The 115,343-nt window shown below is 48.6% G+C and carries 96 protein-coding genes and 3 tRNA genes (2 of these 99 only partly in view); 37 read left to right on the top strand and 62 right to left on the bottom strand.

Features of this window, described 5'->3' with window-relative positions; all coding sequences use genetic code 11:
- Positions 1 to 336 carry the final stretch of a tRNA pseudouridine(38-40) synthase TruA gene (gene truA, locus P150_RS15910; RefSeq protein ID WP_051617544.1) on the top strand. It extends 474 nt beyond the left edge of the window, so 336 of the gene's 810 nt are visible here — the last part of the coding sequence; its start codon lies beyond the left edge, outside the window; it ends in the stop codon at positions 334 to 336.
- Positions 337 to 558: 222 nt separating this feature from the next.
- Entirely contained in the window at positions 559 to 1,443 is an 885-nt protein-coding gene (gene dapA / locus P150_RS0104340) for a 4-hydroxy-tetrahydrodipicolinate synthase (protein ID WP_028896634.1), read from the top strand.
- A gap of 368 nt (positions 1,444 to 1,811) precedes the next feature.
- Here dapA and P150_RS0104335 read toward each other — a convergent pair whose 3' ends face one another.
- The 18 genes from P150_RS0104335 to P150_RS0104250 form a co-directional block, all read right to left on the bottom strand.
- Positions 1,812 to 2,333, bottom strand: a complete 522-nt coding sequence (locus P150_RS0104335; RefSeq protein ID WP_028896633.1) for an isoprenylcysteine carboxyl methyltransferase family protein — start codon at positions 2,331 to 2,333, stop codon at positions 1,812 to 1,814.
- Between the two features lie 253 nt (positions 2,334 to 2,586).
- Positions 2,587 to 3,633 (bottom strand): asparaginase, encoded by a 1,047-nt coding sequence (locus P150_RS0104330; RefSeq protein WP_028896632.1) that lies wholly within the window; start codon positions 3,631 to 3,633, stop codon positions 2,587 to 2,589.
- An 860-nt stretch (positions 3,634 to 4,493) separates the two neighbouring features.
- Positions 4,494 to 5,585, bottom strand: coding sequence for a metallophosphoesterase (locus P150_RS0104320; RefSeq protein ID WP_036932044.1), 1,092 nt, complete (start codon positions 5,583 to 5,585; stop codon positions 4,494 to 4,496).
- A gap of 102 nt (positions 5,586 to 5,687) precedes the next feature.
- A complete protein-coding gene (locus tag P150_RS0104315; protein WP_028896630.1) occupies positions 5,688 to 7,019 on the bottom strand; it encodes an MATE family efflux transporter in 1,332 nt (443 codons plus the stop codon).
- Positions 7,020 to 7,614: 595 nt separating this feature from the next.
- Complete coding sequence (locus P150_RS0104310; RefSeq protein ID WP_028896629.1) at positions 7,615 to 7,929, bottom strand: hypothetical protein; 315 nt, start codon at positions 7,927 to 7,929, stop codon at positions 7,615 to 7,617.
- Between the two features lie 193 nt (positions 7,930 to 8,122).
- Positions 8,123 to 8,260, bottom strand: coding sequence for a hypothetical protein (locus tag P150_RS17795; protein ID WP_197018046.1), 138 nt, complete (start codon positions 8,258 to 8,260; stop codon positions 8,123 to 8,125).
- 3 nt (positions 8,261 to 8,263) lie between these two features.
- A complete protein-coding gene (locus tag P150_RS0104300) occupies positions 8,264 to 8,509 on the bottom strand; it encodes a hypothetical protein (RefSeq protein ID WP_028896628.1) in 246 nt (81 codons plus the stop codon).
- A gap of 25 nt (positions 8,510 to 8,534) precedes the next feature.
- A complete protein-coding gene (locus P150_RS0104295; protein ID WP_028896627.1) occupies positions 8,535 to 9,008 on the bottom strand; it encodes a hypothetical protein in 474 nt (157 codons plus the stop codon).
- Positions 9,009 to 10,688 (bottom strand): alpha-amylase family glycosyl hydrolase, encoded by a 1,680-nt coding sequence (locus tag P150_RS0104290; protein WP_028896626.1) that lies wholly within the window; start codon positions 10,686 to 10,688, stop codon positions 9,009 to 9,011.
- Between the two features lie 114 nt (positions 10,689 to 10,802).
- On the bottom strand, positions 10,803 to 11,687 hold the full coding sequence (gene fabD, locus P150_RS0104285) for an ACP S-malonyltransferase (protein WP_028896625.1): 885 nt from the start codon (positions 11,685 to 11,687) through the stop codon (positions 10,803 to 10,805).
- Positions 11,688 to 12,231: 544 nt separating this feature from the next.
- The gene (locus P150_RS16825) at positions 12,232 to 14,556 is read right to left on the bottom strand and encodes a thiol protease/hemagglutinin PrtT (protein ID WP_051617542.1); all 2,325 of its coding nucleotides are present in this window, start codon (positions 14,554 to 14,556) and stop codon (positions 12,232 to 12,234) included.
- A gap of 113 nt (positions 14,557 to 14,669) precedes the next feature.
- Positions 14,670 to 16,139 (bottom strand): leucine-rich repeat domain-containing protein, encoded by a 1,470-nt coding sequence (locus P150_RS16820; protein ID WP_051617541.1) that lies wholly within the window; start codon positions 16,137 to 16,139, stop codon positions 14,670 to 14,672.
- Between the two features lie 9 nt (positions 16,140 to 16,148).
- On the bottom strand, positions 16,149 to 16,526 hold the full coding sequence (locus tag P150_RS16815) for a leucine-rich repeat domain-containing protein (RefSeq protein WP_051617540.1): 378 nt from the start codon (positions 16,524 to 16,526) through the stop codon (positions 16,149 to 16,151).
- A 45-nt stretch (positions 16,527 to 16,571) separates the two neighbouring features.
- Positions 16,572 to 18,095: a PKD-like domain-containing protein gene (locus P150_RS0104270; protein ID WP_028896624.1), complete on the bottom strand. Its 1,524-nt coding sequence runs from the start codon at positions 18,093 to 18,095 to the stop codon at positions 16,572 to 16,574.
- A 369-nt stretch (positions 18,096 to 18,464) separates the two neighbouring features.
- On the bottom strand, positions 18,465 to 19,148 hold the full coding sequence (locus tag P150_RS0104265; RefSeq protein ID WP_028896623.1) for a DUF4843 domain-containing protein: 684 nt from the start codon (positions 19,146 to 19,148) through the stop codon (positions 18,465 to 18,467).
- Between the two features lie 19 nt (positions 19,149 to 19,167).
- Positions 19,168 to 20,571, bottom strand: coding sequence for a RagB/SusD family nutrient uptake outer membrane protein (locus P150_RS0104260; RefSeq protein ID WP_028896622.1), 1,404 nt, complete (start codon positions 20,569 to 20,571; stop codon positions 19,168 to 19,170).
- 7 nt (positions 20,572 to 20,578) lie between these two features.
- Positions 20,579 to 23,287, bottom strand: a complete 2,709-nt coding sequence (locus P150_RS15895; RefSeq protein ID WP_051617537.1) for a SusC/RagA family TonB-linked outer membrane protein — start codon at positions 23,285 to 23,287, stop codon at positions 20,579 to 20,581.
- 15 nt (positions 23,288 to 23,302) lie between these two features.
- Positions 23,303 to 23,599 carry a carboxypeptidase-like regulatory domain-containing protein gene (locus P150_RS0104250; protein ID WP_028896621.1) on the bottom strand — a complete coding sequence of 99 codons (297 nt, stop codon included), beginning with the start codon at positions 23,597 to 23,599 and terminating at the stop codon, positions 23,303 to 23,305.
- An 862-nt stretch (positions 23,600 to 24,461) separates the two neighbouring features.
- Between P150_RS0104250 and P150_RS17930 the strand changes: the two genes are divergently transcribed.
- The 3 genes from P150_RS17930 to P150_RS0104230 all read left to right on the top strand — a co-directional run bounded on the left by P150_RS17930 (position 24,462) and on the right by P150_RS0104230 (position 26,171).
- Positions 24,462 to 24,920, top strand: coding sequence for a transposase (locus tag P150_RS17930; protein ID WP_369793304.1), 459 nt, complete (start codon positions 24,462 to 24,464; stop codon positions 24,918 to 24,920).
- Positions 24,921 to 24,964: 44 nt separating this feature from the next.
- A complete protein-coding gene (locus P150_RS17925) occupies positions 24,965 to 25,303 on the top strand; it encodes a transposase (RefSeq protein WP_231477573.1) in 339 nt (112 codons plus the stop codon).
- Between the two features lie 643 nt (positions 25,304 to 25,946).
- Positions 25,947 to 26,171 carry a hypothetical protein gene (locus tag P150_RS0104230; RefSeq protein ID WP_028896618.1) on the top strand — a complete coding sequence of 75 codons (225 nt, stop codon included), beginning with the start codon at positions 25,947 to 25,949 and terminating at the stop codon, positions 26,169 to 26,171.
- Positions 26,172 to 26,320: 149 nt separating this feature from the next.
- Here P150_RS0104230 and P150_RS0104225 read toward each other — a convergent pair whose 3' ends face one another.
- From P150_RS0104225 to P150_RS0104215, 3 genes are all read right to left on the bottom strand, one after another.
- Positions 26,321 to 27,277 carry a DUF6057 family protein gene (locus P150_RS0104225; RefSeq protein WP_028896617.1) on the bottom strand — a complete coding sequence of 319 codons (957 nt, stop codon included), beginning with the start codon at positions 27,275 to 27,277 and terminating at the stop codon, positions 26,321 to 26,323.
- 200 nt (positions 27,278 to 27,477) lie between these two features.
- A complete protein-coding gene (locus tag P150_RS0104220) occupies positions 27,478 to 29,550 on the bottom strand; it encodes an alpha amylase C-terminal domain-containing protein (protein WP_028896616.1) in 2,073 nt (690 codons plus the stop codon).
- A gap of 22 nt (positions 29,551 to 29,572) precedes the next feature.
- Positions 29,573 to 30,685: a phosphatidylinositol-4-phosphate 5-kinase gene (locus P150_RS0104215; protein ID WP_028896615.1), complete on the bottom strand. Its 1,113-nt coding sequence runs from the start codon at positions 30,683 to 30,685 to the stop codon at positions 29,573 to 29,575.
- 910 nt (positions 30,686 to 31,595) lie between these two features.
- Between P150_RS0104215 and P150_RS0104205 the strand changes: the two genes are divergently transcribed.
- Positions 31,596 to 32,150, top strand: coding sequence for an NAD(P)H-dependent oxidoreductase (locus P150_RS0104205; RefSeq protein WP_028896613.1), 555 nt, complete (start codon positions 31,596 to 31,598; stop codon positions 32,148 to 32,150).
- A 496-nt stretch (positions 32,151 to 32,646) separates the two neighbouring features.
- Here P150_RS0104205 and P150_RS0104200 read toward each other — a convergent pair whose 3' ends face one another.
- The 10 genes from P150_RS0104200 to P150_RS0104150 all read right to left on the bottom strand — a co-directional run bounded on the left by P150_RS0104200 (position 32,647) and on the right by P150_RS0104150 (position 42,449).
- Entirely contained in the window at positions 32,647 to 33,180 is a 534-nt protein-coding gene (locus tag P150_RS0104200) for a 5-formyltetrahydrofolate cyclo-ligase (RefSeq protein WP_028896612.1), read from the bottom strand.
- Between the two features lie 202 nt (positions 33,181 to 33,382).
- Complete coding sequence (locus P150_RS0104195; protein ID WP_028896611.1) at positions 33,383 to 35,005, bottom strand: S41 family peptidase; 1,623 nt, start codon at positions 35,003 to 35,005, stop codon at positions 33,383 to 33,385.
- Entirely contained in the window at positions 34,986 to 35,432 is a 447-nt protein-coding gene (locus tag P150_RS0104190) for a dCMP deaminase family protein (RefSeq protein WP_028896610.1), read from the bottom strand. Before P150_RS0104190 ends, P150_RS0104195 begins: the two co-directional genes overlap by 20 nt.
- Before the next feature lie 21 nt (positions 35,433 to 35,453).
- Entirely contained in the window at positions 35,454 to 37,559 is a 2,106-nt protein-coding gene (locus P150_RS0104185) for a M3 family metallopeptidase (RefSeq protein WP_028896609.1), read from the bottom strand.
- Positions 37,560 to 37,631: 72 nt separating this feature from the next.
- Positions 37,632 to 38,294, bottom strand: coding sequence for a Crp/Fnr family transcriptional regulator (locus P150_RS0104180; protein WP_028896608.1), 663 nt, complete (start codon positions 38,292 to 38,294; stop codon positions 37,632 to 37,634).
- Between the two features lie 366 nt (positions 38,295 to 38,660).
- Entirely contained in the window at positions 38,661 to 39,686 is a 1,026-nt protein-coding gene (locus P150_RS0104170; RefSeq protein WP_028896607.1) for an FAD:protein FMN transferase, read from the bottom strand.
- A gap of 54 nt (positions 39,687 to 39,740) precedes the next feature.
- Positions 39,741 to 40,433: a DUF6048 family protein gene (locus tag P150_RS0104165; RefSeq protein ID WP_028896606.1), complete on the bottom strand. Its 693-nt coding sequence runs from the start codon at positions 40,431 to 40,433 to the stop codon at positions 39,741 to 39,743.
- Complete coding sequence (locus tag P150_RS0104160; RefSeq protein ID WP_036932064.1) at positions 40,384 to 40,875, bottom strand: DUF6452 family protein; 492 nt, start codon at positions 40,873 to 40,875, stop codon at positions 40,384 to 40,386. The genes P150_RS0104165 and P150_RS0104160 overlap by 50 nt, the downstream gene beginning before the upstream one ends.
- Positions 40,876 to 40,932: 57 nt before the next feature.
- Positions 40,933 to 41,895: a glycosyltransferase family 2 protein gene (locus P150_RS0104155; protein ID WP_028896604.1), complete on the bottom strand. Its 963-nt coding sequence runs from the start codon at positions 41,893 to 41,895 to the stop codon at positions 40,933 to 40,935.
- Between the two features lie 8 nt (positions 41,896 to 41,903).
- The gene (locus tag P150_RS0104150) at positions 41,904 to 42,449 is read right to left on the bottom strand and encodes a DUF4199 domain-containing protein (RefSeq protein ID WP_028896603.1); all 546 of its coding nucleotides are present in this window, start codon (positions 42,447 to 42,449) and stop codon (positions 41,904 to 41,906) included.
- A 255-nt stretch (positions 42,450 to 42,704) separates the two neighbouring features.
- On the opposite strand from P150_RS0104150, the gene P150_RS0104145 reads away from it, so the two are divergent.
- From P150_RS0104145 to P150_RS0104115, 6 genes are all read left to right on the top strand, one after another.
- A tRNA-Thr gene (locus tag P150_RS0104145) sits at positions 42,705 to 42,778 on the top strand.
- 730 nt (positions 42,779 to 43,508) lie between these two features.
- Positions 43,509 to 45,314 carry a T9SS type A sorting domain-containing protein gene (locus tag P150_RS0104135; RefSeq protein ID WP_028896602.1) on the top strand — a complete coding sequence of 602 codons (1,806 nt, stop codon included), beginning with the start codon at positions 43,509 to 43,511 and terminating at the stop codon, positions 45,312 to 45,314.
- Positions 45,315 to 45,599: 285 nt separating this feature from the next.
- Positions 45,600 to 45,944 carry a 30S ribosomal protein S6 gene (rpsF, locus tag P150_RS0104130; RefSeq protein WP_028896601.1) on the top strand — a complete coding sequence of 115 codons (345 nt, stop codon included), beginning with the start codon at positions 45,600 to 45,602 and terminating at the stop codon, positions 45,942 to 45,944.
- 2 nt (positions 45,945 to 45,946) lie between these two features.
- Positions 45,947 to 46,219 carry a 30S ribosomal protein S18 gene (gene rpsR, locus P150_RS0104125; RefSeq protein WP_028896600.1) on the top strand — a complete coding sequence of 91 codons (273 nt, stop codon included), beginning with the start codon at positions 45,947 to 45,949 and terminating at the stop codon, positions 46,217 to 46,219.
- A 17-nt stretch (positions 46,220 to 46,236) separates the two neighbouring features.
- Positions 46,237 to 46,764, top strand: coding sequence for a 50S ribosomal protein L9 (rplI, locus tag P150_RS0104120; RefSeq protein WP_028896599.1), 528 nt, complete (start codon positions 46,237 to 46,239; stop codon positions 46,762 to 46,764).
- Between the two features lie 216 nt (positions 46,765 to 46,980).
- Positions 46,981 to 48,054 (top strand): AAA family ATPase, encoded by a 1,074-nt coding sequence (locus P150_RS0104115; protein WP_028896598.1) that lies wholly within the window; start codon positions 46,981 to 46,983, stop codon positions 48,052 to 48,054.
- Between the two features lie 669 nt (positions 48,055 to 48,723).
- Here P150_RS0104115 and P150_RS0104105 read toward each other — a convergent pair.
- From P150_RS0104105 to P150_RS0104080, 6 genes are all read right to left on the bottom strand, one after another.
- Positions 48,724 to 49,389 (bottom strand): ABC transporter ATP-binding protein, encoded by a 666-nt coding sequence (locus tag P150_RS0104105; protein ID WP_028896596.1) that lies wholly within the window; start codon positions 49,387 to 49,389, stop codon positions 48,724 to 48,726.
- A 317-nt stretch (positions 49,390 to 49,706) separates the two neighbouring features.
- The gene (locus tag P150_RS0104100; RefSeq protein ID WP_155952923.1) at positions 49,707 to 52,094 is read right to left on the bottom strand and encodes an ABC transporter permease; all 2,388 of its coding nucleotides are present in this window, start codon (positions 52,092 to 52,094) and stop codon (positions 49,707 to 49,709) included.
- 185 nt (positions 52,095 to 52,279) lie between these two features.
- Positions 52,280 to 53,014: a head GIN domain-containing protein gene (locus P150_RS0104095; RefSeq protein ID WP_081819274.1), complete on the bottom strand. Its 735-nt coding sequence runs from the start codon at positions 53,012 to 53,014 to the stop codon at positions 52,280 to 52,282.
- Positions 53,014 to 55,401: an ABC transporter permease gene (locus tag P150_RS0104090; RefSeq protein WP_028896593.1), complete on the bottom strand. Its 2,388-nt coding sequence runs from the start codon at positions 55,399 to 55,401 to the stop codon at positions 53,014 to 53,016. The genes P150_RS0104095 and P150_RS0104090 overlap by 1 nt, the downstream gene beginning before the upstream one ends.
- A 217-nt stretch (positions 55,402 to 55,618) precedes the next feature.
- Entirely contained in the window at positions 55,619 to 56,872 is a 1,254-nt protein-coding gene (locus tag P150_RS0104085; protein ID WP_028896592.1) for an efflux RND transporter periplasmic adaptor subunit, read from the bottom strand.
- Complete coding sequence (locus tag P150_RS0104080) at positions 56,857 to 58,182, bottom strand: TolC family protein (RefSeq protein WP_028896591.1); 1,326 nt, start codon at positions 58,180 to 58,182, stop codon at positions 56,857 to 56,859. The genes P150_RS0104085 and P150_RS0104080 overlap by 16 nt, the downstream gene beginning before the upstream one ends.
- Positions 58,183 to 58,999: 817 nt before the next feature.
- Here P150_RS0104080 and P150_RS0104075 point away from each other — a divergent pair.
- On the top strand, positions 59,000 to 61,345 hold the full coding sequence (locus P150_RS0104075; RefSeq protein ID WP_231477572.1) for a hypothetical protein: 2,346 nt from the start codon (positions 59,000 to 59,002) through the stop codon (positions 61,343 to 61,345).
- Positions 61,346 to 61,398: 53 nt separating this feature from the next.
- Here the strand turns inward: P150_RS0104075 and P150_RS0104070 are convergent, their stop codons facing one another.
- Positions 61,399 to 61,863: a hypothetical protein gene (locus P150_RS0104070; protein WP_028896589.1), complete on the bottom strand. Its 465-nt coding sequence runs from the start codon at positions 61,861 to 61,863 to the stop codon at positions 61,399 to 61,401.
- A gap of 650 nt (positions 61,864 to 62,513) precedes the next feature.
- On the opposite strand from P150_RS0104070, the gene P150_RS0104060 reads away from it, so the two are divergent.
- The gene (locus P150_RS0104060) at positions 62,514 to 63,848 is read left to right on the top strand and encodes a sigma-54 dependent transcriptional regulator (protein ID WP_036932041.1); all 1,335 of its coding nucleotides are present in this window, start codon (positions 62,514 to 62,516) and stop codon (positions 63,846 to 63,848) included.
- Between the two features lie 3 nt (positions 63,849 to 63,851).
- Positions 63,852 to 64,991, top strand: a complete 1,140-nt coding sequence (locus P150_RS0104055; RefSeq protein WP_028896587.1) for a PAS domain-containing sensor histidine kinase — start codon at positions 63,852 to 63,854, stop codon at positions 64,989 to 64,991.
- Between the two features lie 1,191 nt (positions 64,992 to 66,182).
- Here the strand turns inward: P150_RS0104055 and P150_RS0104045 are convergent.
- On the bottom strand, positions 66,183 to 68,798 hold the full coding sequence (locus tag P150_RS0104045; protein ID WP_028896585.1) for a UvrD-helicase domain-containing protein: 2,616 nt from the start codon (positions 68,796 to 68,798) through the stop codon (positions 66,183 to 66,185).
- 221 nt (positions 68,799 to 69,019) lie between these two features.
- On the opposite strand from P150_RS0104045, the gene P150_RS17790 reads away from it, so the two are divergent.
- Positions 69,020 to 69,181, top strand: coding sequence for a hypothetical protein (locus P150_RS17790; RefSeq protein WP_197018043.1), 162 nt, complete (start codon positions 69,020 to 69,022; stop codon positions 69,179 to 69,181).
- A gap of 102 nt (positions 69,182 to 69,283) precedes the next feature.
- Here P150_RS17790 and typA read toward each other — a convergent pair whose 3' ends face one another.
- Positions 69,284 to 71,089 carry a translational GTPase TypA gene (gene typA / locus P150_RS0104035; RefSeq protein ID WP_028896584.1) on the bottom strand — a complete coding sequence of 602 codons (1,806 nt, stop codon included), beginning with the start codon at positions 71,087 to 71,089 and terminating at the stop codon, positions 69,284 to 69,286.
- A 207-nt stretch (positions 71,090 to 71,296) separates the two neighbouring features.
- Here typA and rpsO point away from each other — a divergent pair, with 207 nt between their 5' ends.
- Complete coding sequence (rpsO, locus tag P150_RS0104030) at positions 71,297 to 71,572, top strand: 30S ribosomal protein S15 (RefSeq protein ID WP_028896583.1); 276 nt, start codon at positions 71,297 to 71,299, stop codon at positions 71,570 to 71,572.
- 204 nt (positions 71,573 to 71,776) lie between these two features.
- Here rpsO and P150_RS15880 read toward each other — a convergent pair whose 3' ends face one another.
- From P150_RS15880 to P150_RS0104015, 3 genes are all read right to left on the bottom strand, one after another.
- Positions 71,777 to 71,965, bottom strand: coding sequence for a hypothetical protein (locus tag P150_RS15880; protein ID WP_197018042.1), 189 nt, complete (start codon positions 71,963 to 71,965; stop codon positions 71,777 to 71,779).
- A 91-nt stretch (positions 71,966 to 72,056) separates the two neighbouring features.
- The gene (locus P150_RS0104020; protein WP_028896582.1) at positions 72,057 to 73,673 is read right to left on the bottom strand and encodes a hypothetical protein; all 1,617 of its coding nucleotides are present in this window, start codon (positions 73,671 to 73,673) and stop codon (positions 72,057 to 72,059) included.
- A gap of 6 nt (positions 73,674 to 73,679) precedes the next feature.
- Entirely contained in the window at positions 73,680 to 74,933 is a 1,254-nt protein-coding gene (locus tag P150_RS0104015) for an IS4 family transposase (protein ID WP_028896581.1), read from the bottom strand.
- A gap of 667 nt (positions 74,934 to 75,600) precedes the next feature.
- On the opposite strand from P150_RS0104015, the gene P150_RS0104010 reads away from it, so the two are divergent.
- Entirely contained in the window at positions 75,601 to 77,607 is a 2,007-nt protein-coding gene (locus P150_RS0104010) for a BCCT family transporter (protein WP_028896580.1), read from the top strand.
- 847 nt (positions 77,608 to 78,454) lie between these two features.
- A complete protein-coding gene (locus P150_RS0104000; protein WP_028896579.1) occupies positions 78,455 to 78,679 on the top strand; it encodes a hypothetical protein in 225 nt (74 codons plus the stop codon).
- 949 nt (positions 78,680 to 79,628) lie between these two features.
- Here the strand turns inward: P150_RS0104000 and P150_RS17420 are convergent.
- Positions 79,629 to 79,961, bottom strand: a complete 333-nt coding sequence (locus P150_RS17420) for a hypothetical protein (protein ID WP_155952921.1) — start codon at positions 79,959 to 79,961, stop codon at positions 79,629 to 79,631.
- A 1,333-nt stretch (positions 79,962 to 81,294) separates the two neighbouring features.
- On the opposite strand from P150_RS17420, the gene P150_RS0103975 reads away from it, so the two are divergent.
- From P150_RS0103975 to P150_RS0103960, 4 genes are all read left to right on the top strand, one after another.
- On the top strand, positions 81,295 to 82,017 hold the full coding sequence (locus tag P150_RS0103975) for a hypothetical protein (protein WP_028896575.1): 723 nt from the start codon (positions 81,295 to 81,297) through the stop codon (positions 82,015 to 82,017).
- Positions 82,018 to 82,130: 113 nt separating this feature from the next.
- Positions 82,131 to 82,787, top strand: coding sequence for a hypothetical protein (locus tag P150_RS0103970; protein WP_155952920.1), 657 nt, complete (start codon positions 82,131 to 82,133; stop codon positions 82,785 to 82,787).
- Between the two features lie 97 nt (positions 82,788 to 82,884).
- Entirely contained in the window at positions 82,885 to 83,547 is a 663-nt protein-coding gene (locus P150_RS0103965) for a ParA family protein (protein ID WP_028896573.1), read from the top strand.
- A gap of 174 nt (positions 83,548 to 83,721) precedes the next feature.
- Positions 83,722 to 84,246, top strand: a complete 525-nt coding sequence (locus tag P150_RS0103960) for a hypothetical protein (RefSeq protein ID WP_028896572.1) — start codon at positions 83,722 to 83,724, stop codon at positions 84,244 to 84,246.
- A 334-nt stretch (positions 84,247 to 84,580) separates the two neighbouring features.
- Here P150_RS0103960 and trmB read toward each other — a convergent pair whose 3' ends face one another.
- The 11 genes from trmB to P150_RS0103900 form a co-directional block, all read right to left on the bottom strand.
- The gene (gene trmB, locus P150_RS0103955) at positions 84,581 to 85,372 is read right to left on the bottom strand and encodes a tRNA (guanosine(46)-N7)-methyltransferase TrmB (RefSeq protein ID WP_028896571.1); all 792 of its coding nucleotides are present in this window, start codon (positions 85,370 to 85,372) and stop codon (positions 84,581 to 84,583) included.
- A gap of 596 nt (positions 85,373 to 85,968) precedes the next feature.
- Positions 85,969 to 86,637 carry an RluA family pseudouridine synthase gene (locus P150_RS0103950; protein ID WP_028896570.1) on the bottom strand — a complete coding sequence of 223 codons (669 nt, stop codon included), beginning with the start codon at positions 86,635 to 86,637 and terminating at the stop codon, positions 85,969 to 85,971.
- Positions 86,638 to 86,940: 303 nt separating this feature from the next.
- The gene (gene fabG, locus P150_RS0103945; RefSeq protein ID WP_028896569.1) at positions 86,941 to 87,687 is read right to left on the bottom strand and encodes a 3-oxoacyl-[acyl-carrier-protein] reductase; all 747 of its coding nucleotides are present in this window, start codon (positions 87,685 to 87,687) and stop codon (positions 86,941 to 86,943) included.
- Between the two features lie 77 nt (positions 87,688 to 87,764).
- Positions 87,765 to 88,385, bottom strand: a complete 621-nt coding sequence (locus P150_RS0103940; RefSeq protein ID WP_028896568.1) for a TetR/AcrR family transcriptional regulator — start codon at positions 88,383 to 88,385, stop codon at positions 87,765 to 87,767.
- 647 nt (positions 88,386 to 89,032) lie between these two features.
- Positions 89,033 to 89,479: a hypothetical protein gene (locus P150_RS0103930; protein ID WP_028896567.1), complete on the bottom strand. Its 447-nt coding sequence runs from the start codon at positions 89,477 to 89,479 to the stop codon at positions 89,033 to 89,035.
- A gap of 75 nt (positions 89,480 to 89,554) precedes the next feature.
- Positions 89,555 to 90,583: a hypothetical protein gene (locus P150_RS0103925; RefSeq protein ID WP_231477571.1), complete on the bottom strand. Its 1,029-nt coding sequence runs from the start codon at positions 90,581 to 90,583 to the stop codon at positions 89,555 to 89,557.
- Positions 90,584 to 90,691: 108 nt separating this feature from the next.
- Positions 90,692 to 91,195: an imm68 putative immunity domain-containing protein gene (locus P150_RS0103920; protein WP_028896565.1), complete on the bottom strand. Its 504-nt coding sequence runs from the start codon at positions 91,193 to 91,195 to the stop codon at positions 90,692 to 90,694.
- 290 nt (positions 91,196 to 91,485) lie between these two features.
- Entirely contained in the window at positions 91,486 to 92,346 is an 861-nt protein-coding gene (locus tag P150_RS0103915; protein WP_028896564.1) for a hypothetical protein, read from the bottom strand.
- Positions 92,347 to 92,574: 228 nt separating this feature from the next.
- A complete protein-coding gene (locus P150_RS17415) occupies positions 92,575 to 92,745 on the bottom strand; it encodes a hypothetical protein (protein WP_155952919.1) in 171 nt (56 codons plus the stop codon).
- Positions 92,746 to 92,755: 10 nt separating this feature from the next.
- Positions 92,756 to 93,148, bottom strand: coding sequence for a BACON domain-containing protein (locus P150_RS0103905; protein WP_028896563.1), 393 nt, complete (start codon positions 93,146 to 93,148; stop codon positions 92,756 to 92,758).
- A gap of 430 nt (positions 93,149 to 93,578) precedes the next feature.
- A complete protein-coding gene (locus P150_RS0103900; protein ID WP_028896562.1) occupies positions 93,579 to 93,968 on the bottom strand; it encodes a BACON domain-containing protein in 390 nt (129 codons plus the stop codon).
- A gap of 403 nt (positions 93,969 to 94,371) precedes the next feature.
- Here P150_RS0103900 and P150_RS0103895 point away from each other — a divergent pair, with 403 nt between their 5' ends.
- The 3 genes from P150_RS0103895 to P150_RS17410 all read left to right on the top strand — a co-directional run bounded on the left by P150_RS0103895 (position 94,372) and on the right by P150_RS17410 (position 95,966).
- Positions 94,372 to 94,818 carry a D-Ala-D-Ala carboxypeptidase family metallohydrolase gene (locus P150_RS0103895; protein WP_231477570.1) on the top strand — a complete coding sequence of 149 codons (447 nt, stop codon included), beginning with the start codon at positions 94,372 to 94,374 and terminating at the stop codon, positions 94,816 to 94,818.
- A gap of 244 nt (positions 94,819 to 95,062) precedes the next feature.
- On the top strand, positions 95,063 to 95,527 hold the full coding sequence (locus tag P150_RS0103890; RefSeq protein WP_028896560.1) for an HU family DNA-binding protein: 465 nt from the start codon (positions 95,063 to 95,065) through the stop codon (positions 95,525 to 95,527).
- 337 nt (positions 95,528 to 95,864) lie between these two features.
- Positions 95,865 to 95,966: a smalltalk protein gene (locus P150_RS17410; protein WP_155952918.1), complete on the top strand. Its 102-nt coding sequence runs from the start codon at positions 95,865 to 95,867 to the stop codon at positions 95,964 to 95,966.
- A gap of 278 nt (positions 95,967 to 96,244) precedes the next feature.
- On the opposite strand, the gene P150_RS0103885 is transcribed toward P150_RS17410, so the two are convergent.
- From P150_RS0103885 to P150_RS0103860, 5 genes are all read right to left on the bottom strand, one after another.
- Positions 96,245 to 96,841, bottom strand: a complete 597-nt coding sequence (locus P150_RS0103885; RefSeq protein ID WP_028896559.1) for a vancomycin high temperature exclusion protein — start codon at positions 96,839 to 96,841, stop codon at positions 96,245 to 96,247.
- 67 nt (positions 96,842 to 96,908) lie between these two features.
- The gene (locus P150_RS0103880; protein WP_028896558.1) at positions 96,909 to 97,424 is read right to left on the bottom strand and encodes a YARHG domain-containing protein; all 516 of its coding nucleotides are present in this window, start codon (positions 97,422 to 97,424) and stop codon (positions 96,909 to 96,911) included.
- A gap of 34 nt (positions 97,425 to 97,458) precedes the next feature.
- On the bottom strand, positions 97,459 to 97,851 hold the full coding sequence (locus tag P150_RS0103875) for a hypothetical protein (RefSeq protein ID WP_197018040.1): 393 nt from the start codon (positions 97,849 to 97,851) through the stop codon (positions 97,459 to 97,461).
- A gap of 234 nt (positions 97,852 to 98,085) precedes the next feature.
- Positions 98,086 to 98,156, bottom strand: a tRNA-Gly gene (locus tag P150_RS0103865).
- A gap of 6 nt (positions 98,157 to 98,162) precedes the next feature.
- A tRNA-Thr gene (locus P150_RS0103860) sits at positions 98,163 to 98,235 on the bottom strand.
- Positions 98,236 to 98,956: 721 nt separating this feature from the next.
- Here P150_RS0103860 and P150_RS17920 point away from each other — a divergent pair.
- From P150_RS17920 to P150_RS0103835, 4 genes are all read left to right on the top strand, one after another.
- A complete protein-coding gene (locus tag P150_RS17920) occupies positions 98,957 to 99,235 on the top strand; it encodes a transposase (RefSeq protein ID WP_231477569.1) in 279 nt (92 codons plus the stop codon).
- A 602-nt stretch (positions 99,236 to 99,837) separates the two neighbouring features.
- Positions 99,838 to 102,318: a bifunctional UDP-N-acetylmuramoyl-tripeptide:D-alanyl-D-alanine ligase/alanine racemase gene (locus P150_RS0103850; protein ID WP_028896556.1), complete on the top strand. Its 2,481-nt coding sequence runs from the start codon at positions 99,838 to 99,840 to the stop codon at positions 102,316 to 102,318.
- Positions 102,319 to 102,435: 117 nt separating this feature from the next.
- Positions 102,436 to 103,734 carry a DNA recombination protein RmuC gene (gene rmuC / locus P150_RS0103845; protein ID WP_028896555.1) on the top strand — a complete coding sequence of 433 codons (1,299 nt, stop codon included), beginning with the start codon at positions 102,436 to 102,438 and terminating at the stop codon, positions 103,732 to 103,734.
- A gap of 269 nt (positions 103,735 to 104,003) precedes the next feature.
- Positions 104,004 to 104,471, top strand: a complete 468-nt coding sequence (locus P150_RS0103835; protein ID WP_028896554.1) for a macro domain-containing protein — start codon at positions 104,004 to 104,006, stop codon at positions 104,469 to 104,471.
- 212 nt (positions 104,472 to 104,683) lie between these two features.
- On the opposite strand, the gene P150_RS16810 is transcribed toward P150_RS0103835, so the two are convergent.
- Positions 104,684 to 105,040, bottom strand: coding sequence for a hypothetical protein (locus P150_RS16810; protein WP_051617532.1), 357 nt, complete (start codon positions 105,038 to 105,040; stop codon positions 104,684 to 104,686).
- A gap of 452 nt (positions 105,041 to 105,492) precedes the next feature.
- Entirely contained in the window at positions 105,493 to 106,974 is a 1,482-nt protein-coding gene (proS, locus tag P150_RS0103825) for a proline--tRNA ligase (RefSeq protein WP_028896553.1), read from the bottom strand.
- A gap of 275 nt (positions 106,975 to 107,249) precedes the next feature.
- Between proS and P150_RS0103820 the strand changes: the two genes are divergently transcribed.
- The 7 genes from P150_RS0103820 to carB form a co-directional block, all read left to right on the top strand.
- Entirely contained in the window at positions 107,250 to 107,933 is a 684-nt protein-coding gene (locus P150_RS0103820; RefSeq protein WP_028896552.1) for an OmpA family protein, read from the top strand.
- Between the two features lie 635 nt (positions 107,934 to 108,568).
- Complete coding sequence (locus P150_RS18110; protein ID WP_255327168.1) at positions 108,569 to 108,691, top strand: hypothetical protein; 123 nt, start codon at positions 108,569 to 108,571, stop codon at positions 108,689 to 108,691.
- A gap of 207 nt (positions 108,692 to 108,898) precedes the next feature.
- The gene (locus tag P150_RS0103810) at positions 108,899 to 109,678 is read left to right on the top strand and encodes a polysaccharide biosynthesis/export family protein (RefSeq protein WP_028896551.1); all 780 of its coding nucleotides are present in this window, start codon (positions 108,899 to 108,901) and stop codon (positions 109,676 to 109,678) included.
- A 124-nt stretch (positions 109,679 to 109,802) separates the two neighbouring features.
- Positions 109,803 to 111,650, top strand: coding sequence for a glutamine--fructose-6-phosphate transaminase (isomerizing) (gene glmS, locus P150_RS0103805; RefSeq protein WP_028896550.1), 1,848 nt, complete (start codon positions 109,803 to 109,805; stop codon positions 111,648 to 111,650).
- Between the two features lie 23 nt (positions 111,651 to 111,673).
- Complete coding sequence (locus P150_RS0103800) at positions 111,674 to 113,563, top strand: amidophosphoribosyltransferase (RefSeq protein WP_028896549.1); 1,890 nt, start codon at positions 111,674 to 111,676, stop codon at positions 113,561 to 113,563.
- 92 nt (positions 113,564 to 113,655) lie between these two features.
- Complete coding sequence (gene carA, locus P150_RS0103795; RefSeq protein WP_028896548.1) at positions 113,656 to 114,732, top strand: glutamine-hydrolyzing carbamoyl-phosphate synthase small subunit; 1,077 nt, start codon at positions 113,656 to 113,658, stop codon at positions 114,730 to 114,732.
- Positions 114,732 to 115,343: the 5' end (the start) of a carbamoyl-phosphate synthase (glutamine-hydrolyzing) large subunit gene (gene carB / locus P150_RS0103790; RefSeq protein ID WP_028896547.1), read on the top strand. The gene runs 2,613 nt beyond the window's last position; the window shows 612 of its 3,225 coding nt (coding positions 1-612); the start codon lies at positions 114,732 to 114,734; its stop codon lies off the right edge, out of view. Before carA ends, carB begins: the two co-directional genes overlap by 1 nt.

Here is a 115,343-nt window from a genome sequence, read left to right as displayed (position 1 = left end):
GCCGACGCGAAGACTACAATCTGCACCGTAACCGAAGCCCGATGGTACAAAACGGTCAATGAGGTGTCGGCCAGTGAGGACGGAGAGGGCGAATGGTGTTTCGTGATTACAGCCAACCGATTTCTCCGCAATATGGTGCGCGCCGTTGTGGGAACGCTCATCGACGTGGGCAGAGGCAAGATTTCGCTCGAAGATTTCAAGGCAATCGTAGACAACGGCACCCGATGCGACGCCGGAGAGAGTATGCCCGGCAATGCGCTCTTCCTATGGGACGTGAAGTACGACGGACAGACGGAGCTTAAAAGCGGACGAGCGGACGAGGAGATTTCCCTTTAGCCAGAACCATATAAAGCCCTGAAATTGGGCTGAACAGACAGGAAAGACTCGGCGATATTGCAAAATTGTTGCATAGAAATCTAAAGATAAAAGCTAAAACTTTTTGGTAATTGCCGTTTTATTCTTAATTTTGCAAGATAGACAGACATTGTTTTATTTATGGAAATGAAACTGTCGGTCTCGAAAAATCGGTCTGACACAGACCCCTTAATGCGAAGATTTATGCAGAATGTATTTCACGGACTGGGCGTTGCACTTATCACTCCATTCAAGACAAGTGGAGAAGTGGACTATGAAGCTCTCGAAAGACTGATAGAATATCAGCTTGAGAACGGAGCCGACTTCTTTTGTATTCTCGCCACAACAGGCGAAAACCCTTGTTTGTCGGCAGAAGAGAAGACAGAAATTACCAATTTCGTTAAAAAGACGGTCAGAGGCAGAGTGCCTATATTGAAATACTGCGGTGGAAACTACACGGCAGAGGTCATTAAAGAAATCAAGACTGCCGACTGGAACGGCATAGACGGTATTCTGAGCATCTGCCCCTACTACAACAAACCGAGCCAAGAAGGCTTGTATCAGCACTTCAAGGCCATTGCACAGGTGTCGCCGGTGCCTGTGATTCTCTACAACGTTCCCGGCCGAACAGGCATCAATATGAAGGCAGAGACCACCGTGCGCATCGCTTCCGAGTTTCCAAACGTCGTGGGAATAAAGGAAGCATCGGGCGATTTGGAGCAGGTGGACGAGATTATGAAGAACAAGCCGAAGCACTTTGAGGTAATCAGCGGCGACGACGCACTAACGTTCCCAATGATTGTAAGTGGTGCCGTGGGCGTGATTTCGGTAATCGGCAATGCACTTCCGAAGGAGTTTTCGCGAATGATTCGCCTCGAGTTCAACGGAGAATTTGAAGCTGCGCGGAAAATTCACCACCAATTCACAGAACTCTACAAGCTGCTCTTCGTAGACGGCAATCCCGCGGGCTGCAAGGCTCTGCTCAACGATATGGGAATGATAGAGAATATTCTCCGACTCCCACTTGTTCCGACACGCATCGAGACGAAACAGAAAATGAACGAAATACTGAAAGGGATGAGACTTTAAGTCTCGTCCCTTTCTTTTTTGAATAGAAAAGAATAAGGAGACGAGGAAACAAGGGGACAAGTGAACGAGGAAAAGAGATAAAGAGGGGGACAAGGGAACAAGGAGACGAGGAAACGAGGGACAAGGAAACAAGTGAGCGGGGAACAAGTTTATAAGGCGATAAGAAACAAGAGAAACAACCAACGGATAGCAAATCGTAAACCATTGATAATCAGCCATCAAAATATCTGTTTGCATTCTTGCGAAGATTGCCGTCCATTCTTCGCAAGAATGCAGCGCATTTGTGCGAAGAATGGACGGCAATTATCGGTCAGTTGCAAATCGACATATCGGTTCAGGATAAGCCACACACTTATCAGTCTGCAACATCAGTCCTCGGCATCCCAGAGATCCTCCATAGCTTTGTCCTCCTGATTGATGCGCACTACAAGCAAAGTCAAGTAAAGAGGGAAACCTACGGAGAACGTAAGCCACGCATTGCAGAGCAGAGCCACGCCCACGAGTTCGGGAATGATGTTCAGAAAATAGTTGGGATGGCGCACCGTGCGGAAGAGAAAGCTCCGCTCAATACGGTGTTCGGGCAGAATATAGAGCTTTACCGTCCAGACGTCTCGCAATTTATAGATGACATAGAAGAGCATAGCGTAGGCAAACGCCATAACGCCCACACCGGCAACAGAGACAGAATTGAAGTCGGTGCCGCTGTCGTAGGCCTCGTAAAGTGCCCCGAAGTAATAGGCTATGTGCGCCAGAGTGAGCAGAAGGGAGTTGAACCTGCCGTATTGTTTCGCCCCTTTCTTCAGCAGACGTTTTTCGTTACGGATGGAATACGAGAGCGAAACGAGTCGCAACGCAAAGAAAAAAATGAATGTAATAATAATGTACTGCATATTATTTATGAATTAATAAAAAGTTTTTTTAGCGATAGGGGGCAGCAATGCCCAAAGGGCTGATTGCCTATCTTCAATCGGGAAATCCCGAAAATACTGCCTCGGGACCGATGCCTCGGGACGAAAGGATGAATCCGACGGAAAGACAAGGCTGCAACGCCGCAATTCCCTGTGCGCTCCGTTGCAGCCCCGCCCGATTGTCTCTCGGTTTTCCGTCAGCTGATACGGCAGCCCTGTCAGCCGATTATGCCCTTTATCCCTGTTCGGGAATGGTTATCTCGCCGGCAATGGACTTCTTCATATATTCCCTTACCGTGTCGGCGTCCTTGAACTTAGCCTGAAGGAACATCAGTTTCGCGATGGCAGCCTCAACGGTGGTGTCGTATCCGCTCACGATGTCGGCATCCTTGAGCTGATAGCCGGTGTCGTAGCGTCCCATTTCCACCTGTCCGGTAATGCACTGGCTGACGTTTACCACCACCACGCCGCGGCTGGCAGCCTCCTTCAGCAGCTCCACCAGCCAAGGCACCTGCGGCGCGTTGCCGCTGCCATAGGAGCGCATCACGATTCCTCTCAGTTCGGGAGCGTCCAGAAGATGCTTCACGATGTTTTCCTCAAGGCCGGGGAAGAGGGAGAACACGATTACGTTGTTGTCCATTTCCCTGTGGGGGATCATCGGTTTCGTGTAGTCGGGCTTCAGAATGCTGTGCTCGTTGAACGTGAAGTTCACTCCGGCCTCGCAAAGATGAGGATAATTGAAAGAATCAAAGGCGTTGAACTCTTCGGCATTTTGCTTTGTGGCACGGTTACCTCGCAACAGGTGTCCGTTGAAATAGATGCTCACTTCGGGCACGCAGGGCGTTCCGTCCTGATGATGAGCCGACGCCAGTTCGATACTCGCCATCAGATTTTCCTTGCCGTCGGTTCTCAACTGCCCGATGGGAAGCTGCGAACCGGTGAGAACAACCGGTTTCGTGAGATTCTCGAACATAAACGACAGCGCGGCCGCCGTGTAGGCCATCGTGTCCGTGCCGTGAAGTATCACGAATCCGTCGTAGAGTTCGTATCTCTCCGCAACGATATCCACCAACTGTGCCCACATCTTCGGCGACATATTAGAGGAGTCAATGGCGGGAGAGAACTGGTAAGTGTCTATTTCTGTCTCAATGTGTTTGAACTCAGGAACATTATCAACCAAATGGCTGAAGTCAAGAGGCTCGAGCGCACCGGTCTTTTTGTTGCACCCCATACCTATCGTTCCGCCAGTATAAATCAATAGTACTCTATTTGTTCTTTTCATAATATTCATCTTTGTGGCAAAGTTAATAAAAAGTTTTTGGTATCGGCACAATATTATTATTGTTTTTTCATCCGTCCAACTTATCACATTTCTGTTTCTTATGAAGAAAAGTAACCTGATGCTTCTCTTTTACGAACGTATTGTTTCTTTATCAGCCGAATATCGGTATTCTTGTTATCACATTCCTACATTACACGAATATTTGAAATCTATTAAAAAACCGAGTTCGGAATTAGTCCGGACCCGGGGACAAAAAGAGGTGCCAGACAGGGCATTGCCGCTGTTACTGTCCACCGTCAGACGGCTATTCTATTCCGTACCGTATTTCAAGCCCTGCGCATTCTGTAAACACCTGAATATCAACGGATAAAAAGCCTGTTTGCAAACGTGCGAAGATTGCATTCCATTCTTCGCAAGTTTGCAGTGCGTTTTTGCGAAGATTGTCTGCCATTCTTCGGTTACTTGCAGAGCATTCAACACCATTTCCTTACCTGAGTTCGGGATAAAATGGCAAGGTTCTCTCTCACAGATTTCGCAGATGCACAGATTTACGCCTACTTTCCCGAACACTGAGAAGGCAAAGCCTTCAAGGATGGCACAGATACTTGATGAGAAACGATTGTATATTAGGTCTGCAATACTTCATTCGCACAAGAAAATCTGTGCCATCCTTGAAGGCTTTGCCTTCTCTGTGGCGAAAATAAACGTCTGTGATTCTGTGGAATCTGTGAGAGATAAAACTACAAGATGACTGAATTACTATCGCAATCACATACTTAAAAGTTCGGATGTATCCCGAACTCAGGTATTTCCTTGTAAACCTGTCCTCCCGCCGACTTGTAAACTCCCCTCTCCTGTGCCTACTTCAACTCTGCAACCACATACTCCGAACGTGTGCCGATACGGAATTTTGCACCCCAGATGCCGATACCCGACGTTACATAGTATTCCGTATTGCCCTTTCTGAGAGGGCCGAAAGCATTCTCGTAGATGGCATCCTCTATCCAACTGATGGGCCAAACCTGTCCGTAGTGCGTGTGTCCCGAGAGTTGGAAGTCCACTCCCGCCTGTGCTGCACGCTCGAGATTGTAGGGTTGATGGTCGAGAACGATGGTGTAGTGTTTCCGAGAAGTTGTGTTCATCAGTTCCTTTATTGGCTTTCGCCTTGCATTCGTCCGGTCGTCCCGTCCGATTACGGTTATCGTGTCGCCACCGAGAGGCACGTCCACGCTCTCGTCCACGAGCAGTTTTATCCCTGCTTCAGTATAAAACTTCAACGCATCGCCCTTTCCTCCGTAGTATTCGTGGTTGCCCAAGCAGGCATATATCGGTGCTTTCAGCCGCCGGAACTCGTCTGCCATATCCTGACTGTTGATGGCACGCATACTTCCGTCGATGATGTCGCCGGCTATCAGCACGAGGTCGGGCCGCTCGGCATTCACTTTGTCCACCCATTCGTGGAAGTCTTCTGCCGTGTTGTGATAGCCCAGATGAAGATCGCTCAGCATAACGATTCTCTTCGGAGCTGTAAGCCGTTTCCCGCTCTTCAGCGTCAGCGGTACACGCACCTTGTGCTTGTAGTTGAAATAGCCGTAGGTAAAGATTCCCATCATAAATATCAGAATGGAAACGGTGCCCGGAAGGCTGTCGTGAAGGAACGATTTGGGCACAAGCCGAACCAGTCTGCCAAGGTCGAGCACGATGAACACCATTGCAAGATACAACGCTATGAAGAGGGTGGAGTTGCCCAAAGCGTACAGAAACTTGGAGACGGGCATCGGGTAATGGTCAAGTCCCAGAATGAAGTTCGCAAAGAAACAGATGAGACACGCTATCAGCAGACAGACGATGACCCACTTCCACAGCACGCTAAGGGGCAGAATCTGCCACACGTGCCAACCAATGTAAGCACTACCCAATATAGGCAAAAGAAAAAAGAATATTATCCACATTGTAATTATCGTATTAAAAAACAAACAAGGAAACGGATTTACAAGCTGACAAACGAATTTCTTCGTTCACTCGTCCACTTGTTCACTCGTCCTCTTGTCCACTCATAACTTCCAATCTCCCCGTTTCCTGAACCACACGAACTGCAATAATCCCCTGATTCCGAGGAACATCAGGAAGGCTATCCACAGCGCATTGTTGCCCATATACGGCCACGCAAGGAAATAGAAGACAAAGAAACACGCCATTGCCACGGCTGAAGAAACGAGCATTCCCTTGGTTTCGGTCAGACCGATGAAGATGCCGTCGAAGATGAATGCCGCAACGCCGGAAACAGGAATCAGACAACCCCATATCAGATAAGGTCTTGATGCCAGCACCACACGCTCCTCATCGGTGAGCAGACGGAGAAAATCCAGTCCCCCGACAGCATAGACGAGCGTGAAGACAACCACCGTCCACAGCCCTATGACAAACAAACTCCGTACCATTTTCCGAAGTCCCTGCCCATCGTTCGCCCCATAGAGTTTCCCGCTCAGTGCTTCGCCGGCATAGGCAAAGCCGTCCATAAAGTAAGAAAAGAGCGTGAACATCGTCATCAGCAGCGTATTCACGGCCAACATCATCGCTCCCTGCCTACCACCAGCACTGGTAAAGAACAGATTCACGGCCACGAGGCACAGCGTTCGGAGGAAGATGTCACGGTTTACGACGAAGAATCTCTTCCACGCTTCAAGATAAGTAAGCGTGGAACGGAGCAGAGTCCACGATATTTCAGCCCTGCCCTCGAAGAAATACTGTCTCCTTAACCCTCCGTACAGCACGGCTGCTGCCATAAGAAAGCCTGCCCACTGGGCTATCAGCGTGCCCATTGCCACGCCTTCTATCCTCCATCCCAAGACAAAAACGAAGAAAAGCGAAGCCCCAATGTTCACGATGTTCTGCACAATCGCCGTCAGCATCGGCACTTTCGTGTTCTGCATACCGATAAACCATCCCATAAGTCCGTAGAGTCCGAGCATTGCAGGCGCGCCCCATATCGCAATCCTGAAATAAGACTGCACGAGCGACACGGAAGAGGCAGGCGTGCTCATAGCACGGAGCATCGCCCACTCGATGGGCCGCTGCGCAACGATGAAGAGCAGTCCCATACCCAAACCGATGACAAGGGCACGAACGAGAATGCGCAAAGCCTCGTCCCACGCTTCGGCTCCGTAGGCCTGCGAGGTCATACCACTGGTTCCCATACGCAGAAAACCGAGCACCCAGTAGATGATGTTGAAAATCATCGAACCTACTGCGATTGCTCCGATGTAGTTCTCGTTGCCGATATGCCCCACCACCATCAGGTCGGCCAGTCCGAGCAGCGGCACGGTTATGTTGCTGACAATGGACGGAACCGCCAATGCCAATATTTCTCTGTATCTTTGATTCACAAGCACAAAATTACAAAAATTGGTGCAATATTCCACCGAAACAAAGCCATTTGACGAAGAAAAAGTAAAAATAAGCTCACACGGATTGCAAGAATCATTCAAATCTGCGTAATCTGCAAGAATAATGGGTCTCGCAGATTGCACAGATCAAGCGAATAGATAATCGGGAAAATTAAACAAAAATCTGCCTGATTTCGCAAATCAGCGAGGACAAAGACCCACGCAGATTGCGCAGAATATTTTTACCTGTTTTTCAATCTTGCGAAGAACGCACTGCATTCTTCGCACAATTACTTTCCATTCTTCGCAAAAACGCATTCCATTCTTGCGAAGAATGAAAATCAGATATAATATTCTGATTTTCAGACTATTAAAAAACATATACCTTGTACAGGATTCTAATCTCATCCTGTTTGTTCACATTGAACTTTCCTCTGTCGGAATGAAAATCAAAAGTTTCCTTACCATAATCCTTTCTGTTTCAATGGCATTTTGACTGCAACCTTTGCCACCATTTATTGCCGCAGACACATTGCATTATGGATAATGAATGAAACGGAAAAGCTTCTAAGATGCCTCGCCGGAGAGGACATTTCTATTGGGAAATCTTTCTAAGCTTGTCGCGAAGTTTCAAGGCTTTCCTTGCATCTTTCAGATCTTTCTTTTGCTGACTGCTCAGTTTCTTCTGCTCCTTATACTGCTTTTTGAGGTCTTTGTATGCCTTCAAGGCTGCGTCCATACGGTTTTTGATATTTCCCATCCGCTCTTGAGTGGCATCGTATTCGCTGGCTCTTAGTGCTTCTAACTTCTCCAGTGTTTCACGGGGCATCGTGCGATAGTGTACCTGCTGTGCCATTCCAGTCTGTACGCCCACAAAAGTCATAAATAATAATGTGTAAATCGTTTTCATACTTCGTTTATTTTAATTGTTTTCAATGCAAAGATAACAAAATGCCATCAGAAAACAGCCGTTTTTTTAAAATAAATTATATTAATTCTACAAAGGTAATCAGCATTTTTGTTTGTACTCGGACCGGGAAGCTGTTTGCACTTTTTTATTGACAGGCGGGCAGAATCAGAAACCAGTCATCAGTTGCGAAGCCTCATCTGATATAATCCTTCGCCACCAAGTCGTAGTACAACGCCTCGAGCTCGGGCAGCGACAACTGCTCCACGGAATGCTCTATGGTGCGTATGAGTTCGGCTCTCCGGGTGTCGTCGTGTGTTGTGTTGAAATCCATTCGCTACATTTGTTTTTCCAGTTCTGCTATTGCTTCCTGCATATCGCGGGCAAAAGTGAGATGGTCGAGCAGAAACTCTTTCCGCCCCTTCGCCAACTGCGCATAGAGTTCCTGATTCATTATCTCCACGTATGAGGAGATGGCATACTCTATGTCGTCGCGCTGCGTTTCGCTGTTGGAAAATTCGTAGACACGATACTTCTGATGCAGAAATGCGTGCGTCGATTCTATGCTGTCTTTCGTTATCATCGTCATCAACGTCATTATACCCCGCCTACGGAATTACCTTGAACCTCACCCGAAACGACTTGGCGTGCTCGTCCCAATTCGTTCCCAAGAGTTCAAAACGCCCTATCTGTGCCGTTGAACGCACGTGCCTGCCGATGCAGGGGCACACGTCGTAGTCGCCGATGCGCACGAGCTGTATCATTTCCGACGCACCTTCGGGCAGTTTCTCAAGGCTCACGCCGTCGGGAATATGGTCGCGGTCCACCATTTCAGAGGTTACGGGCAGGTCTTCCTCAATCAGTCTGTTCATTTCCGTCTCAATCGCCTTCTCCTCCTTTCGGTCGGGCTTGTGGTCGAGCGTGAAGGTCATCTTGCTCTTCTTGCGCTCTATGTGCGCATTCCGGCTTCTTTCAGCACCGAACATTCGGAACATCAACTGGTTGAGCAGATGTTCGGCAGTATGGGCAGGGGGAAATTCCTCCTTGTTGTGCGCATTCAATATGTATTCTGAACTGTCCATTTAACAACTGAATTTATAGATTCGTCCGTTCAGACCGTCCGTCTGCACGCTTACCGTGCCGTCTCTGTGAAGCACGGCAACGAGTTTGTCGCCCGAAAGCAGGTCGGTCATCTCCACTTCTCCCTCCGGAAGTTGCAGAAAATCGTAGGCGTGAACCGGAATCCTTACGTCCACGCGTGTCTCATTCTCATCGAAATTTGCCACAATCAGTAGCACCTCGTCGTCGGCCTTGCGCAAGAATGCAAACTGCCTGTGGGGATTGAAGTGCGTACCATCGCCATTTGCATACATCAAATCGAACGTAAGCCCCTCTCTTGCAGCCTTTTCGGCATTGCAGATATTGAGAATCTTCTTGTAGGCATTTTCTATCTGCAACTCTTCTTTCGTTAGATTTCGGCGTGCATAGAATCCTTTGAAGACGGCATCGGTGCTCCAATAGTCGAAAATAGTGGAGCGTCCGTCTCTGCCCGAGAATCCTTCCGCGTCCATTCCCCGTTCGCCGAACTCCTGTCCGGCATAGATCATCACGGGATTGGTCTGCAACAAGGCTGAAACTATCATTCCGGGGATGCCCTTCAAAGCACTGCCGCAGAAGAAATCGGAGGCGATGCGCTGCTCGTCGTGGTTCTCAAGGAAGTAGAGCATATTGTCGCGGATGTCGTCCGTGGCCTGCCACTCGTGCGTGATGGCATTCGCCGGACGGGAACCACACATCACATCACGCACGCAGTCGTACATTCCCACCTTATCATATAGATAGTCGAAGCCCGATGCCACATAAGTTCGGTATTGATTGGGGTCGTAAACCTCGCCGATGAACATCAGTTCGGGATACATTTCCTTGAGTTTCGAGGTGGCATATCGCCAAAATTCGTGCGGCACCATCTCTGCCATATCGCACCGGAATCCGTCGATGCCTTTCGCCGCCCAGTAGATGAGAATGTCGGTCATCTTCAGCCACGTGGAAGGAATAGGGTCGAAGTGATGGCTCCGTCCTCCGAAATCGCAGTAATCCACGCCGTAGTTCAGCTTCACAGTCTCATACCAGTCGTTCTGCTGTGGGTGGGAATCGAAACGGTCGTTGCCCGTACACTTTGCGGGAAACTCGTCGTAATCAGGCGATTCCGCATCTTCCGGCAATGAAACGTTCGACAGATCGAGCCGTTCGTTCGGACAATAGTAAAAGTTGTTGGCAGCATCGAAGTGTTTCGCCGTGTCGTCGTCCTCGCCAAGGTCGCGCACGCCTTCGGGCTTTGCTATGCTTTTGTATTCGCGTGCCACGTGATTGGGAACGAAGTCCATTATCACCTTCATTCCATTCTCGTGCGTGCGCCGTATCAATGCCTCAAACTCGCCCATTCTGTTGGGCACATCCTCGGCTATATCGGGGTCGATGTCGTAGTAATCGGTAATGGCATAAGGCGAACCAGCCCTACCCTTAACCACCCGCGGCGTCTGACAGGGAATGCCAAAAGCCGAATAATCGGTGGTTGTGGCGTGTCGGATAACGCCCGTGTACCATATACAGTTCGCACCAAGTGCCTTAATCTGCTTCAAGGTCTTGGTGTCGAAGTCATTCATCTTCCCCACTCCGTTTTCCTTCAGCGTGCCGTTTACCTTGCGGGTAAGGTTCTTGTTGCCGAAAGTTCGGGTGAAGACTTGGTAGATAATCAGTTTCATTCAGGAGGTTTTGTATTTTAAAGAGGACGAGTTTAGCAGGAAACAAGAGAACAAGGGGGACGAGTGGACAAGGAGACTCGTCTACTTGTTCACTCGTAAACTGTCTAATATCCCTTATACGCCGTGCGCATTCACGCCCTTGTCGATACGTCCGATCATTCCCTGCAATGCAGTGCCCGGTCCACATTCAACAAATTCCGCAGCACCGTCGGCAATCATATTCTGAACACTCTCCGTCCAGCGAACGCTTGACGTAAGCTGAGCGATGAGGTTTTCCTTGATTTCGGCTGCATCGGTATGCGGCTTTGCGTCCACATTCTGATAGACAGGACACTTCGGGGCGTTTACCGTGGTAGCCTCTATCGCTGCCTGAAGTTCGTCCTTGGCCGGCTGCATCAGCGGAGAATGGAAAGCACCGCCCACCTTCAGCGGCAATGCGCGCTTTGCACCTGCTGCCTTGATGAGTTCGCAAGCCTCATTGATTCCCTCCGTCGAACCGGAGATGACCAACTGACCCGGACAGTTGAAGTTTGCAGCCACGACAACCTTGCCGCCGTCTGCCACCTGAGCGCAAATCTCCACTACCTTCTCGTCTGCCAAACCGATGATGGCAGCCATCGTACCCGGATTCTGCTCGCAAGCCTTCTGCATTGCATTCGCACGTGCAGCCACCAGCTTCAGTCCGTCCTCGAAAGTCAGCGCACCGGCACACACCAGAGCCGAGAACTCGCCCAATGAGTGGCCTGCCACCATTGCAGGCTTGAAATCGTCGCCGAGGCAGAGAGCCGAAATCACGCTGTGAAGGAATACCGCCGGCTGCGTAACCTTGGTTTCCTTCAACTGCTCGTCGGTGCCTGTAAACATAATTTCAGTTATCTTGAAGCCGAGAATCTCGTCTGCCTTATCGAAAAGTTCCTTTGCCAATGGGTTGTTCTCGTAGAGGTCCTTACCCATACCCACGAACTGAGATCCCTGTCCCGGAAATACAAATGCTTTCATATCTTTCTGCTTAAATGTTTAATTAATAATTCTTTATGGCTGCAAAGGTAAGAAAAAATAGCTCGAACTGCAAGGGTTTTCACATTTTACATTTCACATTTTCCTTTTTCAGGAGTTAAATTTTTAGGAGTTAAAGGAGTCAAAGGGAGTTAAGGGAGTTAAGAGAGTTAAAGGAGTCAAAGGAGTCAAAGGAGTTAAAAGGAGTTAAGACAACAGCTCGAATAACAAAGGGGGGGCACATTTCCCATTTTCCATTTCCCATCTCCCATTTTCCATCTCACATTTCCCATCTCCCGTTCCCCATTTCCCATCTCCTTCTTTTCCATTTGTGCGAAGAACGCCGTGCAATCTTGCGAAGATTGCACGATGTTTTTGCGAAGAATGGAATGCGTTCTTCGCAAGAATGGAAACAGAGTTTTTGACAGTTGATTATCAATAACTTACAACACATTCAAGAACGATAGGGAAAAAGAAACAGGAGAAAGAAGCAGTGGCATCCCTCTCCTGTTCATTTGTTTTTCGTGGACTTGCTTACTGGTCAGTTTCAAGGGTTGATGACTTTCTTGCCATCGACAATATAAATGCCGCGGGGCAGCGAACGCAGATATTGGGAAACGGAAGTGCGCTTCACGCTATCGAGCAGCACGCCCTGAAGACTGTAAACGGCAACGGACACATCGGCATCATTACCGGTTATTGCTGTTATGCCATCAGTCGTCGGAACCTGATAGATGTCGGAAACATCGGCTTCGGTTTCCAGATTTCGCGACATATAAGTGAAACCGGCAAAGTATTCCTCGCCCGGTTCAAGGTCGAAAAATTCAAAGTCGAGCCCTACTGCCTTGCTTGCAGAGAGTTCCAACTGCACCGTTTTCTTGTCCACCGGCACGCCGTAGTCGCCCACCCGCTTGTAGAGAATGCAGGAGAAGTCGTCCTTGTAGTCCTTACGGGTAAGGTTGGCTATGCTTGCGTGGCACTTGAAGGTGTTGCCGCTGAGCTTTTTCGTGGCCTCATCGGCGTTGGTTACCTTGGGCTTTACCATCAGGTTGGCAGCATTTCCCTCGCCAACCACAATATTTTCCTGATGCAGCACCACCTTTCCCTTTTCGTCCTGACAGATCTTTATGCTGTGAGTGCCACTCGAAGAGGGCGTAAAGTGCATTACCACTTCTCCCGTTGTATTGGGGTCTACATTGCTTGCAACGGCAGTATAGAGCCAGAAATCGACGAAAAGGTAAACCGTCGGATTCTTCGTCTTGCCACGGTTTTCTACATTCAGCTTCACTTCTACCGGCAGATTTTCCGACATCGGACTGCTGAACGCTACCGAATGCACCTTCATTGCCGTGCCGTTGTCGTTGTGGGGCGTGAGCTTCAGTCGGTTTTTGGTTATCTCAACACCGAAGTAATACAGGTCGGAATCGATGCAGGGCTTCCATTCCGTCTTGCCCTGTTCGCGGCATACGGCGATGAATTTGTATTTGCCCTCGGCTATTTCCTTGCCGATTTCGGCATCAGCCTCGGCTGCCACAATATAGTCGGGGCGCAGATTCGTGAACGGTTTCTGCCCGAACGTCTTTATCTGCGTGCCGTCTTCCTTGCAGAATGCCCACGCAAACTCGAAACTCTTCATCAATGTTCCCGGATTCAGCAGCTCGCAACCAAGGTCTCGAACCTTGAAACTTCCCTCCGTTCTGTCGCGGGGATAGTCTTTCTGATACACGTCTGTCTTTCTTATCTTCAGCAAACTCTCGATGGCTTTCGGCTCGGAAGGAGTGGTTTGCAGTCCGATGAGGGCAGTCTGCGAGAGCGTGTAGCCATCGGAACCCTCTATTCCTCCCGCACCTTTCACCGAAGGATTCAGTATTGAGAGTGCGAAGAAGCCGTCGCCGTTGCCTCCCCATCCCCAGTTGATGTGGAATTTGCCGTTGCCGTCATAGCCGTCGCACACGAAAGCGTGCGAGCCTGACAGCTTTCCTCCCGTGAAAAGTACGGGGCGACGCTCTTTCAGTTCGTTGTAGATGAGTGCTTCCCATTCGTCTTTCAGATAGTCCTCACGGCGTTCCTCGCTCACGCCCGCGCCGAATCCGAAGTATCTTACAAAGGCTTCTTCAACAACGTATGCCCCCGAACCGTCAATGCCATAGTCCATCTGCACGGCCTGACCGCAATACAGCATCAGCTTAGCCACCTCTTCGGCACTCTTTCCCGTTTCTCCCTCCTTGTATTGCTGCTTCATAAGCTGCCAGTTGAACGATGTTTCGGGCAGTTCCTCCATCGTTATTCTGTGCTTGGAAGTGGTGTATCGGGGGATAATCGAGGTCTGCCCGCTGGGCCATCGGTGGTAGTTCAGCAACTGTGCCATCGCCGTTGCCACGCATCCGGTGTAGGTTGATGCGTTTTTTACCCTCGGACACCTTATATTATAGGGATGCCCTTGGTCCCATTCTGTCTTTACGAGCGGTTCAATCCTTTCTCCCGGTGCCGCAGAGGGCGTGGACTGATGGGCCGAAGAGGTACGCTGAATTTGTCTTATCTGCTCTTCATAGCACTCAAGCCACCATTTCAGGTTGTCGGGAGTATTCGTTTTGTCGAACGTTCCCGAGGTGGTGTAGCCCAGAATGTCCTCCGTTCTCTCCTCGCCCGACACGATTACGAATCCGTTATCGCCGCCGATGTTGAACACATAATAGGCAGATGCTTCGGCAAGTGCGAGTTTCAAAGGTCGTTTTGCCGGTGCGCGACTGACGGAAGTGCCGGAATTGAGGAACCTGTATGCCCTCTGGCGTGCCTCGTCGGGGGATACCTGCTGCCCGAACGTGCATACAGAAAGGAAAAAGAGGAAGAATAATGCAATGTTTCTTCCCATAAATGGTTTTAGTTTCTTATACAATTTGTCGTTATTTTGATGCCTGAAAAATAAAAAAGTTTGTTCAGATGGCTCATCGAACCACCCAAACAAACTTACCTGATATTATACTCTTACTTTACAAACTTCTTTCCGTTGAGGATATAGATGCCCGAAGGAAGGCTTGAAATTGTGCTTTCCGTGCCGACTGCAACGCCCTGAAGATTGTAGACCTTGCCGTTCTCGGCACGCTTTTGTCCGATAGTCTGAATGGCATTTGCCACTTCACTCTCTACGGTTACGGTAATCTTGTAGATGATGGAAGTCAATTCCGCACCAAAGGTTACCACGCTCGCACGTCCTGTCCAAACGTATGGCTTGTCTGCTTCCTCATTTGCACAGCCATAAGTGCCGCCCGTCTGGCTCACTTCCTTCAGATCGCAGTGGTAAGGCTTGTTGGCAAACTCTATTTTAGTAATTACCATCTTGGCAGGAGCCGTGAAAGTCATAGTGTTTTGCTTGTAAGCCTTCAGCGTTCCGTCCATAATTCGGTTCCAATACTTATTGTTTATCTTTTTGAAAGTGAGTTCCACGCCGTTCACTTCAAGCACTTCGCCGTCGAGAATGCGCCCAACTTCAGGATCGTCGCCCACGGTCGAGGTCGCCAGTTTCCAAGGATTGGCATCGAAATCGTAGACAGCTACATTGCCTTCATTGGGCATTTCCGTGCCGGGATTCTCCGGAGTTTCCTCCTTGATAGGCTCAATTACTGCGAAGTTGAAATCCTTCCACGCCTCCTTATAGTCTTCAATGGCCTTAGCCGGCACAAAGAGTTTCTTCGTTCCTGGTGTCTTGTTGAAGCTGCTCTTGTGTACTGATGGAGGAACTACCGACTTGCAGCTCACCTTCTCTATTGCGCCGCAACCTGTGAAAGCGTTCAGCGCAATCTGTTCGAGCGTAGAAGGCAGTTCGATTGTCTGAAGGGAAATGCAATTAAGAAAGGCCGAATGCTTTATTTCCTTCACGCCTTCGGGGAGCGTAATCGCCTCAAGAGCCTTGCAACCCTTGAACGCGCTCACGTGAATGGTCTTCACTCCCTCGGGAATCACTACGCTCTTGAGCGCAATGCAGTCCTGAAACAGAGAGCTTCCGATTTCCGAAAGCGTCTTAGGCATCGCAATATTCTCCAGCGCGGCACAGCCTTGGAAAGCCAGATCGCCGAGCGTCGTGAGATTTTCGGGCAATGAAACCGTCTTCAGCGATGTGCAGTTCTTGAACGCATAACGCCCAATGCTCTCCAAGCCTCCGGTGAACTGGACTTTCTCGAGCGAGGAGCAGTCGGCAAACGTGGTGGCAAGAACAGCCCTTACACCACCGGGGACTGCTATCTCACGCAACATTCCACACTTTGCGAAGGCATTGTCGCCGATTGTTGTCAGCGAAACAGGCAGTTTAATCTCTGTCAAGGCATTGCAGCCATAGAATGCGCTCTCGCCGATTACCGTGCATCCTTCCGCTATGAGCACCTTCTCGAGCTTGTCGCACATAGTGAATGCGTTCGGTGCCATCGTCTTTATGGTGCTCGGAATAGATACGGTCTGCATTCCGTGGCACTAATAGAATGCGCTTTCGCCCAGTTTCTCCACTCCTTCGGGTATCACGATGCCCTGCAGGAGATTGCAGTAGGCGAACGCATTGGGCTCAATCGTCTTCAGAGATTTCGGCAGAATGATGCTCTTCAGCGGGGTTTCGGAAAAGGCTTTCGCCCCAATTCCCTTAATGTTCTCGTCGAGCACGATGATTCCGTCACTCGGAATCAGTTCGGCAGGCCACGAAAGAATCACGCCGTCCTTGATTACCACGCCATAGGGAATCGGTGTCGGGGTGTTTGCAGGAGCAAAATGCTCAACAGACATAATGCTTCCGTGAACCATATTGGCATTTGCGCTCAGCGCGAGTGCCAAGGCTACGATAAATGTAAATTTTCTCATCTGTTTATGTTTTTAAATTTAGTTGTTAAGAATATAGATTTCTCATTACTTTCTCGGCTGCATTTCCTTGCCGTTGCCTTTGTAGATAAGGTTGCGGATGGTTCCGCCGAGTTTGCTTCCTGTGTACAATACCTTTGCCGTGGCGTTGCTGCTCACGTCGAGCACGAAAATCGTGGCCGACTCATTGGCCGCAGCCTTCGTATTCTGCGCGGCTACGTACATCTGCGAGGGATTATAGGGATTGAATACTATCTTCCTGATATCGTATTCCTCGCCGAGACTTGCGTAAGCCTTGTCGGAAAAATTCCTGCCCTCGTAGTTGTAGATGAATATCTCGCCTTTCTTGTTTCCATAATAGAGGAACGGCTTGATGGGATTCACGCCGAGGGCGTCGGTGGAAGCAATGTGTCCGCTTGCCGAAGTTTCGCTGATGAGCACTTCCTCGGCCTTGTTTGCCGCCGGCGCAAAGTGATAGATACTAACATTGCCGCCGTTGTGCCCCACGAAAAGCAACTGACCCGGCTCATAGCGGTGGTCGGCATTGGCATCGGCATAGTGTCCGCTGCAGGCAAGAAGTGCCATCGGGGAAACGTTGCACGCAATCTTGCTTTCCACCATACCACGGATGCCTCCTATATATATAAGGTGGTGGGTGGCCGTGTCGAAGTAAACGCGCACCATATCCATAGGATTGGTAATGAGCGTACAGTTCATATCGGCTATCTTGGCGTAAGACGGTATCTGGTGTCTGCGCTTACCGACGATGAACTGATGCTCGGCCGTCATAAGATAGTCGCGGCCTCCACCCACGAAATAAACCACCTGATGGTCCTTGTTCCACAGGAAGTTCTGGCTGCCGTAGGGTGCATACGCCACGTTTGGCGCAAACGTGCCCTCGCCGTTGTAGGCAACTTCCGTCTTCACTTTCATCGTTGTTGCGTCAAGGAGGTAAACCTTCTGTGGGTTTCCACTTGCCAGCACTACCTCCGTGCCCTCATTGTCGTCGAAGGTTACGAGGTTGGTCTTCCCCTCTCCCGTCCACGCAAGTGCCAACGGCTCTTTTCCCAACTGCAATCCGGGATTGTTCTCGGCGAAAACATCGGCCACGGCAGGTATCTCAAGCTCGTTGAGCGACTTGTAGCCCAGTCGTGCCTGTCCGTCGGTCTCGGTATAGAGCAGCAGTCCTTGGTCGTAGTCCGAGTAGACGTAGAGCAGAAACTCTTTTATCTGCGCCGTTCCCTCTTCCGTCTGCACCTTCACGTAGCCCGAATACTTGCCGGGTGTGGTGCATTCATAGTTGAGCGATGCCGCATCGCCCACCTTGCTGTAATTGATTCCCCACTCATAGGTGAGCTTCAGATTGGAAGGATTCTCAATCTTCGGCGCAATCATCAGCTTGTTTCCCAGTTTTACGCTGTACGCTTCCTCAATTCCGGTTATCTTAATCTCCTTGGACAACGGTTTCGGTTCTTCTCCCTTCTTTGTCGGTTCGTCGTTGCTGTCGGAACAGGCTGCCATCAGGCAGCAGAATAAAAGCAGGCACAAGTGCCCCAGTTTTTGAATTTTCATTAGTTTATAGTTTTAATTATCTTGTCTAAAATTCCTGTCGTTTTCTTTATCAAGTGAATAAATCCCATCTGCCGCTGCTTGCTTCACCGCACTTTCTTCCCTGATTTCCCCCACTCAACTGCATCGTTCAGATTCAGTCTCTCAATGCTCATTTTCAGGCTGACAGAAATGCGAATTGCAAGTAACCGAAGATTGCATTCCATTCTTCGCAAGAATGCGATGTAAACGTGCGAAGAATGGAGTGCAATCTTCGCACGTTTGAAACGCAAGGTTTTAAAACCTGATTATCAATCACTTATGAAACACATATCATTTGAGTTTTATATCATTTTTCAGCAGTTGGCAAATTCATCGCATCCGATGCACGGGCTATACCTCCCAATGCACGTTCGGGAAGACAACTCCCTCCTCGGGATGTGCCTCGAAGTATTCCTTCACTTTTCGGAAGATGCGCAGATATTCGTATTTTCTCTCTTCCATCTGTTCGGCCGTTACAGGACTGCCGTTCAGCTCTATGAACTTCTGATACTTGCGTATGTTGTACTCGCCCAACCAATAGGCCACCGCAGGCCACCACGTGGGCATATCCAGCCTGTTGTCGAACTGAATGCTCACCACACTCTGGGCGGGAAGGGCTGCCTTGAGCTGCGACTGTGGGCTGATTCTCAGCGTGAGCCGGTACGTCTGCCCGTCGTCGAGATTCTTTCTCAGTATCTTTATCCACAGGGTGTCCCTGAACTGTCCGGCTTTCAGCGTGCGTTCGGCAGCGAAAGGGGCATAGTGCGTGCCCTCCTTTGCCGTGGTAAGCGAATCCACGACGCTCAGGGTATAGCCCCGGTCGGTGCCGCTTCCGTGCCCGATGAGCGACAGGGGCAGGGCGAACGTGGGTTCTTCCACGGAATACGGCAGACTGCCGCACCGCATCTGATACGTCTTTGCATCGAAACAGATGCCTGTCTCGCCCTCATACTCGAAGCTGTCGGCCTGATTGCAGGCTGTGAATCCGATGCAGACGAGCAGGGAGAGCACCGAAAAGAGGGGTCTGTGTTTCATCTTTGTTTCCATTTCGTCCTTAATCTTTAATTTCGCTGTCGGGCAAGGGCAGCACGAACGTTTCGTCGCTGACGGCGAAATACTTTCCGTTCAGCCCGTTCATAGGGAGCTGCAAATGCTTGTGGGCAAAGAATATCTGGCCCTCGCCCCAATATTCCTTCGTGATTTCGTCCATCAGGCAACGCCTGAAAGCCTCCCCGGTGCTTATGTCCGTGAGTTTCAGAGGCTGAAGCCCGCGCGCCGTAATCACGGTGTTCAGGGCGTCGAGACTTCCCTGTGGATTCTTCTCATAGAGGCATTCGGCGAGGATATAGTACATTTCGGGCAACCTTATCATATTGATGCCCGGCACACGGTCCTTTTCCCATTGCTGCTTTTCGTCGAAATGCTTGTCGTAGAGCTTGGTAAAGGCCGTTATCGGACGCCCCCAGTCCGTCTGCGTGAAGTAGGCCTGAAAGCGGTAATCGTTGTTGACGGCCGTGAAGGTGGAGGTTTTGAAGATCTCTCTGTAATTGTTTCGCACCATATTGCAGCTTGAAGTGCTGCGCGCCGGATAGAAAAGCTGCTTCACGTCGAAGATGGCTTTCGTCGTGTTCAGTGCCCAGATGCACTCGGTCTTTGCGCTGTAACCCATAAACAACTGGAGCACTTCCTCCTCTTCGGCGAGCTTGTACTTGCCGTCGATGACCGATTGCGCATACGCGGCAGCCTTTTCCTTCTCGCCCATCCAGTTACAGACTCTTGCCAGCAGTGCCTTCACGGCGAAACGGTTCATATAGAGCACGTCGTTGCATCTTTCGGCGTCTGCCGCGTTCTGCATAATGGCATCGGCTTCCTCGAGGTCGGCGACGATTCTTTCGGCACATTCGCCCACCGTGAGCCGTTCCGTGGGCTGATTGCCCGCCACGGTAACGTAGGGAATCGCCAACGAAGACGTCTCATTGGCATTGCGCCCGAAGAGCCTCAGCATATCGAAGTGCAGCATTGCTCGGAGCGCAAGTCCCTCGGCCTTGTAGTAGCGGGCATTGGGAAAGGATTCCGTGTCGATATGTTTCAGCATACTGTTGATGCTGTACACGGCGAAGAAGGCGCGTTCCCATATCTGGTCTATCTGCTTTCTCACGTCCACGTCCCGGTATTGCAGGTCGTAGGTTTTCGTAAGTGGAGTTTGCGTGGCTTCATTGTCGTTGTAGTAGAGCTGCGCTATCTCGTCGATGAATCCGAACGACAACCTGTTGCCATACAGAGACGGCTTCGCCATCGTGGCATAGATGCCCGTGAGCGCATCCCTGAAGCCCTGTTCGTCCTCGTACATCCGCTCATCGTTCACCATTCCGGGCGTGTCTATATCCACAAAGCCGCATCCCGCGAAGACCGTGCTTGCGAGGATGGCTATGAGAATGCTGTATATTCGGTGTGTCATATCTTACTTATAGTCTGATGTTTATCCCCAGTTCGTAGACGTTTGCAAAGGGATAGGCAAGCCCTCGTTCCCTGTCTATGGTGGAAAGATGGAAGAAATTGCCTGTGGAGAGCGACACTCTCGCCGACTGCACATACAGTCTTCGGCACAGCATCGGGGGCAGTTCGTAGGCAAGCATCAGCGAAGTGCCCTCCAGCGCATACTCTTTTCCGGCGAACCGCGACGTCGGAGGAGTGGCTTCCTGCACGGCAATGCCCTTGTAGAGCGATACGTTGCCCGGACTTTGCCAACGGTTGTAGAACACCCGTCGGTCGGCGTTCTGCAACGGACTTGCTCCCTCCACCTTCTGCGCCAATGTTCCGTTGTAGACGGTGGCTCCCATACGGTACGAAAGTGCCACGGAGAGCGTGAGAGACTTCCACGAAGCCGAGAATCCGCCGCTTCCCTGCACCGTGGGTGTCAGGTCGCCAACGGTCTGCCGTTCGTTGTAATCGTACTCATAGGTCTGTTCTCCGTTCCTCTTGATGAATATTTCCTTGCCGTTGGCAGGGTTGATGCCGGCAGATTTCATTACCTTCAGGGCCGTAAGCGACTCTCCCTCGGCATAGAGAGGCACAGGAAGACGGCCTCCCTGTTCGGCGTTCCGCTTGTTCTGATTTCGCAGATACTCGCTTATCTTGACTATCCTGTTGCTGTTGTGAGCGGCCACGAGGTAGGCATTCAGCATAAAATGCCTGCTCTGAATGAGTTTTCCGCGCAGCGAAACCTCAATGCCGGCATTGCGAATCTGCCCCAGATTCTCCTTGCCGTTGCTGAATCCCACGTGCAGCGGCTTGGCAACGGTCATCACAAGGTCGTTCGTCGTGTTGTAATACACCTCCACGCTGCCGCTCAGACGGTCGTTCCACAGTCCGAAATCAATGCCGGCATTGCGCTTCGTAGTCTTTTCCCACTTCAGATAAGGGTTTACAAGTGCCACGGGCACAGCTCCAATCTCCTGATTGTAGATGAGGTCGGAAGCGTATCGGTAGGCAAGCCGCGCCTGATAGGGGCTGAAACTGACGTTGCCCACCACGCCGACGCTTGCACGGAGCTTGAGCAAAGAGAAACAACTGCCGCCGAGAAACTCCTCGTTATGAACGTTCCAGCCCAGTCCCACCACACCGAATGGGGCATACTTGTGGGAGGTTCCGAACTTGGAAGAGCCTTCGTAACGGAACGAGGCATCCACGTAGTATCTGTTCAGATAAATGTATTGTGCATTGAGGAAGCTGCCGAGCTGGCGCGAACGCGAACGGTTGCCGAGTGGGGATGCGCCGTCGGCAAAGGCGGCAGCCATAGAAACGTGGTCTACCTTGTCTGAAAGCACGCCGACCGCCTTGAATCCGTCTGCATCTTCCTCGATGCTCTGGAGGTTTCCGCCCAACGTGAGGTTCACGAAATGCTGACCACTGCGGCCGAAGCCCTTGTTCCAGACGAGGAAGAGATTGGCAGAGAGGTCGGAAGCACGGCTGTGAAGCACGTCGAAACTACCCCGCTTGATTTTCTCCGTATAGAGGAAACGCTGCGAAAGGGGCGAATGGAATGTCTCGTCGTCGGTTTTGGACACCGCATAAGAAAGTGAACTCTCCAAGCGCAGTCCGTAGCCTAAGTTCCATCTCATCTTCAGGTTGTTGCTCACGGTAGCTCCCCTGTGCTTTATGTAGCTGTTCAGGCTCTTCTCATAGATGGGGTTTGGCGTGTTGAACGACAGTTCTCCGTTCAGCGTTCCGTCCGTGTTATAGGGTCGGTCGTAGGGATTGAGCCGTGCATAGTCGCCGAAACTGCCATAAGGAACATCGTCGGAACTGCTGCTTTCCACACGTGCCGTGTACTGGAAGAAGAGTTTGCTCCAGTCGCCGTAGGTGAGATTGACACGAATGGAAAGGTTGTCTTTGCTGCTTTTCTGCATCACTCCCCCTGCATTCTGCCAACCACCGGTGAGCCTGTAACGGAATTTCTCCGTGCCGCCGTTGAGCGAAAGGCTGTGAGTGTGCGTGAATCCGGTGCGCAAAGGTATCTTCATCCAGTTCGTATTCGCGCCCGCCTTCACGCGGTCCAGCTTCTCATAGTACACCTTTTGGCGTTCAATGTCTGTCTTGCTCGTGCCTTTAAAGCTGCCGTAGATGCCCGCCAAGCGTTCATATTCAAGTTTTTCGGCTGCGTTCAGCAGATGGTAGCTCGACAAATCGGCAATCGAAACCTGAAAACGACCGTCGTAATCTATCTGCAAACGGCCTGCGCTGGTGGGCAGGGATGTTATCACCACCACGCCGTTGGCAGCCTTCGAACCGTAATATGCCGTTGCGGCAGCGTCCTTCAGTACGGAGACACGCTCGATGGTGGAGGGCAGAAGATTGAAAACCGTCTTCACATCCACCTCCACCCCGTCGAGAATGAAGAGGGGAAGATTGGTGTTGTCGTTCTCAACAAAGCTGCTCCGGCCGCGCAATATCATATCGGGAACGTGGTTAGGGTCGGAACCTGCATCAATGTTCTGCACCACCTCGAAACCGGGCGTATTGTTCCTGATAAGTTCCAGCAGACTGCTGTTTACCTGCTGTTGGAATACTTCCTTGCCAATTACGAACGACGAACCCGTGTAGCTCTCCTTATTTCTGTTCACATAACCTGTAACCACCACCTCGTCGAGGTTTTCCGACAAAGCATTGAGCACAAAGCTGTATAGCTCCTAATTCGGTTTTATGCGCAGAATCGCCGTCTTGTAGCCCTCCTTCTTCGCCACTATCTGATATGCCGATGCCGTCAATGCCGTCTCGAACTTGCCTTTTTCATCCGTGAAGAGCGTCTTCTGAACCACCATTCGGCTATCCGTAACCTGTATGCACACCTTCTCCATAGGCAATCCGTCCGAAGAACAAACATTGCCATAAACCTTCTTTGCAGTCTGTGCAAGACACCTTGGCACCACCACCCACGAAAACAGTATTACCAATACGGCAATTTGTCGAATTATGCTTCTGTGCATTTCAAGTTTTTCGCATCTTTTAGTGTGGTGCAAAAGTATAAAGGATTTATTTTTCCCGCAATACCTAAACCGAATGATTTTAAACCCGACGCTTCATACCCGAAGAAAAATCTACCAATCTAACGCATTAAAACCGCATTTTCAACAAAACAAAAACATAAAACATTGAAAATAAAACCAATTCAAAACAACCCCTAATTCTTCTACTGTGTTTCTCACAACCCCACCTTCCAGTTTTGAAGACGAGATTCGGCAATAATCTTTTTCAGAAAATATCCCATTTCCGAAGTTTCTACCTAAAAAGGAGGATTTAAAACAATACGTGGATAACCCTTTCACATTTCCCATCTCCCACCTCACATTTCACATCTCCTACATTTTTGCGAAGAATGGCTTGCAATCTTCGCACAATTGCACGGCGTTTTTGCGAAGAATGGAACGCATTCTTCGCACGTTTGAAAACAAGATTACAATAATCTGAATATCAATAATTTAGAAACACCCAACAAATTAAGGGGAAGTGTGAAGCTCTTCCACGATTTATATATAATACCTGAGTTCGGGATAAAATGGCAAGTCTCTCTCACGGATTTCACTCTAAGTTTGCAGAAGATTACGGCTCGGCCGCATAAGAACGCAAAATATGTAAAAACAATGCCAGCTCAAGACAGTATCCTACCTTTGCTGTCGTAAGGAAGAATCGGTCTGTCGGAGAGGTAGGCCCTGGATTTCGCCGGCACGGAAGCCATAATCTGTCCAGAACCTCCCCGACATAGTCGCGGAGACAAGATAGAAAGCTACCGGCCTTGGAGCCTTGTCAGAGTTTCAGTCCATACAGCTATTGACCATTTCTGATAATTAAATTAGTGACAACCGCGGCGGGAACACCGGTGACTACAGCAAGCCGCTGTGCAACTTCCTTTATGGGAGGGGATTCGACGCATGGCCTGAGAATGCCAAGAGTGTCAGGGACTCCTCGGGTATCCGGAGACTGAAATCGGACCGCGCCGATGCCTCAATGACAGCGGAGTATGCAATGCGTAGCCATGACAGGGCCGCCATGTACGACCCGCTCAGCGAGTCGCTTATGCAGCCCAGGGAGCTGTTCCCCCACAGACAGATGATAGTCAGGCACAGGTGCAACTTCCAAGTCCGGAGAGGTGAGAAGAGACTTACCATGGAGAAATCGTCCGTCAAGACTATGATCTCCCAAAGCGGACGGCATATCGTCTCGGAGTTGAACAGGGAGATAGAGAAGGTGGACAGGAGGATTGCGTCCCTGATAGAGTCTGACGGGGAGCTTACCCGGATTTCACCATAGTTACCTCCATACCCGGCATAGGAACGCAGAATGCCGTGTGCCTGATGGTCTGCACGGACAACTTCCGCAGGTTCAGCCACGACCCGCGGAAAATATCCTGCTATTGTGGAACAGTCCCATTCGGCGATTCCGGCACCGGCGTGCATACAGACCCGCATGTGCATTATATGGCAAACAGGCAGATAAAGGCTATGCTGACCCAGGCCGCGCTTGCAGCCGTTAACTTCAACCCCTCCACAGTCTCGTATTATCCAAGGCTTGTCGCAAGAGGGAAAAAGAAGCAGGTGGCATTTGACAACGTCAGGAACAAGCTTATCCACATAGTGGCCGCCATGGTCAGAAACGGTCAGGTTTTCGATAAGGACTATAAAATATCAGCGTAAAGGAAAAATAATGGCCAAATCATTTGGATTTTAACATAGAAAGCTGATGGCGCAGATTTATTTTTGTGCCACGCTGCCTGTGGGCAAAGGTTCTCTCGCTGATTTCGCAGATTTATATTCCCGAGAGTCCTCCCATTGGCAAAAAGTGTTCTGTTTTTGCTCACAGATTTTTACAGACAGACGGATATAGCCTTCTCTGTGAAGCACATTATCAAAACGAAATCTGTGTGTCTGTGCCATCTGTGAGAGATTCCTGATTTGCGAAATCTGCGCTATCTGCGAGAACCTAAACCTCAAAAAATACAGAATCATAGAGATTTATTCGCGAGATTCGCACTATCTGCGAGAGCCTGAAAATCGGTGAGATTCATTCTTCGCAAAAACGCATTTCATTCTTCGCAAAAATGCACTGCAATCTTGCGAAGATTGCAAGCCATTCTTCGCACAAACGCAATTCGCACTTTTATCTGTTGGAAACAACGGTTGTTTTGCTGCATTTCTCCTGCACGCATTTCTCTCACCATTCATCGCACGGAAAGTCTTTCTTCCCTCTTTTACTTGCACAGATTAAAAATATATGGTAACTTTGCTTCTAAGAAAATGAGAAGAAAAAAGAAAGAAAAATCAATTATATTTTAGACTTATGGAAGATAACAAGAACAAGAAAAATGGCTTGAAATGGATAGTCGGCATTGCGATTCTAACACTCGTTGGTGGAGGAATTTTCTTTGCCACGCAGGCTCCTGAAGGTGCTCAGCCAACCGAAGAAGGACTGACCGAAGAGGAGATAGGCGAAGAACCGGTGAGCAACGGCGACTCAACGGCTGTTACCAACGAAATCAGTATGGAGCAGGCAGGAGGGAAATGAAGTCTGGAGACGAGGAAACAAGGGGACAAGTGGACGAGGAGAAAAGGAAACAAGACAGTTAAGAATTATCCGAATAGCAAATCTCCTCGTCTTCTTGTTCTCTCGTCTCCTTGTCCCCTAAATATCCAACTTCCTCGTTCCCTTCCTAATTATCTCTCGAAATAATACTTTGTGTAGCTGCCCTCTTCGTAGGGTTGCTGTGGCTTTTCGCCACGGTTTATCTTTGCAAAGAGCGCATTGGCTTCGGCATAATAGCGGGGACGGAGGCTGTCTACGGGATAGTATTCGGAGAGGTATCGGGCGAAGTTGTGGAGATCGCGGTTCAGAAGAAAGCCCGTGAGCTGGTAGTTGGCAGAACGTTTCGTTGCGTTTATCAGCACGCTGTCGGGCTGCAACATTGAATGCACAATGCCCGGACGCAGCACCTTGCCCCCGCCCACCAACGGATAGTGGAAAAGACTGTCGCCGAGATGTCCCGTTCGTGCCACGGCATAGATGGTAAGCATCGACGTTACGGAGTCGGTCTCGCCCATCTTCCTGATGAGTTGCAGGGCTTCCCTGTATTCACGATTGTAGACCGCCGCCTCGATTTTCGCCCGCTGATGGAACGCTCTGTTGCCATTGCTCAGCAGCCCCACGAAAAGAAACTGAAGAACGAGTGTGCCCAGATTTATCCAGACGAGCTGTGAGAATGGCCCTGTCGTACGGAGCTCGCGCTCGTAGGGCTCGTATCGCTTCACATAGAGTATGACGGCCGTGTAGGCTATGAGCATAATCGGCACAATCCACACCCAAGCACCTATCGAAAGACGGTCTTTTATATCGGGACTGACGGCCGAAATCACGGTGAGAAAGAGAATGGAGGGGAAATAAGTGAGTGCGAATCCACGCTTTCGGAGCTTCAGAAACGAGTTGATTCCTACTTGCAGCACCTGCAACGTGAGCGTGATGAGGATTGCTCCCACCCAAGGATGATAGAAGGTTTGCCCACCGGATGCCACGTGCTGCGTAACCTGCATTACTTCTGCTTGATAGAAAAACAGGTAGCAGAAGGTGAATGTGCAAAAAAGAAATGCGCAGACGATGCGCGTAAATTTACTTTCCATCGGTTGTTTTAATGTCGGTCGGACGGGAAAATGATTCTGCAAGTCAGCCGGAAAGACTATGAACAAGGGACGGAAGGACAAACGGACAGGGGAAAGATACTCTTTCCCGATTCATTTTTCCCTGTCGGTCCGTCCTCCCTCCTTCTGTTTCCCTGTATATTTATAAACTTATCCACTTGCAGAGCCGTTTCCCTTCCCTCTTATTTTTTCCTGAGTATCACGCCGCTTCTCGCTGGGATATAGAGTTTCAGCCATCCCTTGTGCTGATCGGCATACATCGGGTCGGGGTTCGTGAAGTGCTCTATGCTGTCGTCGGCAAAGCCGAAGCCGCCGAACTCCCGCGCATCGGTGTTGAGCACCACGCTGTATGAGCCTTCGGGAACGAGAAATCCGTAGTCGCTGAACGAACGGGTGGGCGAAAAGTTGAACACAAACACGAGTCCGCCGCGCGAGAATGCCAGAATCTGGTCGCCGTCGTTGTGCCATATTTCCTGCAAGGGCGTCTCGTTGAAGTGCTTTTCGCTCTTGAGCGTTTCGAGCAGCCGACGGTCGAAATCGCCGAGATAGTGATAGCAGAGGTCGTGATTGTCCACCAGATTCCACTGCCGGCGCGCATACTTGTGGCTCCATCCGTTGCCCTCTCTCGGGAAATCAATCCATTCGGGATGCCCAAACTCGTTGCCCATAAAGTTCAGGTAGCCGCCGTTGATGGTGGAAACCGTGACCATCCTTATCATTTTGTGGAGCGCAATGCCGCGGCGTGCCATCTCGTTCTCGTCGCCTTTCTTGAAATGCCAGTACATATCGGCGTCTACAAGTCGGAAGATAATGGTCTTGTCGCCCACCAGAGCCTGATCGTGCGACTCGCAATAGGAAATCGTTTTCTCGTCGGCACGACGGTTTTTAACCTCCCAGAAGATGGAGGAAGGCTTCCATTCCTCGTCCGGAAGTTCCTTGATGGTCTTGATCCAGAAGTCGGGAATGTTCATCGCCATACGGTAATCGAAACCATATCCTCCGTCGGCAAACTTGGCAGCAAGCCCCGGCATACCCGAAACTTCCTCTGCAATGGTTATCGCATTCTTGTTCACCTCGTGGATAAGACAGTTGGCCAGCGTGAGATAACAGATGGCATTGTCGTCCTCGTGTCCGTTGAAGTAGTCGCCGTAGCCGCCGAAAGCCTCGCCCAGACCGTGGCTGTAATAGAGCATCGACGTTACGCCGTCGAAACGGAAGCCGTCGAAATGGTATTCCTCCAGCCAGTACTTGCAGTTGGAGAGTAGGAAGTGTATCACCTCGTCCTTGCCATAGTCGAAGCAGAGCGAGTCCCACGCGGGATGCTCGTGTCGGTCGCCGGGATAGAAATACTGGTTGGGGTCGCCGGCAAGATTGCCCAGTCCCTCCACTTCGTTCTTCACGGCGTGCGAATGAACGATGTCCATTATCACGGCAATGCCGTTCCGGTGAGCCTCATCTATGAGTGCTTTCAGCTCCTCGGGCGTGCCGAAACGAGAGCTTGCTGCGAAGAACGAACTTACGTGGTAGCCGAAGCTGCCGTAATAGGGGTGTTCCTGAATCGCCATTATCTGAATGGCGTTGTATCCGGCCTTGACAACACGGGGCAGAACATTGTCCTTGAACTCCGTGTATGTGCCCACCCTCTCGGCATCCTGTCCCATACCGATATGGCATTCATAGATGAGGAGCGGCCGGGTGTCAGGCTTGAAGGTCTTCTTCCTCCACTTGTATTCCTGTTCGGGATGCCACACCTGCGCCGAGAATATCTTCGTAGCCTCGTCCTGTACCACACGCTGTGCCCACGCCGGTATTCTTTCGCCTTCGCCTCCGTCCCACAGGACGTACATCTTGTAGAGGTCGCCGTGCTTCATCTTGTCGTCGTCCAGATACAGTTCCCAGTTGCCCGTGCCCTCGATGCGCTTCAGTTTGTACTCCTCACGGAACTGCCAGCCGTTGAAGTCGCCCCGGAGATAGATTTCCCTTGCGTTGGGTGCCCACTCACGGAACACCCATCCCTTGTCAGTCTTGTGCAGACCGAAGTATTCATAACCGTTGGCAAAGTCCGACAGACGCTGCCTGCCGTTCTGCGTGAGCTGCGAAATCTTCCACACCACGTGGTCGTGGCGGCCCTTAATAGCCTCGTTGAACGGTTCGAGATACGTGTCGTTCCGTGCGATGCCCATCAGTTGCGGTGCATTCTTCGTTTTCCTTGGGCTTGATGCAGCCTTTCCTGTATTCTGTTTCTTTGTTGCCATAGTCGGTCTTGTTTGTTTGTCGTTAGTTGTTTTGTCTTACACCATCCTCATAGAATCCCCTTGCCGTAACGGCACCGTTCCTGTCCCGCTCGGTAAACCTGCCGTGGCGTTTGTCGTTTCTGTATGCACCCTCGAACCGTTTTCCGTCGGCATCCTCCTCCACGGCCTCGCCGTTGCGCTTGCCGTCCTTGTAAGTGCCTCGGAACTTGCTTCCGTCGGCGTATCTTATGATGACCAGTCCGTCCATCATTCCGTTTCTGAACTGTCCTTCTATCACGTCGTGGCTCTTCTTGGTCAGCTTTCCCTGACCGCTCATCAGGTCTTTCTCCCAGTTGCCGGTGTAAATATCGCCGTTGTGCCACGCCATCGTGCCGAACCCGGAACGGAATCCCTTAAGGAAACGACCGGTGTATTTGTCGCCGTTCTTGTACTGCATAATTCCCTCGCCGGTGCGTTCGCCGTTCAGGTAGTCGCCTTCATACTTGTCGCCGTTCTTGTATTTGTAGATACCCTTGCCCGACTGGAGGTCATTTTTCCAGTCGCCGTTGTATTCCTCGCCGTTGGCATAGAGGTAGATGCCCTTGCCTTCCTTCACGTTGTTCGCCCAGTCGCCAATGAACTTCGAGCCGTCGCCCCAGTCGAACTTGCCGTGTCCGTGCTTTGCGTCGTTCTTCCATTGTCCGTCGTAGTAGGCACCGTTGGCAAAGGTGTACTTTCCCAATCCCTCACGCTTGTCGTTCACCCACTCGCCGTCGTAGACGTCGCCGTTGTAATAGTACATCTTGCCCCGTCCGTGCTGAAAATCCTTGTACCAAAGGCCGTCGTATCTGTTTCCGTTCTTGAACGTATATACACCCTGTCCGTGCTGCTGGTCCTGAAACCACTGGCCGGAATACTTCTCGCCGTCCGAAAAGGTGTAAGTGCCTTCGCCGTGGCGTTTCCCCTTTTCGTATTCGCCCTCATAGACGTCGCCGTTCTTGTAGACAGCCCTTCCCTTTCCGGCAGGCTTTCCGTGCGAAAGTTGTCCTTCGTATTTTCCTCCGTCCTTCGTCACCGTGGTTCCCGTTGCATAGTTCTGCGCCGTGGAAAGCATCGGCAGGAATGAGAATAACAATGATATATACAGATTTTTCACTTCGTTACCAGTTAAATTTGAATTCTACTTACTTGCAAAGATACATTATTATTATGGCATCCCCAAATATCTAAACTTTTTTTAATTTCTGTGAAGTGTGCGCCATCGGTGGGAGGCTGTTTCCCGTTGATAACGCAGATTATGCAGATTCCACCTCTCATTCATTTGCGTTATCAGCGAAATTTGTGTGAGAGGGTTCTCGCAGATGGCGCAGATTGCGCTGATTTATTTTTCATTTTATTTGCGGGATATGCGAAATCGGCCAAAGAAGTTGTATGGCGACAGGAATCTGTGCCATCCTTGAAAACTTCGTTTTCTCTGTGGCAGCACATTATCAAATTGAAATCTGTGTATCTGTGCCATCTGTGAGAGATACTTGCTTTGCGTAATTTGCGTAATCTGCGTGAGATTTTTCTCGCAGATAGCGCAGATTGCACTGATTTATTCTTCATTGATTTGCGGGATTTGCGAAATCGGCGAAAGATATATTTATCACACTAATTATCAAATATTTAACAACAAATTTTATTCTTCGCAAAAACGCAATTCATTCTTCGCAAAAACGCGCTGCAATCTTGCGAAGATTGCAAGCCATTCTTCGCAAGATTGGAAAAGCGAGAATACAGGATGTGAAGATGCCTAATAGTTCTGGGCTATTGAAAGTGCATACAAAGGAGATAACAATCCGTAGAATTGGCGCATTTCTGCCGTAAAAAATGTTGTGGAAGTCCGGAATAATAAGTGTATCTTTGCAAATAGATAGATGGTTATTAAACCATCTCGGTTATGACAAATCAGGAATATGACCGTTCGCGAGGCGCAAGGAAGCTCGTTGCCGTGTACGAATAAAGGTGCTGCAAGGAGTGGGAAGACGCCGGCGAAGGGTCGGTAACTAATAAGGAAAAAGAAAATGAAAAATGTATTGATTGTATCCGGACACACAGATTTGAACGGTTCAGTAGCTAACAGACTGGTAATCGACGAGCTGAAGCAGGCTTTCCCCGAAGCCGAGCTTTCTATTCTGAACGAGCTTTACCCTGACTTCAACATCGACGTGCAGGCAGAACAGGAGAAACTCTTGAAGGCCGACATCATCGTATGGCAGTTCCCTGTCTTCTGGTACAGTATGCCCTCCTTGCTCCGTCGTTGGATTGAGCAGGTATGCACGCACGGCTTTGCCTACGGCAGCACGGGCGAGAAGCTCAAGGGCAAGAAGCTCTTCGTTTCGTTCACGCTGGGTGCGCCGGAAGCTGCTTATTCCCGCGAGGGCGTCGGCTATACGATTGACGAAATCATCGGCTCACAGATCAAGTCTATCGCAGCACTCTGCCAGTTGGATCTTCAGGAAGCCATCTACACCGGCGGCGTGAACTCTGCCCTCAGCGGCGATCCTTCGGTGCTCGAAAACATCAAGATGCTGAGCAACAATCAGGCTTTGAGACTCATCGAAGCCATCAAGGCATAGAAATCGGCCGACAAGAGAGCGAGGGAACAACCCGGCAAGGAGATTTGTATTTCACGAATGCTATTCCCTGCCGGTTTGTTCCCTTGTTTTATGCTTCCTTTCAGCGCATAATGCTCATATTTCCAATCCTTCTGCTCCATAAGACAGACTTCTCCCTACACAAGCCCAAAAGCACAGTGAGTTCCTTGAATGCTTTGCATTCTCTGTGGAGAAATAATTTCTGTGAATTTATGGCATCTGTGAGAGATAAAAACCAAAGAAGAATAAATACTTTCCAGAGCATTATTACACTTCTTAGTTTGGGATTATCCTGATTAAGGCAAAGAAATGCTGTTGCCTGTCAAAGAAAATTCACGAAAACACGTTATATCATTCAGCAATAACTATTTAATGCGCAGCATATTGAAGACATTAGACAAGGAGGGATTACTTCCCGTACACACAACGCAGTAAAGACAAACAGCCTTAAGTTCAGGAAATTCTGAACTCAAAGCTGTTATAAAACCTCGTCCACCTTCTGGTCCAGTTCGTCTGTCGGAATGGAAGGGAGCTTCTGGAAGTCGAAACAGATGCCGAGCTTATAGGCTGACGGGACTTGCGAGAGGAAACGGTCGTAATAGCCTTTGCCGCGGCCGAGACGGTTTCGGGCGTCGTCGAAGCTCATTCCCGGCACGGCGATGAAGTCTATCTTGTCGTAATCGGTAAAGAGTGCGCCGATGGGTTCGAGAATGTGGTAGGAACTCTCGGCCATATCGTCGGAACCGGTGTAATGGCGAATCTCCATTTCGGTCTCGCTGACAACAACGGGCAGAAGCACCTGCTTGCCTGCCGCCACCATCTCGTCCACAAAATCGTGTGTGAAAACCTCGTCGGGCAGAGAATGATAGAGCAAGACGGTTTTGGCAGCCTTCAGCTTGGGATGGCTGCGCAACCTGTCGATAACAGGAAACGACAATTCGCGCAACTGTTCTTGCGTGAATTGCCGTTTCCGATTTCTTATTTCTTTTCGCAGTTCGGGTTTTGTAATCATAATAGAGGGCTTCATTCGACTCTCCTTTCGGGAGAAAGGAGGATGCCGATGGAAGCAGTTATAGGTTAATGAGATTTATATCTCGGGCTTGCAAGTCCATATTTTTCCATATACCGTAATGGTATATTTGTTTTTTCGCCTGCAATTCCACTCTTTCAAACGACGGAACAAGGGGACAAACGCTGCGTGGAAAAGGGATTTCTTACTTCTTCTTCGGGAATGATTCGCCTTTTCTGAACACCTCGAGGGCTGCCTTGATCATCTTGTCGTCCTGATTGAGGAACTCGCTCCAAGCCTGATCGTCGAGAATGTTGTAGATGATACGGCTGTGGATGTAGGTCTGCAGCAGGCCGTTCGACTTCCTGATGAGGTTGTTCCTGCGGCGGAGACCGTTCTTCTCGGCATAGCCGGCAAAATCTTCCACGAGACCCAAGCCTTTCAGATAGTTCGACAAGGGCTTCATTTCGGTGAATTGGCTGAGCTTCTGACGGTTTTCATCGGTGTACTTGAATGCGTACTGGAGAATAAGCCCGCTCATCGCAGCCTCCTTATAATAAGAGGTAATGTTGCTCGTGTCCTCGGCAATGAAAATATCAGGCGTGATACCGCCGCCGCCATAAACCGTTCTGCCGTTCGACGTGTGATAGGCAGGCCCCGTGTGCTTGATACTGTCCTGATAGAAGAACTCGCCGTGCTGATAGCGGGCAAGCATATCAAGCTCGTAGTCGGCACGGTCGCCGGGCTTGAAGGGCTTCTGTATGCAGCGTCCAGAAGGCGTATAGTAGCGGGCGATGGTCAGCCGGATCATACTTCCGTCGGGGAACTGTATCTGCTGCTGCACGAGTCCCTTTCCGAAGGAGCGTCGGCCAACGATGGTGCCGCGGTCGTTGTCCTGAATCGCCCCTGCGAAGATTTCGGCGGCAGAGGCCGAACTCTCATTGATGAGCACCACGAGGGGGATGTTCTGATACTTTCCCTTGCCGTGGCAGCGGTATTCCTTGCGAGGACTCTTGCGTCCTTCGGTGTAGACAATGAGCTGATTCTGCTTGAGAAACTCCTCGAGCATCCGAACGGCACTGTCGAGATAGCCTCCGGTGTTGTCGCGGAGGTCGATAACGAGGTTATTGGCACCCTGCACCGTCAGATTGGTGAGCGACGCAAGCATTTCGCCGTGTGTGTTCTCGCCGAAATTCTTGATGCGCATATAGCCCGTTGTCTCGTCGAGCATATAGGTTGCCGACACGCTTTTCGTGATAATGTCGCCGCGGGTGAGCGTGAAATACTTCACATTCTTCTCGCCAAAACGCTTTATGCCAATCTTTACCCTCGAATCCTTCGGGCCTTTCAGACGGTGCATAGCCTCCTCGTTGGTTACGATTTCGCCCACAAACGGCTTATCGTCCACGCTCACAATCTTGTCGCCGGCAAGCATACCGGCCTTGTCGGCAGGTCCGTCCTTGATTACATTCTGTATATGGATGGTGTCTTCACGGATGGTAAATTCCACTCCGATGCCCGAAAACGAGCCTTTGAGGTCGTCGGTAGCCATCTGAACCTCCTTTGCGCTGATGTAAACGGAGTGCGGATCCAGTTCGGCGAGAATCTGCGGGAGTGCTTTCTCCACGAGTTCGTCGATGTTTACCGAATCAACATACTGATCGTCTATGATATGCAGCAGGTTACTGAGACGGCTGCTGCCGTTGTTGATGATGTTCAGGCGGTTGCCTGAGAAATGATTGGTAATGAAAACGCCGATCAACACGCCGATGACGATGCACAGGGCAAGCCACAGGGGCATAAAACGGTTAGTCTTGTTCTGACTCATTGTCTTCAAGATTTAAATATTCTACCTCAATATTGGCGCGTCTCAGCAGGTCGATGCCGTCCGTGAGACGGTATTTCTCCGCATACACCACGCGCTTTATTCCCGACTGTATGATGAGTTTCGCACACTCTATGCAGGGAGAGGCCGTAACGTAGAGCGTAGAGCCTTCGCTGTTGTTGCCGCTCCGTGCCAACTTCGTGATGGCATTGGCCTCAGCGTGCAGCACGTAGGGCTTGGTTATGTCGTTCTCGTCCTCGCACATATTCTCGAAACCACTTGGCGTGCCGTTATATCCGTCGCTGATGATCATCTTGTCCTTGACCACAAGCGCACCCACCTGCCGGCGTTTGCAGTAAGAGTTTTCCGCCCATACACGTGCCATACGCAGGTATCGGTTGTCGAGCAGTGTCTGTTTTCTGTCCATCATCTCCTTTTCACGTCTCACATCTCACTTTTCACATTTCCCACTTTCCCTCTTCCTTATTCCGTTCCGTTCGAGCAGTGCGTCGATGGTAGGTTCCTGTCCGCGGAAACGCTTGTAGAGTGTCATCGGATGCTCGGTGCTGCCCTTTGAAAGCACGTTGTCGCGGAAACTCTGGGCAGTTGCACGGTCGAAGATGCCGTTCTTCCTGAACAAGCTGAACGCATCGGCATCGAGCACCTCCGCCCATTTGTAGCTGTAATAGCCGGCGGCATAGCCACCTGCCATAATGTGGGAGAACTGCGTGGTCATACAAGTGCCCTCAAGCTGATTGCCGACGATGGCCTTTTCCCACGCCTTTTTCTCGAAAGCGATGATATCTTCCCTAAATTCGTCCTTCTGCGTGTAGTAAGCCATATCCAAAAGTCCGAAACTTACCTGTCGGAGACAAGCCGTTGCAGCCTGAAAGTTCCGGCTTGCAATGATTTTGTCAATCAGTTCGTCGGGCATCGGATCGCCGGTCTCGTAATGGAAGGCGAAGGTGCGGAGGAAGTCTTTCTCCACGGCGAAGTTTTCCATAAACTGCGACGGCAGTTCCACGAAGTCCCACCATACGTTTGTGCCCGACTGGCTTTCAAAACGGCTGTTGGCAAACATACCGTGGAGCGAATGCCCGAACTCGTGCAGAAAGGTTTCCACCTCGCCCAGACGGAGCAATGCGGGCTTTTCGTCGGTAGGTTTGGAGAAATTCATTACCAGAGAGGCGTGCGGACGTATGTTCTCGCCCTCGCGTGTGATGCGCTGTCCCTGATATTCCGTCATCCAAGCACCGTCGCGCTTGCCCTTGCGGGGGAAGAAATCCACGTAGAGCACGGCGAGATAAGAGCCGTCCTTGTCGAACACCTCGTAAGGCTTCACATCGGGATGGTACACCGGAATCTCCCTGTTTTCCTTGAAAGTGATGCCATAGAGACGGGTAGCCAGACCGAAGACACCCTTGATTACATTGTTCAGCTCGAAATAAGGACGGAGCATTTCGGGGTCGAGGTCGTATTTTGCCAACTTCAACTGATGAGCATAATATGCCGAATCCCACGGCATCAGTTTGAAGTTTTCGCCCTCGCGCTCCTTCGCCAGCGAGCGCAGTTCGTCGAGTTCCTCCACAGCCGTAGGCTTATAGGCCTCGATGAGACTGTCGAGCAGGTTGTAAACGTTCTGCACATTGCTTGCCATACGGTATTTCATCACGAAGTCGGCATAGGTGTCGTAGCCCAGAAGCTGCGCCATTTCGCGGCGCAGGTTTATCAAGCGGCGGCAGACCTCGAGGTTGTTCTCGTCGTTCGCCTTTATACCCATCGTGTTGCGTGCCATATACATTTCCTCGCGCAGGTTCCGCTGCGTGCTGTACATCATAAAAGGACCGTAGCTCGGAGCGTCGAGCGTGAACACCCAGCCCTCCAGCCCGCGCTCCCGGGCTGCCGAACGGGCACTCTCACGCACGGTTTCGGGCAGTCCCCCGAGCTGTTTCTCGTCCGTGATGTGCAGCGTATAGGCCTTGTTTTCCTTCAGCAGGTTCTGCGAGAACTGCAGCGAGAGCATACTTGCCTCTTCCGAAATCCTGCGCAGCTTGTCCTTTCCTGCCTCATCGAGCAGCGCACCGCTCCGCACGAAGCCGTCGTAGCTTTCCTCGAGCAGCTTGCTTTCCTCGGGCGTAAGCTCCCGATGGTGCTCGTGAACCGCCCTGATGCGCTCGAAAAGCCTCGGGTTCAGGCTCACGTCGTTGCTGTGCTTCGTGAGGATGGGGCTCATTTTCTGCGCCAGAGCGTCCATTTCGTCGTTGGTTTCGGCACTGAGCATATTGAAGAAAACCGTCTCCACGCGCGAAAGCAGGTCGTAATAGTGCTTGCGGCCTTCCACCTCGTCTTCCCGAATGAGCGTGTTGTCGAATGTAGGTTCCTCCGGGTCGTTGATTGTTTTCTCTATCTGCTCGTCCTCACGCCTGATTCCCTCGAGCATAGCCTCCTCGTAGTCGGCAGGCGTTATCTTGTCGAAAGGTACGGTTTCGTGTGGTGTATCGTAAGGTTCAAAAAAGGGATTGACGCGCTTTCCCTCTTCCAATGTATCTTTTGTCATTTCGTTCTTTCTGTGCATAATAAGCACAAAGTTACAAAATAAGGAAATCAATAACAAAAAATACCCGAAGTTTTAACGCAATTTTTCTAATAACGGGATATGGATCAGACTGCGTGCGAGCGTTATCAGTCCCTCGGTCTGCAAACCGTTGAGCATCCTCGACACGTTCAGCCGGCTTTCGTGTATCTCATTGGCTAAGTCCTGCATCTTTATATGAACCGTTTTCGGTCCGGCAGGAGTGATGCAGCGCATCTTCAGGAAACCGAAGAACTTCTCCCTGATACCCTCCGGCTGCCGCTGCCACGGCACACGGCTGCCGCGCTGCGCCTGAGTGGAAATGATGTTGAAGAAGTTCAGCCGGAAGATGAGATAATTGTCAGAAAGTTTCAGCACCTCATTCTTGTCTATCGAAAGCAGGTTGCAGTTCGTCTTCGCCGTGTAGGTCTTGGAGTGATAGTGCATCAGTCCGAAGAGCCTTTCGGGCTGAATCACGGCAGGTGCGGCCACTTCCTCCTCGATGGAATAGCTGTTGTCGTCGGCTCGGCTCTCCACCTCCATCCGTCCGTCCATCAGGAAATAAAGCACGCTGCATTTGTCATTATCCTTTACCAACGCCGTTCCCCTTTCCAACTTATGGAAATCGAACTTCGTGGTGTCCACGATTTCCGACAGATCCCCGCTGCCGATGCCAATGAACAGCGGCAGTTCGAGTAGCTTATCATAGATTTGCAGCATATATATTATGGTGGCTCCGCCCCCTGTTTCTCTCCGAAAGGAGAACTTGCAGCGAGGCGTTTTGTTGTAAATACAGGTAATACTTATACTCCTTAACGCAACTTTACGGGAAATATTGTCTGAGCACAGAAGAAGACCGAACTCAGATATGATTTGCAAATGACCGAAGAACGCATTTCAATCTTCGCAAAAATGGAAAGCAAACGTGCGAAGAATGGAACGCATTCTTCGCACGTTTGGAAACAATGGCTTTACAACCTGATTTTCAGCTACTTAAAAAGACTGAAAAATGATTGATGCACGGGATTTACTCTAACCGAAAGACATAAAATAATCAGCAGATGAGTTTATATGGATAACCTCTCCTTACCTCACGATTTTCTTTTCCAAGGAGGGGCTGTACCACTCTTTCAGGTTGCCCTTGTCGTCTGAATAGATGAAATACACCATCAGGTCGGGGTGCTTCTCGAGCAATGCCTTCGCCTTTTCCATTCCCATTACCATAAACGATGTGGCATAGGCGTCGGCTGTGGCGCAGTCTTTCGCGATCACGGTGGCCGAAAGGAGCGAATGCTGCACGGGATAGCCCGTCTTCGGGTCGATGGTGTGGGCGTATTTCCTGCCGTCCTTATAATAGAAGTTGCGGTAGTTTCCGCTCGTCGCCATCGCCTTGTCGGTCAGGTTCAGTATGGTCTGGCAGTCATTGCTCACTGTTACGCTGTCATCCACGGGCTTCTCTATTCCGATATTCCACGGCACACGCTTCTCGCTGTTGCCCGAAACAACCATCTCGCCGCCGATGTTCACCATAAAGTTCCGCACGTCGCGGGCGCGGAGGAAACGTGCCACCACGTCCGTTCCGTAGCCCTTGGCTATTGCCGAGCAGTCTATCATCACGCGGGGGTCGGTCTTTCTGATGGCTTTCCCTACGAGCGAGACTTTCTCATAGCCCACAAACTTTCGGATGCTATCCACCTTTGCCTTCGTGGGCATCGTGTCGGTCTTGAAGCCGAAGCCCCAGAGGTTTACCAATGGTGCGACGGTCATATCGAATGCGCCGTCGGTGTCTTCGGAAATCTGCTTTCCGCGGTCGAACACTTCCACGAACATCTCGTCGAGTTTCGTGTTACGGTTGCTGTTGATTTTCGAGATAACGGACTCTTTGTTAAAGGTAGACAGCGAGTTGTCCACCTTCTGCAACTCGGCAAGAATCTCCTCGTGAAGGTCCTTGTCGCTCTGATACGTAATCTGATAATACGTGCCGAACACGGTGCCTTCGTTGTGCTGATAAGGCATAGTGCGCTGCTGCCGCACGATGAAGACGGTGCCTATAATCAGTGCTGCGAGAAAGGGCAACTGCCAGAGGAGTTTTTTCTTAGTTTTCTGAACCATAATCTTGATTTTTGAACGGAGAGCGGGACTGCCGCACGGCTATGATGGAGCGATTCAAAATGCCACGCTGACGTTGAAGGTTGCGCCTATTCGCGACGAGCCTCCACGTCCGAAGCCCGGAACATACCACGGCGCACCTATCTCACCGTCCTTGTTGTGAATCCTTGTCTTGTATCTTACCGTCCATCCGAGGTGGAGCGGTCCCCAGATTTTCGCATTCACGCCGCCCACCAGTTCTGCCCAGAGGCAGTTTCCGGCTACGTTTGCGGCAGAATAGTCCGTCTTCGTCCCCCACACGGGGTCTGAAACACCGGGGCTTGATATGTCGTATTTAAAAGAGGTGTACGCCACACGGGCACCTACGAGCACACGATAGATGTCGTGCTTGTCTTTCGCTACATTGAAATCGCAGCCTATTCGGCCGTAAGGGGCACTGGTCTTGTAGCTGATTCCCGTAATGTCGTCTTGCTTGTCGGCCTTTCCCATACCGATTTCAACCACCGGAAAGAATCTGTCCTTGAGGTTTATCTGCACCATTCCTTCGTATTGTCCGTAGCCGCTCAGCATCGTCTGTATCGGTCCGATGAGTTCCGTCCCGACGGAAATGCCCCGGAAAAGAGGTGTCGTGTCTTTCTCGGCAGCCTGAACAGGCTTTCTCCGTTGTGCGTCAGCCGTGGAGGGGAGCAGCGAAAGGAGGCTAATTGCCGGAATTGAAATATATGTAAAGATGCTGTTTCGTCTCATCATAGTCTACGTTTGCATTGTTGATAACGATGGAATCGATGCGGTTCCTCGTGTGGCTCACGCCCGTGATGGTGTGGAAATAGGCTGCCGGACAGTCCACGCTCTCGAAATGGGGCTGATTTGTCTTCATTACGGTAACGGTGTCGAGCATCCGACGGCCTGCCGTGTCCGTGTAAAGGAAGAGCAGTTCGTCGGCATCGTGCGCATAGCTCATTGGCAGATAGAAGCTCCGCGCCCCCACAAGCCTGTTGACCATCACGGCATCGTTGCTGTCGGGTCGCAAGGTTATCACGGTGAGCGTGTCGTTCAGCGTGTCGCCCTTCATAGCATATTGCGAATACACCGTAGTGTTGAGCGGGCAATTCACTTCCGAACAAGCCACGAACAGAAGGTTCACGGCTGTTGCCATCAGTAAAAAGGCTATTGTCTGTTTGCGAAAAATCATTTTGAATCCTCTCTTTTCATCGGCCCTGCCGACTCGTTCACATTCCACACCCGCCGCTTAGCTCTCCACGTTCAGCATCTTTTCAATCTGATACTCGTTTCTGCCCGCGCTGCTGCGGCTGATAAGGTCGCCGATGAAGCCGGCAAGGAAGAGCTGCGTGCCGAGCAGCATTGCCGTGAGGGCGATGTAGAACGACGCGTGGTCGGAGAGCAGGTCGCCGTAGACGCCGTTGCAGAGGTCGATGACCTTTTCGCCGAGCAGCCACGTCAGCGCAATGAAACCGATGAAGAACACGAAACTGCCGAGCAGACCGAACACGTGCATCGGTTTCTTGCCGAAATTGGTAAGGAACCACAGCGTGAGCAGGTCCAGATAGCCGTTGAAGAACCGGTTGATACCGAATTTCGTGCTGCCGTACTTGCGCGCCTGATGATGAACCACCTTCTCGCCGATTTTGCCGAAGCCGGCTTCCTTGGCCAAGTACGGAATATAGCGGTGCATTTCGCCGTAGACCTCGATGTTCTTTACCACATCCCGCCTGTAAGCCTTCAGCCCGCAGTTGAAGTCGTGCAGGTTTTTCACGCCGCTGATGGCTCGCGCCGTGGCGTTGAAGAGTTTTGTGGGAATGGTCTTCGTCAGAGGGTCGTAGCGTTTCTGCTTGTAGCCGCTCACGAGGTCGTAGTCCTCCTCGGTGATCATCTTGTAGAGTGCCGGAATCTCATCGGGGGAATCCTGCAGGTCGGCATCCATCGTGATGACCACGTCGCCCTTCGCAGCCTTGAAACCACAGAAGAGAGCCGGGCTCTTGCCGTAATTGCGGCGGAACTTTATGCCGCGCACGTTCTCGTCCTCACGGCTAAGGCGTTCTATCACGTCCCAACTCTCGTCCGTAGAGCCGTCGTTCACGAAGATAATCTCATACGTGAAGTGATTAACCTTCATTACCCTGCGAATCCAAGCGTGGAGTTCGGGCAGACTTTCGTCCTCATTGTAGAGAGGCACTATTACAGAAATGTCCATTTTATATCTTATGAATATTGTTGTTTTGTATTAATCGTGCGCGCCAGTATGGCTGCTATTATGAAGCTGAGAATGGTTCCGAAGAGGCACCCTCGGATAAAACTGGACGCGGCAAAGGCGAACGGCTCGAACATTAATGCCAGAACCTGAAGATATTCCCCGCGGTTCAAGCCCATCGCCTTGAACAACTGGTCGTTTTCGGGCACGTTAATGACCGAGGAAACCATATTCAGCAGTTTCCCGTTGTCGATGAATCTCATATACACCCACTGCATCATTGCAAACAAAAATGAGCCGTTGAAGAAGACTCTTATGCAATAGAACAATGCCCTCTTGAACGAAATGACGCCACCCAGAGCCTCGTTTCTGAAACTCTTCAGCCGTGAGGCGACGAAGAATGGGGAGTAGAGCATCAGGAGAAGACTGCACATCAGCAGCATACCCTGCCACGTAATCGCCAGGAAACAAGCGAAACTCGCCATCCAGATGATTCCCAAATACACGCCGTCGTATCGGGCGTAGGTGCGTAATTGCTTTATCTCGTCGTAATTCATTCTGCAAAATTAATCAAATAATATTATATATAAGGTACTCTTTGTCAAAATTATGTTTTTTTGTTAAAATCAGAAAAATATCCCCTTTCCCTTCAACTGTTCCGAAATTAATTGCTATCTTTGCAGTCGCTTTTCAGAAATGAACAGCCAAACACGGGCAAGTCTCTTACGGCCAGCTCCCTTTGAATCCCCCAGGATGGGAACATAGCAAGGGTATTAGGTTGTAGCGGCGCGATAAGAACAGCTTGCCCACCTGCCTCTTTAGCTCAGTTGGCCAGAGCACGTGATTTGTAATCTCGGGGTCGTTGGTTCGAATCCGACAAGAGGCTCTCAGAAATTCCACTTGAATCAAAACTAAAAGGATTACTCTCATCGGGCAATCCTTTTTTGTTTTCGCAGATTCGCAGGCAAGCAAAGAAAAAAAATACTCCCTCGGAAACAGCATCAATCTTCGTCATTCAATGATTTATAGTTATACAAAGTGTCATCTGTTATCCACTTTGCAAACAACTGAAAATCAACACATAAAACATCATTTTTCATTCTTGCGAAGAATGCGTTACAATCTTCGCAAGATTGCAGTGCGTTTCTGCGAAGAATGGAAGGCGTTTTTGCGAAGATTGCAAACCGCTTCTTTTTTTCTGCTCACAATGCACTTGGCTCTGACGAACTCGGCAAGGCAGATTCTTTGACAAACGACAGGACATCTATCCTAAGACGCACCCATTTTTCATCCTCTTCAGCACCGAATCATCCTCTCACAACCTGCATTCAGCAAGTCATATTGAGCAGCTTTTGCCCGAAAATTCGGCAATAGTGTCCCGCAAAGGCATAGAAAAACAAAAAAAATACGGCTTACATCCATTTTTCTTTACATTTTGAACGGATTTTTGCAAAATTATGCTATCTTTGCATTCTCCTACCACATTATCACTATTCAGCAGAAATACCTGATAAACCAGTAGAATTTATGCAGCAAATTAACCTTTCAGTATATATTCGCGAACAGAAACGTATTGGAAGTAATGCAATATTAATATTTAACCAAAAATTTAACGTATGAGAAAGAAATTTCTACCTTTCTATGCTTCTTGCCTTATGGCAACAGCAGCAGTCGGCGGTCTGGCACTTGTGCCGCAAACCGTGATGGCACAAGCAAAAGCTCCGTCAATGAGCATCGAGACTCCGTCGCTCACAAGAGCCGAGGGCAAAGTGGGCGAAACTATCGTGATGGCGACTTTCAACATCACTACCGAGAACACCACAATGCCCGTAACGCTCCGAACGGCAGGCACACAGGGAAAATTCTTTGAAGTAAGCCCTACGATGATACCAGCCGGCTCGGCCACAACGCCCGTTACCATCAGCTACAAGCCTACTGCCATCGGCAGCCACAAGGCCAACCTGATGATTGAGACAGACGAAATGCCTACCCTCAGCCAGATGATCAAACTGGAAGGCATCGCCATCGACCCGGACAATCCCCCAACGGTAACGATGACTTCCAGCCCTCTCGCCGCCTTCAATGCACAAGTTGGCAAGAAGCACGAGCAGACTATGAAGTTCAACACCAAGAATATGGCAGAGAACACCATCGTAACTCTGGCAAAGAAGAACAAGGTGTTCAAGCTCAGCACCTCTTCTATATATAAGAACTATCCCGGCACGATAAGGGTTTCGTTCGAGCCGACGAGCGAGGGCGAGTTTAAAGACACCATCATCGTTTCTTCCTACGGTCTCACCGAACAGCGTTATCCCATCTCGGGCACGGCAACTCCGGCCGCTACCGTTGAGGAGAAGGAAGGCGTAGACATCAGCACGCTCAGCGCGGAAAACCCTCTCAAGCTGCTGAACGAGAATTTCAACACCGTGGAGAAGAACAAACCGATTGCCCTTGACCGTTGGACAAACGTTGCACTCGCAGGCACCCGTGCTTGGTGGGGCTACAAATTCCCTGAATACGATGCTGAACCAAACGAAATCACTGCAAAAGTTACTCCTTTCGACTCAAAGGTGGAGCCTGGAAACGAGTCAGACTGCAAGATGATGCTCATCACTCCTCCACTCGACTTCGTGAACTCGGCGTCAAAGATGATGACACTCCGTGTCCGCGGCGACTATCTGCAGAACAATATGAAAGACCACTTCGGTGTCTATCTGCTGGATTTCCAGAATGACACACTCTACTCACAAGAGCTGAGCGGCTTCAATCTCCCTGATACAGAGGACGAGAAAGGCGAATGGAACGAATATCACGTAGACCTTTCCGGTCAGAAGGTAAACGGCGGTGTGTTCTTCATCGGCTTCGGATTTGCCAGCAAGCGTGGCGTAAGCAACTCTGCCACCTATTATATAGACGACGTTACCTACGGCCGCACCGACCTTCCATTGCTCAAACCATCTGCAACGGAACTGGCATACACGGCAACTCTGAACAAGGAATGTATTTCTGACGAGATTACCATCGAAACAGAAAACATCACGCAGGACATCAAGCTCACCGTGGGGGGGCCGAACAAGAGCAAGTTCAAGGTTTCCACTCCTACTCTCACAAAGGACGGCGGCAAGTTCAGGGTTTCCTTCAAGTCCGACAAAGTGGGTGTTCATCAGGCTTACGTGAAGATTGCATCCCGCGGTGCTGCCGACAAGTACATCGCGCTCAGCGTGAACAACACGGAAGCTACCGGAATTGAAAGCCTCAACGCCGATGAGAACCTCGGTGCCGTTGCCACCGTATTCGACATTACCGGCAAGCAGGTGCTCACAACCTACAACGTAACCTTCGGCGACCTCAAGTCGCAGCTCGCCCCCGGCATCTACGTGATCAGCTCCGGCAACACTACCAAGAAGGTGGTTGTCGAATAAATCCCTGATTACCGATTGGAGCGTGACTCCAATCGGTAAAATTCTATCCAAATTTTTCCAGATTCCGGATTAAGACTTCCCTTGTATCACTTGCGGAATCGCCCCATAGACTGGGAATTGTATCAAATATCCATTCCTAATCTCGCCAATGATGAGCACAACGGATATGTTTTCCGGAGAAAGTTGTGGAAAATATTTGGTCAGTTGATAAAAAAGTGGTACTTTTGCACCGCATTATGCGAAAGCAGATGCTTAATATTTTTAATTATTTATTTATAACGTAGTATGAATCAATACGAAACCGTTTTCATTTTGACTCCCGTTTTGTCTGATGAACAGATGAAGGAAGCGGTCGCTAAATTCAAGACACTGCTCACCGACAACGGTGCTGAAATCTTGAACGAAGAGATCTGGGGTTTGAAGAAGTTGGCTTACAACATCCAGAAGAAGTCTTCAGGCTTCTACGCACTGCTGGAGTTCAACGCAGAGCCATCAGTTATCAACACTCTCGAGACAGGCTTCCGCCGCGACGAGAGAGTTATTCGTTTCATTACCGTTAAGCAGGACAAGTATTCAGCAGCCTATGCTGAGAAGCGTCGTGCTAAATGGGCATCTAAAAAGGAGGCTTAATTATGGCAGAGCAGAACATTACAGAAATCCGTTATCTGACCGCACCGTCTATCGACACGAAGAAGAAGAAGTACTGTCGTTTCAAGAAGAGCGGTATCAAGTACATCGACTACAAGGACGGCGAGTTCCTCAAGAAGTTCTTGAACGAACAGGGCAAGATTCTTCCACGTCGTATTACCGGAACATCCCTGAAGTATCAGCGTCGTGTGGCACAGGCTGTTAAGCGTGCCCGCCAGATTGCACTGCTTCCATACGTAACCGATTTGATGAAATAAAAAAGGAGGCTAAAGATATGGAAATTATACTTAAGGAAGATATCATCGGTCTTGGCTACAAGAACGAAATCGTGAACGTTAAGAACGGCTACGGCCGCAACTACCTCATCCCGACAGGCAAGGGCGTTATCGCATCTGCATCTGCAAAGAAGCAGTTGGCAGAAGACCTCCGTCAGCAGGCTGCAAAGATTGCCGCAAAGAAGAGCGAGGCTGAAAAGCGTGCCGCACAGCTCGAGGGCGTGGAACTCGTAATCGCTGCAAAGGTATCGGCTACCGGCGCAACATACGGTTCGGTAAACGCTGCCATCGTTGCTGAAGAATTGGCTAAGAAGGGCATCGAGGTTGATCGCAAGATCATCACAATGCGCGACATCAAGAAGGTGGGTACATTCGAGGCTACTGTACACTTCTTCAAGGAAGTGGAAGTTAAGCTCCCTGTAACAGTAGTTGCAGAGAACCAGCCAGAGCCAAAGGCAGAGGAAGTTGCTGAAGCTCCCGTAGCTGAAGCACCGGCTGCTGAAGAGGAAGCTCCGGCAGCAGAATAATCCCGTTTTCCCCTGTGGAAAATCAAAATGTTGAATTTTGCACTGTAAAGCATAATTATAACAACAATCCCTTTCACCGGAATGGTGATGGGGATTTTTTTAGTTAAAGTACCCTTCCCCCTTTCAGGGCGAAAATCGGAACGATACAGGGGCGCACAACTTACTTTTCATTAATACATTCCCTCTTTGTTTGGAGGGGTTTCGGAAGACATTCAAATGAAACGAATCGTACTGACAGGCGGACCTTGTGCAGGAAAAACCACTGCATTGGTGAAAATTATGGAACACTTCTCCAGCCTCGGCTATAAGGTGTTCATCATTCCTGAACTGCCCACCATCTTTCTTCAGGCAGGTATGGACTATCTCACGGACAACAGGGCTTTCTTCTACGAGGGAGAGAAGGCCACCCTTGAGATGCAGATGGCGTTGGAAGACCGTTTCCAGCGGATGGCCGAGACGATAGCGCAGCCCGTACTCGTGGTCTGCGACCGCGGCACACTCGACATATCGGCCTATATGAAGCCCGAGCTATGGGAGGAAATCACTTCCTCGGTGGGCACCAACACGGAATCCCTGCGCTCCCGATACGATGCCGTGCTCCACTTAGTGAGTGCCGCCGACGGCGCAGAGCAGTTCTATACGACTGAAACCAACAAGGAGCGCACCGAGGGACTGGAACTGGCACGCGAACTCGACAAGAAAGTGATTCACGCATGGTCCGGTCATCCCCGTCTGCGCGTCATCAACAACCACGAGAAGTTTGAAACCAAGCTCGAACGTGTGCTTCAGGAAATCTCCGACGTGTTGGAAATCCCCCGTCAGGCCGTCGAGGAGCGCAAGTACATCGTCCGTCTGACGGGCGAAATCCCCGGTGCGATAACCAGCAGAATTACCCAGACCTATCTTACATCCGAGCCCAAGAGCGAGGTGCGCCTGCGCCGCCGCACACTGAACGGCATATCCGTGAACGTGCGCACCACGAAGAAGACGCTCCGCAACAACGATCAGGTGGAGACCGAGCGTCAGATAGACAACAATCTCTACGAGTCGCTCCTCCGTCAGGCCGACCCCTATCGCCAGACCATACGCAAGACGCGCCAGACCTTCATCTGGCAGGGCCAGTTCTTCGAGCTCGACACCTACATTGAGCCGATGAAAGACTTGCAGATTCTCGAAACGAAGGGCATCGTTGAAAACGAAGACGTGAACTTCCCTCCGTTCATCGAAGTGATTGAAGACATCACGGGGCAGACAAAGTACTACAACTACAACCTCGCCCTCAAGGGATAAATCAGCCTCAACGCCTCCCGAACTTCTCTTGCAGATTATAAATCGGTGGATTTTCGTGAGGATTGTTTCTCGCAGATGGCGCAGATTACGCTGATTCGTTTTTCATTTCATTTGCAGGATTTACGTTATCGGCGGGAGGGATGTTTTTATCGCTCACAGATTGCACAGAGGCACAGATATTGTTTTTTCTCACAGAGGAGGCAGGTCTCCAAGGATGGCACAGAGTCTTTGGGCAAAATGTGGCAAAGAAGTTTTATGGCGGCAGAAATCTGTGCCATCATTGAAAACTTCGTTTTCTCTGTGGCAGCATACTATTAACTTGAAATCTGTGCGCCTGTGCCATCTGTGAGAGATTCCTGATTCGCGAAATCAACGAGAGATTACCCTATAAGCAGCACAGAAAGATAAAAATGAATCAGCGTAATCGGCGAAATTTGCGAGAAAAAGTCTCTCGCAGATAGCGCAGATTACGCTGATTTTATTTGAGGGATTTGCGAAATCGGCGAGCGATTACTTCATAAGCGGCACAGAAGGATAAAAATGAATCAGCGTAATCGGCGAAATTTGCGAGAAATGGCTCTCGCAGATGGCGCAGATTGCGCTGATTTAATTTGTGGGGTTCGCAAGATCTGCGAGCGACCACACCACTATTCCTTCGCGACCACGCTACTATTCCTTCACGATGGCACCATCGAAGAGGCGGATGATGCGGTGGGCTATGTTGGCATCGTGCTCGTTGTGGGTTACCATCACGATGGTTGTGCCCTCCTGATTGAGTTCCTTCAGGAGATTCATCACTTCCGCGCCGTTCTTGGAATCGAGGTTACCGGTAGGCTCATCGGCGAGAATGAGCTTGGGACCGAAGACCACGGCACGCGCAATCGCCACGCGCTGCTGCTGTCCGCCGCTGAGCTGGTGGGGGAAGTGCTTGGCACGGTGGGTGATACTCATCCGTTTCATTATCTCGCGCACCTTTTCCTTGCGCTCTGCCTTGGGCATATTGAGATAGGTAAGGGGGAGTTCGATGTTCTCCTCCACGTTGAGTTCGTCGATGAGGTTGAAACTCTGGAAGACGAAACCTATCTCGCCCTTGCGCACGTCGGTGCGTTCCTTTTCCTTGAGGTCGGACACTACTTTGTCGCCCAGTACATACTTGCCACCCGTTGGATTGTCGAGCAGACCCAGAATGTTGAGCAGCGTAGACTTGCCACAGCCCGAAGGACCCATAATGGCTACAAATTCGCCGTCTTCTACATTGAAACTTACGTTGTTAAGTGCAATCGTCTCCACCTCTTCTGTGCGGAATGACTTGCTAAGATTTTCTACTTTGATCATAGTTGGTATATTTTTTTTATTTTGAGGAGTTAAGGGAGGGACTTGAGGAGTTAAGGGAGGGGGTTTAGGAGTTAAGGGAGTGAAAGAAGTTAAAGGAGTTAAAGACAACAGTTCGAGCTGCAAGGGCTTGCATATTATCACATCTCACATTTTCCTTTTCACATTTTCAATTTCACATTTCACATTTTAGGGAGTTAAGGGAGTGAAAGAAGTTAAAGGAGTTAAGACAATAGCTCGAGAGACTATCTTACATTTCCCTTTTCACATCTCACATCTCACATTTTCCGTCTCACATCTCACATTTAACCTTTCCCATTTCACATCTCACATTTAAGAAAGTTCACAGGATTGTCGTTCGCCACCCGTCGGCAGTTCACCGCCACAATGGTTGCCACGATGAGCAGCACGCAGACGACGGTAAGGAGGAAGAGCCACGGGGAGAGCGTGATTCGGTTGCCGTAGAGCTGGAGCCAGTAGGCAGAGACGAAGTAGGAGGCGAGCGCACCTACGACGGCCGCAGGGACTGCCGTGAGCATTATGCCCCGCTGGAAGAGCCGGATGATGTCCTGAATGCGTGCACCGTTCACCTTGCGTATGGCAATCTCCTTGTGCCGGCGGTTCACTTCGTCGTTCACGTAGCCCACAAGCCCCATCAGGGCAATGAGGAGCGTAACGAGGCTCGCCACCATCACGCCGTTTCTGAAGCTCTTCGTCGATGTGTATTGCAGGTTCTTCTCGTTCTCCAGACTCTTCACTATGATGGTTTTGTGGGGCAGAAGACGCTGCAATCGGCTCTGAACCTCGCTCAGGTTTTCAGGACTGAAGGCGGAGAGTTTGACGAGGAGATAGTTGTTCATCGCATCCGACGCCCGGCGATAGGAGATTACGGACGGTCTGTCGAGGTCGTTGCTCTGCGCATCGCCCAAGTGTATGTCCCTGTAAACGCCGACAATCGTAATGGCGTCTTTGTTCTCGCTACCGCTATGCTCGGAAATGATGATTTTCCTGCCCACCACGTCTTTCCATCCACGGAGCCGGAGCATCTTCTTGGCGAAGCTCTCGCTTACCATTACCTGCCGCAGACTGTCGGAATGGTGGTCGAAAGTCTTTCCGGCAATGACGGGAATGCCGAGCATCGGGAAGTAGTTGTCGGCCACGGAATAGAGGTCGGCAATGTTGAAGAGCTGCTCCTGCTCGCCGGGCACGGTAACATTGTTGCCGCTGCATCCGTAGAACGGCAGGATGTTGCACGCCGAAATCTCCTCCACTATCCCCATATTGCGCAGCTCGTTCACAGCCGTTTCGCGCTCGCCGGGCGACAGTTCCTCCATTTCCACCACGGCAATGCCGCCGCACCGATAGCCCAAGTCGAAGTTAAGGGTGTGGTTGTACTGCATACTGACCACGCAGAGCAAGCCCAGAAGGAAGCTGACCATTGCGAACTCCACGCCCAAGAGCAGCACCTTCCACCGATGGCGCGCCTCCGCATAGCCCCTGAAGGCGATGGCTACGGGCATACGGTTGAAGAGAATGCCGGGCACGATGCCTCCGATGAGGAGCACAATCAGCGCGACAGCCACCAGTATCCATGCGCCGCGGTTGAACATCAGCACGCCCAGCGGTGCCGAGAGCATCTGCTCGATGCTGCCCTTGGCGGCGAAAAGGAGGACGGATGCCAGTGCGACGGCGAGCAGAAGGTGCACCAGTGCCTCGCCGAAGGTGATGCTGAACAGGTCGGAACGGGCTGCGCCGTAGCATTTCCTGACTGCCATTTCGCGGGCACGGCTCATCATATTGCCCACCACGATGAGCACATAGTTGAGCACCGAGGCCGAGAGAATGACGAAGGCGAGGAGCGAGAGAATCCAGAACATCTGCTTCACGTTCTGTTTCTCCGTGAAATGGCGCGACACGGGCGTGAGCATAAAGTCGAGCTTCACGCCCGCCTGCTCCATCTCCTTGATCGGGAAGTGCGTCTTCATCATATTCCCGATGAGCGGACGGAGTGCCTCGGGGTCTGCGCCGGGGCGCAGTTTCACGTAGCTGTGGTACCGGTCGTTGCCCAAGAGATTCGACGAGCCGTCGAAACCGAAGAATCTCTGCGAGTTGAGCGCGCCGATGACGTCGTACCCGTGGAAAGAAGAGTTGTAAGGATAGTCCTCGTAGACGCACGCAATGGTAAACTTCAGCCCTGCCACCTCGAGCGGGCTGAGCTGCTTTCCAAGCACGTCGCCCCCCATCCGTTCGGCAAACGACCGTGTTACGGCGCAATGGAACGGCTCACGAAGTGCCTTTTCGGCATCGCCGGCAATGATGCGTGCGGGAAACATTCTGAAGAAACAACTGTCGGCGAGCCAGATGTTGGCCTTGAGCCGTTTCCTGTCGGTGGTTTCCACCTCGCCGGTGGTCAGTGGATTCACACGTGTGGCGAGCTCCACCTGCGGAATGGTCTTCTGCATCAGCGGAGCCACGCCACCCGGCGTCTGGTCGGCCTCCATATATTCCTGTTCCTTCATCTGAAAGCCTTCGCTGACACGGCAGATGCGCCCGTAGTCGGGGAACGACTGGTTGTAGGTCTGCTCGTAATAGATTTCGGCAATAATCACTGCGCTGACGGCAAGTCCGAGCGTCAGACAGAGAATCTTCACTACGTTGTGCTGCCCTCTGCGTGGAAGGTTGCGCACCGCGCTGACAATTGATTTCATTATTTGCATAACACGTATTTTTTCGTTGTGTTTAATATTTTAAGGTTTGTAAACCATTGAAAATCAGGGACAGAAATCTCTGCTTCCAATCTTGCGAAGAATGCGCCGCAATCTTCGCAGAAACGGGTTGCAAACGTGCGAAGAATGGAATGCAATCTTCGCACGATTGCAATTCGCGCATCGTCCTACCCTATTCTGCTTATCTCGGAAGAGCCTGTCTTTCCGAAGTCCTTCACGGCGGGGCTGCCCTTGTACTTGATGTCGCTCGAGCCGCTTGCGCTGCCCCGGATGGTCTTCGTGGCGTGGCATTGGATGTCCGACGAGCCGGAAGCCTTCACTTCCACGTCGGCTGCCTCAAGGTCGGCCGCCTTGATGGCCGACGAGCCTGAACTGCTGAAGGAGGCAGAATGCGCCCTGCCGGCGAGTTTCACGTCCGACGCTCCGTGCGAAACCACGCTGAGCCTGTCGGTATCGAGCTGCTTTATCTCCACTTCGCCCGATCCCGAGGTTTCTATCACGAGGTTCGGAGCGTGGAGCGATTCCACCTCAATCTCGCTCGAGCCGCTGGCCTTCAGCCCCGTCATTTCGGGCGCAAAGACGGTAATGTTCAGGCTCGTGTTGCTGAGCGTAACGTAGGAATGCTTCTTCAGCCCCACCTTCAGCACGCCGTCTTCCTTGCGGACGGAGAGCAGGGCGACGATGTTTTCGGGTCCTTCGGCTCTCACGGCATATTCCCTGCCTCGTGTCTGCACGAATTTCACGTCTACCATCGCCGAGGCTTCTATCGCGCTGAAGCCCTCGATGCTGTATTCCTTCCGCACTCTCACTTCCGATTCACGGTCGGCTCTTTCGATTACTATGCACGACGACAGGCAGAGAACTGCCGTTGCCGCCATTGTCAAAACTGTTTTTTTCATCATTATTCTTGTTTTAAGTGTTTTACCGGATTTTCATTGCTTGCCACGTAGCTCTGCACCGCCACCGAGCCGATGGCTATGAGCACGACGAGGATGCCCGAAACGATGATCCACGGCCACCAGACGATACGGTAGCTGTATGCGCTGATCCAGTCCGAAATGAGGAACCACGAGAGCGGCGCGCCGATGAGGAAGGCTATGCCCACGTAGCCAAGGAACGTCCGGATGAGTTTCCGGCGTATCTGGTTGCCCGTTGAGCCGAAGACCTTGCGGAGCGCGATTTCCTTGTTGCGCTGCTGGATGAAGTAGGTGGACATTGCCACCAGTCCGAGCATCGATATGAGGATGGCGATGAGCGAGAAGAGGGACACGACGTGCGCCGTGCGCAGCTCTTTCTCAAACTGCTGCTCTATGCATTTGTCCACGAACGGATGGCTCTCGTCCAGTTCCTCGTGGAATACTTCCGCGAAAAGCTTCCGTATTTCTCCGTATGCCTCTGCCGGATCGCCCTTCACTTGGATCGTGAGCGACCACGGACTGTCCACCCTGTCTTCAATTCTCAGCAGCAAGGGCTTGTGGGAATCCGAGAGAATGTTCACCAGATGCAGGTCGCTGAGCGTTCCGCCGAATGCCTCTCTCCCGGCGGAATCGGTAAATCCGTACTCCTTGTAGTATCTGCTGAGGTGCCGGTCGGACGGATTCATACGTAAAGCCTGCAGGGCGGCAGCGTTGGCAAAGACTTTCGGACAGTGGTTTACGTGCAGGTCGTTCTTCAGCGAGAGTCCGTATATCTTCATAAAGTCCGCATCGGCCGTGATGAGCTGGAAGGGATACGACTTGTCTTTCTCCACAATGGTGTAGTTGTTTCCTCCGTCCTGTGGTGTGCCCCTCGACGCCGAAAACATCGATACGGCGGGAAGTTTCCTCAGCCGTTCCACGAACAGGCGGTAGTCCTTGCCCGAGAAGGCGTGGTATTGTGTCAGACAGATGAGGTTCTGCGTCTCAAAGCCCAGTGGTGCCTGTGTGAGATGGCGCATCTGCAGCGACATAATGAGCGCGCTTGCCAGCAGCACGATGGTTATCACGTTCTGGACGATGATGAAAATCTTGCTCAGGAACATCTTTGTCCTGTGCCGGAAAGTGCCTCTCACAACCTCAATGGGCTTTGCCTTCGACATCACGCTGGCGGGAATGATGCCCGAAAGGCAGCCTATGGCGGCCGTTCCGATGACGGCTATTCCCGCAAATACGGGATTGCAGAGCAGTTCCATTTCCATATCGCAGCCTATAAGACGCTCGGCCGCCGGGGCAGAGAGCAGCGAGAGCAGTATGGCAACGGCAAGCGAGAGCAGGCAGAGCAGCGTACTCTCCACGATGAGTCGGACGGCGACACCCTTCCGACTGGCACCGAAGAGCCGACGGGTGGCTATTTCGCGCGAACGGTAGCCTGCCTGCGCCACGGTGAGGTTGATGTAGTTCATTATGGCAAAGAGCAAGATGACAAGTCCGACCGTGAAAAGCAGGCTGACGGTGTGCTCGTCGCCGAGGTTCAGATTCTCGTTGAAGGGCTCGAGCTTTGAGAAATGAAGCTCGTCCAACGGCACGAGAATCGGGCTGAGTCCGTCGGATTCATTCCCAAAGGTCGGCCAGAAGGTGCTCAGAAAGTCTTTGAACTCCTTTTCCCTGCCCATCATTTTCGTGCCTTCCCTCACTTTCAGGAAAGCACTGCAGCCGGTGGTGTTTATCATTGTGGGGAACATCTCGTCGGTATCGGCAAGGTTCAGATACTTGTTCCACGAGAAGTCGATGATGACCTCCACGTCCTTGTTCACGATGGTGTTGCTGAAGTTCTTCACTACGCCCGAAACCCGGAAGCGTATGCTGTCGTTCCATACTATTTCCTTGCCGAGAGCGTCCTCCGTTCCGAACCATCTGTTGGCAAAATGCTCGGTTATCACGGCGTTGTTCTTCTCTTTCAGGCAGGTGGTTCTGTTGCCCTCGATGAGCGGGAAGTCGAAGACGGAGAACAGACTGGAGTCTGAAAGCATCACGCTGACGTTGCAGTAATTGTCGTTTTTCTTCAGCCTGACCGTGCTTACCACGAATCCACAGGTGTTTTCCACCTCGGGATATTGCTTTCCGAACTGTTTCAGTGCCGCGTGGTGGAATCCCAGTGCCCTCTCGCCGTCTTCTTTAAAGTCTATTCCCAACGTGTAGATTCTGTGGGCATCGCGGTGCTGACGGTCGATGCCTTTCTCCTGCCAGATGTAGACGCCAATCAGAATGACGAACATCAGCGAAATGCTCAGTCCGAACACATTGATGAAGGTGTAGAGCTTGTTCCTTGAAAGGAAGGTAAAGTAGGATTTGAGGTTGAATATCTCTTTCATATCTGTATGTTTTTTATATTGGGGGAGTTAAGGAAGTTAAAGGAGTTAAAGGAAATTAAGACATTTGAAGGAGTTAAGGGAGTTAAAGGAGTTAAGGAAGTTAAAGACAACAGTTCGAGCTGCAAAGGCTTTCACATCCCTTTTCGCATTTTCCCTTTTCACTTTTCCCATCTCACATTTTCAATTTCCCATCTCACATCTCCCATTTCCTCTCCCATCATTTCAGAATCAGCACTTCGTTGTCCTTGTAGCTTTCGTAGCCGCTCGTTATGACACGCTCGCCGGGCTCCAGTCCTTCGAGCACCTCGTAGTACTGGGGGTTCTGGCGTCCGATACGGATGTTGCGGCGGTAGGCCTTCCGGCCGTCCTTGTCGAGCACGAATATCCAGTTTCCGCCCGTAACGCTGTAAAACGTTCCCTTGGGAATGAGCACGGCCTTCTTTGATTCGCCGAGCTTGAGGTCGATGTAGTAGGTCTGTCCGGTGCGTATGTTGGAAGGACGGTTGCCGCTGAACACGAATTCTATCTTGAAGCGACCCTCCTTAACCTCGGGAAACACCTTTCTCACGGTGAGGGCATACTGCTTTCCGTTCTGCTCGAACACGGCCGTGAGACCCTGATGCACGCGGTCTATGTAGTGTTCGTCCACCTTCGCCTCCACCTTGTAGTCGCTCAGGTCGTTGATCACGCCGATTTTCTGTCCCGGCGATATGCTCTGTCCCAGTTCTATGTCGAGCTGTCCCACCTCGCCGTCAATCTGCGAGCGCACGTTCAGCCGTTCCTTCCGCTGCCTGACGAGCTGCACGTTGCGCATCATCGACGCCAGATTGTCGTTCATCTGGTCCATCTGCGAGTGGCGGAGCTGTGCATCCTTGCTGATGCGCTGCCGAATGAGCCGGTTCTTCTTCACGGCAAGCTCGTAGTCTTCCTTCGCCTTCAGGTAGTCCTCACGGCTGTTCAGCTCCTCCTTGTGCAGCGCGGTCTGATGGCCGTAGCTGCGCTTCTTGGCCTGTACGTCCATTGCGAGCTGCGCCGCCTCGTTGCTGGTGCTGAGCTGTTCCTGCTGCATCGTGATCTGCGTGTTGCGCAGCATATTCTGCTTCTCGGCAAGCTCGCTCTCGGCATTGAGTATCTCGAGGTCGAGATTGCTGTTGCTCAGCCGCACGAGCACCTGTCCCTTTGCCACGTGCTGCCCTTCCTCGACCACCTTCTCGAGCACCACGCCGCCCTCCTCGGGCGAGATCTGCACCACCTGAATAGGCACCACGTTGCCGTCTACGCTCACGTAGTCGTCGAACTGCGCCTGCTTCACGTCGCCTATGTTCAGTCCCCTGCGCTCCACTTTCAGCGTGGAGGAAACGTTGTTCAGCGCAAGCCACAGGATGGCACCCGCGAGAATCACGCCTCCTGCAATCCAAATCCAGTACTTCCGGGGTATGAGATACTTCTTTTTCTTTATTTCGATGTCCATAGTTTTCTGCCTTTATAATAGTTTACCAATCGTTGTTTCATTCCGAGCGTCAGTTGCATCTGCAGCAGTCTTATGCGGCTTTGCAGCAGCGTCTGCGCCGAGGTGTGGAGGTCGAAGGTGGAAAGCATTCCCTCCTCGTATTTCCTGTGCGACAGATGATACGCCACCGAGTCGGCTTCCACCTTCTTCCGCATCTGGCGCACCTCGGCAAGGCAGCCGTCGCGGTCGATGACGGCTCTCGAAATATCGTCGCGGAGTTTCCTCTGTGTCTCCTCAAGTGCCACCTGTGCCTGCTGCCAAGTGGTCTTTGCCTTTCGGGCGGAACGCCAGACGGCGGGATTGAAGATGGGAACGGAGAGCGACAGGTAGACGTATTCGCCCAGATTGTTGCTCAACTGCCGGCCGAATGCCTCTGAACTGCGGCCCTCCCGAGAGAGATTCTTATAGTAGTTGGTGGAGATTCCCAGTCCCAAGGAGAGCCTCGGGAGCCGTTCGCCACGCTGGATGAGATAGTTGTAGCGGGCGTTCTCCACGTCGTATTGTGCGTTTTTCACGTCGGGCGCATCGCACCGGAAGCTCTCGAAGAGCGCACCGGCCGTCTCGGACGCCACCTTATCCATATATACCGTGGTGTCGAGCGCGAGCGAATCCCCCGCCGGGAAGTTCATTTCCGACTTCAGCGCAAGCAGCGACAGGCGCGCCTCGTTCTGCTGACGGAGCAGATTGTAGCCGTCCTCGGCCACCTGACTCTCCATCTGCACCACGTCGGGGCGTGCCTTCTCGCCCAGTTCGTAGAGCCTTCGGGTTTTGAGGAGCAGAGCCTTGCTGTCCGAAAGTTTCCGTTCAGCAAGGCTGATGCTCTTCAGATTGTATATGGCTTCTACAAATTTCGTCATCACCTGTATGGCTCTCTCGTCGGCAAGTTTCTCTATCCGCGCCGCGCTGTTGGCTCTGGCGAGGCGCGCCTGTCGGAAAGCGTTGAGCGTCCGCCCTCCGTCGAAGAGCGTTACCTCCGCCGCAATGCTGTAATAGTTGTTGAACGTGGTAATGGTGTTGTACGTGTTGGTCTCCGGGTCGATGTTGCGTCCCCAGCTGTACTGCCCCGAAACCTGTGCGCCCACCGTGGGCAGAAACGCCATCTTCGCCGTTTTCTCGTCGTATGCCGTCTGCTCGTTCTGCATTCTCTGCCGACGGATGTCGTTGGCGTGTTCCACGGCATACTGGATGCAGCGGTCCATCGTCCACGTTTCCTGCGCCTTGCCCTGAACCGTCGCAAGCCCTATTAGCAATATGTAGATAGTTCTTTTCATATACAGAAACAAATGCCAAGTGCGTGCCAAAAACTTATCTCACTAATAATCAGATATTTATCCGAAAAGCATCTTTTCCCGTGTGTCTAAAAAATAGACACCACTGCCTATAAATTAGACACTTCCCACGCATTCCTCCTCTCCCCACCCTCCCGATTTTAAATAATCACACTTTTATTTAAATATATAAAAACACAAACCAACAATTCTCTAAAATCGTCCTCATTTCCTCCCTTTTCCATTCTTCGCACAAACGCGCTGCAATCTTCGCACAAACGCCCGCCAATCTTGCGAAGAACGGATTGCATTCTTGCGAAGAATGAATCCCGCAGATTTCAAGGCTCTCGCAGGTGGTGTGAATCAGGAATCGCAAACAAAAAAATGGGAACGATTTTAGAGAAATCTGCGTTATCTGCGAAATCAGCGTGAGGTTGTTTCTCGCAGATTGCGCAGATTACGCAAATCAGGAATCTCTCACAGAGCGCACAGATACACAGATTTCGTTTTAATAATATGCTGCCACAGAGAAGGCCTGCCTCCTCTGTGGGGAAAAACAATATCTGTGCATCCGTGAAATCCGTGAGAGACAAATACATCCCATTCGCCGTTCACGCCAATCCCACAAACAAATAAAAAATGAATCAGCGTAATCCGCGCAATCTGTGAGAAACAACCAACTTGACATTATAAGAGAGATAAATGTTAATTTTAAACAATCTCCCCCCCCCGAAAATTTGATAAATTAAAATATTTTGATTAATATTGCATTGAAAACAGCAGAATAAACGTTCTGTTCTGAATCAGACCTTACATAATTATGGAAAAACTACTTGATGTTCAAAACATAGTCAAGATGAAGCGACTTGTCTTGCTCGCATTCGCTATCTGCACATTCAGCAACATAAATGCCCAGTATTCCATCAGGGGGAAAGTCCTCATAGAAAATGCCGACACCCTTGAAGCCAATGTACGGCTCTACACAAAAGACAATACGGCCGTTTCTGCCGTACAAACACAAAAAGGAACGTTCGAGTTCTCGAATCTCATAAAAAACAACGCCTACTATGTGGTTGCATCGCATATAGGATACGCTGCTGACACGATAAAGATAGACCGCATAGCGAAGGATCTGAACATTGGGACGATGTTCCTCAAAAGCAGTCTTACCACGTTGGACGAAGTTGCCGTAGTGGGAAGCAGCATAAGTTTTCAAAATGGAAGCAAGCGCATTTTTCCCAATGAATTTCAAAGAAACAGTCCGGACGCTATGGTTATGCTCGACAAGATGAACCTGTCGCGGATAAATGTTGATCCACTCACAAAAAGCCTGACACTGAACGGCGGGGGAAGCGTGAAAGTGCTGCTCAACGGAAGAGAGGTTTCTGCCGTTGAAATAAGCGCACTGTCGCCGGACATCATACAGCGCATTGAATACCACGACACGCCGGAAGCACGGTATGGCAATGCAGATGTGGTGCTGGACTTTATAACAAAAGACGACAACGTTGGCGCAAGGGCCTACCTTTCTTTGTGGCAGGGACTTCTGACACGCTTCGGGGAGGACTATATTTCCTTGAAATTCAACCGCGGAAACAGTCAGTTCGCATTAGACTACAATATGGCATACCGCAACTGGAAACATCTCAGCAGGGAATATGAAGAGGACTTTCAGCTACGGGATGAGAAACTTTCGAGAACCGAACTGGGACGTCCGGGACGTTTCAAATACGACAATCACAACATACGGCTCAATTACAACTATCAGAAGAACAAGAAAATAATCAACCTTTCGCTGGGAACTGCCCTTCAGAATGCGCCCTACAAGGAATGGAACAGCGACCTGCGCTATCAGAAATCGACCCTCAGCTTATACGACAATGCGAAATCATCGGCCACAAATCCCTATTCACAGCTATATATACAGTTGCCCATAGGAGAAAATCAGCTATATGCAGCGAGTCTATCCGGTCAATATAACAAAGGAAAATACAACCGTCTGTATCAGGAGACGGACAGCGAAGGCAAATCCGGCCAATTCAGCAGCAATGCCCGTGAGACCCAGAAAGGCTATGTGCTGTCACAACTATATGAGAACAGGCAGGATTGGGGCACGCTGACCATTGGGGCAAACTTCAGCCAGCAGTTTACACAAAGCGACTACGATTATCTCAGCAACGATATGACACAGAAGCATCATACGGCCCTGCGTCTGTCCAACCTTTACTCCTACGCACAATGGGGCAGGGGATGGAACAAACTTTACAGTCGTGTGGGCATCGGCCTGAACCAGCGGTGGATGCAAGTGGGAGAACAGAAGCAAAGCACCTTTACCGTCCGTCCGACGCTTTTCATACGCTATACCGTTTCTCCGAAAATCGAACTTCGCTATCAGGGTTCCGTGTCTAATATAATGCCTACGCTGTCGGCCATTTCCGACTATTCACAGGAAATAGATTTCATACAGATACAAAGAGGAAATCCTGACCTCAAGCCGCAGGTTGATTTCTATAATGCGTTGGTATTCAATTATAAATTCCCCAAAACGGCATTGGCCTTCTATCTGAATCAAACCTATTCAAAGTCTCCGATTATGGAAAGTACATATCTGGAGAATGGAAAGGTGGTAAGAACTCAGGAAAACCACCGAAATTTCCAGAACTACAATGTGGAACTGGAATACGGAGGTCTGCCTTTCGGCAATCTGCTTTCGTTCAAGGTCTATGCCGGTATGAAATTCTATAAAAGCAACGGCAACCAATACACCCACCACAAAACAATACCCTACTATGGAGGGCAGATTTCTGCATACTACAAGCAATTCACTGTGAGATGGCAGTTCCGCAAGAATGTTCAGGACAGGTTCTGGGGAGAAACGCTCTATCGGTATGAAGACGGCCAAATGCTGTCGGTTGGCTATCAGACTAAAAAGCTCGGCCTGTCTGCCGATGTCCTGAATCTATTTTCCCTGAAACATATTTCCGCCCAAGAGAACTATTCAAGCATAGCTCCCTATAAACGCTATGAATATCTTAATGAAACAAGGAATCTCATTCGCATAAACCTCACGCTGAACCTCTCGTATGGTAAAAAATACAGGGAATCTTCAAAGCGCATAAACGATAGTGCGGATAATGAATCTTCTATTATCAAGGGTGAGAAATAGAAACCTGCGGCATCTGCGAGAAACAACCTCACGCAGATGACGCAAAACAAGTATCATTTATCAAACCTCAAGACTTTGCTGCTATCCTTAAAATTGAGGTATATCTTTTCGCCCTTGGTGGTTTGAACGAAATAAAACTTTGTTGAAGAAGAGTTCAGGTAAAGCAAGATGTCTTCATTGTCCTCGGTTCTGAAATGCCCTATATCTATATTCCCGAAAGATATACCATCGGTTCTCAAGTCTACATCGGGGAGGGAATCAACCGTTTGCAGACTTGCAATCTCCCGTCTTGGAATAGTCTTGGAATAAGGACCGTTTATAAAAAGAGTATCGTCCTTGATGAAAATCCTCTCATCGCCGCTGATTTGTGGCGCATAAAGTATGAAAGGGGACAACAATGCCAACACACCTATTATAACAGCTATATACAAGCCTAAATGATTCTTGCGTCCTTTGTACTGATATACAGCGTACAGGCAAAACAGGCTGACAAGTGAAAATCCTAACAGATATGCCATATCGTGCTTTCTAAACTTATTCTTGATGAATACCGGATTGATATCTAACGCTGCAAATGTATAAAATATTTATTTACGCTCAAACTTTTTCCTCATTCATTATATTTTAAAATCTGCGTTATCTGCGAAATCAGCGTGAGGTTGTTTCTCGCAGATTACGCAGATTACGCAAAGCAAGTATCTCTCACAAATGGCACAGATACACAGATTTCATTTTATAATATACTCTCACAGAGAAAACAAAGTTTTCAAGGATGACACAGATTCCCGACGCCATAGAACTTCATCATAATATTCTGCCAAAAGAATCCGTGCCATCTTTGGAGCCCTGCCTTCTCTGTGGGAAAAAACAATATCTGTGCATCCGTGAAATCCGTGAGAGATAAATACATCCCATTCGCCGTTCACGCCAATCCCACAAACAAATAAAAAATGAATCAGCGTAATCTGCGAAATCAGCGTGAGACAATTTCCCGCAGATGTCGCAGATTGCGCAAATCCATCAAAATAAAATCCGCAACATCTGCAAGAAAAAAACTCACACAAATCCCGCAGATTACGCAAATCGAGGGAGCAAAAATCAGAGGGAGCACGTTTTTTTCCGACATAGGCTTGACGCTTTTGAGAAAAAAGAATATCTTTGCAATATTATGAAACAAGGCACAATACTTATCGCTGACGACAACAGGAATATCCTTACCACAGTGAAGATGCTGCTGGAGAATGTTTTTCAGAACATTGTGGCCATTGCCAGTCCTGCAAACATACCCACACGGCTGAGGGAGGACAGACCCGACGTGGTGCTGCTGGATATGAATTTCCACAGCGGAATAAACAACGGAAACGAGGGACTCTACTGGCTGCGCGAAATAAAGAAGGCACGGCCGGCAACCGAGGTGGTGCTCTTCACGGCATACGCCGACATAGAACTCGCCGTAACAGGCATTAAGGAAGGGGCTGCCGACTTCATCGTTAAGCCGTTCGACAATGAGAAACTCACGGAAACGCTGTCGAAAGCCTATGAGAAAACGAAGAAAGGCAGCGGAACGGCAGATGCCGGCGGCAGGGAGAGCACGATGTTCTGGGGTTCGTCGGCCGTGATGGAGAACCTGCGGCTGATGGTGGAGAAGGTTTCGGCCACCGATGCCAACATACTCATTACGGGAGAGAACGGTACGGGCAAGGAGGTATTGGCCAACGAGATACACCGGCTGTCGAACAGGAGCGCAAGGCAGATGATGCCCATTGATATGGGAGCCATCACGGAGACGCTTTTCGAGAGCGAACTCTTCGGACACGTCAAGGGAGCGTTCACAGATGCAAAGGCCGACAAGCCCGGAAAATTTGAACTTGCAGAGGGAAGCACGCTCTTTCTCGACGAAATAGGAAACCTCGGGTATGCCCTTCAGGCAAAACTGCTCACGGCATTGCAGCGCAGAAGCATCGTGAGAGTGGGAGGAAGCACGCAGATACCCATCGACGTAAGGCTCGTGTGCGCCACCAACTGCGACCTGCAACTGATGGTAAAGGAGGGCAGGTTCCGCGAAGACCTGCTCTACCGCATCAACACCATTCATCTGCATCTGCCGCCATTGCGCGAGCGGAAGGGCGACGTGGCAGCCTTAGCACGGATCTTCCTCGGCCGTTATGCCAATATGTACAACAAGCCGGAAATGAATTTCTCCGCCGAGGCAGAAGAAAAAATCAACTCACTGCCGTGGTACGGCAACATACGCGAGCTTCAGCACGCCGTGGAAAAGGCCGTGATTCTGAGCAGCGGCAGCGTGATTGACGCAAACGACATAGACGGTCAGGATGCGCAGAAGGCAAAGCCGATGGACGAAGTGCAGACGCTCGACGAGATGGAGCAGCGGCTCATAGAGAAGACCATACACGACTGCGACGGCAACCTGTCGCAGGTGGCGTTCAAGCTCGGCATCACGCGCCAGACATTGTATAACAAGATAAAACGTTACGGACTGTAAGGAATGAAGACGGAAGTTATCATACTCATTGTCCTGCTCCTCGCAATGGCGGCGGCATACGTCAGGCTGTGGCTCCATTACAGGCGCAGCGTGCGCAAGGTGTCGTTCCTGTTCGACGCCCTCGACAGCGGCGACTATTCGTTCCGTTTCCCCGAAGACACCGCGAAGGGCGGCGAATGGCTGCTGAACGCCTCGCTCAACCGTGTGAAAGACATTCTCCAGCACGCCCGCGACGAGCAGATAGAGCGCGAGAAATACTTCGAGCTGATTATGGACTCCGTGGAAACGGGTATCCTCGTCATAGAGAAAGAGCGGGGAGTGGTGCTCCGCAGCAATCAGGCGGCACGCGATCTGCTGAGGATGGACGTGATCTCGCACGTCAATAAAATCAAGGACCTGCTGTCGGGATTCTCCACCCGCGAGACGCATACCGTGCTGAAAGGACGCTCGGTGCGCATCATAGGGTTCAGCGACATCAAGGGCGAGCTTGCCAATCAGGAAATAGACAGTTGGGTGAAGCTCATCCGTGTGCTCACGCACGAGATTATGAACACCGTAACGCCGATTATCTCGCTCAGCGACACGCTCCTGAAGAACTCGCAGGGCGAGCAGCACGACGGCCTGAGCGTGATAAACCAGACGGGCAAGGAGCTGATTCAGTTCGTTGAGAACTACCGGAAGTTCACCCACGTGCCTGCACCCAAGCCCGACTTGTTCTATGTGCGCCCCTTCCTCGAGCGGATGGCGAGCCTCGTCCATCCGATATTGACCGGGGACGTGAGAGTGGAACTCCACGTGGAGCCGAAGGACCTGCTCGTCTATGCTGACGAGGGACTCATCAGCCGTGTGGTAAGCAACATTCTGAAGAATGCCGCCGAAGCCGTTTCCCTCAACGGAAGAATCATCATCCGGGCTTACAGCGACGAACAGGAATCGGTGGTAATAGACATCTCCAACGACGGTCCGAGGATTTCGGAGGAAGTAGCGTCCCACATCTTCGTCCCCTTCTTCACCACCAAGGCCGAGGGAAGCGGCATCGGCCTCTCCATCTCCCGGCAGATTATGCGTGTGAGCAACGGCTCGCTCGTGCTGCTGTCCGAAAAAGACTCCGCCCTCACCACCTTCCGCCTCGTTTTCAACTGAGAAACACGCCCCCGACTATGGGATAAGAGCATTGACACCATCGCGTAATCTGCGAAATTTGCGTGAGACGGCTTCTCGCAGATAGCGCAGATTACGCTGATTTATTTATCATTTATTTGCAGAAAGTATTTATCTCTCACAGATTGCACAGAGCCACAGATATTGTTTTTGCCCACAGAGGAGGCAGGCCTCCAACGATAACACAGAACGTTGATGGCAAAGGTCAGATGAAGGTCAGATGCAGATTGGGTATAGGTGTTTTATTGCGTATTGTCGCAGATTGTTGCAAAGATAATCTGTGCCATCCTTGAAAACTTTGTTTTCTCTGTGGCAGTATATTATAAAATAAATTCTGTGTATCTGCGCCATCTGTGAGAGCATTATTTCTTACAAATATCACAGACTTTGTTTTGAATGATTTGCGTAATCTGCGAGATTTGCGTGAGACGGTTTCTCGCAGATGGCGCAGATTACGCTGATTTATTTATCATTTATTTGCAGAAAGTATTTATCTCTCACAGATTGCACAGAGCCACAGATATTGTTTTTGCCCACAAAGGAGGCAGGCCTCCAACGATAACACAGAACGTTGATGGCAAAGGTCAGATGAAGGTCAGATGCAGATTGGGTATAGGTGTTTTATTGCGTATTGTCGCAGATTGTTGCAAAGATAATCTGTGCCATCCTTGAAAACTTGGTTTTCTCTGTGGAAGTATATTATAATATAAAATCTGTGTATCTGTGCCATCTGTGAGAGCCTTATTTCTTTCAGATATCACAGACTTTGTTTTGATTGATTTGCGCAATCTGCGAGATTTGCGTGAGACGGTTTCCCGCAGATTTTGCCCCATTGATTCGCCGCCTCATTCCAATCTTGCGAAAAACGCACGCTATTCTTCGCACGATTGCCCTGCATTCTTGCGAAGAACGAAATGCGTTTTTCGCACGTTTAAAAACACAAGATTATTACCTGATTTTCAGATATTTATATTTCTATCAATAGTTTTATTCTATGTATTCGCGTGATTTGCGAAATCTGCGTGAGCCATTGTTCCGTCAATTACGCCGGCTTACCCCATTGGTTGCGAGAATTACGGAACTGACGAGGAACAATCCTTCAAAGATTATAACTATTCTCCAGTATATATAATGAAGGAAAGATTGACGAGAAGGAAAGAAAACAAGGAAATACTACTGAATGAGTTTCCCCAATCGCATAATGACGGAGGTCTGGCTTCTGCCCATTTTGTTAGAAATATACTTCACGCTCCTACCCTCTCTATGGAGCTTTAAGAGAAATTGATCTGACTTGCCCGTCCATCGCTTGTTTGCATTCCGATGCTTGGCATAGCTCTCTTCCGTAATTTTCTCGGGATGCAGAAACTCGTCTACGAATACGGATGGGAAACGCCTGTCGTAAAGCACGATGGTCTTCGTCTTTGCCCTCGTGATAGCAACGTAGAACAGCCGCCGCTCTTCGCCGAACGGAAACTGGTCGCCCTCGGTCAGCACGTAGCTGAGCACCGGGTCGTCGCTTACCAGAGACGGAAAACCATAGGTGTCCTTGTTGCATTGCAGGAGGATTACATAATCGGCTTCGAGTCCTTTCGACTTATGCACCGTCAGAATCTCTATCTTTCTGCCTCCTATCATATAGTATGCTCTATTGCCTTCCCTGACCATCTTATGCGTAAAGGAGAGATAATAGTCGTCGAAGGAGTAGCGTCCCAGTAAGAATACCGACTTGCCTGAAGGAACGGACGCTACGAGTTGCTCTATGGTTTTGCAGTAGTCGCGCTTGTCGTAGGGACAGAACTCCAGTTCCGTTTTCATTTCGGCGTTGAAGGAGCGGATGTTCTTCTGAATCTGTGCCTTGTTGCGCTGAATGAAACGGGATGACTGCCCCACGAGCGGCTCGCCGAATCTGTATGTCGTTTCTATCTTGTTAATATCCGTTGGGCCAAAGTATTCCTCAAACTGATTGAAAAGAGCCATATCGCTTCCCGAGAAACGGTATATGGACTGCCAGTCGTCGCCCACGCAATAGAGCTTTGCAGGTGGGTTCCCCTCCCGCAGCACTTTCAGGAAGTTGTACCGGTCTACCGATATGTCCTGAAACTCATCCACAATGATATAATCATACGCCACGGGATGCGACGTGCGGCATATCTCCGTGGCCTGAAGAATCACATCGGTGAAATCTATCTGGGCACGCTCGGCTAATGCTTTCTTATAACGTTCGTAAACGGGTCGGAATATTTTCTCTATAATGAAGACACTACGCTCGTCGCTGGCCTTTTCCGCTTGTTGCAGAACCTCATCGACGGATTTGCAGCTCGACTTTACCAACGTAACGAAAGTGGCAACAAGGCGTATCAATGCCTTTTCGAGCTTGCTGCCTTTGGGCAGAATGAGTTCATACAGTTCGGCGTCTGTCTTCTCCTGAATGGGCACGCCGGCACCTTTCAACAGTTTTCTGAGCTTGCCTTTTATATCGGAGTAATGGAAATCGGCACTTGAGGTTGTAAGAAGCTGTGTTCCGAATTTCTCGTGAGCCGCCTTTTTCCACGTAATTCCGTCGTTGTATTCCCGGCAGGCTTCCTCGTATGTCATATTCTTGTCCTGTGCAAACCACGTAGGGACAAGATTGTGCTCGTCTATTCCGAAATGTTCCAGATAGATGCGTTTGGTACTGCCTCCCTTCTCGAAATATATTGAGAAGTCAGGACGATATTGTGAATGTATCTCGTCGGCCAATTGGTGCTCATAGGGTTCTTCATACCTGAACTTTACGCCGAGCGACGACAGTGCGAAACATATCTTTTGCTCTTGCTCGCTTCTCACATAGATGGCTCTGCCGTCCATATCAGGAAACATTGCTTTCAGCCTTACCTTCTTCTCCTCGGAGAGTTTCTCCCGTCTTTCGCGCTCATACTGTTCCAAGTCGGTTTCATTTACCTGATGATCAACGAAATATTCCAGTATGTTTTTCTTGAAATCCTCGGTTTCCGACAGGGCGTGATAAATCTCAATGAACAGCGCATCGGTATTATCGCAGACAGACGGCTTCGTGCCGGTTGCTCTTCCGATAATATCGATAGCCAATTTATGAAACGTGTAACCCTTCAATCCATCGGTAGCCATTCTTTCCGTGAGTTCGGCTGCCGCCTTATTGGTATAGCTTATGAGAAGAATCCTATGGGGCGATACGTTTTTAATCTCCGTAAGATATTTCACTTTGCCGACGATGGAAGATGTCTTTCCGCTTCCGGCACTACTGACCACCAGACAGTTGTTTTCTTCTGAAACAATCGACCGCCTTTGCTGCTTGTCTAATGGATATTGCAGGCAATGGTCGAAAAAGTCTTTATGCGTATCGAGCAAGAGAGCGAGTTCCTTCTCATTGTGCTGCTTTATAAGTCGGTGGAGGGTTCCGAAATCATACGCAAACTTGGAAATGGTCTCGGAAGGCGATATATGGAATATCTCGAACTTTCTAAGAAGCGAGCAAACCTCTTGATAAAACGGCATATATCGGTCGAACAGTTCGTTTTCCTGCGCTGAGGAGATTATCTTCCCATTGAAAACGCTGTCCAACTCGGTAGGAATATCAACGAATGCTCCGTCGCTCAATGCCGAAAGGCTCTCTTCCGTGTGTCCGCAATCGGATTTATTGCCATTGAAAGACAATTCATTTACTGCTTCCGACAGTTCATCGGCCTTGGCTTTAAGGCGTTTCCTGATTATTGCTATAATTACAATGGATACAGCAAACACACACGCGACTATGATTAACAATGACTGCATATAAGAAAAGTGTTGATTGTCTGGATTCTTGTGATAATTCTGAACATCTTAATTGCCGTCAGCATAAGCATAAGGCAGTATGAAATTCAACATATTCTGCAATTTATAAAGTATATTGAGCATTCCAGAGCTTCTGCGCTATGCACTTTCGCCCGATGCCACATACATTATTCCCTTATTTCTTATTGATTATTCCGGCATTTTTAGTATTTTTGCGCCCTATGAAGAGCTATATAAAGTATTTGGGACTGGCGAGCGTGTGCGTAGGACTGCTGCTGTTCGCCGTTCATCTCCTTGCAGACGCAAGGGGAAATGCGCTCTTGTTTTCTGGATTGGCATTCGTAATCGGGGGAACTGTTGCGCACGTGAAGTTGCAGAAATGAGGAAAGCCGGCTGAAAGCATATTCTCTCGTCATCAGTGAGAATAGCCCACAAGCCGGCTTCGTTATATATATTATAAGGTGCAGGAACTTCCGTCCCCCACCCTACGCTTCCTTGCTCTCGCGCTTGCGCTCGTTATGGTCGAGCGTAATCTTGCGCATACGGATGCTTTCGGGCGTTACCTCAATGTATTCGTCGGCCTTGATATACTCGATGCACTCCTCCAGACTCATTTCCGTCTTCGGAATCACACGTGCCTTGTCGTCCGAACCCGATGCACGCACGTTGGTGAGCTGCTTGGACTTCGTTACGTTGATTACCAAGTCCTTGTCGTGAACGTGCTCGCCCACTACCTGTCCTCCGTAGACCTCCTCTCCGGCATCGATGAAGAACTTTCCGCGGTCCTGCAACTTGTCGATGGCATAGGCAAACGCCGTTCCGTTCTCCATCGCAAGCATAGAGCCGTTGGTGCGACGGACGATTTCGCCCTTGAACGGCTGATAGTCCTTGAAACGATGCGCCATAATGGCTTCGCCCTGACTGGCCGTGAGCACGTTGGTGCGCAGTCCCATAATGCCGCGCGAGGGAATCTCGAACGTGATGTTCACACGGTCGCCCTCGGTGTCCATTCCGAGCAGTTCGCCCTTGCGGCGCGTTACCATATCAATCATCTTGCTCGAGAAATCGTTCGGCACGTTGATGGTAAGCTCCTCAACCGGCTCGCACTTCTGCCCGTCAATCTCCTTGTAGATAACCTGCGGCTGTCCCACCTGAAGCTCGTAGCCCTCGCGGCGCATCGTTTCCACCAGCACCGAAAGGTGGAGCACGCCTCGCCCGCTCACGATCCACTTGTCCATAGAGTTCTCAACATTGCTCACACGCAACGCCAGATTCTTCTCCAGTTCCTTCTCCAGACGCTCGCTGATATGGCGCGAGGTGCAGAACTTTCCCTCACGGCCGAAGAACGGCGAGTCGTTGATCGTGAAGAGCATACTCATCGTAGGCTCGTCCACGGCAATCGGCGGCAGGGGTTCGGGATTGTCGAAGTCGGCGATGGTGTCGCCTATCTCGAAGTTCTCCAGTCCTATCACGGCGCAGATGTCGCCCGAGCTCACGGCAGCCGTCTTCTTGTGCCCCATACCCTCAAAGGTATGCAGCTCCTTGATTCGCGTCCGTTCCGTAGAGCCGTCGCGGTGGCAGATGGTGATGTTCTGTCCGTCCTTGAGCGTTCCTCGGTGCACGCGCCCCACTGCGATACGCCCCGTGTAGCTCGAATAGTCGAGCGAGGTAATCAGCATCTGCGGCGTTCCCTCGAGCTGCTTCGGACCGGGAATGTTCTCCACAATCAGGTCGAGCAGATAATCAATATTGTCGGTCTGTTCCTTCCAGCCCGCGCTCATCCATCCGTTCTTCGCCGAACCGTAGACCACCGGGAAATCCAACTGGTCCTCGGTTGCGTTGAGGTCGCACATCAGGTCGAACACCATCTCGTACACCTCCTCTGGGCGGCAGTTCGGCTTGTCCACCTTGTTTACCACCACCATCGGCTTCAGTCCCATCTGCAACGCCTTCTGGAGCACGAAGCGCGTCTGCGGCATCGGTCCCTCGAAAGCGTCCACGAGCAGCAGGCATCCGTCTGCCATATTCAGCACACGCTCCACCTCGCCTCCGAAGTCGGAGTGTCCCGGCGTGTCGAGAATGTTTATCTTCGTTCCCTTCCAGTTTATACTGACGTTCTTGCTCAGAATTGTTATCCCTCGTTCGCGCTCCAAGTCGTTGGAGTCCAAAACCTCGTCGCTGTTGTTCTGTCCGTCACGGAACAGCTTGCCGGCGAGCATCATCTTGTCCACCAAGGTTGTCTTCCCGTGGTCGACGTGCGCAATTACTGCGATGTTTCTAATATCTTGCATTTACTTACCTTAAAAAGCTTTTCAAATTTTAATGAGTGCAAAAGTACAAATAATAATCCAAAAAGTATTGGCAATCAAATAAAAAGTTGTAACTTTGCAGCGCAGTTTCGGAGAATCCGATGCATTCAGCGTTGCAACCCGTTGTGATTAAGGCGGTTGAGCGACAAAAGGATGTAATTGCACAAAATCATTAATCAATACATCAAAATGTACTTAAGCAAAGAAAAGAAGCAGGAAATCTTCACACAGTTCGGTAAGGAGCAGAAAGCCGGCGACACAGGTTCGGCAGAAAGCCAGATCGCACTCTTCACTTACCGTATCAAGCACCTCACGGAGCACGTAAAGAAAAACCGCAAGGACCACGTTACCACACGTTCGCTGACCCGCCTTGTAGGTAAGCGTCGTGCCCTCCTCGATTATCTGTACGACCGCGACATCGAGCGTTACCGTGCTATCATCAAGGCACTCGGTCTCCGTAAGTAAGATTCCGGCAAGCATACGAATCCCCACAATCTGCAAAGGTTGTGGGGATTCTTCGTTATACATCCTGTAAACTGATAAAATCAGAGAAAGCATTAATCAAAAAATGAGACTACACACACCACCGTGCATAGTCTCATTCTTATTTATCATTCCTATATTTATTTCTTTATAACTTTAGGAACGGTGTTTATAACAGGACGTTTATCAGTCTCTCCAAGTAGGATCATATCCCCAAACGTCATCTTCTTTATCATCTTCATTAAATTTTATCGGCTTGGCACCTTGATCAGGCACCGTTACATCGCCGTCAATCGGTACGATTGATTTATTACCGAATGCACCCTCTAATATCTCGCCACTGGCATTGAGTTTAACAACGTGGCAACGTGGCATTGAATATGATTTTTTCATAATCGTCATATATATAAAGAACCGTCGTTCTTATGGTTTATATTTTTATAATAATAGTTAAGTAGCTTCCGAATTACTTAATAACCACTTTCTTACCGTTAATAATGTAAATTCCGTGTGTAGGATTGATTACGCGGCGGCCCTGAAGGTCGAATATTTCCATCTTATCGGCACTCTTATCCTTGTCTACTTCCGTTATGCCAGTTGTTCCCGGGTCTTCGCCCAACTGAAGGATAAATCCCTTGGAGTAGGCCATTGATGGGTCGAGCATCATAAACGCCTTGTTCATAGCAAGCTTTGTGCCTGTGTACTTATAGAAGCCGATAGGATTATTTACGTCGGCAGCATTCTTGTTCAACACGCGAAGCTCTTTACCGGCAACAAGTACATTGGCAACATCGTCGCCAAAGAAGATACCTGACAACAAATTGTCTGTCGGAGCTGCAACGCCCTCCTGAAGTACAGGCAACAAACGGTTTGAAGCCGGATCCGTGCCATTGCATTCCAAAACGACCGGAGTAGCTATCGGAATGATTTCGCCTTCTTTGGCTACAACTTCTACCTTTGCCACACCAACGCCGGGATAATTGGCATTTTCTGAAATACCAGAAATCTTGTAAACCGTCATCCCGTCCATAACCTTCATAGGGAAGTCAGTATAAAGAGTTGTGTAATATTTCCCTGTACGCCCCTGAATAGAAGCCAGAGGTTTCACGCCAAAATAGTTGTCAGGTTGGTCGCCGACTGGTTCCAAAACCCATTTTGCCGCATCGCCGGCTACCGGACGTTCAGGACCATAGTAGTGATTAGCAGGATCGCCATTGTTTACAAAGTCGAATTTTGCCTTGTCAGCCGAATATTCATTGTGTGCGGAAGCCGGATCTGCTGGATCATACTGCTTTCCATTACCAATTACCTGCTTGATATCACCTTCTATCAATGAATACTGCTGACCTTGATTAATACGCTTTGCGTCTATATAGCTTTTAACCAACTGAACAAAATAGTTTGTTTCTCCGTATGTTGCCTTCAGTTTCTCATAAACTAATTTTTCTGCATAAAGCCATAAGGCGTCCGCACCACCCTCAAAGGCAGCAATCTGTTCCGGAGTAAGGATGGTATTAACATTTATTCCCAAGAAAGGTCCCACAGTCTTTAACAACTTATAGTAGTCCACGGCACCTTGCAAACTTGGTACTGTGGCATAGGCATAATAAGCTTCTTCGCCCGTAGTAAGTGAGGTCTTTTCTAAATGCATATTCAAATCCCACTTCTTAAATTCAGCTTCAATAGCTAATTTAGCTGCACTATACGTCCCCCCTGTACCAAGTTTAGCCTTAAGCAAATCATCTACCTGCTTTTTAGCTACTTTAATGGCAGGAACCAAATAACCATTGATTACATCAACGCCCTGCGAACGCAATGTCTTTACATTATAAATCGATTTTCCATTGATAACAGTATCCTTTACTTCCAATAGAATAATGGAACCTGCCTCTGTTTTTACTTCGCTCGCAGTCTGATCCGGCTGGGCTTCATACTTGCCTCTTACCTGAACATACTGCTTACCGTCTGGACGGGTATAACCATTCTTTATGCGATAATACCCTTTTTGAATACCTTGAGCATTTGCACCTAACCCCAAAAGGCACGCCAATGCTAAAGTCGTGAGTCTAAATTCTTTTGACATAAATCACTACTGTCCAAAGAAATTTTTCCATAAGATCTGCTGACCATCATTGGAGTCATTCTGAGGACGTTTTGGTTTAACGAATAGTTCGCCTAAGGGTTTCCTCTCAAAGAGAACCTTCCCGATGGCAGCCGATAAAATATAGAGATCCTGTTCAATATGGTACACTTTCTTTGCAATGGCAAGCAGCAGATAATCGCAGATAGCAATCCAAATCTGCGAGAATACAGCATTCTGGCTCGTTCCGTAGAACGAGTTGATGTGCATTCGCTGCTTTATCCATTTGAAGAAGCACTCCACTTGCCAGCGTTCCCTGTAGAGTTCTGCGATTGTCAGGTAGGAATGAGTAAAGTCATTGGTCAAGAATCTGTAGACGTTACCTGTGGCATAATCTTCGTAAACAACCATACGCAGTGTGTCTGGATACCACTTGGAGGTTCTTGGTCCTGTAAGTCTGACAATGGTGTCGTTTGTAACTCCTGTCTGTTTGTCTACAGGACGTTCCTCAACTACCTCATACCTCATGTTATCTTTTGCCCTTGTCACAAAGAAAGCCTGCTGACGATGGAAGTGGTTGAACAACTGTCTGAAGTCAACATAACCCTTGTCCATGAGATAGTAGCTTCCTGGTTCTACGGGAATCAGACTCATGGTCTTGGAATCATGAACAGCAGCCTCCGTCAGATGGATGAAGGTTGGTATGGAGCCACGCAAATCCAGAAGTGTATGCATCTTTACACCCCCTTTGTCATGATGCAGACGAGCCCACGGGCAAAGCTGGAGGCACAGTTTGATGGTGCTGCTGTCAAAGGCATACACGATGCCATCCACGTCAAGCCGGGACGGTTCGTCCTGGTACAGCTCTCTTGCCCAGGCTATCAGGCTCTGCCCAAAATCATGGTATATACGCCAATCCTTGGTCTCATTGATATGGGCCAAAGTCGAACGTTGGATATACTTTATTCCACTCGAATAGAGCTTGGAAGAGAGAGCCACCAGCGTCGCATCAATGCTGCGGAGACTAATCTGGTCGGTGAACTGGGCAAAGCTCATCACCATAAACTGGTCTCTGCATTTGAAGCCGATGGCATGTCTATTGCCGTTGTATCTCTTTACGCACTTGTCGAACTCATATCTTGGTATGAGCGACATGATTTGAGCGAATACGGTCTTTCCTTGATTCATGAGTTCTGCCTCTTGCAATACGATTTGCAAAAGTACAAAACCAAATCTCGAAAAAATAATATTCGCGTAACTCATTGAAAATAATCAATTTGAATTAGGTTCAAGAATTTTTCTTTGGACAGTAGTGGACATAAATATATAATTAATTAAGTGAACATATAATGAACCTATCAGTCATTTCGCTGATATCCATAAACTTTCTAATATTTTATATTGGCGTGCAAATATAACTAAGAATTTAAGAAATAAAACAAAAACTACGTTTAAATTATCTTAAAATTAATACAAATCGTTTCCATAAATATTGCCGTGGATTCCATTAGTAAGTGCAATCTGTACCATCAGTAAGAAATAGGCTCTCGCAGATTACGCAAATCAATTAAATCAAAGCCTGTGATATCAGCAAGAAACAACACGCCCGCAGGCAAAGAGGTATTTGCACAATTCATATTTTTTTCGTATATTGCATACGGAAATGCTGAAAACGTGCTTTATTGTTTTCTTTTTCCACCGTGCAGCCCATTCACGGCAGCTATTATTTCTTGAATAAAAGTATGTCAGGGGGCAAGTGAGACCGGCATTGCGGCGAAGCCGACCGAATTGCCCTTCTCTATTCAGGAAGACCATCACACCATCGGTTTACCTCATCTGCTGCCCTGCGCTGTGGCCACCCCTCTTCAGGGCACTTCCCCGCGCCTTCCGCCCCCTTCTACCACATAATTATATAAACAAATATCTATATATGTATGTATTTAAAGACATCAAAACAACATTTACACGAAACGTTACAGTGCCGGGGCTGCTCGTACTCCTCGTGCTTTCGCTCGCCTGTGCGCTTTTCCCCGAACGGATGAACGAAGCACTGAATGCAGTCCAATCAGTTATCTACACCAAGCTCAGTTGGACCTATATCCTCATTGTGTCCTTCTTTGTCGTATTCCTCTTTACATTGGCATTCAGCAAGATAGGAACCATCCGACTGGGAGCCGACAACTCGTCGCCACAGTACAGCTTCTTTTCGTGGATAGCAATGCTCTTCGCAGCCGGAATGGGAATCGGACTGATGTATTTCGGCGTGGCAGAGCCAATGTCTCACTATGTGAACCCGGCTCTTCCCGGCACATTGCAGCCTGCAAAGGACGCTCAGCTTGCCACCTTCTTCCACTGGGGACTGCACGCGTGGGCTATCTTTGCCGTGGCAGGGCTTATCCTCGCCTACTTCTCCTTCCGATACAAGCTGCCTCTGGCCATCAGAAGCGGGCTATATCCCATACTGAAAGACAGAATAAACGGGCCGATAGGCGACGTGGTGGATATCTTCGCACTCGTCAGCACCTTCTTCGGCATAGCCACCTCTCTGGGTTTCGGCGTGGTGCAGCTCAATGCCGGACTGGTGCATCTGGGCATATTCAGCGAGTCAAGCTACTTATTCCAGTGCATCATCATCACCGTTGTCAGTGCCGTAGCCATATTCTCCGCCGTGGCGGGAGTGAACAAGGGAGTGAAGAAACTCAGCGAAATCAACCTTGGGCTTGCCGTGCTGCTGATGATATTCGTGCTGCTCCTCGGCCCTACAACCTTCCTTATGAGCGCATTCAGCGAAGGCGTGGGCAACTATATCGGGCGACTGCCCTCGCTTACCTTCAACACCTTTGCCTTCGAGTCCGACAGCCGCGAATGGTTCACGTCGTGGACGGTGATGTACTGGGCGTGGTGGATCAGCTGGGCACCGTTCGTAGGGCTCTTCATTGCCCGTATTTCCAAAGGAAGAACCATCCGCGAATACATCCTCGCAGTGCTCTTCGTGCCGTCAGTTTTCATCTTCCTGTGGATGACTGTCTGCGGAAACGGCGCAATCTACATCGACCAGCATACAGCAAACGGTGCACTCTCGGCGTTGGCAGGCAATCCCGACGTGCTGCTCTTCACTTTCTTCGAACAGTTCCCCTTGGCAAAGCCTCTGTGCGTGCTGGCCGTGATGATGATTGCCGTATTCTTCGTTACGTCGGCAGACTCGGGAATCCTCGTAATGAACAGCATCGCATCTGGCAACCGTCCCAACGCACCCAAGTGGCAGAATGCTTTCTGGGGAGTGCTGCTGGCAGTCATAGCAATGGCCCTCCTGCGCACGGGAGGCCTGAAATCCTTGCAGACAATGACACTCATATCGGCACTGCCCTTCGGCCTCATAATGCTCCTGCTCTGCTTCTGCCTGCTCAAGGCTTTGCGCACCGACCGGCTCTACCACAGCTCGCGCATCCCATACGGCAGCCGAAACTGGGACGGCAGCCACTGGCACGAGCGGCTCGACCAGATTCTCACCTTCTCCAAGCGTCAGGACGTAAAGCGGTTCTTCGCCGAGAAGGTGCGGCCGGCCTTTGAGGAATTGCGGCGCGAACTTTCTGAACGGGGCATCGACGCACAAATCCATCAGGGCAAAAGAGGCCCTCTCTCCTTGGAACTCCTCATCCCGCACGACCAGATATGGAATTTCAGATACGGCGTGGCGGCGGAAGTGCAAACCATATCCAACTATCTCATCGACGACGACAACACGCCCGAAATAGACGACAAAAAACAGTATCTGCCCGTTACCTACTTCAGCGACGGCAGAACCGGCAACGACATTCAATATCTTACAAAACAGGAAATCATAGCCGATGTGCTCCGCGAATACGAACGCTACATCAGTCTGGTGGCAGACGAAAACAAAGCCATAATGTTCGTAGACAAGGGCAACCTGAACTGACATTCAACACTCCCTCAACCAACCGCATAAGAACAGCCCTTTCCCTTGATGGTTTTCTATCATCGGAAAGGGCAATTCTTTGCAAAGAAAATGAGTATCCACATTGTTTTCATAGCCCAGACAATACATTAAAACGCACAACCACCTAACTGCCAATATTCTATATATTTATTATTTTATATTATTCTATTTATAAATATACAGTTATTTATATTTCAACACACTTATCCTCTCTTCATCCACTTACCCAATCCTCGTAATTCATCCTCTCGCTGATACCACAGATTAAGCCGATTCCATTTCACATAATTTGCGAGATTCGCGAAATCTGCGAGAACCATTCTCTCGCTGATGGCGCAGATTACGCAAATCTTTTTCAGCCCATTTGCGGGATTTGCGAGAACCACTCTCTCGCTGATGGTACAGATTGTGCAGGTTTATTTATATTATTATATAAAAACATTATTATAAGTAACCACATTAAAACTCTTATAATCAATTTTTTAAATATAAATATATTTCTATTTTTAAATTTATATGAAAGAACATATAAATATTACAACGGAAAAACATAAAAATATTAATCTGCAAGCATGCGAAGAATGAAATGCAATCTTCGCACATTTGTCGCACAATCTTCGCACACTCACGCTGCATTCTTGCGAAGAATGGAACAGGCTAACTGCAAACAGAGCCGACAAGGGGAGCTTATCAAGCGTTTTTCACATTGATTTTCGGCAATATTTCCCGTCTTCTTCAGCGCACTACAAGAATCAGTTGGCTGATAAAGAGCGCATTAAGGATAAACTTTAGGAACTTAAAATTTGTTCCTTTTTTGTCGCCAATAATGAAAATTCCACTTATTACAAAGGAAAAATTGAAAAGAAAAGAGTTTACTAATTTGTCGCAATTAATCTATTTTCACAATTTACCCTCAAGCAGAAAACACAAAGTTGAACCTGCCCTTCAGGCAAAAAGAGGATTTTTCTTCGATTTAAGGCGACAAAAAAGATTTTTGCAGGGCAGACAAGGAAAATCATCTAAAACGCTTAGAACGCAAAAAAATGAGTAAAGATTTAAGAAATTCTCAACATTCTCCCCTATGAGAACCGATTTTTTCACGTAAATCAAGCGAAAACAATGGAAAAGTAAGGAGAAAAATAGACTTATCTATCTGATTTTCAATGCTTTCATCCAATCAAATCAAACAACCACCGACAACTCATCACGCAACAAACGTGCGACAAAATAGGAGTATTCACACTTCTACCCTCACGAATCTGTAAAGAAAAATCAAAATATCGCAGCCAAGCTCTCCCTACCGGGCAACTACCGGACACTCGGAAAGTTTGCCGAAAATCGCCTTTTATGCCACGCCCGAACGCTGAACCGATGCGCCAACGCATTAAACATCTCGCCAACAGCCACACTCCCATTCGTTCCCTGAATTTAGCTTTCCACACTCCACGGCTCATTTCCGCCGAAAAAAGCGACAAATATGCTTCTATCTTTAGATAGAAGCTATGCAAGGGTACGAATCGTGTAAAATATTTTCAGCATTTTCCTTTTTTGTCGTACTTTTGCAAATATCAGTTTCCTAAACTATCTCCCTTTTTGTCGATGATAAAATTTAAGTTTTTAAATATCATTGATTTCCAATTATTTATACAGTAAATTATAAGGATTAAGAAAATAGAATGCAGCGACAAAACAAATGATTCATAACAGATAATTCAGCATAAAACAATCAGAAAACAGAGAAAATCCATAATTTTGTCGGAATTAATTACTGCTAACAGGAATTTGCTCCTAATATGTCGAAGCGATACTACAAATTTGTCGCAGACGTGTTTCACTCTCCTACTAACTTGTCGCATCTACCCTACAAATTTGTCGAACCATACTTCCCTTGTTGTCTGCGCTAAACTACATATATGTCGCCAACAAACCTTGTAACAATCTTTCTATCAGCACCTTGCAAGCCCTTATATAATATCTAATAATAGATAAAGAAAGATTTTCTAAACTTTTGAGAAAGTTTTAAGTTTGTAAATCTCTATTTTTTTGATTTTTCTTTCCGATGATTTTACTAAAAGTTTTCCAGCGACCCTCCCTATTTGTCGCACAGTTGCGCCTTGCTTCAGTTCCCTTTCTCCCCCACCCTGCTTCCCCAAAAATTCATTTCCGTTAGTTTTTGTCTCCTTCATTGCGCTTTTCTGTTGCCCCGTTCCGTTTGTTGAGTTCTCTCTGCTCCCTTTTGCAAGCCTCCGTTTCCTTTGTTTTGTCTTCGCTGCTTCCTTTTCTGTGTCCGATTCTTTTATTTTCTTCCCCTCTCTTGTCCCCTTTCCGTTCATCGTTCTTCCCTTTCAGCTTTGCGTTTTCGCCTCTTCCGTTGTCCTTTCTGTCCTTTTTCTGCTTTTCAGTTCCTTTCCTTCTCAATTTTTCTCTGTCCTTTTACCACTGTTTTATCTCCCCGTAAAAATCCGCCCCCTACTCTATCTCCCTAAAAATCAGCTAACTGCACGCCTTCTTCTTTGTTTGGAATATTACTTCCTAATTTGTCGCACTATGATTTTATTGGTTCCTATTTTAAAACTTCCTTTTTTGTCGCTATGCTCCATCTGTGGATAGTGTCAGATTTCATATTTATCTCCTCTATCTGCCTGACGATTCGTTTTTTTCGCGTTAATTCCACGTTCCCTTTTTGTCGCACTCACATTGCGGAAATCTCCAAACTTCGCTCCGTTTTATTTTAAATCCTTTCATTTATCTGTCTCCAGAGCATTCTATTCTTAGATTATTTCGGCGACATATTAGTAGGTTTATCAGCTGATTTTCTCTTTTCTTTTATCTTTAAATCGCTATTAATCAATTTATTATGCCGTTTTGCTCTATCATTTCAGCTATATTTTCACAAAACTTTTCACTTTTTTGTCGCACTTTGGTTTTATCATTACCCATAACTATTCTGTAAATCAGTTATTTATCTCAAGTTTTCGCACTCTTTTTTCTGCTTCCTAATTTGTCGCACTTTGTTTGTCTTGCTCATTTTGCCCCATTTTTCGCACGGCATTCCTGTTTTTTCATTTTTCAGGCTTTATTTCGGTCAGTTTTCACTTCCTTTTCGTTTGCTGCTCCAAAATCTTCATTCTTTTCCTCCCCCACTCCCCTATTCCCTTTCGCACTCGATTCTTTGTTTCATCCTTTTAGCAGTTTTTCTTCCTAATTTGTCGCTAAATCCTCTTTTTTCTTCTGCTGAGCGAATCCTCCATATTTGTCGGATAGTTCGTTAAACAGCATTCTGTTTATTTGTTTTATTCTGTAAATATATAAAAATATAAATAAGAATGAAAATATTTATTTTATTCTTTGTTTGAATAAAAACATTAAAATATTTTGTTATTTCTGTTTGTTTGCTTAATTTTGCGATGATAATAGAGATGTGTTCCCTGCCGTGAATATATAGAAATATGATTATACATATATATAAGGTGTGATTTGAGATAAAGAAATGCGCTGTTTTTAGCGGCATCCTCTTGTTTTCTGTTGCATATTTATATATTTGCAGAAATAGGGTTTTGCGCGAATAGGTTGAAATATATTTATATAAATGTGTTTCCCCGCCTGAGGCAAACTTTTTTTTTACGGTGGTTTTATCTCTTTATATGAATATGTAAAAATACAAATATGAATATATCGCAATTTAAAATATCGAAAATATCGAAGGCCGTGCTCAACTGGTCTTACTTTATATTGGTAATAGTAGTTGCATTGGGATTTCACAATGCTTGGGTTGGAATGCCGAAAACGGAAATGAATACGGTGGATGGTACGGCGGTGCTGCAAGCGTTGGATCCGTTTCAGGTGGTGCAGAATGTGCTCTTCGTGCTGTCGGAACTCGCCATCTTTGAAATTTTCCGCCGTTGTCTGCAAAAAGCAAAGCATTTTTCTATGAATCTGATGATGATTCTGCTGATGGTGCTCAGCTTACTGATTACTGTTGTGCAGCTGATACCGTCGGGCGACACGATTTCCGTGCACGGAACGTTCCAGACAACCGATTTCAGCAAGTTCAAAGACAACTTCGTGCCTATCGCCAATCTGTTCCTTTTTCTGTCGCAGATGGTGCTTGGCGTCAGCCTTATCCGAAAATTCGTCGGCAAAATCAGGCAATACGGGTGGGCATTGGTGCTTTGTCCGTTGCTGACACTTGTTTTTCAAGGGCTATACACCTATATGTACACATCGGTGGGAGGGCTGTCGCTCAACGATCTTGCCACCTATTTTACCATCAGTCAGATTGCCACATACGCAATGATGATTGTGCCTTTGGTAATGATACGCTTCACAATGTCAGACGACCCTCAATATGAGGATGGCGACGACACGGATGTGAGTGAATATAAATAAATATATCTATTTTGTTTTGTATAAATGTAAATATATAAAAATGAAAATCTGTAACTATATTGTTGTTTAGAAATCTTGATATCAATTAGTTGTGGAGTAATAATGCGATGAATATGAAGAAAGAACTGATATCTCATTTACCGATTACACGACAAATCAGCGTGTTCAATAAGATTTGTTTTGTGCTTTTTGTCCTCGGACTGCTGCTGATGGTTTATTCAGCTTATGCCGATTCGGAATTTCTGATAGGTAAGGCAATGGACGAATATTCATACGCACCGATGGAAAAACTGTCGCTCGCAGGCGAGATTATTTCAATGCTTTCGGTCGCCGGGCTGCTTGTGTCTATATATAAAGGTATGAAGAGCGTACAGGCAAAGTTTCAGAGTGGGTATTATCCCGTTGTGTCTTTGATAGCCTCGGTGGCTCTGGTGCTCTATATGCTCCAGACGCGCGTCTTTGGGCTGTGTTTTCCCAACTATATGGGATGGCCTTTTTACAGTTTCGTGTCGGCAGTCTTTTATGGAGGATTCTTTTGTGGAGTCGTGCAGGTGCTCGTTGCGCTCTATAAGCATTCCTGTGGAGAGCTGAAACGGCAGTGCCATCGCTTTTTCCTTGAAGTAAGTGGTGCGTTCATCCTCTTCATCGTCAGCCTTGTTGTTTTAATTGCCGGTGGCAGTATGGGCATTGTCAATACTGTTTTGCTTTTGGTTTGTGTGCTTTCAGTAGGAGCATTCACTGCTGCTTATGAGATGATGAAAGCAGAGTAGGGGAGTGGTGTATGCGTCTTAAGAGTGAAAACAACCTCTGTAAGGCTCGACGAACAGGGATTTTGTGTTTAAATAAAATAATATAAATATATAAATAATGAAAAATAAAAAAATAGTTTTCGCCAATCAGAAAGGTGGGGTAGGGAAGAGCACACTCTGTATTCTCTTTGCCAACTATTTAGCTTTTAAGCGCAAGCCGGTCTGCATCATAGATACCGACTTGCAGAAGACCATCCTGATGCAGCGACAGAAGGATGCGGAAATCTATCAGGGCGTGGAAGAACCGTACAGCGTGCAGGATTTCGACGTGAGCGAACCCGAGGTGATGCAGCAGTTGATGGACTCAGCATCTGAAGTAGACGGCTACGTGCTCTTCGACTCTCCGGGTAACGTCAGCGAGGATGGTCTTGTTCCGTTGTTTGCCAATGCCGATTACATCATCTGTCCCTATGAATATGAGGACAAGACGCTCGATTCCACCGGTACCTTCGTGCAGGTTATCAATATGCTCAAGGCGCACAATCCCGATATGCACGCCGAAATATTCTTCGTTCCGAACAGAATCGACCCCCGAATCGGTACGAGCGACGAGCAGCGTATGTGGAACGAGACGAACGAAATATTCCAGCAGATTGGCAAGGTTACGCCGGTGGTGAACAGCCGCGCAACGCTCAAGCGCATCAACACCTTTGAACTCTTGGCAACTCAGCGACAGGCCGTGCAAGGCGCATTCGACTATATGCTCAAACGAATGAAATAGAGTGGGGAAGGACTAACCGTCTGAATCCTAATATAGTATTCAAAAGAGTTGAAATATAAATATATAAAAATACAGAAACGCAAATATTGAAACATATATAAGTGTGATTACTTATTTACGAGTGTTCTGTCGGACAATGAACGCTCTGTTTCAATACTCAATTTTTCATAAGATATGGCAAAGAAACCACAAGTTACGCTTCCCGGAAGTATAAAGAATATTGTGCATTCAGTGCAGAATCCTGAGTCGGCAACCAACGTTGGTGCGACAAAAAAGGAAGAAATTCAGAACGATAACGCTGCTGCCGCCAGTGCTGCTGCGTCGGCTGTGATGCAACCAAGTGCGACAAAAAAGGAAAATGTTCAGCCAACCGATACGAAAGACCGAACGGCACCGGCGGCAAAGAAACTGCCGAAAGCCGAGGGCAAGGATCTGGCAAAGGAATACACCATCAGGAAGGAGAGCGGCGAAGAGAGCTGGCAGCTCTTCCTCGACCTCGCAAAGGAATATAAGTTGCGCGATTCCAAGCTCGCCACGGTCTACATAGATTCCGACCTCAAGCACATTCTCGACCGTCTGAAGTCGGCCAACAGCATCAAGATGCCATCGACGGCTCTGCTCAGTGCCATCGTTGCCCGCTTCGTGTTCGACCACGAGCAGGACATCAAGAACGCAATCTACGGGGATAGGTTGTTGTAAGTTAGTTTACGAGTTTACAAGTGAACGAGTGGACGAGGAGGTTAGTTTATGAGGGGCTAAGTGAACAAGTAAACTGGTAGACGAGTAGACAAGGAAACTGGTTTATGAAGTGGCAAGTGCAGTGCCTTGCATACAGGTAAAAACAAACGAGGAGATTTGCTTACAAAATCTCCTCGTCTATTCCGTTCACGAACTTAGTTCTAAACTAACCTCTTTGTAAACTTGTAATCTAACTTCCTTGTTCACTCGTCCACTTGTCTCCTCGTAAACTCGAATCTAACCTCCTTGTCTTCTCGTTCCCTCTGAGTTCGGGACTTATCCCGAACTCAACAATTCACTTTGCCGTATCCTTGCTGCTGCGTTTTGTCCGCTTGAAGGAACGGTAGTCGTCGAGTTCAATCTCAACGTCGGGTTCGGAGAGTTCGCCCGATTGTGGCAGGTGGAACTTCATATACTTGATGTTCAGCCCTCGCTCTATCCATTGGTTTTCGTAGTAGGTGTGAATGCCGAGTATTTCCCTTGTCTTCTCGTCGATGTCGTCGGCCTTTACTCCCTCTGTCTCGTTTCCGTAGAGGTCTTCTGTTCGGAAAAGTACGGGCAGGTTGTTTTTCTCCACCATATACGTGGTGTAGGTAAAGAGGAAATTCGAGTCGGTCTTGAGGTGTACGATGCCGTTGTCCACGAGGAAATTCCGGTACCGGTTCATAAAGAAGGTGGAGGAAAGCCGCTTGTGAACGTTTTTCATCTGTGGGTCGGAGAAGGTGAGCCATATCTCCTGCACCTCGTCCTTGCCGAAGAACCGGTCTATGATCTCGATGCTCGTGCGCAGGAAGGCCACGTTTTCCAGATTCTCTTCCAGAGCCTGTTTCGCCCCGGTGTAGATTCTCGCACCTTTTATGTCCACCCCGATGAAGTTGATGTTCGGGAACACCCTTGCCAGTCCTACGGCATACTCGCCCTTTCCGCAGCCAAGCTCGAGTATTATCGGATTGTCGTTGTGGAAATACTGTTCGCGCCAATGCCCCTTCATCTCAAACGGCACCTCGCTTATCACGCCATAGGGATATTGGAAAACATTGCTGAATGTTTCCATCTCTGCAAATTTCTTTAGCTTACCTTTACTCATACGGCTGCAAAGTTACAATAAAATCAGGAGACTTGAACGGGGAGGGGGAGGATTTTTTAGAAGTTGAAAGATTTGGGAGTTAAAGGAGTTAGAGGAGTTAAGGGAGTTAAGACAACAGCTTTGGACTGCAAAACGTTTCCTATTTCCCATTATATTGGGAGTTAAGGGAGTTAAAGGAGTTAAAGGAGTTAAAGGGAGTTAAGACAATGGTTCAATCTGCACGGCTTTTTTCCATTTCCCATCTTATAATAAAACAGAATCAGCGTAATCTGCGCCATCTGCGAGAAACCATCTCACGCAGATTACGCCGATTTTGCGAATCAATGAGATAGAGCCTGCACTATTTGTGAGAAATACCCCTCTCGTGGATTGCACAGATTCACAGATAGCTGTTTCTCGGCACAGAGAGTGCAATCATTATAAGGATAGCACAGATAATGTTTGCAGCAATGCGCGAAAAAGAATAGATGCGCAGTTGTGTTTATGGATGCTTTGTGTGAATGCGTGCCGAAGAATGAAGACAATATAGCTTTTATTGGTGTGAAGACGGGAACTAACTCTCTTGTATCCTTGTTCTCTCGTTTGCTCATCCCCCTTTACTTTTTTACCCCTTCCCAAGCTCTGTCGGCAGGCAACGGCGAGACGGCGGAGATGTTTTCCTTTGAAACGGGATGGATAAACTCCACGCGGTGGCTGAGGAGCGAGATGCTGCCGTCGGGATTGGAACGGCGCGCGCCATACTTGAGGTCGCCCTTGATGGGGCAGCCCATATTTGCCAACTGGCAGCGTATCTGATGGTGGCGGCCAGTCAGAAGGTTCACTTCGAGCAGCGTGTAACGGTCAGTGGAGCCGATGGTCTTGTAGTGGAGAATGGATTTCTTGGAACCGGGCACTTCGTGGTCGTAGGCATAGCTCTTGTTCTGCCGCTCGTTGCGCACGAGCCAGTCGGTCAGCGTGGCTTCGGGCACGGCCGGCGGCGTCTGCACCAGTGCCCAGTAGGTCTTATGCACTTCGCCCTTACGGAACATTTCGTTCAGGCGCGCGAGTGCCTTGGAGGTTTTGGCAAATACAACGAGACCCGAAACGGGACGGTCGAGCCGATGGACCACGCCGAGAAAAACGTTTCCCGGTTTGGCATACTTCTCCTTTATCCACTCTTTGACTGTTTCGGAGAGCGGACGGTCGCCGGTCTTGTCGCCCTGCACTATCTCGCCGCTTTCCTTATGGACGATGATGACGTGATTGTCTTCGTAGATTACTTGCATATTAAAAAGTGAGTGAACAAGTTTACAAGGGAACGAGGAAACAAGTAGGTTAGTTTACAAGGGGACAAGTTGATTGGTAGTTCACAAGGAAACAAGGGGGACAAGTTTACGAGTAGGTTTCTTCATTGCAATGTCATTGGCATTTGCTGCCATTTTCCTGACCTGCCACCCGTAAAGTAATCTCCTTGTAAACTTGTCCTCCTGTTCACTCGTTTACTTGTCCGCTCGTAAACTTGTAAACTAATCTACTCGTCTACTTGTTCACTCGTTCACTTGTAAACTTAAAAACTTAAACTTATCAACTTACATATTCATACCGCCGTCTACCTGAATCACCTGTCCGGAAACATAGCTGGAGAGGTCTGAAGCAAGGTAGAGGGCTGTGTTTGCGATGTCCTCGGTTGTGCCGCCGCGGCGCAATGGAATCTTTGAAGCCCATTCCTTGCGGATTTCTTCGGAGAGCTGCTGCGTCATAGCCGTGTCGATGAAGCCGGGGGCGATGGCGTTGGCACGGATGCCCTTCGGACCCATTTCCTGAGCTACCGACTTTGCCAGAGCTATCATACCTGCCTTGGAAGCGGCATAGTTAGCCTGACCGGCATTGCCGTGAACACCCACGACGCTTGCCATATTGATGATGCTGCCGCCGCGCTGACGCATCATCACGGGCACACAGGCGTGGATGAAGTTGAACGCGCTCTTGAGGTTCACGCCGATTACTGCGTCCCACTGTGCCTCCGTCATTCGGAGCATCAGACCGTCCTTCGTGATACCGGCATTATTGATGAGAATATCTATTGCGCCAAATTCTTCCTTAACCTGCTTCACTACTTCCTCCGACTGTGCGAAGTCGGCAGCGTTGCTCGCATATCCCTTGCACTTCACGCCGAGAGCGGCGATTTCTGCCTCGGTAGCCTTACCGTTCTCGTCGATAACGAGGTCAGTGAATGCGATGTTGGCACCTTCCTGTGCGAACTTTACGGCGATAGCCTTGCCTATGCCACGTGCAGCACCCGTGATGAGGGCTGTCTTTCCTGATAATAATCCCATAGTCTTATTTTATTTTAGATAGTTATTTATTATATATAATAAGGTAAAATCCCTGAACGTTTCCGGGCTTCCGGGCCTTAGAAATCGTCCTTCGGCTCGAAGGGCTGCCTGTTTATCTTGTTTCCGAGCGCACCGTAGACCACCTTTGCCACGAGCGGGCGGCTGGTTTCTTCGGTGAGTCCGTGCCCGAGCCGTCCGTAGATGAAGGGCACTTCCAAGCCCTTGATGCAGTAGTGGGTGATGTCGGCCACGAGCTCCACGTTGTCGATGTCGATCTCCCCGGCCTCCTTCGCCTCGGTATAGACCTTGCGGAAGAGTTCTATCTCGTCCTCGTCGAAATTCTTCCTCACCTTCTCCACCATCCAGATGTTTCGGAAGAACTCGGCACGCAGGTTGCCGTTGCGCATCACGGTTTCCTTGATCATGCTGAGGTGCGTGTAAATGAGTTCGATGATCTTGTCGTGTGGCGGAATATTCTTCGATGCCACCTCGTCGAGCTTGTCCGACAAGCGCACCAGCTCCGTTTCTATCACGGCGTAATACACGTCGTCCTTGCTCTTGAAATAGGTGTAGAGCGTGCGGCGACCCTTGCCCGAAGCCTTCGCTATATCGTTCATCGTGGTGTTGGCAATGCCGTTCTTGGCAAACAACTGCCTGGCTACATCAACGAGTTTCTGTCTGGTTTTGGAAATCGACATCTGTTTATCCTTATTGGTTTAAATGGTTTGCACAATACAAATCTAATGTGCAAATATAGGAAAAAAAATACGAACCCACAAGTTATTTAAGAAAAATCTGAAAATGGGAGATGTGAAATGGGAGATGGAAAATGTGAAATGGAAAATGGGAGATGTGAAATGGGAAATGAGAAAAACTTTGCAGCTCGAGCTGTTGTCTTAACTCCCTTTAACTCCTTAACTCCTTCAAATGTCTTCACTCCCTTTCACTCCTTTCACTTCTTCCCCCCTATAATGCCCCTCTCACGGATTCTTTTCCTTCTGGTCAGGTGTCAGGCCTGTGTTCTCATTCCAATAGTGCGATAAACGCCGTACAATCTTCGTGCGATTGGCGTGCATTCTTGCGAAGAATAGCGTGCATTTTTCGCACGTTTTGAAAACACAAGGTTATCTCCTGATTATCAGATGTGAAATGGGAGGTGTGAAATTTGAAAATCCTTATAGCTTGAGCTGTTTTTATATAATTACAACGTGTATGTGGTGTTATTCATTGTGTTTTTGCTTCTCGGGGGTTTATAATGGGATATAGCTTGCCGACGTTAGGCAGAACAGATGTATGTTATCTGCTTAATTTATTTCCATAATCATAAATATGGAAATTTATTATTTTAAATTCTATCCATTTGGGTTTTAAACAACGGAATAAATGACATTGCGTCAAAATCGCAAAATTGGTCTTTATATTTTTTCAACATATCGCAAACGTAATTACAAATGTCATTGCAGAGCTTTTGCCTGATTTCATTTTCTGTCAAATTCAGATAATCATCCAAAGCAAGCATTTGGTCAATAACAAGCCTTTCTTTTTTCTTTATATACCGGGTATACGACTTTAGTTTACCTTCTTCTATTTCACTTTGATGAAATAATCTTAAAACAATTAATAATGAAGTATTATGATTTTCGACTTTACGAAGTTTATCATATATTGAATTTTGCCAAGTCCAATCATTGAAATTATCAATAATATCGTTTGCGGCTCTTTTTATTATTTGTCTTTGTTGTTCTACTGCGATGAAATGTAATTCATACGTTGCCTTTATAAATCTTACCATAATGTTATTTTTAATGTGAGCTTAATGAATTATAATTCGTTTGTAGATTTTGAGAATAGCAATATTTATAAATAGTTACTCCCATATTATTTCACAAAGAGCCAGCTTTGTATCTTCATTACAGATGAATGCCCGGTTGTTCCACACGTCTAACAATCGGAAAGTACTGTATCCGCGAGGCATAACGAGGTCGGCCAATGTGCAGTCAGCAAGCCGCAATAGTTTTTGCTTGCCTTTCCACTCATCTGTCTTGAAAATGGAAGATAAGATTAGCCAAGTTCTGTCTCCGGAGAATTTACCTCGCATCCCGTATTTTCCGGGCAGATTGTTTAAATAGTCTTTGCCCCACAGTTTCTTTTTGAACAAGCCGTTGGACTCTAATTCCATATACCAATAATATCCCATTCCAACTAAGCCTGCCGGATTAATCGTGCTACTTTCTAAGAAAGCATATAGATGTCCAGCCTGTTCTTGAATGGAGCCTATCAGAGGATAGTTGTAGCTGAAAGCTGCTTTGGAGAAATCTCCCTTTGCTTTTGTTACCGAATCAAGATGCGTCTGCCGGATTCCTGCCTTGCTGTACACGCAAGAACCAATGTCGGACCAACGGGCAGTCATTGTTGCGAAATTGACAGTCAGAGTTGTGAAACTGTTTGTTGCTTCCAGAAGCCTGTCTACCCTGCATACGATAGGAAATACGTTATGTTCTCCCGTAACAGCTATTGGCATAGGTATGCCACCGACACACCAGTTGTCCATAGGAATAGAAATCCAATCGCCATTTATTTCAGATAACCACCAAAGAGTTTTGCCGGCTCCACAAAGAAACAATATTCCGTTGTTGCAGGATAAAAGTACGGGTGCTTGAGCAAGGTCTTGCATTTCTTGGGGTTCTGGACTGGGGATAAATCGGGAAGCATCTCCTTTTACCCATAGCACTCCTTTCGATTTTTGCTGTGAATGATAAATGGAGAATACTATCTCATCTTCGCCGCGAGCAACCATTCCTTTTTCGCCAAGTGGGCTATATTTGAAGGAAGTGCCAGACAATTTTATTCCGTCAAACTCCCAATCTTTTATTCTTGTCAGTTTTGCTTTCATCATTGAATTTTAATGTTGCGAAAGGAATACCGTTTAGATATTACTTTGCCTATTTATAGTTCCGTCTATCTTGCCTTGTTGCCGTTTAGGCAGAGCGGCTGCTTGTCATCGCTACATTTGGCTGATGCAATCGGTTAATATACCGCTAATCTCCTTGCAGTCGCTGACTAATTCTTCCAATTCGCTTTCATCCATAAAATCTGCCAATTCATATTCTTGTGGGGTGTTTATAAAATTGTTCAGACCATTTAGAAGAAGCATTGCATCATCTTTTGATGTAGAGATAGAAAAAAAATTAGAATATTCACTATTAGGGTCTAATTCCTTCATATTGACCTTTCCGTTTTTTATGCTTTCCAGTAATATGGCAGACAGGTCTATTATTACGTCAGTAGCCATATCAAAGTGAGGCTCATAAGATTCATTTATGGTAAAATAAGCATCCCCTTCATTTACCGAGTTTTCTTTCAATAAGGTGTTCAAATGAATATCGGATAATATTTTGCTTAATTCCAAGTTGTCTTGCTTTTGACTTCCGAAATAGTCGAGCAATAGGAATGTGTCATCGCATCCACCGACATAATTGCCCCACCATTTTTTTATGTAAAGTTCCATATTCAATATTTTTTAGTATGTAATTTTTTAGCGATAACTTTCTGCTGACAACGAAATCAGCTGTTATTTTCAAGTATATCATTAGTGTGAGCAAATATACAAAAAATTCGCTACACCACGAATGAGGCACCGTATTTTCTTGGTAGATAGGACAGGATTTAACATTTATGGCAAAGTGGATGGTGCGAGTAAGATAATTGACAGGCAGCCGATTGAAAGTGGAGTATTATTTAGTATATTGTTCTAAATTCTCGTAGCTGCCGTTATCGGCTTTTCGGAAAGCGCATTGTTTAAGATGTTAGGCAATTTGTTGCCCGCAACTTGTTTATTTGTTCCAAAGTATGGCTGTAATGCTTTTTGTTTGGATAAAAATAAATATGGCTTGGAGTATGTATTAGCGGTTCTAAATCTCCGTTTATACAGTTCCAAAAAGAAAATTTTTCAAGATTGGGCATAGACGAAATAAAATTAAGGTTACTCACCTTTTCCACAAATAAATCCCGGATGGTTTGATTTCCTTGCAAAAAAGACAAATCGGCAACTTGTCCACATTTTTCTATATGTAATTTTTTAAGATATGCGAGTTTGCTTATAGAGTTTACATCTGTTAGTTTACGGCAATACAGTAGTTTCAGACTATTTAAATTCTTAAATGCTTCGATGCCTTGTAAACTTGTGATTTTTCCTCCAGATATTCGCAATGCCTCCAAGTTTCGCAAATTTTCAAGATGCGTCAAATCCGTATGTGAAGTAGAACTAAGCAATAAATGCCTTAGATTTATCAGTGCCTCTATATTTTTCACTTTATTATCGCCAGTAATATAAAGTGTTGTCAAATTGCTGAATTGCGATAAATCTAACCGTATCGGTTGGGAGATACTTAAAAATTCAAGATTATGTAAAGTGTATAAAGCGTCAATATTTAGAATTTTCTCTATAAGAAAACAATCTCCGATTATTAGTTTTCTAACAAAATATTTGTCTGCAAAGACGGAAAAATCCAACGTATATCGTTGCCCATTATTCTGATTTAGGCAACGAATCCGTAATGCTGTATATTCATTTTTCTCTGCATACGACAGTCCAACCGACAGAGCCGTTGGGTCTATCTCGAAGAACCCTATTTCTTTATTGTAACCGTATTTTGCCATATTTTTCTTGTTTTGTGGATAACTTTCTGCTGACAACGAAATCGGCTGTTATTTTCAAGTATATCATTTGTGTGAACAAATATACGAAAATTTCGGTACACCACGAGCGAGGCACCGTGTTTTTTCGGCAGATAGGACAGGATTTAACATTTATGGCAAAGTAGATGGTGCGAGTAAGATAATTGACAGGCAGCCGATTGAGAGTAGAGTATTATTTAGTATATTGCTCTAAATTCTCGTAGCTGCCGTTATCGGCTTTTCGGAAAACGCATTGTTTAAGATGTTAAGCCGTTTGTTGTCCGCAACTTGTTTATTTGTTCCAAAGTATGGCTGTAATGCTTCTTGTGTCTTAACTCCCTTAACTCCTTTAACTTCCCCTATAACTCCTTTCCCCTTCATAGCAAACTGCTCAACGCTGCGTTACCTTGATGTCTGCGGAAAAATCATCGACCGCAACGCTTACATAAAGTGTGCGTTTCCTGCCTGTGGTGTTTGGCTGTGCTGTCATCTTGAAATGTGTAACCGTGAATTGCGGATATCTGTATTTGACAGTCAGCCAGTCGTAAGTTACAATTACCGTATCGTATTCTCCCTGTGTGATGGTGCCAGGCCCGTTTCCATCATAATCGTGAATGGAAATGTTACCAAAACTTTCTGAGCCGACGCAAACTTTAGAGCCGCCCTCTTTCCCAAATTTCATAATCCTCGGGAAGCCATAGTTGTCCAGAGGTGCACAGGCTGCAAGCAGTAATGGCAGCAATAGAGCCGTGAGCCACAGATTTCTTTTCTTTGTCTTTCTCATATTTTTGGTTTTAGTATGTGATTTTTTAGCGATAACTTTCTGCTGACAACGAAATCGGCTGTTATTTTTCAAGTATATCATTTGTGTGAACAAATATACGAAAATTTTGGTACACCACGAGTGAAGCACTATGTTTTTTCGACAGATCGGACAGGATTTAACATTTGTGGCAAAGTAGATGGTGCGAGTAAGATAATTGACAGGCAGACGATTGAAAGTGGAGTATTATTTAGTATATTGCTCTAAATTCTCGTACTGCCGTTATCGGCTTTTCGGAAAGCGCATTGTTTAAGATGTTAAGCTGTTTGTTGTCCGCAACTTGTTTATTTGTTCCAAAGTATGGCTGTAATGCTTCTTGTGTCTTAACTCCCTTAATTCCTTTAACTTCTTTAACTCCTCCTATAGCTCCTTTCCCTTCATAGCAAACTGCTCAACGCTGCGTTACCTTGATGTCTGCGGAAAAATCATCGACTGCAACGCTTACATACAGTGTGCGTTTCTTGCCTGTGGTGTTTGGCTGCGCTGTCATCTTGAAATGTGGAACCGTGAGCGGATATTTGTATTTGACAGTCAGCCAGTCATAAGTTACAATTACCGTATCGTATTCTCCCTGTGTGATGCTGCCAGGCCCGTTTCCATCATAATCGTGAATGGAAATATGATAGAAACCTTCTGAGCCGACGCAAACTTTAGAGCCGCCCTCTTTCCCAAACTTCACAATACCCGGGAAACCATAGTTGTCCCAAGGTATGCAGGATGCAAGCAGCAATGGCAGCAATATAGCCGTGAGCCACAGATTTCTTTTCTTTGTCTTTCTCATATTTTTGGTTTTAGTATGTTTTTTTTTAGCGATAACTTTCTGCTGATAACGAAATCGGCTGTTATTTTTCAAGTATATCATTTGTGTGAACAAATATACAAAAATTTTGCTACACCACGAGCGAAGCACCGCATTTTTTCGGCAGATCGGACAGGATTTAACATTTATGGCAAAGTAGATGGTGTGTGTAAGATGATTGACTGTCAGACGATTGTAAATGGTGTATCATAATGTTGTGTGTTTAGTATATTGCTCTTTTTTGCTTTCGGTGCGTTGAAGTTGTAACTTTGCAACTGTAAACGGAACGGATGAGGAACGGATGAGTGTCCGGGAAATTCTACTGTTTTGTTTTAATATATAAAAATATATACATATTATAATATACTAATCTATTTATATGATTATGATTGATTATGAAGAAAAACTGTCGCCACATTTCACGGTGGGCGAAATGCTGAGGTCGGGAATAGCGATTCAGCGGAATATAAAGAATGTGCCGTCTGCGCATCCTGAAGACGGACTGACGGACGAGGAGATGATTCGGAATCTGAGGGCATTGTGCGTGAATGTGCTCGAGCCTCTGCGCCGAAGGGTCGGGAGGGTAATCGTAACGAGTGGTTACAGATGCAAGCAGTTGAACAAGGCTGTGGGAGGCGTGCCCAATTCGCTGCACATAAGGGGAATGGCGGTGGATATCCACGTGTCGAATATGGAGATGTGCAGACGGTATGAAAGGGTTCTACGCAGTCTCGGGAAATGCACCGAACTGGTGCTCGAACCACGGGGAATGCCAAAGAAAAGATGGATTCACGTGGGGGTTGAAATGGGAAATGGGAAAAGGGAGATGTGAAATGGGAGAGGGGAAATGGGAAAATCCTTGCAGCTTGAGCTGTTGTCTCTTCACTCCTTTAACTCTTGAAAAGTGAGCTGTTGTCTTAACTCCTTTTGACTTCTTTGACTCCTTTAACTTCTGAAAAGTGAGCTGTTGTCTTAACTCCTAAAAGAAAAATCTCCTAATATATATTTTTTTTAACTTTTTAAAAGCTAGTCCTTGCGAAAGACTCCGGGAAACCGGGGAGAGGCAATTTGAAATTATGGCAATTAAGTATCGTATGTATCAGAACAAGCGCACACTCGGCGGTAAGAAGGGGTTTTGGTATGCGCGTGCAGTGGTGAGCAACCGTGTGGGAATCAGAGAGTTGTCGGCTCGAATCAGCGACCGATGCACCGTAACCGAGTCTGACATTCTCGCCGTTGTGAGTGCGCTCGTGAAAGAGATGGAGCACGAGCTGAAGCAGGGCAGCCGTGTAACGCTCGATGGTTTCGGTTCGTTCAAGGTGGCAATCCATTCCCGCGGCGTAGAGAATCTGAAGGACTTCTCGGTGGCAAAGAACATCTATAAGCCTCACGTGATTTTCCAACCGGAAACGAAGGTGGGTGCCGACAGGGTGCGCCAGAAGACTTTCATCACGGGTCTGAAGGTGGAGGAAATGCCTGTTTACGAGGGCGTGGAATCGGAAAAGAAGACCACTGAAGAGAGTGGCGAGGAGAATCCATAAGCACCTCTTTAATAGGGTGTTGCACTGTATGTGCGACAAAAAGGGAAAATAGTTGGCAAGGGACGAGGGAACAAGTTTATAAGTGGACGAGTTTACAAGTGGACAAGTGAACGAGTTTACAAGTAGATAAGTTTACGAGTGGACGAGGATATAAGTTTGCAAGGATATTTGTTCGGATGGCTTAGTATTGACTTGCTCTGTCGTATTTCTTTGAATTGCGGGATGAAATCTTTGCAAACCTGTTCGCTCGCTTCCCTGCAACTATTTTCTTTTCAGTCTGTTATCCAGACTTTGAATTCAGGGAAATAATATGTTTAATTTAAATTGTGGAGAAACTATGAAAAAAGAAACTTGGAAATTAGTGATTCAGTTGTTGCTGTCTGTTCTTACTGCGCTCGGCACCACGCTCGGCGTAACGAGCTGCGCGGGAATGATGTAAATAATAGTCGTACAACAAAATTTTACACTTTTTTGTCGCTATTTATATATTTATATAAATGTTTGTGGTGGTGGGGAGGGACTGAGAGGAGACAAATGGACAGGTTTACAAAGGAAAAAATGGGCGAGTGTAATAAGTATATTCCTTCATTCATTTAAGAGAGTGAAAGTGGAATATGGTTGGAAACGTAGGAAAAATACCTATCTGACTAGTTTGGTTCTGAATTAGTTTGTTTTTCAGAATTCGGATTTATGGGTTTTCCAAAATTAAGTAAGTCTTCATTGCTGGAATTCCATTTTCAACTTCATTACTTCGAGGTATGCCTTTACTTTAGCCAGCCACTCCCTGAGCTGAATGAGCCATGTTTTGTTGTTGTGAACATCTTGTGCTGCAAAGCCCACCGCATTAATACCGAGTGCTCTGGCTAGGAATATAGCACGCTGGCAATGGAATCGCTGTGACACTACAATACACTCATTGAGTTGAAAAATCTCTTTCAGTCTGCTCATCGAAGCCATTGTGCGCTTTCCCATACTATCTTCTCGAATTATTTCGGTTGGAATGCCCTTGTCAACAAGCAGGTGGCGCATTGCTTTTGTTTCCTGTCCGTAGCCACTTAAGATGATTTTATTGTAATGGCGGGTCTGCCATATGCGCCAGATAGCTTCCAATCGATGGTGAAAATAGGGATTGGGCTCGCCGTTTTTTCGTAATGGTGCAGTTCCCAGCACAAGCACTGTACCACTGGTGGGCAAAAGGGTGGGGCTCTTAGTTATGCTGCCATTGGTGGTTTTTATAATATAAATGTTGCAAGCTACAATAATTATAGCTATAACTGTAGCTATTGCAACGACTGATATAATTACAATATACATATTTTGGTGGTGTGCAGGCAATTACCTCTTTACTTAGTGTGTGTAAGTAGAAGATGCTGTGCCGAAATCAGCCGAAGGCTTTTAGCTTTGAAATATTTCTTTGCTCTATGGTATTAAGCTCTGATGCAGGAATCTCGGTACGTTGTGGTGCATACCAGTCGAATTGCATAAAGAAATCTCGGTACTGCTTTTTTACAAACCTTCGGCCATGGCGTGCGTAAACGGCGTTGCGTAGGTAGCCGCAGGCTTCACTGAAGTTAAAACCGTAAGCATCCATTAAACGGTAAACATCCGATTCTGTTACGTTGCGTTGTGCCAAATAGTCGAACTCAGTAGGGTATTCTGTATAAAGGGACTGTGGCTCTGGACTTGGCTGATGTTTGGTTTTGTCGCGTTTGATGATGGCCTTGGCTTCGGCTACCAGCTTGTTAATGGAATCGGCCTTTGCCATGGAGTCGGCTTTCTGCTGGGCGCGTTGTTCAATCATCTGTTCCAGGTTCTCGCTTTTGCTCTTGTTGTCTTGGCAGCCAATGATAATAATGGCAGCCATAACCAGTGAAATACTGAAGATTTTCGTTTTCATATCAGTTTTTTGTATGTAATAACTTCTACTGTGTTTAGGGTTCGGCCAATTTTAGGAGCTTGGTACAGTGTATGTAGCCCAGTAGAGTACCTCTCTGGTTGTATACCCTTACCCAATCGCGGCTGAAATAATCATCAGGGTTGGCAAGAATGATACTTCCATCTTTTACTTTACTCACAACCGCACCGCCAGGTCGTTTTCTTATATTGGTGTATCCGCCTTCCGGTTCCACCAGGTAAGGCACGGCATATACGTTTGGCCAGTCTACAATTTTATTGCGAGCCATGTAGCCTATTACCTTGGCCATGCCATCTTTCGAGTATTCATAAACCTTTACCCAGCCCGTTCGCAGGTCGGTGTAGTTCACAAAATATCCGTCTTGGATTTTATCAACGATGGGACTGTTTACGCTAGGCCGCTTACGCACGTTAGTGTAGCCCCCTCGTCTTTTACAAGACCGGAGCTTTGCCATTGTGCGAATGTGGTAATACTGGTGAAACAGAGACCTGTGAGCAAAATGGTTTTCTTTATCGAAACCTCGGATATGATAGCTGAACAGATTGTTGAGATATTGGAATTCACATTGATTGGGGTTAGGTTTTACAGCTACAAAGATAAAGCGATAAGAGGCTGAATGAAAAGGGAAAAATGAAACGGAGTGAGCGGAATACGGGAATCGAACCCGCCTCCCAGGCTTGGGAAGCCCGTGCACTACCGATGTGCTAATTCCGCCTTTAGAGCCGATACCGGGACTCGAACCCGGGACCTACGCATTACGAATGCGTTGCTCTACCAACTGAGCCATATCGGCGATACGACTGCAAAGATACTTACAAAAAAATAATTAGCCAAATAATACTCTATAAAATTAATGCTGCTTTGGCATTTTAGGTGTATCTTTCTCGCAGATGGCGCAGATTTCACTCTAAATTTACAGAAGATTGCGGCTCGGCCGCATAAGAAAGCAAAATAATATGTAAAAACAATGCCAGCTCAAGACACTATCCTACCTTTGCTGTCGTAAGGAAGAATCGGTCTGTCGGAGAGGTAGGCCCTGGATTCCGCCGGCACGGAAGCCATAATCTGTCCAGAACCTCCCCGACATAGTCGCGGAGACAAGATAGAAAGCTACCGGCCTTGGAGCCTTGTCAGAGTTTCAGTCCATACAGCTATTGACCATTTCTGATAATTAAATTAGTGACAACCGCAGTGGGAACACCGGTGACTACAGCAAGCCGCTGTGCAACTTCCTTTATGGGAGGGGATTCGACGCATGGCCTGAGAATGCCAAGAGTGTCAGGGACTCCTCGGGTATCCGGAGACTGAAATCGGACCGCGCCGATGCCTCAATGACAGCGGAGTATGCAATGCGTAGCCATGACAGGGCCGCCATGTACGACCCGCTCAGCGAGTCGCTTATGCAGCCCAGGGAGCTGTTCCCCCACAGACAGATGATAGTCAGGCACGGGTGCAACTTCCAAGTCCGGAGAGGTGAGAAGAGACTCACCATGGAGAAATCGTCCGTCAAGACTATGATCTCCCAAAGCGGACGGCATATCGTCTCGGAGTTGAACAGGGAGATAGAGAAGGTGGACAGGAGGATTGCGTCCCTGATAGAGTCTGACGGGGAGCTTACCTGGATTTTCACCATAGTTACCTCCATACCCGGCATAGGAACGCAGAATGCCGTGTGCCTGATGGTCTGCACGGACAACTTCCGCAGGTTCAGCCACGACCCGCGGAAAATATCCTGCTATTGTGGATTACTCAAGGCTTGTCGCAAGAGGGAAAAAGAAGCAGGTGGCACTTGACAACGTCAGAAACAAGCTTGTCCACATAGTGGCCGCCATAATCAGAAATGGTCAGGTTTTCGATAAGGACTATAAAATATCAGCGTAAAGGAAAAATAATGGCCAAATCATTTGGATTTTAACATAGAAAGCAGATTCATAGATTTACACTTATTTCCCAATACAGAGAAGGCAAAGCCTTCTCTGTGGCAAAAATAAATGTCTCTGATTCTGTGGCATTCGTGAGAGATAAAACCACAAGATGACTGAATTGTTATTAACGCAATCGAATACTTCCAAATTCGGATGTATACTCAACTCAAATATATAATAAGGTGTAGAAAATCGGACACGCTTATGCTCATCTTCATTTACGTTATATTATTTCCCTGAACAAAAAATGGAGGAAAAGCAACCCTGCATTCTACTTTTTGCGTACCTTTGCATCAATAAACAGAGAGGGAGAACTGCCCACGGGGAAAACTGGGTGCGTCTGAAAACCGACCGACACGACAACTTGTCCACTCGTAAACTTGTCTCCTCGTCCACTTGTTCACGTGTCTACCCGCGAACTTGTCCTCTTGTAAACCTGTTCACTCGTAAACTTAAAGAAATATATTCCAATGAACTACTCTATTGAAAAGGTGGCAACGCTCATTGGCGCGCATCGCTACGGAGAGGCCGACGCCAATGTGGGTTTCGTGCTTACAGATAGTCGTTCCCTATGTTTCCCGGAAGAAACAATCTTCTTTGCGCTGAAGTCTGAGCGCAACGACGGTCATCACTATATACCCGAGCTCTACCGGCGCGGAGTGAGAAACTTCGTGGTGGAAGACGTGCCGCAGAATTTCGGGCAGCTCTACCCACAGGCAAATTTCCTCAAAGTGGCGCACGCCCTCTCGGCGTTGCAGCGTCTGGCCGAAAAGCACCGAAGCGAGTTCAGCATTCCCGTTGTGGGCATTACCGGCTCCAACGGCAAGACGATGGTAAAGGAGTGGCTCTATCAACTGCTTTCGCCACAGATGACGGTTACGCGTTCGCCGCGCAGCTACAATTCGCAGATTGGTGTGCCGCTGTCGGTGTGGCTGCTCAACGAAAACTCACAAGTCGGCGTGTTCGAAGCGGGCATCAGTAAGATGGGAGAAATGGAGGCTCTGCGCAACATCATCCGCCCTACGATAGGCGTGCTGACGAGTCTGGGCGACGCGCATCAGGAGAATTTCGCATCGCTCGAGGAAAAGTGTATGGAGAAGGCGCGCCTGTTCCACGACTCGCAGGCCATTGTCTATTCGCTCGACGACGACATTGCGGCAAAGGCAATAGAGGAAACGGGATACGAGGGAAAGCGACTGGGATGGTCGATGAAGAATGAACGGTGCGCCTTCTTCGTGAAATCCATCGAGAAAAAGAACATCACTTCCACCGTTTCCTACGTCTGGAACAGAACCACGGAGGGCACGTTCACGCTGCCATTCATAGACGATGCGAGCCTATGCAACTCCATTACCTGTGCCGTAGTGGCATTGCAACTGGGCGTTGAAGCCAGTGTACTGTCGTCAAGAATGGCAACACTCGAACCCGTTGCTATGCGGCTGGAAGTGAAAGAGGGGCAGCACGGCTGCACGCTCATCAACGATTCCTATAATTCCGACATCAATTCGCTCGACATCGCGCTCGACTTTATGAACCGTCGTCCCGACCACAAGGGCCGCAGACGCACGCTCGTGCTGAGCGACATCTTCCAAAGCGGCGAGACCGACCGACAACTGTATCAGGAAGTGGCCGACCTTGCGCAGAAGCGTGGTGTGGAGAAATTCATCGGTATAGGAACGGCTCTGCAATCGCAGCGAAACGCATTCAGGTATATCGGCGAGAAATATTTCTTCGCCACCGTAACGGACTTCATCCACAGCGACGTGTTCGGCAGTCTGCACGACGAAGTGATTCTGCTGAAGGGAGCGCGCTCGTTTGGGTTCGACCAACTGACGGAACTCCTCGTGAACAAGGTACACGAAACGGTGCTGGAGGTAAACCTCAATGCGATGGTCGGCAATCTGAACTGGTACCGTTCGTTCCTCAAACCGAGTACAAAGCTCGTCTGTATGATTAAGGCCGACGGCTACGGAGCGGGTGCCGTGGAGATTGCAAAGACGCTTCAGGACCATCGGGTGGACTATCTCGCCGTGGCTGTGGCCGACGAGGGCGTAACGCTCCGAAAGAACGGCATCACGAGCAGCATAATGATAATGAATCCGGAGATGAGTTCGTTCAAGACGCTCTTCGATTACGAGCTTGAACCGGAGGTTTACAGCTTCCGTCTGCTCGACGCACTCGTGAAGGCGGCGCAGAAAGAGGGCATCACGGGCTATCCGGTACACATCAAGCTCGACACGGGGATGCACCGTCTGGGCTTCAATCCGCTCACGGATATGGACGAACTCATCGACAGGCTGAAACATCAGAACGCCATTATCCCCCGTTCGGTGTTCTCGCATTTCGTGGGTTCCGACGCAGACGGCTTCGATTCCTTCTCCGCCGAGCAGTTCGCACGCTTCGACGAGGGCAGCCGCAGACTGCAATCGGCTTTCAGCCATAGGATTCTGCGCCATATCGACAACTCGGCGGGCATAGAACACTTCCCCGAACGGCAGATGGATATGTGCAGATTGGGGCTGGGACTCTACGGTGTGAACCCACGCACGAATGCCATCCTCAACAATGTTTCCACGCTGAAGACCACCATTCTCCAACTGCGCAGCGTTCCCAAGGGCGACACCGTGGGCTATTCGCGTCGGGGAACGATAGAACAGGACAGCCTCATTGCGGCAATTCCGATAGGATATGCCGACGGACTGAACCGGAAACTGGGCAACCGGCACTGCTACTGTCTGGTGAACGGGCAGAAAGCTCCCTACGTGGGCAACATCTGTATGGACGTTGCAATGATTGACGTAACGGGAATAGACTGCAAGGAGGGCGATTCCGTGGAAATCTTCGGCGACAACCTGCCCGTAACGGTGCTCAGCGACGTGCTCGAAACCATTCCCTACGAAGTGCTCACGAATGTCAGCAATCGTGTGAAGAGGGTGTATTTCCAAGATTAGCGGCATCGGAATGATTCGCCGAAGTTGTGAAATCCGTGAGAGAAATAATTGATTGGCGCACTCAAAACAGCTCCCAACCCTTTCAAAAAGAATAAAAACAAATATAAATAACAAAATATGGACATCCTAACGCTCATTCTCGGTCTGCTCATCGGTGCTTTGCTCGCATATCTATACCTGCGCAGCGAAAGCGAACGACAGGCAAGCCAACTCAAAGAACAGCTTGCCGTACTGAAAAATCAAATTGATTCGGAACGGAAAGCCGCCGAAGAAAGAATCCTCACCGAACGTAAATACAACGGGGAACTGCGCAGCGAACTGCAAAAGCAGATGGAAGCAAAAAACAGACTCTTGCAGGAAGAAATGAGAACTATGGCTGCCGATATGCTTTCCGAAAGCAGAAACAAACTCAACACGGCAGACAAGGAACGGCTCGACAGCCTCCTTGCGCCTCTGAAAGAGCGACTCGAGGCTTTCAATCAGACCGTTATAACCAACAGCAGACAGAACGCCGAACACAAAACGGAGATTAAAACGGCTTTTGAAGAAGCGATGAAACGATGGCACGCCGAACAGGAAATGACCGTGAAAACAATGCGTGAGGATCAGGAACGCACCGTGAAGCTGCTCCAAGAACAGACCGAACGCATAGGAAACGATGCCGCATCGCTGACTCAGGCACTGAAGGGCGACTCGAAGATGCAGGGCGACTGGGGAGAGATGATTCTGGAAAAGACGCTCGAGGACTGCGGACTTGTGAAGGGCCAGCAGTATTTTCTGCAGCAGAACTACAAGGATGAGAACGGCAACAACTTCCGTCCCGATGCCGTGATAGAGTTTCCGAACGAGGACCGTGCCGTGATAGACGCCAAAGTGTCGCTCACGGCCTATCTCGCAGCCATAAAAACCGACGATGCCGACGAGCGCGAACGCCTGCTGAAAGAGCACGTAGCGTCTGTAAAGAAGCACGTGGACGAACTCTCGGGCAAGAACTACGAGTCGCTCGTGCCCGGCTGCATCGGCTATGTGCTGATGTTCATACCCTACGAGAGCGGCTACTCGGCAGCATTGAAGTCCGATTCGGGCATCCTTCAATACGCCTATCGCAAACACATTATTATATTAAGTCCCAGCAACCTGCTGATGGCACTGCAACTCACGCACACAATGTGGCAGAACTACCGGATGAACAAGAACGTGGAAGAGATTCTGCGCCAGTCCAACGACCTCTACGACAAGTTCGTTACCTTCGGCGAAACCTTCCTGAAGCTCGGTTCGGGCATACAGCGGTTGCAACAGGATTTCGACAAGGCGCATTCGCAGCTGAGCGAGGGCAAGGGAAACATCGTCCGACGGCTCGACGGAATGAAAGCCCTGGGCATAACGCCGAAGAAGGAGATTCCCGAAAATCTCTGAAGCTGAACGGTCAATCGGATTCAAAATCCACACACCTCATCATTTGGATTCGGAAGCACGCTGCATCGTTCTATCTTGCTGAAAATCAACCTTCTGCAACACGCTTTCCATTCTTGCGAAAAATGCAGTCCAATCTTCGCACAAACGGTCTGCATTCTTCGCACAAACGAAGGCCGTTTTTCGCACAAATGGAAAACAATGTTATGAGGCTTCATTCCTGATAAGGAAAACATCATCAACATCATCTGCAATTTTACAAGAAAGAAGATATGATAAAATACGTTTCGGGCAACATATTGCAAAGCAAAGACCAGTATATAGCCCAAGGAGTAGCAACAGGTTCGCAAGAAGGATTAGGCACAGGACTTGCCTTTAAGTTGTCAAGTCAATTCCCTGAAATACAGAAACTTTTTAAGAAATACACACGAAACACCAAGTTTCAAGCAGGCGATATTTTCATAGGAGAAATCAAGGGGCGTTTCCCGGGTATAATCTACATAGCCACACAACCCGATATGTACCACGCAGAACTTTCATTTCTCAACAAGGGATTGAAAGAATTGAAAAAAATATGTAAAAGCAAAGGGATAAAAACCGTATCGCTCCCGAAAATAGGTGCGGGATTGGGTAAATTGGATTGGGACAATGAAGTAAAACCCTTGCTTGAAAGCATTCTATCAGATAGTGAAACTATATTCAATGTATATGAAGATTACAAGATTGAATACGAAAATTAGCATTACAAGTGCAGACACTCTATTCCCCTTAATATGTCTTCCTTAATATAATCACAACCGAACTCGGGATTTTTTGAATACACCAATCGGGGCGAATGCACTCTTGCATTCGCCCCGATTCGTTATTTTATTTCCCTGACAGCATACTGCTTATACTGCGTTTCAGCAAGACGCCTGTTCTGTCCGGCGTCGCAGTCGCTGCATCTCAGCTATCAGCCTCGGGCTGCAGTCGTTTTCTTTTTGGCGCATTTGCCCGAACCCTGATTCTGACAAGCCTTTGCATTGCCCTTCTCGCACTTGCCGCAATCCTTCTTACCGGCTTTTGCGCAGTCTTTCTTTGCCTCCTTTGCGCCGTCCTTGCAGCAATCCTTCGCAGCCGCGGTCTTCACTTTGTCGGCACAGCAGTCCTTCTTTTCCGACTGCTTGCCACTCTCGCACGCCTGACGCGTTGCACCAGTGGCACAATCGGCCGTTGCCTTGCACTGCTTGTCTGTGGAATTAACACTCTGGGCAGATGCTGATACCGACAGCAATGCCACTGCTATAAAACTTAAAACGATTTTCTTCATATTCTTCAATCTGTTACTGTTAAAATTAAAAACTGCAATCTTTTCATCTGCAAAGATACACTATGTAAACCGAAAGCATTTCTTATGTGTCCAAAATTTATTATTTGTTCACAAATTCTTTCAAAAAGCGAGCAGAAACAAACCCAACATCCGTAATTCCCCTGCAAGGAAATCTCCTTCTTCCCTCCTTCTCATCGGATTCGGAAAAACGGTGTGGAACAGGGATTTTTCAATCATATTCTGGATTAAGAACGTCCATCAGGAAAGTCCGTTTCAGAGACTGACATACAGATTGACAGGGAGGAAAGGAAAGATGGGAAACAGACAAGGCTACTGTGGCTTGTCTGGAGAATCAGAATTTCGGTTTCAGATGTCTGGAACCTGACGATACAGAAATCGGGCTGCAAGACCTTTCTTGCAGCCCGATGAATTTATGGAGTAAGGTGTGAGTATTAATAGGAACGCGCGATAAGCACACGGTATTTGGATGGCTTTCCGCTTACCATATCCACGCCTTCCGTCTGCTCGAACATAAACGGAACGCAACGGATGGTGGCCTGTGTGTCTTCCTTGATCTTGTCTTCCGTTTCGGAAGTGCCGTCCCAGTGGCAGAGGAAGAAGCCGCCGTCCTTTACCTTGGACTTGAACTCTTCGTAGTCGTCGCATTCGTAGATGTGGGCATCGCGGAAGTCCACGGCTTTCTTGTAGATGTTTGCCTGAATGTCGTCGAGGAGATTCTTCACATAGTCCACGATACCGTCGAAACTTACGCTTTCCTTCTCGAGCGTGTCGCGGCGCATCACTTCGATGGTGTTGTTCTCCAAGTCGCGGCCGCCCATTGCCAGACGCACGGGAACGCCCTTGAGTTCGTAGTCGGCGAACTTGAAACCGGGACGCTTGTTGTCGGAATTATCGAACTTGACGCTGATACCGAGCGCGCGGAGCTGGTCGATTACCGGCTGGAGCTTCTCCGTAAGTGCGTTGAGCTGTTCGTCGCCCTTGAATATCGGGATGATGACTACCTGAATCGGGGCTATCTTCGGAGGGAGCACAAGACCGTTGTCGTCGGAGTGTGTCATAATGAGTGCGCCCACGAGACGTGTGCTTACGCCCCACGATGTGGCCCATACGTATTCCGGTTTATTTTCCTTATTAAGGAACGTAACGTCGAACGACTTGGCGAAGTTCTGTCCGAGGAAGTGCGACGTGCCGCTCTGGAGTGCCTTTCCGTCCTGCATCATCGCCTCGATGGTGTACGTGTCGAGTGCGCCTGCGAAGCGTTCGGTCTCGCTCTTCACGCCCTGTACCACAGGAATGGCGAGCCATTGCTCGGCAAAGTCGGCATAGACCTTGAGCATACGCTTTGTTTCCTCTTCTGCTTCTTCACGTGTTGCGTGGGCGGTGTGGCCTTCCTGCCAGAGAAATTCGGAGGTGCGGAGGAACGGACGGGTGCGCATTTCCCACCGCATCACGTTGCACCACTGGTTGCACATCAGCGGAAGGTCGCGGTAGGAGTGGATCCAGTTCCTGTAAGTGTTCCATATAATGGTCTCACTGGTAGGACGGATGATCAGCTCTTCCTCGAGCTTTGCGCTCGGGTCCACCTCTACTGCATTGCCCTCCTCGTTGGAACGGAGGCGGTAGTGGGTTACAACGGCGCATTCCTTGGCGAATCCCTTCACGTGCTCTGCCTCCCGGGAGAGAAAGCTCTTCGGAATGAGCAGCGGGAAGTAGGCGTTCTGCACGCCTGTCTCCTTAAACATCTTGTCGAGCTGTGCCTGCATCTTCTCCCAGATGGCGTATCCATAGGGTTTGATGACCATACAGCCTCTGACGGCAGACTGCTCTGCAAGGTCAGCTTTTACTACCAAGTCATTGTACCATTGAGAGTAGTTTTCGGCTCTCTTGGTAAGGTCTTTGAGTTCTTTTGCCATAATTATATTTTGTTCTTTGTATTCTTGCTTTGTAGGAGAAATCCTACGTTATTTAGGAATTTCCCTTTGCTTATGTGGCGTATAAGCCGTAACTTTGTGCAAAATTACAAAAAAATGTTGGCATAAATCCCTACAATGTGCAATTTATTGTATCTTTGTGCCGTGCTGAAGGATTTGACAGTATGAGGGATGGGGCTTTTCTCCTCGTAAACTCGGAAATTGGGACAGGCCGACAAATTAGGTAAAAAGAAAAAATATTATAAATTTACGACATTATGAAGAATTTAAAGACAATCGCAGCAGGTATGTGTGTGCTCACACTCGTATCCAGTTGTGCAACAAAGCAGGGAACTTTCGGTTTGGCAGGTTCAGGTGCAGGCGCAGTAGTTGGTGGTATCATCGGTAACATCATCGGCAAGAACACGAAGGGCACTATGATCGGTGCGGCTATCGGTGCGGCTGTTGGTGCTGGTGCTGGTACGCTCATCGGCCGTCATATGGATAAGGTGGCTCGCGAGACTGCCGCTCAGGTTCAGAATGCAAAGATTGAAAAGGTAACCGACGCTAACGGTCTGGAATGTGTGAAGGTAACATTCGACAACGGTATCCTGTTCGGTCTCAACAAGTCCGACCTGAATGCAAGCTCAAAGAAGGAGTTGGCAGACTTCGCCAAGGTTATGCAGAAGAATGCCGACTGCGACGTGGCTATTCAGGGCTACACCGATGCTTCGGGCAACGACAACATCAACATTCCTCTGTCTGAAAAGCGTGCTTCTGCCGTTTCAAGCTATCTCCTTTCACAGGGCGTTCCTGCCCGTCAGATCCGCACGGTAGAGGGTTTGGGCAGCTCAAATCCTATCGAGAACAAGACCGTGAGCGAGAAGAACCGCCGCGTGGAGGTTTACTTGTATGCTTCTGAGTCAATGATCAATGCTGCCAACAACGGTACATTGAGATAATTGTAAGAGACGAGGAGACTAGTTTACGAGGAAACAAGGGGACGAGAAGACAAGTCCACAAGTTTACGAGGGAACGAGTTTACAAGTTTATAAATTTACAAGCAAATTACCCGAGTTCGGAACAAATCTGAACTCGGACATAAATAACATATAGGGAGAGCTTCTTTCGGAGTTCTCCCTATACATTTATATAATACGGAATAGGCACAAACGGGTTTGAAACGAAGAAAGCAGCCTTTACGGGCTGCTTTCTTTATGCTTGTTTATCCCCGGCTTAGTCGCCAAGGTTTATTTTCTTTGAAATAATCAAGACTTCAGCGAGAATTGCTGCGAGGGTGGTTAAGAATCCGAATGTCATCATAATTAATTTCTTTTCTTCTTTGCTGCGCGCCCCATTGGCACGTCATTGTTTGTAATAACTTTAAATATCGGTGCAAAGTTACTGTTTTCCTGCCGATTCTCCAAGCGTGGAAGAGCCTATCAGTTAGCTTACTGCAACTTTAATGACATACATCAAGTGCATTGATATGAGTCAAAAAGCGACAGGGAGAGCAACGAAAACGGCTTCGGCATTTTCAAAAACGAATTACACGCTTTAAATTTGCAGCATTAGAGAATTATAAAGATTGATGATTATGGATAAATTAGTTGTAAAAAATCAAGAGTTTGACGCAGCCATCGACCTTCGCGTAGAACAGATTCTGAGTGGAAGAAAGCAGGCGTTGAAGAAGATGAACAGACGAAGAGGAGTTTTATAAGTGGACAAGAGGACGAGGAGACAAGTGAACGAGCAGGTCAGCTTGATTATAAGGCAAGTCTCCTTGTTCTCTCGTTTCCTTGTCCTCTTGTCCACTTATAAACACAAAAAAAACAAAAGATAACCTTATCATTTGCCATTGTCAAAAAATAGTAGTAATTTTGCAACAGATATATCCAGACAATAACGTTATTGCACTTATAAATATATGAAGAAATTACTTTTTCCGATCATTGCGTTTGCTATGATTATTTTTATTACAGGGTGTGGGTCCACGAAAAAGTTTACCTACTTCCAGAATATTGATTCTATCAGTCTCGCTGCATCAAAAGGCTTGTATGATGCGAGAATTATGCCGAAAGACGAACTTACAATCCTTGTTCAGACCACAGACCCACTGACTTCAAAGCCATTCAACATCCAGCAGCAGACAACTGGTGGCGGCAATGAAAAAAGAGTTGCGGGCTATTTGGTAGACAATGACGGCTATATAAACTTTCCTATCGTGGGCAAGATTCACGTGGGAGGACTGACCAAAAACGAGTGTGAGGACTTGATTAAGAGCAAAATACAGCCTTATCTGGCACGCACCGAGAACCCATTGGTGGCAGTTCGCACGAGCAGCTACCGAGTAACGGTTACGGGCGAAGTGAACAGTCCGGGCGTTATTCCCGTGGCAACGGAGAAGATGAGCATCGTAGAGGCACTCGCCGAGGCCGGAGACCTTACCGTGTACGGCAAGCGCGACAACATTATGCTCATCCGCGAAGACGCAACGGGCGAGAAACACAATGTGAGGCTGAACCTCAACGACGCAAACCTGATTAATTCACCTTATTATTATTTACAGCAGAACGATATTATCTACGTGCAGCCTCAAAAGGTCAAGGCTCGAAACGCCTTCTTCGGTAGCAATTCCAGCATCTTGTTCTCTCTGGTCGGTCTTGCAAGTACGGTGTCCAGTCTGCTGATAACGATATTCAGATAATCAGGGAGCGGCTTTTATATGAAAAGACACTATTATACATTGCTCGGAGGTTTCTTATGATGAATGTTTTAAATCTGTTTTATTATCATTCAAAAACTAACATTTAAAACTAATTCAGGAAACTATGTGTGGTATAGTAGGTTACATAGGGACAAAGCGACAGGCTTATCCCATTTTGATTAAAGGTCTTAAAAGACTTGAGTACAGAGGTTACGACAGCGCAGGCATTGCGCTGATCAACGGCAACGACGATTTGAACGTCTACAAGGCAAAGGGAAAGGTGGCAGACCTTGAATCCTTTTGCGCTGAAAAGAATATTGAAGGCTCCGTAGGTATTGCCCACACCAGATGGGCAACACACGGAGAACCTTCTTCTACCAATGCGCATCCGCATTATTCCGAATCCAAAAATCTCGCCATCATTCACAACGGAATCATCGAGAACTACGCAGAAATCAAGAAAAACCTGATGGACAAAGGCATCAAGTTTGTTTCCGACACAGACACGGAAGTGCTCGTTCAGCTCATTGAATACATTCAGGAAAGAAAGAATCTCGACCTGCTGACAGCCGTCCAGGTGGCTCTGCATCAGGTTATCGGTGCTTATGCTATTGCAATTCTCGACAAAAGACACCCCGACACCGTAATTGCAGCACGCAAGCAGAGTCCGTTGGTGGTGGGAATCGGCGACGACGAGTTCTTCCTTGGCTCGGATGCAAGCCCCATTATTGAGTATACCGATCAGGTGGTTTACCTTGAAGACGGCAACATCGCCGTGATGAAGCTCGGTGAGGAACTGAAGGTGGTAAACATCCTGAACGAGGAACTGTCGCCTGAAATCAAGACGGTGGACATCAATCTCGGACAGATTGAGAAAGGAGGCTACCCCCACTTTATGCTGAAGGAAATCTTCGAGCAGCCCGAATGCCTGAAGAACTGTATGCGTGGAAGAATCAACGTGGAGCAAGACCACGTTACGCTGAGTGCGCTGATAGACTATCGCAGTTGGTTGCTCAATGCCAAGCGCGTGATTATCGTGGCTTGCGGCACCAGTTGGCACGCAGGCCTGATCGGCAAACAGTTGATTGAAACCTTCTGCAAGATTCCGGTAGACGTGGAATACGCAAGTGAGTTCCGTTATCGCAATCCTGTCGTTACGAAGGAAGATGTAGTGATAGCACTCTCGCAGAGCGGCGAGACGGCAGACACGCTTGCCGCCGTGGAACTGGCAAAGGAGAAGGGCGCATTCATCTATGGAATCTGCAACGCCATCGGCTCGAGCATACCCCGTGCAACGAACACGGGAACGTACATACACGTAGGTCCGGAAATCGGTGTGGCCTCAACGAAGGCATTTACCGGTCAGGTATCAGTTCTGACAATGTTTGCCATCGCCCTTGCAGATGCAAAGGGAACAATCAAGCACGGCGAATACGTGAAGGTGGTTCAGGAATTGGCAAGCATTCCGGAGAAGATAACTGAAGTATTGAAGACCAACGAACAGGTTGCCGACCTTGCACGCACGTTCACCTACGCCCACAACTTCCTCTATCTCGGACGCGGTTTCAGTTTCCCAGTCGCATTGGAGGGCGCACTGAAACTGAAGGAAATTTCCTACATACACGCCGAAGGCTACCCTGCCGCCGAAATGAAGCACGGTCCGATTGCATTGATCGACTCCGATATGCCGGTAGTGGTCATTGCAACCCACAATGCAATGTACGAAAAAGTGCGCAGCAACATACAGGAGATAAAAGCCCGTCAGGGCAGGGTTATCGCATTGGTGTCCAAGGGCGACGAGGCAATAGCGAAGATTGCAGATGCAGTCATAGAGCTTCCCGACACGATGGAGTGTCTGGAACCATTGGTTTCAACCATTCCCTTACAGTTGCTTGCCTATCACATCGCCGTCTGCAAGGGCAAGGACGTAGACCAACCACGCAACCTTGCAAAGTCTGTTACAGTAGAATAAATCAAAAAACATACCTTAAATAAATGGAAAAGAACATTCACGAAGATTGTGGCGTTGCAATGATCAGATTGCTGAAGCCTCTCAGTCATTTTCAAGAGAAGTACGGCACTTGGATGTACGCTCTCAACAAGATGTATCTGATGATGGAAAAGCAGCACAACCGCGGACAGGAAGGTGCGGGAATAGCTGCCGTGAAACTGTTGTCGGAACCCGGACGAGAGTATATGTTCCGCGAAAGAGCAGAGGGCAAGAATGCCGTTACTGAAATCTTTGCGAATATTCATAAATCCTACAAGGGCTATTCGGCAGAACAGATTGCCGACGTACACTTTGCTGAAGAGCATATTCCCTTTGCGGGAGAGCTTTATATGGGCCACCTCCGGTACTCCACTACCGGCAAGAGTGGCCTCTCTTATGTGCATCCGTTCCTGAGAAGAAACAACTGGAAGGCCAAGAACCTCTCGATGTGCGGCAACTTCAATATGACGAACATCAACGTGATATTCGACAAGCTCATAGAACAGGGACAATGCCCGCGCAAATACAGCGACACCTATCTGCTTCTGGAGCTGATGGGGCACCGGCTGGACCGTGAAGTGGAGCGCAACTTCGTGGACGCAAAGGCACAGGGACTGGAAAAGTATGACATAACGAACTACATAGAGGACCATCTGGAGATAAAGAACGTGCTCCAGACCACGATGCAGGACTTCGACGGAGGCTATGTAATCTGCGGCATCACAGGCTCGGGCGAATGGTTCGCAATGCGCGACCCGTGGGCAATCCGTCCGGCATTCTATTACAAGAACGACGAGTACGTAGCCTTGGCAAGCGAGCGTCCCGTGCTCCAGACCACCTTCGACCTTGAATGCGAAGACGTAACAGAACTCAAACCCGGTCAGGCGATCATCGTAAACAAGGCCGGCGAGTGCTCCCTTCAGCAGATTCTCGAGCCAAGGGGCGATGCAGCCTGCTCCTTTGAGCGCATCTACTTCTCGCGCGGCTCCGACCGTGATATATATAAGGAGAGAAAGAAACTCGGAGAACAGCTCACGGAACGTGTCCTGAAGTCGGTCGATTACGACACCAACCACACCGTTCTGTCGTTCATTCCCAACACGGCGGAAGTTGCTTTCTACGGACTCGTGGGCGGATTCAAGTCCTGGCTCAACAAGCGCAAGGTGGAACAGATAAAGGAATTGGGGCATCAGCCTTCCGACGAGGAGCTGCTCTCCATCGTCAATCAGTCCGTCCGTTCGGAGAAGATTGCGTGGAAGGACATCAAACTGCGAACATTCATTACCGAGAGTAATTCGCGCAACGACCTCGCTTCGCACGTCTACGACGTAAGCTACGAGAGCATAGTCCCCTATGAGGACAGTCTTGTCATCATCGACGACTCCATCGTTCGCGGCACCACGCTCAAGGAAAGCATCCTGCGCATCCTCGACCGTCTGCATCCGAAGAAAATCGTGATTGTGTCGAGTGCTCCCCAAATCAGATACCCCGATTACTACGGCATTGATATGCCGAGCCTCGAAGAGTTCTGCGTTTTCCGTGCCACCATCGAGCTGATAAAGGACCGGAATATGGAAAGTTTCCTGAGCGAAGTCTACAACGACTGCAAGCGGGAATTGGCAAAGCCGGCAGGCGAACCACTGAAAAACGCCGTCTGCAAGGTCTATTCCCCGTTCACGGTGGACGAGATAAACTGCAAAATCGTCGAAATGCTGCGCCCGGAAGGAATGACAACGCCCGTTGAGCTTGTATATCAGAGCATCGAAGGCCTCCACAATGCCATCCCCGACCATAAGGGCGACTGGTATTTCACCGGCAATTTCCCCACACAAGGAGGTATGCGGCTTGTGAATCAGGCTTTCATCAACTATTACAACAGTGTCTATAAGAAATAAAATGAGTATAGGTAGGTTCTAAAAATCACACGGATTTGAAGAACCTACCTATTATTTTGCTGAAGATTAAACCCAAACAACAAATATTGATAATGAGAAACGTAACTTTAGTCTTAAACGACGGAACGGAATTTCACGGAAAATCGTTTGGCCACGACGCTCCGGTTGCCGGCGAAGTTGTTTTCAACACGGCGATGATGGGCTACCCCGAGAGCCTTACAGACCCCTCTTATGCCGGGCAGTTGCTCACAATGACTTTCCCCTTAGTCGGTAATTACGGCGTTCCGCCATTTACCATCGGCGAGAACCGCATCCCATCCTTTATGGAGAGTGATAAAATCTATGCCTCTGCGCTCATCGTGTCAGACTATAGTGAGGAATATTCTCATTGGAACGCCGTGGAAAGCCTCTCGGCGTGGCTCAAGCGCGAGAAAGTTACGGGCATTACAGGCATCGACACACGCGAGCTGACAAAGGTGCTGCGCGAGCACGGCGTGATGATGGGCAAGATTCTCTTCGACGACGAGCCGGAGAACGTGCCCGAAGCCGACTACGAGGGCGTGAACTTCGTAGACCGTGTTTCAACGAAAGACATCATCCGATACAATGAAGGTGTGGGCAAGAAGGTCGTCCTCGTGGACTGCGGCGTGAAGGCGAACATCATCCGTGAGCTTGTAGACCGAAAGGTGGAAGTGATCCGAGTGCCTTGGAACTACGACTACACTTCGATGGAATACGACGGACTTTTCCTTGCAAACGGTCCCGGCGACCCCGATATGTGCAGCGACGCAGTGGAAATCATCCGTAAGCAGATGAGCATCAGCACAAAGCCTATCTGCGGCATCTGTATGGGCAACCAGCTGCTCTCGAAAGCTGCCGGTGCGAGCATCTACAAGCTGAAATACGGACACCGGGGCCACAACCAGCCCGTGCGAATGGTGGGTACTAACAAGTGCTTCGTTACCTCACAGAACCACGGATACGCCGTAGATGCAAAGACGCTTGGCAAGGACTGGGAAGAACTCTTCGTGAATATGAACGACGGCAGCAACGAGGGCATCCGTCATAAAACCAACCCTTGGTTCAGCTCGCAGTTCCATCCCGAGGCAAGCTCCGGTCCGGTAGATACAGAATTTATGTTTGACAAATTTGTAGAAACACTGAAATAATGAAAGACGAAACTATAAAGAAAGTCCTGCTCTTAGGTTCAGGCGCGTTAAAAATCGGCGAAGCCGGCGAGTTCGACTATTCCGGCTCTCAAGCATTGAAAGCCTTGCGCGAAGAGGGTGTTTCTACTGTCCTCATCAATCCGAACATCGCAACGGTTCAGACCTCGGAAGGCGTGGCAGACCAGATTTACTATCTCCCCGTTCAGCCCTACTTCGTGGAGGAAGTGATAAAGAAGGAGAAGCCGGACGGCATTCTCCTGTCCTTCGGCGGACAGACTGCGCTCAACTGCGGCGTGGAATTAGACCGTCTCGGTATTCTCGACAAGTACGGCGTAAAGGTGCTCGGCACGCCCGTAAAGGCGATTATGAACACCGAGGACCGTGAACTCTTCGTTGAGCAGCTCGACGAAATCAACGTGAAGACCATCAAGAGCGAGGCTTGCGAGGATGTTCAGAGCGCACGCGAGGCAGCACAGTCGCTCGGCTATCCCGTAATCATCCGTGCCGCATACGCTCTGGGAGGCCTCGGCAGCGGTTTTGCCGACAACGAGGACGAACTCAACAAGCTCTGCGAGAAAGCATTCTCGTTCTCTCCGCAGGTGCTTGTGGAA

The organism is Prevotella sp. HUN102 (assembly GCF_000688375.1).
In the GTDB taxonomy this organism is placed as follows: domain Bacteria; phylum Bacteroidota; class Bacteroidia; order Bacteroidales; family Bacteroidaceae; genus Prevotella.
Note: the sequence above shows the minus strand (reverse complement) of the source record. Positions and strands in the feature narration are given on the sequence as shown.

Excerpts from the sequence above, each read along its gene's own strand:
- P150_RS0103975 (WP_028896575.1), top strand. The coding sequence starts at position 81,295 with ATGAATATATCGCAATTTAAAATATCGAAAATATCGAAGGCCGTGCTC.
- P150_RS0104090 (WP_028896593.1), bottom strand. The coding sequence starts at position 55,401 with ATGAAAGAGATATTCAACCTCAAATCCTACTTTACCTTCCTTTCAAGG.
- P150_RS0104060 (WP_036932041.1), top strand. The coding sequence starts at position 62,514 with ATGAAACAAGGCACAATACTTATCGCTGACGACAACAGGAATATCCTT.
- P150_RS0104135 (WP_028896602.1), top strand. The coding sequence starts at position 43,509 with ATGAGAAAGAAATTTCTACCTTTCTATGCTTCTTGCCTTATGGCAACA.
- P150_RS0104045 (WP_028896585.1), bottom strand. The coding sequence starts at position 68,798 with ATGCAGTCATTGTTAATCATAGTCGCGTGTGTGTTTGCTGTATCCATT.
- P150_RS0104190 (WP_028896610.1), bottom strand. The coding sequence starts at position 35,432 with ATGATGGACAGAAAACAGACACTGCTCGACAACCGATACCTGCGTATG.
- P150_RS0104075 (WP_231477572.1), top strand. The coding sequence starts at position 59,000 with ATGGAAAAACTACTTGATGTTCAAAACATAGTCAAGATGAAGCGACTT.
- P150_RS0104295 (WP_028896627.1), bottom strand. The coding sequence starts at position 9,008 with ATGGACAGTTCAGAATACATATTGAATGCGCACAACAAGGAGGAATTT.
- fabD (WP_028896625.1), bottom strand. The coding sequence starts at position 11,687 with ATGAAAGCATTTGTATTTCCGGGACAGGGATCTCAGTTCGTGGGTATG.
- P150_RS0104225 (WP_028896617.1), bottom strand. The coding sequence starts at position 27,277 with ATGGAAAGTAAATTTACGCGCATCGTCTGCGCATTTCTTTTTTGCACA.
- P150_RS0103915 (WP_028896564.1), bottom strand. The coding sequence starts at position 92,346 with ATGGCAAAATACGGTTACAATAAAGAAATAGGGTTCTTCGAGATAGAC.
- P150_RS0104310 (WP_028896629.1), bottom strand. The coding sequence starts at position 7,929 with ATGAAAACGATTTACACATTATTATTTATGACTTTTGTGGGCGTACAG.
- P150_RS0104020 (WP_028896582.1), bottom strand. The coding sequence starts at position 73,673 with ATGTCAAAAGAATTTAGACTCACGACTTTAGCATTGGCGTGCCTTTTG.
- P150_RS0103970 (WP_155952920.1), top strand. The coding sequence starts at position 82,131 with ATGAAGAAAGAACTGATATCTCATTTACCGATTACACGACAAATCAGC.
- P150_RS0104070 (WP_028896589.1), bottom strand. The coding sequence starts at position 61,863 with ATGGCATATCTGTTAGGATTTTCACTTGTCAGCCTGTTTTGCCTGTAC.
- P150_RS0103810 (WP_028896551.1), top strand. The coding sequence starts at position 108,899 with ATGAAGAAATTACTTTTTCCGATCATTGCGTTTGCTATGATTATTTTT.
- P150_RS0103880 (WP_028896558.1), bottom strand. The coding sequence starts at position 97,424 with ATGAAAACGAAAATCTTCAGTATTTCACTGGTTATGGCTGCCATTATT.
- P150_RS0103890 (WP_028896560.1), top strand. The coding sequence starts at position 95,063 with ATGGCAATTAAGTATCGTATGTATCAGAACAAGCGCACACTCGGCGGT.
- P150_RS0104155 (WP_028896604.1), bottom strand. The coding sequence starts at position 41,895 with ATGGACATTTCTGTAATAGTGCCTCTCTACAATGAGGACGAAAGTCTG.
- P150_RS0104260 (WP_028896622.1), bottom strand. The coding sequence starts at position 20,571 with ATGACACACCGAATATACAGCATTCTCATAGCCATCCTCGCAAGCACG.
- P150_RS0103885 (WP_028896559.1), bottom strand. The coding sequence starts at position 96,841 with ATGTATATTGTAATTATATCAGTCGTTGCAATAGCTACAGTTATAGCT.
- rpsF (WP_028896601.1), top strand. The coding sequence starts at position 45,600 with ATGAATCAATACGAAACCGTTTTCATTTTGACTCCCGTTTTGTCTGAT.
- carA (WP_028896548.1), top strand. The coding sequence starts at position 113,656 with ATGAGAAACGTAACTTTAGTCTTAAACGACGGAACGGAATTTCACGGA.
- P150_RS0104000 (WP_028896579.1), top strand. The coding sequence starts at position 78,455 with ATGAAAATTCCACTTATTACAAAGGAAAAATTGAAAAGAAAAGAGTTT.
- P150_RS0104105 (WP_028896596.1), bottom strand. The coding sequence starts at position 49,389 with ATGATCAAAGTAGAAAATCTTAGCAAGTCATTCCGCACAGAAGAGGTG.
- P150_RS0104100 (WP_155952923.1), bottom strand. The coding sequence starts at position 52,094 with ATGAAATCAATTGTCAGCGCGGTGCGCAACCTTCCACGCAGAGGGCAG.
- P150_RS17920 (WP_231477569.1), top strand. The coding sequence starts at position 98,957 with ATGATCTCCCAAAGCGGACGGCATATCGTCTCGGAGTTGAACAGGGAG.
- P150_RS0104055 (WP_028896587.1), top strand. The coding sequence starts at position 63,852 with ATGAAGACGGAAGTTATCATACTCATTGTCCTGCTCCTCGCAATGGCG.
- rmuC (WP_028896555.1), top strand. The coding sequence starts at position 102,436 with ATGGACATCCTAACGCTCATTCTCGGTCTGCTCATCGGTGCTTTGCTC.
- P150_RS0103925 (WP_231477571.1), bottom strand. The coding sequence starts at position 90,583 with ATGATGAAAGCAAAACTGACAAGAATAAAAGATTGGGAGTTTGACGGA.
- P150_RS0104080 (WP_028896591.1), bottom strand. The coding sequence starts at position 58,182 with ATGAAAAGAACTATCTACATATTGCTAATAGGGCTTGCGACGGTTCAG.
- P150_RS0104230 (WP_028896618.1), top strand. The coding sequence starts at position 25,947 with ATGGAAGATAACAAGAACAAGAAAAATGGCTTGAAATGGATAGTCGGC.
- dapA (WP_028896634.1), top strand. The coding sequence starts at position 559 with ATGCAGAATGTATTTCACGGACTGGGCGTTGCACTTATCACTCCATTC.
- P150_RS0104290 (WP_028896626.1), bottom strand. The coding sequence starts at position 10,688 with ATGAAACTGATTATCTACCAAGTCTTCACCCGAACTTTCGGCAACAAG.
- P150_RS17925 (WP_231477573.1), top strand. The coding sequence starts at position 24,965 with ATGGTCTGCACGGACAACTTCCGCAGGTTCAGCCACGACCCGCGGAAA.
- P150_RS0104195 (WP_028896611.1), bottom strand. The coding sequence starts at position 35,005 with ATGAGTCAGAACAAGACTAACCGTTTTATGCCCCTGTGGCTTGCCCTG.
- P150_RS0103800 (WP_028896549.1), top strand. The coding sequence starts at position 111,674 with ATGGAAAAGAACATTCACGAAGATTGTGGCGTTGCAATGATCAGATTG.
- P150_RS17420 (WP_155952921.1), bottom strand. The coding sequence starts at position 79,961 with ATGAACGGAAAGGGGACAAGAGAGGGGAAGAAAATAAAAGAATCGGAC.
- glmS (WP_028896550.1), top strand. The coding sequence starts at position 109,803 with ATGTGTGGTATAGTAGGTTACATAGGGACAAAGCGACAGGCTTATCCC.
- P150_RS0103895 (WP_231477570.1), top strand. The coding sequence starts at position 94,372 with ATGATTGATTATGAAGAAAAACTGTCGCCACATTTCACGGTGGGCGAA.
- P150_RS0104095 (WP_081819274.1), bottom strand. The coding sequence starts at position 53,014 with ATGATGAAAAAAACAGTTTTGACAATGGCGGCAACGGCAGTTCTCTGC.
- P150_RS17415 (WP_155952919.1), bottom strand. The coding sequence starts at position 92,745 with ATGAAGGGGAAAGGAGTTATAGGGGAAGTTAAAGGAGTTAAGGGAGTT.
- fabG (WP_028896569.1), bottom strand. The coding sequence starts at position 87,687 with ATGGGATTATTATCAGGAAAGACAGCCCTCATCACGGGTGCTGCACGT.
- P150_RS0103960 (WP_028896572.1), top strand. The coding sequence starts at position 83,722 with ATGGCAAAGAAACCACAAGTTACGCTTCCCGGAAGTATAAAGAATATT.
- P150_RS17410 (WP_155952918.1), top strand. The coding sequence starts at position 95,865 with ATGAAAAAAGAAACTTGGAAATTAGTGATTCAGTTGTTGCTGTCTGTT.
- P150_RS0104335 (WP_028896633.1), bottom strand. The coding sequence starts at position 2,333 with ATGCAGTACATTATTATTACATTCATTTTTTTCTTTGCGTTGCGACTC.
- P150_RS0104115 (WP_028896598.1), top strand. The coding sequence starts at position 46,981 with ATGAAACGAATCGTACTGACAGGCGGACCTTGTGCAGGAAAAACCACT.
- P150_RS0104200 (WP_028896612.1), bottom strand. The coding sequence starts at position 33,180 with ATGATTACAAAACCCGAACTGCGAAAAGAAATAAGAAATCGGAAACGG.
- P150_RS16825 (WP_051617542.1), bottom strand. The coding sequence starts at position 14,556 with ATGGGAAGAAACATTGCATTATTCTTCCTCTTTTTCCTTTCTGTATGC.
- P150_RS0103835 (WP_028896554.1), top strand. The coding sequence starts at position 104,004 with ATGATAAAATACGTTTCGGGCAACATATTGCAAAGCAAAGACCAGTAT.
- P150_RS0103965 (WP_028896573.1), top strand. The coding sequence starts at position 82,885 with ATGAAAAATAAAAAAATAGTTTTCGCCAATCAGAAAGGTGGGGTAGGG.
- P150_RS16815 (WP_051617540.1), bottom strand. The coding sequence starts at position 16,526 with ATGAGAAAATTTACATTTATCGTAGCCTTGGCACTCGCGCTGAGCGCA.
- P150_RS16820 (WP_051617541.1), bottom strand. The coding sequence starts at position 16,139 with ATGCAGACCGTATCTATTCCGAGCACCATAAAGACGATGGCACCGAAC.
- P150_RS0104010 (WP_028896580.1), top strand. The coding sequence starts at position 75,601 with ATGTATGTATTTAAAGACATCAAAACAACATTTACACGAAACGTTACA.
- P150_RS0103820 (WP_028896552.1), top strand. The coding sequence starts at position 107,250 with ATGAAGAATTTAAAGACAATCGCAGCAGGTATGTGTGTGCTCACACTC.
- P150_RS0104170 (WP_028896607.1), bottom strand. The coding sequence starts at position 39,686 with ATGGTTCAGAAAACTAAGAAAAAACTCCTCTGGCAGTTGCCCTTTCTC.
- P150_RS0104180 (WP_028896608.1), bottom strand. The coding sequence starts at position 38,294 with ATGCTGCAAATCTATGATAAGCTACTCGAACTGCCGCTGTTCATTGGC.
- P150_RS0104160 (WP_036932064.1), bottom strand. The coding sequence starts at position 40,875 with ATGATTTTTCGCAAACAGACAATAGCCTTTTTACTGATGGCAACAGCC.
- P150_RS0104205 (WP_028896613.1), top strand. The coding sequence starts at position 31,596 with ATGAAAAATGTATTGATTGTATCCGGACACACAGATTTGAACGGTTCA.
- P150_RS0103905 (WP_028896563.1), bottom strand. The coding sequence starts at position 93,148 with ATGAGAAAGACAAAGAAAAGAAATCTGTGGCTCACGGCTCTATTGCTG.
- rplI (WP_028896599.1), top strand. The coding sequence starts at position 46,237 with ATGGAAATTATACTTAAGGAAGATATCATCGGTCTTGGCTACAAGAAC.
- P150_RS0104015 (WP_028896581.1), bottom strand. The coding sequence starts at position 74,933 with ATGAGTTACGCGAATATTATTTTTTCGAGATTTGGTTTTGTACTTTTG.
- rpsR (WP_028896600.1), top strand. The coding sequence starts at position 45,947 with ATGGCAGAGCAGAACATTACAGAAATCCGTTATCTGACCGCACCGTCT.
- P150_RS0104300 (WP_028896628.1), bottom strand. The coding sequence starts at position 8,509 with ATGATAACGAAAGACAGCATAGAATCGACGCACGCATTTCTGCATCAG.
- P150_RS0104220 (WP_028896616.1), bottom strand. The coding sequence starts at position 29,550 with ATGGCAACAAAGAAACAGAATACAGGAAAGGCTGCATCAAGCCCAAGG.
- P150_RS0103850 (WP_028896556.1), top strand. The coding sequence starts at position 99,838 with ATGAACTACTCTATTGAAAAGGTGGCAACGCTCATTGGCGCGCATCGC.
- rpsO (WP_028896583.1), top strand. The coding sequence starts at position 71,297 with ATGTACTTAAGCAAAGAAAAGAAGCAGGAAATCTTCACACAGTTCGGT.
- typA (WP_028896584.1), bottom strand. The coding sequence starts at position 71,089 with ATGCAAGATATTAGAAACATCGCAGTAATTGCGCACGTCGACCACGGG.
- P150_RS0103900 (WP_028896562.1), bottom strand. The coding sequence starts at position 93,968 with ATGAGAAAGACAAAGAAAAGAAATCTGTGGCTCACGGCTATATTGCTG.
- P150_RS18110 (WP_255327168.1), top strand. The coding sequence starts at position 108,569 with ATGGATAAATTAGTTGTAAAAAATCAAGAGTTTGACGCAGCCATCGAC.
- P150_RS0104270 (WP_028896624.1), bottom strand. The coding sequence starts at position 18,095 with ATGAAAATTCAAAAACTGGGGCACTTGTGCCTGCTTTTATTCTGCTGC.
- P150_RS0104150 (WP_028896603.1), bottom strand. The coding sequence starts at position 42,449 with ATGAATTACGACGAGATAAAGCAATTACGCACCTACGCCCGATACGAC.
- P150_RS17790 (WP_197018043.1), top strand. The coding sequence starts at position 69,020 with ATGAAGAGCTATATAAAGTATTTGGGACTGGCGAGCGTGTGCGTAGGA.
- P150_RS0103930 (WP_028896567.1), bottom strand. The coding sequence starts at position 89,479 with ATGGTAAGATTTATAAAGGCAACGTATGAATTACATTTCATCGCAGTA.
- trmB (WP_028896571.1), bottom strand. The coding sequence starts at position 85,372 with ATGAGTAAAGGTAAGCTAAAGAAATTTGCAGAGATGGAAACATTCAGC.
- P150_RS0104185 (WP_028896609.1), bottom strand. The coding sequence starts at position 37,559 with ATGACAAAAGATACATTGGAAGAGGGAAAGCGCGTCAATCCCTTTTTT.
- P150_RS0103940 (WP_028896568.1), bottom strand. The coding sequence starts at position 88,385 with ATGTCGATTTCCAAAACCAGACAGAAACTCGTTGATGTAGCCAGGCAG.
- P150_RS15880 (WP_197018042.1), bottom strand. The coding sequence starts at position 71,965 with ATGCCACGTTGCCACGTTGTTAAACTCAATGCCAGTGGCGAGATATTA.
- P150_RS0104320 (WP_036932044.1), bottom strand. The coding sequence starts at position 5,585 with ATGTGGATAATATTCTTTTTTCTTTTGCCTATATTGGGTAGTGCTTAC.
- P150_RS0104250 (WP_028896621.1), bottom strand. The coding sequence starts at position 23,599 with ATGCACAGAAGCATAATTCGACAAATTGCCGTATTGGTAATACTGTTT.
- P150_RS0104265 (WP_028896623.1), bottom strand. The coding sequence starts at position 19,148 with ATGAAACACAGACCCCTCTTTTCGGTGCTCTCCCTGCTCGTCTGCATC.
- P150_RS0104165 (WP_028896606.1), bottom strand. The coding sequence starts at position 40,433 with ATGATGAGACGAAACAGCATCTTTACATATATTTCAATTCCGGCAATT.
- P150_RS16810 (WP_051617532.1), bottom strand. The coding sequence starts at position 105,040 with ATGAAGAAAATCGTTTTAAGTTTTATAGCAGTGGCATTGCTGTCGGTA.
- P150_RS0103950 (WP_028896570.1), bottom strand. The coding sequence starts at position 86,637 with ATGCAAGTAATCTACGAAGACAATCACGTCATCATCGTCCATAAGGAA.
- P150_RS0104330 (WP_028896632.1), bottom strand. The coding sequence starts at position 3,633 with ATGAAAAGAACAAATAGAGTACTATTGATTTATACTGGCGGAACGATA.
- proS (WP_028896553.1), bottom strand. The coding sequence starts at position 106,974 with ATGGCAAAAGAACTCAAAGACCTTACCAAGAGAGCCGAAAACTACTCT.
- P150_RS0104085 (WP_028896592.1), bottom strand. The coding sequence starts at position 56,872 with ATGGACATCGAAATAAAGAAAAAGAAGTATCTCATACCCCGGAAGTAC.
- P150_RS17795 (WP_197018046.1), bottom strand. The coding sequence starts at position 8,260 with ATGGATTTCAACACAACACACGACGACACCCGGAGAGCCGAACTCATA.
- P150_RS0103920 (WP_028896565.1), bottom strand. The coding sequence starts at position 91,195 with ATGGAACTTTACATAAAAAAATGGTGGGGCAATTATGTCGGTGGATGC.